At 37.3% G+C, this 115,343-nt stretch carries 113 protein-coding genes, 5 tRNA genes, 1 pseudogene, 1 riboswitch and 1 other annotated feature (1 of these 121 running past the window's edge); of the genes and pseudogenes, 97 read left to right on the forward strand and 22 right to left on the reverse strand.

The annotated features are described in order from the left end of the window. Positions 1-134 precede the first annotated feature (134 nt). A complete protein-coding gene (locus AC27FM_RS07980) occupies positions 135-1,451 on the forward strand; it encodes a hypothetical protein (protein WP_487087214.1) in 1,317 nt (438 codons plus the stop codon). A gap of 18 nt (positions 1,452-1,469) precedes the next feature. Here AC27FM_RS07980 and AC27FM_RS07985 read toward each other — a convergent pair whose 3' ends face one another. The 3 genes from AC27FM_RS07985 to AC27FM_RS07995 are packed head-to-tail and all read right to left on the reverse strand — an operon-like array spanning position 1,470 to position 3,748. Further along, positions 1,470-2,159, reverse strand: a complete 690-nt coding sequence (locus AC27FM_RS07985) for an ABC transporter ATP-binding protein (protein WP_487087215.1) — start codon at positions 2,157-2,159, stop codon at positions 1,470-1,472. A gap of 2 nt (positions 2,160-2,161) precedes the next feature. Beyond that, positions 2,162-3,223 carry an ABC transporter permease gene (locus AC27FM_RS07990; RefSeq protein ID WP_487087216.1) on the reverse strand — a complete coding sequence of 354 codons (1,062 nt, stop codon included), beginning with the start codon at positions 3,221-3,223 and terminating at the stop codon, positions 2,162-2,164. Continuing rightward, entirely contained in the window at positions 3,224-3,748 is a 525-nt protein-coding gene (locus AC27FM_RS07995; protein WP_487087217.1) for a TetR/AcrR family transcriptional regulator, read from the reverse strand. Between the two features lie 341 nt (positions 3,749-4,089). Between AC27FM_RS07995 and nrdD the strand changes: the two genes are divergently transcribed. The 3 genes from nrdD (at position 4,090) to AC27FM_RS08010 (ending at position 8,764) form a co-directional block, all read left to right on the forward strand. After that, entirely contained in the window at positions 4,090-6,309 is a 2,220-nt protein-coding gene (nrdD, locus tag AC27FM_RS08000; protein ID WP_487087218.1) for an anaerobic ribonucleoside-triphosphate reductase, read from the forward strand. Further along, entirely contained in the window at positions 6,245-6,826 is a 582-nt protein-coding gene (nrdG, locus tag AC27FM_RS08005; protein ID WP_487087219.1) for an anaerobic ribonucleoside-triphosphate reductase activating protein, read from the forward strand. The genes nrdD and nrdG overlap by 65 nt, the downstream gene beginning before the upstream one ends. Before the next feature lie 138 nt (positions 6,827-6,964). Continuing rightward, positions 6,965-8,764 (forward strand): heavy metal translocating P-type ATPase, encoded by a 1,800-nt coding sequence (locus AC27FM_RS08010; RefSeq protein WP_487087220.1) that lies wholly within the window; start codon positions 6,965-6,967, stop codon positions 8,762-8,764. On the opposite strand, the gene AC27FM_RS08015 is transcribed toward AC27FM_RS08010, so the two are convergent. Then, on the reverse strand, positions 8,759-9,382 hold the full coding sequence (locus AC27FM_RS08015; RefSeq protein WP_487087221.1) for a DNA-3-methyladenine glycosylase: 624 nt from the start codon (positions 9,380-9,382) through the stop codon (positions 8,759-8,761). The two genes, AC27FM_RS08010 and AC27FM_RS08015, sit on opposite strands and share 6 nt — an antisense overlap. A 127-nt stretch (positions 9,383-9,509) precedes the next feature. Here AC27FM_RS08015 and AC27FM_RS08020 point away from each other — a divergent pair. The 3 genes from AC27FM_RS08020 to AC27FM_RS08030 all read left to right on the forward strand — a co-directional run bounded on the left by AC27FM_RS08020 (position 9,510) and on the right by AC27FM_RS08030 (position 10,101). Next, positions 9,510-9,581 (forward strand) — tRNA-Glu (locus AC27FM_RS08020). 6 nt (positions 9,582-9,587) lie between these two features. After that, a tRNA-Val gene (locus AC27FM_RS08025) sits at positions 9,588-9,660 on the forward strand. A gap of 162 nt (positions 9,661-9,822) precedes the next feature. Continuing rightward, complete coding sequence (locus AC27FM_RS08030; protein ID WP_487087222.1) at positions 9,823-10,101, forward strand: hypothetical protein; 279 nt, start codon at positions 9,823-9,825, stop codon at positions 10,099-10,101. A 22-nt stretch (positions 10,102-10,123) separates the two neighbouring features. Here AC27FM_RS08030 and AC27FM_RS08035 read toward each other — a convergent pair whose 3' ends face one another. Both AC27FM_RS08035 and AC27FM_RS08040 read right to left on the reverse strand, forming a co-directional pair. Continuing rightward, entirely contained in the window at positions 10,124-10,924 is an 801-nt protein-coding gene (locus AC27FM_RS08035) for an N-formylglutamate amidohydrolase (protein WP_487087223.1), read from the reverse strand. Positions 10,925-10,937: 13 nt separating this feature from the next. After that, positions 10,938-11,621 (reverse strand): hypothetical protein, encoded by a 684-nt coding sequence (locus AC27FM_RS08040; protein ID WP_487087224.1) that lies wholly within the window; start codon positions 11,619-11,621, stop codon positions 10,938-10,940. A gap of 79 nt (positions 11,622-11,700) precedes the next feature. Further along, positions 11,701-11,787: riboswitch (SMK box riboswitch) on the forward strand. On the opposite strand from AC27FM_RS08040, the gene metK reads away from it, so the two are divergent. Then, positions 11,785-12,981: a methionine adenosyltransferase gene (gene metK, locus AC27FM_RS08045; RefSeq protein ID WP_487087225.1), complete on the forward strand. Its 1,197-nt coding sequence runs from the start codon at positions 11,785-11,787 to the stop codon at positions 12,979-12,981. Its footprint overlaps the riboswitch before it by 3 nt. A gap of 94 nt (positions 12,982-13,075) precedes the next feature. After that, positions 13,076-14,554: an MDR family MFS transporter gene (locus tag AC27FM_RS08050; protein ID WP_487087226.1), complete on the forward strand. Its 1,479-nt coding sequence runs from the start codon at positions 13,076-13,078 to the stop codon at positions 14,552-14,554. Here AC27FM_RS08050 and AC27FM_RS08055 read toward each other — a convergent pair. Next, positions 14,504-15,076, reverse strand: a complete 573-nt coding sequence (locus AC27FM_RS08055; protein WP_487087227.1) for a phosphatase PAP2 family protein — start codon at positions 15,074-15,076, stop codon at positions 14,504-14,506. The two genes, AC27FM_RS08050 and AC27FM_RS08055, sit on opposite strands and share 51 nt — an antisense overlap. Before the next feature lie 151 nt (positions 15,077-15,227). Between AC27FM_RS08055 and AC27FM_RS08060 the strand changes: the two genes are divergently transcribed. From AC27FM_RS08060 to AC27FM_RS08070, 3 genes are all read left to right on the forward strand, one after another. Continuing rightward, entirely contained in the window at positions 15,228-16,508 is a 1,281-nt protein-coding gene (locus AC27FM_RS08060) for a glucosaminidase domain-containing protein (RefSeq protein WP_487087228.1), read from the forward strand. Beyond that, positions 16,506-16,713 (forward strand) — a binding site (T-box leader). It overlaps the preceding gene by 3 nt. Positions 16,714-16,767: 54 nt before the next feature. After that, positions 16,768-19,185, forward strand: a complete 2,418-nt coding sequence (gene leuS / locus AC27FM_RS08065; RefSeq protein WP_487087229.1) for a leucine--tRNA ligase — start codon at positions 16,768-16,770, stop codon at positions 19,183-19,185. Positions 19,186-19,399: 214 nt separating this feature from the next. Further along, positions 19,400-20,995, forward strand: coding sequence for a putative polysaccharide biosynthesis protein (locus AC27FM_RS08070; RefSeq protein ID WP_487087603.1), 1,596 nt, complete (start codon positions 19,400-19,402; stop codon positions 20,993-20,995). Positions 20,996-21,035: 40 nt separating this feature from the next. Here the strand turns inward: AC27FM_RS08070 and AC27FM_RS08075 are convergent, their stop codons facing one another. Next, positions 21,036-21,869, reverse strand: a complete 834-nt coding sequence (locus AC27FM_RS08075) for an NAD(P)H-hydrate dehydratase (RefSeq protein WP_487087230.1) — start codon at positions 21,867-21,869, stop codon at positions 21,036-21,038. A gap of 67 nt (positions 21,870-21,936) precedes the next feature. On the opposite strand from AC27FM_RS08075, the gene AC27FM_RS08080 reads away from it, so the two are divergent. The 4 genes from AC27FM_RS08080 (at position 21,937) to AC27FM_RS08095 (ending at position 25,547) form a co-directional block, all read left to right on the forward strand. After that, a tRNA-Leu gene (locus AC27FM_RS08080) sits at positions 21,937-22,020 on the forward strand. A gap of 306 nt (positions 22,021-22,326) precedes the next feature. Beyond that, positions 22,327-22,893, forward strand: coding sequence for an O-acetyl-ADP-ribose deacetylase (locus tag AC27FM_RS08085; RefSeq protein ID WP_487087605.1), 567 nt, complete (start codon positions 22,327-22,329; stop codon positions 22,891-22,893). A 133-nt stretch (positions 22,894-23,026) separates the two neighbouring features. Continuing rightward, on the forward strand, positions 23,027-23,419 hold the full coding sequence (gene mscL, locus AC27FM_RS08090; protein ID WP_487087231.1) for a large-conductance mechanosensitive channel protein MscL: 393 nt from the start codon (positions 23,027-23,029) through the stop codon (positions 23,417-23,419). A gap of 121 nt (positions 23,420-23,540) precedes the next feature. Further along, the gene (locus AC27FM_RS08095) at positions 23,541-25,547 is read left to right on the forward strand and encodes a Na+/H+ antiporter (RefSeq protein WP_487087232.1); all 2,007 of its coding nucleotides are present in this window, start codon (positions 23,541-23,543) and stop codon (positions 25,545-25,547) included. A gap of 35 nt (positions 25,548-25,582) precedes the next feature. Here AC27FM_RS08095 and brnQ read toward each other — a convergent pair whose 3' ends face one another. Further along, a complete protein-coding gene (gene brnQ, locus AC27FM_RS08100; protein WP_487087233.1) occupies positions 25,583-26,977 on the reverse strand; it encodes a branched-chain amino acid transport system II carrier protein in 1,395 nt (464 codons plus the stop codon). A 700-nt stretch (positions 26,978-27,677) separates the two neighbouring features. On the opposite strand from brnQ, the gene ilvD reads away from it, so the two are divergent. The 5 genes from ilvD (at position 27,678) to argH (ending at position 33,584) form a co-directional block, all read left to right on the forward strand. Next, positions 27,678-29,420 carry a dihydroxy-acid dehydratase gene (ilvD, locus tag AC27FM_RS08105; RefSeq protein ID WP_487087234.1) on the forward strand — a complete coding sequence of 581 codons (1,743 nt, stop codon included), beginning with the start codon at positions 27,678-27,680 and terminating at the stop codon, positions 29,418-29,420. Between the two features lie 14 nt (positions 29,421-29,434). Further along, positions 29,435-29,773 (forward strand): metal-sulfur cluster assembly factor, encoded by a 339-nt coding sequence (locus tag AC27FM_RS08110; protein ID WP_487087235.1) that lies wholly within the window; start codon positions 29,435-29,437, stop codon positions 29,771-29,773. A gap of 12 nt (positions 29,774-29,785) precedes the next feature. After that, a complete protein-coding gene (locus AC27FM_RS08115) occupies positions 29,786-30,751 on the forward strand; it encodes a bile acid:sodium symporter family protein (RefSeq protein WP_487087236.1) in 966 nt (321 codons plus the stop codon). A gap of 223 nt (positions 30,752-30,974) precedes the next feature. Next, entirely contained in the window at positions 30,975-32,201 is a 1,227-nt protein-coding gene (locus AC27FM_RS08120) for an argininosuccinate synthase (RefSeq protein ID WP_487087237.1), read from the forward strand. Then, complete coding sequence (gene argH, locus AC27FM_RS08125) at positions 32,202-33,584, forward strand: argininosuccinate lyase (protein WP_487087238.1); 1,383 nt, start codon at positions 32,202-32,204, stop codon at positions 33,582-33,584. It begins immediately after the preceding gene. 36 nt (positions 33,585-33,620) lie between these two features. Here the strand turns inward: argH and AC27FM_RS08130 are convergent, their stop codons facing one another. The 5 genes from AC27FM_RS08130 to AC27FM_RS08150 form a co-directional block, all read right to left on the reverse strand. Next, positions 33,621-34,007 (reverse strand): hypothetical protein, encoded by a 387-nt coding sequence (locus AC27FM_RS08130; RefSeq protein ID WP_487087239.1) that lies wholly within the window; start codon positions 34,005-34,007, stop codon positions 33,621-33,623. Further along, positions 33,982-34,449, reverse strand: a complete 468-nt coding sequence (locus AC27FM_RS08135; RefSeq protein WP_487087240.1) for an ASCH domain-containing protein — start codon at positions 34,447-34,449, stop codon at positions 33,982-33,984. Before AC27FM_RS08135 ends, AC27FM_RS08130 begins: the two co-directional genes overlap by 26 nt. Before the next feature lie 58 nt (positions 34,450-34,507). Then, positions 34,508-37,402 (reverse strand): hypothetical protein, encoded by a 2,895-nt coding sequence (locus AC27FM_RS08140; protein ID WP_487087241.1) that lies wholly within the window; start codon positions 37,400-37,402, stop codon positions 34,508-34,510. Positions 37,403-37,583: 181 nt separating this feature from the next. After that, entirely contained in the window at positions 37,584-38,900 is a 1,317-nt protein-coding gene (locus tag AC27FM_RS08145; RefSeq protein ID WP_487087242.1) for a sensor histidine kinase, read from the reverse strand. Continuing rightward, on the reverse strand, positions 38,884-39,573 hold the full coding sequence (locus AC27FM_RS08150) for a response regulator transcription factor (protein WP_487087243.1): 690 nt from the start codon (positions 39,571-39,573) through the stop codon (positions 38,884-38,886). The genes AC27FM_RS08145 and AC27FM_RS08150 overlap by 17 nt, the downstream gene beginning before the upstream one ends. Positions 39,574-39,821: 248 nt before the next feature. On the opposite strand from AC27FM_RS08150, the gene AC27FM_RS08155 reads away from it, so the two are divergent. Next, on the forward strand, positions 39,822-42,194 hold the full coding sequence (locus AC27FM_RS08155) for a glycosyltransferase family 39 protein (protein WP_487087607.1): 2,373 nt from the start codon (positions 39,822-39,824) through the stop codon (positions 42,192-42,194). Positions 42,195-42,216: 22 nt separating this feature from the next. Beyond that, entirely contained in the window at positions 42,217-43,182 is a 966-nt protein-coding gene (locus AC27FM_RS08160; RefSeq protein ID WP_487087244.1) for a glycosyltransferase family 2 protein, read from the forward strand. 442 nt (positions 43,183-43,624) lie between these two features. On the opposite strand, the gene AC27FM_RS08165 is transcribed toward AC27FM_RS08160, so the two are convergent. Next, positions 43,625-44,602 (reverse strand): GMP reductase, encoded by a 978-nt coding sequence (locus AC27FM_RS08165; RefSeq protein ID WP_487087245.1) that lies wholly within the window; start codon positions 44,600-44,602, stop codon positions 43,625-43,627. A 297-nt stretch (positions 44,603-44,899) separates the two neighbouring features. On the opposite strand from AC27FM_RS08165, the gene glnA reads away from it, so the two are divergent. Both glnA and AC27FM_RS08175 read left to right on the forward strand, forming a co-directional pair. Continuing rightward, complete coding sequence (gene glnA / locus AC27FM_RS08170) at positions 44,900-46,228, forward strand: type I glutamate--ammonia ligase (protein ID WP_487087246.1); 1,329 nt, start codon at positions 44,900-44,902, stop codon at positions 46,226-46,228. Between the two features lie 222 nt (positions 46,229-46,450). After that, positions 46,451-49,444: an LTA synthase family protein gene (locus AC27FM_RS08175; protein WP_487087247.1), complete on the forward strand. Its 2,994-nt coding sequence runs from the start codon at positions 46,451-46,453 to the stop codon at positions 49,442-49,444. A 37-nt stretch (positions 49,445-49,481) separates the two neighbouring features. Here the strand turns inward: AC27FM_RS08175 and AC27FM_RS08180 are convergent, their stop codons facing one another. Next, positions 49,482-49,763, reverse strand: a complete 282-nt coding sequence (locus AC27FM_RS08180) for a hypothetical protein (RefSeq protein WP_487087248.1) — start codon at positions 49,761-49,763, stop codon at positions 49,482-49,484. Between the two features lie 86 nt (positions 49,764-49,849). Then, a complete protein-coding gene (locus AC27FM_RS08185; RefSeq protein ID WP_487087249.1) occupies positions 49,850-50,725 on the reverse strand; it encodes a LysR family transcriptional regulator in 876 nt (291 codons plus the stop codon). A gap of 122 nt (positions 50,726-50,847) precedes the next feature. On the opposite strand from AC27FM_RS08185, the gene AC27FM_RS08190 reads away from it, so the two are divergent. From AC27FM_RS08190 to AC27FM_RS08245, 12 genes are all read left to right on the forward strand, one after another. Then, positions 50,848-51,336: an LbetaH domain-containing protein gene (locus AC27FM_RS08190; RefSeq protein WP_487087250.1), complete on the forward strand. Its 489-nt coding sequence runs from the start codon at positions 50,848-50,850 to the stop codon at positions 51,334-51,336. A gap of 20 nt (positions 51,337-51,356) precedes the next feature. Continuing rightward, complete coding sequence (locus tag AC27FM_RS08195; RefSeq protein WP_487087251.1) at positions 51,357-52,091, forward strand: SDR family oxidoreductase; 735 nt, start codon at positions 51,357-51,359, stop codon at positions 52,089-52,091. Positions 52,092-52,122: 31 nt separating this feature from the next. Then, positions 52,123-53,130, forward strand: coding sequence for an alpha/beta hydrolase (locus AC27FM_RS08200; RefSeq protein WP_487087252.1), 1,008 nt, complete (start codon positions 52,123-52,125; stop codon positions 53,128-53,130). Between the two features lie 125 nt (positions 53,131-53,255). After that, a complete protein-coding gene (locus tag AC27FM_RS08205) occupies positions 53,256-53,633 on the forward strand; it encodes a hypothetical protein (protein WP_487087253.1) in 378 nt (125 codons plus the stop codon). After that, positions 53,630-54,922 carry a Y-family DNA polymerase gene (locus tag AC27FM_RS08210; RefSeq protein WP_487087254.1) on the forward strand — a complete coding sequence of 431 codons (1,293 nt, stop codon included), beginning with the start codon at positions 53,630-53,632 and terminating at the stop codon, positions 54,920-54,922. Before AC27FM_RS08205 ends, AC27FM_RS08210 begins: the two co-directional genes overlap by 4 nt. A 12-nt stretch (positions 54,923-54,934) precedes the next feature. Beyond that, on the forward strand, positions 54,935-55,270 hold the full coding sequence (locus tag AC27FM_RS08215) for a hypothetical protein (RefSeq protein ID WP_487087255.1): 336 nt from the start codon (positions 54,935-54,937) through the stop codon (positions 55,268-55,270). A gap of 204 nt (positions 55,271-55,474) precedes the next feature. Further along, positions 55,475-55,600 carry a hypothetical protein gene (locus AC27FM_RS08220; protein WP_487087256.1) on the forward strand — a complete coding sequence of 42 codons (126 nt, stop codon included), beginning with the start codon at positions 55,475-55,477 and terminating at the stop codon, positions 55,598-55,600. A gap of 215 nt (positions 55,601-55,815) precedes the next feature. Continuing rightward, complete coding sequence (locus AC27FM_RS08225; RefSeq protein ID WP_487087257.1) at positions 55,816-56,340, forward strand: GNAT family N-acetyltransferase; 525 nt, start codon at positions 55,816-55,818, stop codon at positions 56,338-56,340. A 179-nt stretch (positions 56,341-56,519) separates the two neighbouring features. Further along, entirely contained in the window at positions 56,520-58,025 is a 1,506-nt protein-coding gene (locus AC27FM_RS08230; RefSeq protein WP_487087258.1) for a MutS-related protein, read from the forward strand. A 2-nt stretch (positions 58,026-58,027) separates the two neighbouring features. Continuing rightward, the gene (locus tag AC27FM_RS08235; RefSeq protein ID WP_487087259.1) at positions 58,028-59,497 is read left to right on the forward strand and encodes a MutS-related protein; all 1,470 of its coding nucleotides are present in this window, start codon (positions 58,028-58,030) and stop codon (positions 59,495-59,497) included. Between the two features lie 99 nt (positions 59,498-59,596). Further along, positions 59,597-60,049: a MarR family winged helix-turn-helix transcriptional regulator gene (locus AC27FM_RS08240; protein ID WP_487087260.1), complete on the forward strand. Its 453-nt coding sequence runs from the start codon at positions 59,597-59,599 to the stop codon at positions 60,047-60,049. 18 nt (positions 60,050-60,067) lie between these two features. Next, positions 60,068-60,787 carry a B3/B4 domain-containing protein gene (locus tag AC27FM_RS08245; RefSeq protein ID WP_487087262.1) on the forward strand — a complete coding sequence of 240 codons (720 nt, stop codon included), beginning with the start codon at positions 60,068-60,070 and terminating at the stop codon, positions 60,785-60,787. A 478-nt stretch (positions 60,788-61,265) separates the two neighbouring features. On the opposite strand, the gene AC27FM_RS08250 is transcribed toward AC27FM_RS08245, so the two are convergent. The 3 genes from AC27FM_RS08250 to AC27FM_RS08260 all read right to left on the reverse strand — a co-directional run bounded on the left by AC27FM_RS08250 (position 61,266) and on the right by AC27FM_RS08260 (position 64,008). Beyond that, entirely contained in the window at positions 61,266-62,441 is a 1,176-nt protein-coding gene (locus tag AC27FM_RS08250) for a tyrosine-type recombinase/integrase (RefSeq protein WP_487087264.1), read from the reverse strand. Between the two features lie 119 nt (positions 62,442-62,560). Further along, positions 62,561-63,349: a hypothetical protein gene (locus AC27FM_RS08255; RefSeq protein ID WP_487087266.1), complete on the reverse strand. Its 789-nt coding sequence runs from the start codon at positions 63,347-63,349 to the stop codon at positions 62,561-62,563. 44 nt (positions 63,350-63,393) lie between these two features. After that, complete coding sequence (locus tag AC27FM_RS08260; protein ID WP_057892420.1) at positions 63,394-64,008, reverse strand: LexA family protein; 615 nt, start codon at positions 64,006-64,008, stop codon at positions 63,394-63,396. A gap of 190 nt (positions 64,009-64,198) precedes the next feature. On the opposite strand from AC27FM_RS08260, the gene AC27FM_RS08265 reads away from it, so the two are divergent. The 48 genes and pseudogenes from AC27FM_RS08265 to AC27FM_RS08500 all read left to right on the forward strand — a co-directional run bounded on the left by AC27FM_RS08265 (position 64,199) and on the right by AC27FM_RS08500 (position 99,841). Continuing rightward, on the forward strand, positions 64,199-64,435 hold the full coding sequence (locus AC27FM_RS08265) for a helix-turn-helix domain-containing protein (protein ID WP_125772373.1): 237 nt from the start codon (positions 64,199-64,201) through the stop codon (positions 64,433-64,435). 50 nt (positions 64,436-64,485) lie between these two features. Continuing rightward, entirely contained in the window at positions 64,486-65,253 is a 768-nt protein-coding gene (locus tag AC27FM_RS08270; RefSeq protein ID WP_487087269.1) for a phage antirepressor KilAC domain-containing protein, read from the forward strand. A gap of 2 nt (positions 65,254-65,255) precedes the next feature. Further along, positions 65,256-65,489 (forward strand): hypothetical protein, encoded by a 234-nt coding sequence (locus tag AC27FM_RS08275; protein WP_471702745.1) that lies wholly within the window; start codon positions 65,256-65,258, stop codon positions 65,487-65,489. 266 nt (positions 65,490-65,755) lie between these two features. Beyond that, complete coding sequence (locus AC27FM_RS08280) at positions 65,756-66,007, forward strand: hypothetical protein (protein ID WP_487087271.1); 252 nt, start codon at positions 65,756-65,758, stop codon at positions 66,005-66,007. Next, positions 65,994-66,251, forward strand: coding sequence for a hypothetical protein (locus AC27FM_RS08285; protein ID WP_487087273.1), 258 nt, complete (start codon positions 65,994-65,996; stop codon positions 66,249-66,251). Before AC27FM_RS08280 ends, AC27FM_RS08285 begins: the two co-directional genes overlap by 14 nt. 14 nt (positions 66,252-66,265) lie before the next feature. Further along, entirely contained in the window at positions 66,266-66,454 is a 189-nt protein-coding gene (locus AC27FM_RS08290) for a hypothetical protein (RefSeq protein ID WP_334333757.1), read from the forward strand. A gap of 35 nt (positions 66,455-66,489) precedes the next feature. Further along, positions 66,490-66,969 carry a siphovirus Gp157 family protein gene (locus AC27FM_RS08295; protein ID WP_487087275.1) on the forward strand — a complete coding sequence of 160 codons (480 nt, stop codon included), beginning with the start codon at positions 66,490-66,492 and terminating at the stop codon, positions 66,967-66,969. 15 nt (positions 66,970-66,984) lie between these two features. Further along, complete coding sequence (locus tag AC27FM_RS08300) at positions 66,985-67,662, forward strand: AAA family ATPase (protein ID WP_487087609.1); 678 nt, start codon at positions 66,985-66,987, stop codon at positions 67,660-67,662. Then, on the forward strand, positions 67,659-69,188 hold the full coding sequence (locus AC27FM_RS08305) for a DEAD/DEAH box helicase (protein ID WP_487087277.1): 1,530 nt from the start codon (positions 67,659-67,661) through the stop codon (positions 69,186-69,188). Before AC27FM_RS08300 ends, AC27FM_RS08305 begins: the two co-directional genes overlap by 4 nt. Positions 69,189-69,197: 9 nt before the next feature. Next, positions 69,198-69,713, forward strand: a complete 516-nt coding sequence (locus AC27FM_RS08310; RefSeq protein WP_487087279.1) for a DUF669 domain-containing protein — start codon at positions 69,198-69,200, stop codon at positions 69,711-69,713. 30 nt (positions 69,714-69,743) lie between these two features. Then, positions 69,744-69,818: pseudogene (locus tag AC27FM_RS08315) on the forward strand (NUMOD4 domain-containing protein); the annotation flags it as partial. Further along, entirely contained in the window at positions 69,818-72,148 is a 2,331-nt protein-coding gene (locus AC27FM_RS08320; RefSeq protein ID WP_487087280.1) for a phage/plasmid primase, P4 family, read from the forward strand. The pseudogene AC27FM_RS08315 and the gene AC27FM_RS08320, both read left to right, overlap by 1 nt. A 251-nt stretch (positions 72,149-72,399) precedes the next feature. Continuing rightward, positions 72,400-72,738 (forward strand): VRR-NUC domain-containing protein, encoded by a 339-nt coding sequence (locus AC27FM_RS08325; protein WP_487087611.1) that lies wholly within the window; start codon positions 72,400-72,402, stop codon positions 72,736-72,738. Between the two features lie 21 nt (positions 72,739-72,759). Further along, on the forward strand, positions 72,760-73,059 hold the full coding sequence (locus tag AC27FM_RS08330) for a hypothetical protein (RefSeq protein ID WP_487087281.1): 300 nt from the start codon (positions 72,760-72,762) through the stop codon (positions 73,057-73,059). A gap of 4 nt (positions 73,060-73,063) precedes the next feature. Next, on the forward strand, positions 73,064-73,558 hold the full coding sequence (locus AC27FM_RS08335; protein ID WP_487087282.1) for a helix-turn-helix transcriptional regulator: 495 nt from the start codon (positions 73,064-73,066) through the stop codon (positions 73,556-73,558). 129 nt (positions 73,559-73,687) lie between these two features. Beyond that, on the forward strand, positions 73,688-74,137 hold the full coding sequence (locus tag AC27FM_RS08340) for a hypothetical protein (protein WP_487087284.1): 450 nt from the start codon (positions 73,688-73,690) through the stop codon (positions 74,135-74,137). A gap of 22 nt (positions 74,138-74,159) precedes the next feature. Then, entirely contained in the window at positions 74,160-74,528 is a 369-nt protein-coding gene (locus tag AC27FM_RS08345) for a hypothetical protein (protein ID WP_487087286.1), read from the forward strand. A 202-nt stretch (positions 74,529-74,730) separates the two neighbouring features. Next, positions 74,731-75,030 (forward strand): hypothetical protein, encoded by a 300-nt coding sequence (locus tag AC27FM_RS08350; protein WP_487087288.1) that lies wholly within the window; start codon positions 74,731-74,733, stop codon positions 75,028-75,030. Positions 75,031-75,171: 141 nt separating this feature from the next. Continuing rightward, complete coding sequence (locus tag AC27FM_RS08355) at positions 75,172-75,441, forward strand: hypothetical protein (RefSeq protein ID WP_487087290.1); 270 nt, start codon at positions 75,172-75,174, stop codon at positions 75,439-75,441. Between the two features lie 6 nt (positions 75,442-75,447). Next, complete coding sequence (locus AC27FM_RS08360) at positions 75,448-75,879, forward strand: transcriptional regulator (RefSeq protein ID WP_487087292.1); 432 nt, start codon at positions 75,448-75,450, stop codon at positions 75,877-75,879. A gap of 88 nt (positions 75,880-75,967) precedes the next feature. Beyond that, positions 75,968-76,693: an endonuclease domain-containing protein gene (locus AC27FM_RS08365; protein ID WP_487087294.1), complete on the forward strand. Its 726-nt coding sequence runs from the start codon at positions 75,968-75,970 to the stop codon at positions 76,691-76,693. 254 nt (positions 76,694-76,947) lie between these two features. Next, a tRNA-OTHER gene (locus AC27FM_RS08370) sits at positions 76,948-77,018 on the forward strand. A gap of 466 nt (positions 77,019-77,484) precedes the next feature. Then, positions 77,485-77,685 (forward strand): hypothetical protein, encoded by a 201-nt coding sequence (locus AC27FM_RS08375; RefSeq protein WP_487087296.1) that lies wholly within the window; start codon positions 77,485-77,487, stop codon positions 77,683-77,685. Continuing rightward, entirely contained in the window at positions 77,678-78,520 is an 843-nt protein-coding gene (locus tag AC27FM_RS08380) for an HNH endonuclease (RefSeq protein ID WP_487087298.1), read from the forward strand. The genes AC27FM_RS08375 and AC27FM_RS08380 overlap by 8 nt, the downstream gene beginning before the upstream one ends. A 301-nt stretch (positions 78,521-78,821) precedes the next feature. Continuing rightward, positions 78,822-79,277 (forward strand): phage terminase small subunit P27 family, encoded by a 456-nt coding sequence (locus AC27FM_RS08385; RefSeq protein ID WP_487087300.1) that lies wholly within the window; start codon positions 78,822-78,824, stop codon positions 79,275-79,277. An 11-nt stretch (positions 79,278-79,288) separates the two neighbouring features. Continuing rightward, positions 79,289-80,983 carry a terminase large subunit gene (locus AC27FM_RS08390; RefSeq protein WP_487087613.1) on the forward strand — a complete coding sequence of 565 codons (1,695 nt, stop codon included), beginning with the start codon at positions 79,289-79,291 and terminating at the stop codon, positions 80,981-80,983. Between the two features lie 9 nt (positions 80,984-80,992). After that, a complete protein-coding gene (locus AC27FM_RS08395; RefSeq protein ID WP_334333728.1) occupies positions 80,993-81,160 on the forward strand; it encodes a hypothetical protein in 168 nt (55 codons plus the stop codon). A 15-nt stretch (positions 81,161-81,175) separates the two neighbouring features. Then, a complete protein-coding gene (locus AC27FM_RS08400; protein WP_487087302.1) occupies positions 81,176-82,447 on the forward strand; it encodes a phage portal protein in 1,272 nt (423 codons plus the stop codon). After that, positions 82,404-83,015, forward strand: coding sequence for an HK97 family phage prohead protease (locus AC27FM_RS08405; protein ID WP_487087304.1), 612 nt, complete (start codon positions 82,404-82,406; stop codon positions 83,013-83,015). Before AC27FM_RS08400 ends, AC27FM_RS08405 begins: the two co-directional genes overlap by 44 nt. A 55-nt stretch (positions 83,016-83,070) precedes the next feature. Further along, on the forward strand, positions 83,071-84,204 hold the full coding sequence (locus AC27FM_RS08410) for a phage major capsid protein (RefSeq protein ID WP_487087306.1): 1,134 nt from the start codon (positions 83,071-83,073) through the stop codon (positions 84,202-84,204). A 5-nt stretch (positions 84,205-84,209) separates the two neighbouring features. Beyond that, positions 84,210-84,458 carry an Ig-like domain-containing protein gene (locus AC27FM_RS08415; protein WP_119317843.1) on the forward strand — a complete coding sequence of 83 codons (249 nt, stop codon included), beginning with the start codon at positions 84,210-84,212 and terminating at the stop codon, positions 84,456-84,458. An 11-nt stretch (positions 84,459-84,469) separates the two neighbouring features. Further along, on the forward strand, positions 84,470-84,811 hold the full coding sequence (locus AC27FM_RS08420; protein WP_487087308.1) for a head-tail connector protein: 342 nt from the start codon (positions 84,470-84,472) through the stop codon (positions 84,809-84,811). Continuing rightward, positions 84,789-85,127, forward strand: a complete 339-nt coding sequence (locus tag AC27FM_RS08425; RefSeq protein ID WP_487087310.1) for a phage head closure protein — start codon at positions 84,789-84,791, stop codon at positions 85,125-85,127. Before AC27FM_RS08420 ends, AC27FM_RS08425 begins: the two co-directional genes overlap by 23 nt. After that, positions 85,124-85,501 (forward strand): HK97-gp10 family putative phage morphogenesis protein, encoded by a 378-nt coding sequence (locus AC27FM_RS08430; protein ID WP_487087312.1) that lies wholly within the window; start codon positions 85,124-85,126, stop codon positions 85,499-85,501. The genes AC27FM_RS08425 and AC27FM_RS08430 overlap by 4 nt, the downstream gene beginning before the upstream one ends. Position 85,502: 1 nt before the next feature. Continuing rightward, positions 85,503-85,916: a hypothetical protein gene (locus AC27FM_RS08435; protein ID WP_487087314.1), complete on the forward strand. Its 414-nt coding sequence runs from the start codon at positions 85,503-85,505 to the stop codon at positions 85,914-85,916. A 37-nt stretch (positions 85,917-85,953) separates the two neighbouring features. Then, positions 85,954-86,547 carry a major tail protein gene (locus AC27FM_RS08440; protein WP_487087316.1) on the forward strand — a complete coding sequence of 198 codons (594 nt, stop codon included), beginning with the start codon at positions 85,954-85,956 and terminating at the stop codon, positions 86,545-86,547. 68 nt (positions 86,548-86,615) lie between these two features. Next, positions 86,616-86,957: a phage tail assembly chaperone G gene (gene gpG / locus AC27FM_RS08445; RefSeq protein WP_119317849.1), complete on the forward strand. Its 342-nt coding sequence runs from the start codon at positions 86,616-86,618 to the stop codon at positions 86,955-86,957. Positions 86,958-87,163: 206 nt separating this feature from the next. Then, positions 87,164-88,297 carry a phage tail tape measure protein gene (locus AC27FM_RS08450; protein WP_487087318.1) on the forward strand — a complete coding sequence of 378 codons (1,134 nt, stop codon included), beginning with the start codon at positions 87,164-87,166 and terminating at the stop codon, positions 88,295-88,297. 69 nt (positions 88,298-88,366) lie between these two features. Then, a complete protein-coding gene (locus AC27FM_RS08455; RefSeq protein ID WP_487087320.1) occupies positions 88,367-89,323 on the forward strand; it encodes a DUF2726 domain-containing protein in 957 nt (318 codons plus the stop codon). Positions 89,324-89,510: 187 nt separating this feature from the next. Continuing rightward, positions 89,511-93,332, forward strand: coding sequence for a phage tail tape measure protein (locus AC27FM_RS08460; protein WP_487087615.1), 3,822 nt, complete (start codon positions 89,511-89,513; stop codon positions 93,330-93,332). Between the two features lie 100 nt (positions 93,333-93,432). Then, positions 93,433-94,068, forward strand: a complete 636-nt coding sequence (locus AC27FM_RS08465; protein WP_487087322.1) for a hypothetical protein — start codon at positions 93,433-93,435, stop codon at positions 94,066-94,068. Continuing rightward, complete coding sequence (locus AC27FM_RS08470) at positions 94,065-95,783, forward strand: phage tail spike protein (RefSeq protein WP_487087323.1); 1,719 nt, start codon at positions 94,065-94,067, stop codon at positions 95,781-95,783. The genes AC27FM_RS08465 and AC27FM_RS08470 overlap by 4 nt, the downstream gene beginning before the upstream one ends. Then, on the forward strand, positions 95,784-96,005 hold the full coding sequence (locus AC27FM_RS08475) for a hypothetical protein (protein ID WP_487087325.1): 222 nt from the start codon (positions 95,784-95,786) through the stop codon (positions 96,003-96,005). Further along, positions 95,986-96,201: a hypothetical protein gene (locus tag AC27FM_RS08480; protein ID WP_487087327.1), complete on the forward strand. Its 216-nt coding sequence runs from the start codon at positions 95,986-95,988 to the stop codon at positions 96,199-96,201. The genes AC27FM_RS08475 and AC27FM_RS08480 overlap by 20 nt, the downstream gene beginning before the upstream one ends. Next, on the forward strand, positions 96,202-97,935 hold the full coding sequence (locus AC27FM_RS08485; RefSeq protein ID WP_487087329.1) for a phage tail protein: 1,734 nt from the start codon (positions 96,202-96,204) through the stop codon (positions 97,933-97,935). It abuts the gene before it with no gap. Then, positions 97,935-98,327, forward strand: coding sequence for a hypothetical protein (locus AC27FM_RS08490; RefSeq protein ID WP_487087331.1), 393 nt, complete (start codon positions 97,935-97,937; stop codon positions 98,325-98,327). Before AC27FM_RS08485 ends, AC27FM_RS08490 begins: the two co-directional genes overlap by 1 nt. A 144-nt stretch (positions 98,328-98,471) precedes the next feature. Continuing rightward, entirely contained in the window at positions 98,472-98,894 is a 423-nt protein-coding gene (locus AC27FM_RS08495) for a phage holin family protein (RefSeq protein WP_487087333.1), read from the forward strand. After that, positions 98,891-99,841 carry a peptidoglycan recognition protein family protein gene (locus tag AC27FM_RS08500; RefSeq protein ID WP_487087335.1) on the forward strand — a complete coding sequence of 317 codons (951 nt, stop codon included), beginning with the start codon at positions 98,891-98,893 and terminating at the stop codon, positions 99,839-99,841. Before AC27FM_RS08495 ends, AC27FM_RS08500 begins: the two co-directional genes overlap by 4 nt. Positions 99,842-100,239: 398 nt before the next feature. On the opposite strand, the gene AC27FM_RS08505 is transcribed toward AC27FM_RS08500, so the two are convergent. Next, positions 100,240-100,310, reverse strand: a tRNA-Gly gene (locus tag AC27FM_RS08505). 164 nt (positions 100,311-100,474) lie between these two features. On the opposite strand from AC27FM_RS08505, the gene AC27FM_RS08510 reads away from it, so the two are divergent. From AC27FM_RS08510 to AC27FM_RS08550, 9 genes are all read left to right on the forward strand, one after another. Then, a complete protein-coding gene (locus AC27FM_RS08510; RefSeq protein ID WP_487087337.1) occupies positions 100,475-100,948 on the forward strand; it encodes a hypothetical protein in 474 nt (157 codons plus the stop codon). A 237-nt stretch (positions 100,949-101,185) separates the two neighbouring features. Continuing rightward, a complete protein-coding gene (locus AC27FM_RS08515) occupies positions 101,186-101,386 on the forward strand; it encodes a cold-shock protein (protein WP_487087339.1) in 201 nt (66 codons plus the stop codon). Positions 101,387-101,949: 563 nt separating this feature from the next. Next, positions 101,950-103,182, forward strand: coding sequence for an arginine deiminase (gene arcA / locus AC27FM_RS08520; RefSeq protein ID WP_487087341.1), 1,233 nt, complete (start codon positions 101,950-101,952; stop codon positions 103,180-103,182). 61 nt (positions 103,183-103,243) lie between these two features. After that, positions 103,244-104,281, forward strand: coding sequence for an ornithine carbamoyltransferase (gene argF / locus AC27FM_RS08525; RefSeq protein WP_487087343.1), 1,038 nt, complete (start codon positions 103,244-103,246; stop codon positions 104,279-104,281). A gap of 285 nt (positions 104,282-104,566) precedes the next feature. Then, complete coding sequence (arcD, locus tag AC27FM_RS08530; protein ID WP_487087345.1) at positions 104,567-105,979, forward strand: arginine-ornithine antiporter; 1,413 nt, start codon at positions 104,567-104,569, stop codon at positions 105,977-105,979. Between the two features lie 13 nt (positions 105,980-105,992). Beyond that, complete coding sequence (locus AC27FM_RS08535) at positions 105,993-107,099, forward strand: aminotransferase (protein WP_487087347.1); 1,107 nt, start codon at positions 105,993-105,995, stop codon at positions 107,097-107,099. A 53-nt stretch (positions 107,100-107,152) separates the two neighbouring features. Beyond that, positions 107,153-108,094: a carbamate kinase gene (gene arcC / locus AC27FM_RS08540; RefSeq protein ID WP_487087349.1), complete on the forward strand. Its 942-nt coding sequence runs from the start codon at positions 107,153-107,155 to the stop codon at positions 108,092-108,094. Between the two features lie 262 nt (positions 108,095-108,356). Next, a complete protein-coding gene (gene argS, locus AC27FM_RS08545) occupies positions 108,357-110,051 on the forward strand; it encodes an arginine--tRNA ligase (protein ID WP_487087351.1) in 1,695 nt (564 codons plus the stop codon). 11 nt (positions 110,052-110,062) lie between these two features. Beyond that, positions 110,063-110,983, forward strand: a complete 921-nt coding sequence (locus AC27FM_RS08550) for a prenyltransferase (protein ID WP_487087353.1) — start codon at positions 110,063-110,065, stop codon at positions 110,981-110,983. Between the two features lie 150 nt (positions 110,984-111,133). On the opposite strand, the gene AC27FM_RS08555 is transcribed toward AC27FM_RS08550, so the two are convergent. Beyond that, complete coding sequence (locus AC27FM_RS08555) at positions 111,134-112,021, reverse strand: RluA family pseudouridine synthase (protein WP_487087355.1); 888 nt, start codon at positions 112,019-112,021, stop codon at positions 111,134-111,136. An 88-nt stretch (positions 112,022-112,109) separates the two neighbouring features. Here AC27FM_RS08555 and AC27FM_RS08560 point away from each other — a divergent pair, with 88 nt between their 5' ends. The 3 genes from AC27FM_RS08560 to AC27FM_RS08570 form a co-directional block, all read left to right on the forward strand. Then, positions 112,110-114,188, forward strand: a complete 2,079-nt coding sequence (locus AC27FM_RS08560; RefSeq protein WP_487087357.1) for a PBP1A family penicillin-binding protein — start codon at positions 112,110-112,112, stop codon at positions 114,186-114,188. 9 nt (positions 114,189-114,197) lie between these two features. After that, the gene (locus AC27FM_RS08565; protein WP_487087359.1) at positions 114,198-114,539 is read left to right on the forward strand and encodes a YlbF family regulator; all 342 of its coding nucleotides are present in this window, start codon (positions 114,198-114,200) and stop codon (positions 114,537-114,539) included. Between the two features lie 95 nt (positions 114,540-114,634). Next, on the forward strand, positions 114,635-115,343 hold the 5' portion of the coding sequence (locus AC27FM_RS08570) for a metallophosphoesterase family protein (RefSeq protein WP_487087361.1). 470 nt of this gene lie beyond the right edge of the window; the window shows 709 of its 1,179 coding nt (coding positions 1-709); the start codon lies at positions 114,635-114,637; its stop codon lies beyond the right edge, outside the window.

The raw sequence follows: 115,343 nt of genomic DNA on the forward strand, positions 1-115,343 counted from the left end.
TATCTAAGCTAATTGTGGTCGTATCACTATTGAGTGGTATTCTCACAAACTTCCTACTTTAGTGGGGAGTGGTTGATGGCGAGTATGAGAGGATTGTTTACATTAAATATTCTCAGCAGAAAGAGGGGATAATTTTGCGAAAAATTTTTGAAACATTTTCTGAAGGCGTACTGAATCTATTTGCTAATGTAGGTGTGGTGATTCCATATTTCTTCTGTTTGTCGCTTTATAATCACAACAAGGATGTAACTGCCTATGTATTACCGTTTTTGATGCTATATACCTTCCGTTCGATCGGGATGTTGCTGACGGTCTATATTCCATTTTCAGCTAGTACGATGCTGGTCGTGTCGAACTTACTAGGGATCATTGGTTCATTGCTGATCGTTGCTGCCTTGAACCCGGTCTTTGGTATCGTAGGTGGTATTTTGCTGGGATTGGCTTCTAGTTGGATCTGGCCATATTTTTTGACCGTCAGGACCAAGGGCAAGCTGGTCAATGACTTTCATATTACTAAGCTTCACTGGCAAGGTTCTTTAATCGCAATGATCATTTTGGGACTGGTCGAGTGGCTATCGATCAAATTCAGTGTTTATAACGTTGCTTTTATTTTATTAGCTTTGTTCTTTGCCATATCATTGGTGGGAAGTTATTCGATGAGAAATAAAATAAGCTTCTATCATAACGGTGATTCGCCAGAGCATGATAGAAACTATTCTATTATTGGGATAATTTTTATTATTGTTCTAGTGATGTTGGTTTTTGCCATTCGTTATTCAAGACTGGAGTCGATTCCGCATGCCTGGGATTTGAGCATCGGAGTAGTATCGATGATTGGGTTATTAGTCTTACTGATGTATCAATTACAGATTCATCGCAATCTATTCCCGCTGAGTCTTGCTTCGATCAATCGCGGAGTAGTGATGAACTTCGTGCTACTATATACCATTTTTGATAGTAGTTTGAGATTTGGCTTCAGTACATTATTGACTATTTATTTGATATATTTAGCAGGTTTTGAATTCGGACCATTTTTGCTGAAGAAGTATCTATACTTGCGCTATCCATTATTGATTTTAGGACTATTAATGTCATTTTTTAATTGGACGTATTTTGTTGGTATTTTACTGTGTGCGATATTTGTCGGTTCTGACAATTCGATCCTCAATAATTCACTGTACAATGCTCCAAAAATCGAATCCGAACGAGCATTTTTAATAAAATATCAATTGTCCGCGATTGGAAATATTTCGCAACAGTTGTTTTATATGATGATTGTCTACGTGTTAGGGTATATTTACCGAGTTGATGTATTGAACTTCTTTAATGTCAATGGAACTGTCGATTCAAAGCTGTTATTGATCGTCAGAATTGCAGTCACAACTGGAGTATTGATCTCCGCCTGTGCCACATACTGGACTACTAAAACAAAAAAAGTTGAAAGCAAATAATTTTGCCTTCAACTTTTTTTAAGCAGATTTCATGTCATTATTCAAAGTCATCTCGCCATCCATTATTTGATAGACATTATCTGCGAAGTCTATCAATCTCAAATCATGTGTGACTACGATAACGGCAGTATCTTGTTCACGCGCTAGTGATTGCAGTATCTTACCGACTTCAACGACACGTTCACTATCTAAGGCGGCTGTCGGTTCATCAGCTAGAACGATGTCAGGCTTAGTATATAGTGCTCTGGCGATAGCCACGCGTTGATTCTGACCTCCTGATAATTCAGCAGGATATTTGTTTTGCAGTTCTTCTATATCCAACTTTTTCATCAGCGCCTTTAATGATAAGTTAGTAAGATTATGGTTCTTTTTGACTTTTCTGACTAACTGGAATTGTTCGTTGACGGTTAAGTATGGAATCAGATTATAGGCTTGGAGCACGAAACCAATTTTGTTCAAGCGCATAGCGTCACGCTGTTTGTTAGACATTGATTTGACGGCGGTACCTTCAAGCACAACATTGCCAGTTGACGGCGTTTGTAGACCGCCAGCGATGGTCAAGAAGGTACTTTTGCCAGATCCAGAAGGACCGATGACTAGATTTACTTCACCTTTTTTGGCTGTAAAATTGATATTTTTCAGAACATGAACACGGCTTGAGCCAGTTCCAAAGTATTTGTTGATGTTATTCAATTCTAATGTTGTCATTATTATCCTCCGATTACACTTACTGGGTCGACGTTTAAGATTATTTTGATAGGAATCAATGATCCTAGGAGGCCGGTCAAGACTAAGCCCATTCCGACACCTGACAAGATAGGTATATTAAAGCTCATTGGGACTGCGGCGGGCATTGCCAGTGCCGTTATAGAAGTCAATGCAGCACCGATGACTAATCCACTAATAACCAGGGTTACTGATTGAGTTATAGTTGCACCGACTAGTGTTTTAGCAGGAATACCTTGGGCTCTAAGTACTGCGTAGTTCTGGATTTTTTGAATCGTTAAGATATATAAGAACACCGCTATAACGATGAGTGAGATTACCATCAAAAAGGCGATCATAAAGGTAAAGGTTGAATTCTGTGCTGAATATCCCGGCAATTTGGAGACAAAAGTCGATTTGGAATAAGTCTTTAATTGCTTGTCAGTAGTTTTGAAATTGGTATTTTTGGAGACGATGGCGCTACCGACAAATTGCTGGTCGATATTCTTGAGTGTGTTCCAAACAGAAATGTCACCATATATTACAGGTGCGATATTAAGTTTGGCATTTTTAGTGAAACCAACGATAGTGTATTTTTTATCAGATGAGTTGAATTTGATTTTGTCACCCAACTTGTAGCCGTCCGTCTGAAATTTATCGTCAACGACGACTTGATTGCTATTATTGACTTTGTGACCTGATGAAAGGGTGATGTTTTTAGCGATGAATTGATTATCATGGAGTCCCAAAAATTGTGCGGATTCCTTAGTTTTACCAGCTTTTTTTGCTACAACCGAAGCCTGCCCGATATATGCTTCTTTAGAGCTAAGTTTAGTATTCTTCGTCTCATCTTTAGTGATCAATGATTGGGACATACTGATATTAGAGTCCTTATCCAAAATGACACTCTTGATATTCCATGAATCGATCGCATCAGTATTTTGTTGTGCTAATCCCATTGCTAGGCTAGTTAAGATGAAGATCAGATAACAGATCAAAACTATCATTCCGATGATCAAGCCGTATCTGACTTTTTCTTTTTTAATTTCTTTCAGTGATAAAAACATTTATTCGTCCTTCTTTGCTAATGTACGCAAGACATTAGAGAGTTTGTTTAAAATCATTTCTTTCGCACTGGGATCGATCATTATTTGTTTGATTGCATCGTGAATAATGACCTGCGTCGCCCATAAATATTCATTTCCATTTATCAAATGATTATCAAAAGTAGAAATAAAAAAACTTTCGTTGTAGAGCATGTGCATTTTGACAAGTCCAAAGTAGCGACTGTCCGTGCTCTCATCAACAAAATCTTTTGTTTGTTGGACATAAGTATCTGGATCGTATTTCTCAGTATCGCTAGTCTTGATATTTTGGTGTATTTCACGTAAGGCCTGATGGTATAAAAACTCGTATGAGTCTTTCAGATCATCAAAATACTTATAGAAAGCACCGCGTGCGATTCCTGATTCTGCGACGATTCGTGAGACTTGTGCATCTGCCAAAGTATGATTGGTGAATTCATTCAATAGTGCATCTAATATACGAGATTGTTTATCTTTATTTAAGTTTTTAAATCGTTTAGTAACCATATTCTCTCCTCGTGACACCGTGTCACTTTTTGTATATTGCAATTATGCGTGTGCGTCGAAACTTTGTCAATGGATTTCACTTAACTTCCGATAAGTGAAAAATTATTTCATATATTATTGGCATAAAAATTAAAATATCCAAAATAATTAACTAAATTAAATCCTTGATTTTTTAGGTGCTTTTTGGATATATTAAGAAGGTTGATTAGATAAAAAATAATTTATCGCTCATAAGTTCGTACTACATATAGTGTTGTAGTACTTCACATACATACAAGATGTTGATTTTAGTTTCTGAGACCCATATAATAGAATCATTATTCAAAAAGGTTGTGTGTGATATGTACGAAGTAAAAAGCCAAAATACACTGGATACTTTGAAGAGTATTCCAGTTCTAAAGAGATGTGGGGATAAGACAGAGTTTTATCCATACAAAGTAGATTTTGTTCTAAATAAATTGATTGATGATCAAAATACAATCAAAAAAATTGAAGATGACTTGGTATATAAATATCAAGATTCATTTGTCATCGAAACTTCTCAATTGCATGATGAAATTGTCAGCTTATTAAAGAAGTATCACTTGGTCAGTCAGGCTGATGAATACCAAGAATATTACGATGCTGAACAACAAAATTTTCAAAATGCTACCAACGTTGAAGCCAATATCAATAAATTATTTGGTAACAATGAGAGAATCGTCCATGAGAATGCTAACAAAGATAGCAATATTTTTAACACACAACGTGACTTAGAGGCAGGGGTTGCCAGCCGTGCCTTAGGTCTAAAAATGTTACCTGAGCTAGTAGCGAAGGCACATTTACGTGGTGACTTGCATTGGCATGATTTGGATTACTCACCAGTGACTCCAGAAACCAACTGTTGTTTGATCGACTTCGATGAAATGTTCGCTAATGGTTTCAAGATCGGTAACGCTTGGGTTTCATCCCCAAAATCTATTCAAACTGCTACTGCTCAGATGTCACAGATCATCGCTAATGTTGCTTCATTGCAATACGGTGGCTGTTCAGCTAATAGAATCGATCAATTACTAGCTCCATATGCAAAACTCAATTATGAGAAGCACATGAAAGATGCTCAAATTTGGGTTGCCGAAGAAAAACGTGAAGCTTTTGCAAAAGCTAAGACTAAAAAAGACATTTATGATGCAATGCAGGCCTTGGAATACGAAATAAATACACTTTATTCCTCACAAGGTCAGACACCATTTACAACTATCAACTTCGGTCTTGGTACTAACTGGATCGAACGTGAGATTCAAAAGTCTATCCTAGAAATCAGAATCAAAGGTCTAGGTAAGGAACACCGGACGGCAATTTTCCCTAAATTAACTTTTACTGTTAAGCGTGGACTTAACTTGAATCCAGAAGATCCTAACTACGATATCAAAGAATTAGCTTTGGAATGCTCAACAAAACGGATGTATCCTGACTTGTTGATGTATGACAAGATCAAAGAAATAACCGGTAGTTTCAAGACACCGATGGGTTGTCGCTCATTCTTACAAGGTTGGAAGGATGAAAATGGCAAGGAAGTTAATTCCGGTCGGATGAACCTAGGTGTTGTAACAGTCAACTTACCTAGAATCGCCTTGGAATCACACGGTGATGAGAATTTATTCTGGGAAATATTCGAAGAAAAAATGAAGCTTTGCAAGTTAGCACTAGAGTATCGTGTTGAACGTACTAAAGAAGCTAAACCAGAGAATGCACCATTGTTATACATGTATGGTGCCTTCGGCAAACGTCTAAAAGCAGGTGAAAGCGTTGATGAATTGTTCAAGAATCAACGTGCTACAGTCTCACTAGGTTACATTGGTCTGTATGAAGTATGTACCGAGTTCTTCGGTAATCAATGGGAAGATAACCAAGAAGCACATGACTTTGCAGAAAATATTGTTAAAGCATTGCGCGACAAATGTGCTGACTGGGCTAAGGCAAGTGGCTATCATTATAGCTTGTATTCCACTCCAGCTGAATCACTAACTGATACATTCTGTCGTGATGATATCGAAAAATTCGGTAGAATCACTGATATTACTGACAAAGAATACTATACGAACAGTTTTCACTATGATGTAAGAAAGCATCCATCTCCATTCGATAAACTCACATTCGAAGAGATCTTTCCACACTATGCTTCTGGTGGTTTCATCCACTATTGCGAATACCCTAATTTGAAACAAAATCCTAAGGCACTAGAAGCCGTTTGGGATTGGGCATACGATCATGTCGGCTATCTGGGAACTAATACTTCGATCGACCAATGTTTCAAGTGTGGTTTCAAAGGTGAGTTCAATTCAACTGCACGTGGTTTTGTTTGTCCACAATGTGGTAATAGTGACCCACAATATTGTGATGTTGTTAAGCGTACTTGTGGTTACTTAGGTAATCCACAACAACGTCCGATGATTCATGGTCGTCACGTTGAAATCGCATCACGTAAGAAAAATATGACACCGGAGATGATACAAAATGCCGCAAGGTACGAAAGGGCCAAACAATCCGACTCCCAAAGAATGGCTGGCCAAGGATCTTAGTCAGCAGTACATTGCTGATTACAAACCATTTAATTTCGTTGATGGTGAGGGCGTTCGTTGTAGCCTATATGTCAGTGGTTGTCCATTTCACTGTCCGGGATGTTATAACGTTGCCGCCCAGAATTTTCGCTACGGTAAGCCGTATACGCAGGAGTTAGAAGATCAGATCATAACGGACATGAGTAAGGATTACGTCCAAGGTCTGACGCTCTTGGGAGGAGAACCATTTATCAACACCCAAGTATGTCTGAAACTATGCAAACGAGTTCGAGCTGAGTTTGGGGACACAAAAGATATTTGGTCCTGGTCAGGATACACGTGGGATGAACTACTGAAGGATTCGGATGACAAGCTAGAATTATTGTCTTTGCTCGATATTTTAGTCGATGGTCGTTTTTTGCAGGACAAGATGGATTTGACTTTACAATTCCGTGGAAGTTCTAACCAACGAATTATTGATGTCAAAAAATCATTAGAAACTGACCGAGTTGTTATCTGGGATAAATTAGTTAAATAAAATCGCTCTACCTTAGTCAGGTAGGGCTTTTTCTATACCAAAAGTATATTGCTAGTATGTGAAGTTGGCATAACAATGCAAGAATGTATTAACTATCTGACTTAAATGTTATCTTAAAGTTAAAGGAGGAGTACAAAAATGAATTCAGATAAATTAAAACTGTATAGTACTTTATTCATTGGTTTAGTGGCTTTAATCTTAGAATTTTTATTCGGTAAGCCCCTTTATGCTCAAGTCATCATCAGTGTCTTAGGACTAATATTGGCTTTTATCATGTTCGTTGATATGGTCAAAGTCCTCAAGACGGGAAACTTTGGGGTCGATTTATTAGCTATCACCGCAATTGTTGCGACGATCGTCCTCGGGCAGTATTGGGCTGGCTGGATAGTATTATTGATGCTGACAGGTGGAGATACACTTGAAGAGTACGCATCTAATAAGGCTAAGAGTGAACTTAAAACACTGTTAGATAACACACCGTCACAGGCACACTTGTTAGTAGATGGTGATGTGAAGGACGTGGATATCGACGATGTCAAAATTGATGATGTTTTATTGATTCGTCCAAAAGAACAAGTGCCAGTTGATGGTATCGTCATCGAAGGAACCTCAGAAGTCGATGAATCATCACTGACAGGTGAGTCGGTACCTGTAAGTGTAGCAGCTGATTCACACGTCATGTCAGGTTCGATCAATGGTGAGACATCTTTCAAGATGAAGGCCGATAAGATCGCTGCAGATAGTGAGTATCAAGCAATCGTCAAACTAGTTAAAGAGTCAGCTTCTAATCCAGCTCACTTTGTTCGTTTAGCCGACCGCTACGCCGTACCATTCACGATCATTGCATATGTTATCGCGGGTGTAGCTTGGTATTTGTCAAAAGATCCAGTAAGAATTGCTCAAGTACTGGTAGTGGCTTCACCATGTCCCTTGATATTAGCAGCCCCTATCGCCTTTGTATCAGGGATGAGTCGTACTAGTAGAAATGGTATTATCGTTAAATCAGGAACAGCATTAGAAAAAATTTCGTCCGCCAAGTCGATCGCCTTCGACAAAACGGGAACGATCACGCGTGGAAAACTCGTCGTGGATGAATTTAAACTACAAAGTAGTTTCGACCAAGATACTGTGTTGAGATATGCGGCTTCGATCGAACAAAACTCTAGCCATGTTATGGCGCAGGCCATTATTGACTATGCTACTGATCGTGGATTGAAATTGATAAACGTTAATGATGCAAAGGAGATCACTGCTCAAGGAATCTTAGGTACGATCGACGGTCATATAGTCAAAGTCGGTCAAGCAGAGTTTGTGGCTGATGACATTCATGATGAAGTCAGAGGTTCAGGAGTATATGTCTCGATTGACGATGAATATGCAGGTGTATACAGCCTGATGGATCAAATCAGACCAGAGTCTAAGTCAACGATTCAACGTCTGAAAGAGTTTGGCATCCATAACGTCTTGATGATCACTGGAGACAAAAAAGAAGCAGCCGATTTGGTTGCTTCAGAAGTTGGGATAACTCAGACATTTCCCAATAGTCTGCCCGAAGATAAGGTCAAAATCGTCAAGGGATTAGATAAGAGCTATCATCCTACGATCATGGTCGGAGACGGAGTTAATGATGCGCCCGCCTTGGCTCTGGCCGATGCCGGTATTGCTATGGGTTATAAGGGAGCTAATGCTGCCAGTGAATCTGCCGATGCCGTAATTCTAAAGGATGATCTTGGCAAGGTCGGTGATGTCGTTAAGATTTCACGTGACACGCTCAAAGTTGCTCGTGAGGCGGTTTTGATCGGTATCTTTATTTGTATCATCTTGATGGTGATTGCCGGATTCGGTTTGATACCAACGATCATCGGCGCCATGTTGCAAGAAGTCGTCGATACTGTAACCATCCTCTACGCCTTACGTGCTAGAAGTGACAAACTATAACCAACCGTAGGTATCAAGATCCATATCACGTTTGTAGATTTTAGATACGTATGGATTTCCTTCAACAATAAAACGCATTTTTTTAGAAGTCCAAGGCTCCTTATTCGGCACTCCGATTCGTGGTGTTGCGAGAATATTTTTAGGAGTTTGGACTTTTTTGTCGGAAAAAATAAAATTATCTGAATTTAATAATGTACCTGATAATTGCTTATCTCTGATCCCAAAGGAACGAATCCACTTGGCAGGTCCATTAGAGACGTTGAAGCCGCTTTGGTGACGGTTTTCTTCCATCAACGGCATACCTTCGATTGGTTGTAGACCTCGAATTAAGATTCCGTTAGGAGTGCCAGCTTTTTGCACACTGATATCCATATCCAACCAACTGTGGATCGAATAGATATAAATTGTACCTCCAGCTTGATATAGTGGATCATTTGCCTGTGTATGGCGACCATTGTAGCTGTGAGCCGCCATATCGTCAGGTCCAAGATAAGCTTCAGTTTCGACGATGATGCCTGAAAAGAGCCCTTGTTCGGATTTATAGGTAAAAGTATGTCCCAACATATCTTGGGCAATGTCGATTGTTTCGTTATCTTCAAAGTAATTTTGTATGTTCAAAAGTGCGCCTCCAGCTATTTTTTTGCAAAAACTTAAAAAAAGACTTGTAACGTCCATATATCTAATATATAATAATTTTTGTGCTTGAGAAAGGGATACGTAAGCGTACGGTTTCTTGACGAGTCATGACCCGTTGGTCAAGTGGTTAAGACACCGCCCTTTCACGGCGGTAACATGGGTTCAAATCCCGTACGGGTCACTATTTGGAGGATTAGCTCAGCTGGGAGAGCATCTGCCTTACAAGCAGGAGGTCACAGGTTCGATCCCTGTATCCTCCATCGAATAGTAATTTTAAGAGTTAGGATGATTCCTAACTCTTTTTTTGTGCATTCAAGTAGATGCGTAAAGTAGAAACTTCAAACTGACACGTTAACAATGACAGGGCTTTCAAAAAGGGTTATGATTATATTAATTTTAAGTGTAATGGGAGCGTGATACAAATGTTGAAACATCATTGTTCGTCAAATTGTGCGCCAAAAGTCTCTGAAGAAGATAAAGAAAAATTTGTTGCATTGATAACTGATAAGCCATGGTTGATACCAGCAACTGTAATGTTAGAAATCATACCAGTTTCTATCGTTGCCTATGGATTTTGGAAAAACTGTAATCTAAAGAGAAAGTTACAGATCGAACATCAAAAAACTGTTCGTGCATATATCGAAAAAACTAGTTCTGATACAATAACTCCAGACGAGTTTTGTTATCTCAAACATATTTAAAAAAATGCGTTAGGACATTGTCCTAGCGCATTTTTGCTTCAAATAACTGAATTATTTTTTTAAGATTGTTCTTAGCGTTCATAAACAACTCTGAATCATACGAGGTAACTTCTTCTTCCACGTATTCGCGATCTTCCAAGTAAACGTTATAGCGTATCTCCAGTTGAATCGAATGGAGATTATCCATCGTGCCGTAATGCTTGGTGATATGACCACCAGTGAATGGGAAGTTATCTGAGACGGTATAATCCTTGCGTTTTAACTCATTAGTCAGCCACATCCTGATTCGTTCAGAAGAAGTGCTATCGTAGTTGTTTCCGATAACGAAGTCAGCGGGGGACATCATTTCAAATCCCGGATAGCGTGCAAAGCTGTGTAAGTCGATCAAATAGATATCGTCAAAATCATTGTGTTTATAATCAATTAATCGCTGTAATTCATGATGATACGGATCATAGAACTCTTGCATCCTCTGGTCGATCTGGTCTTTGTTAAGTTCTTCTTGATAAATCTGATTACCAAAGGTGTTTTGTTGATACACAGAATTATAACGATAATCGGCATTATCAACGATGGTATTCTTTCGATTGGGATCAGCAACATAGCGATTGATATTGTTCTGGATAGTGGTGAAGCCTAGGTCAGGGATGAAGTCATATAATTCCCTTAAAAACCAATCAGAATTGGCGAGGATGACATCATCCTTCATGGTTTGACGGACGCTCTGTGGGACATGAGTTCCACTGTGGGGTAGACTAAAAATCACAGGGTACTGATTGGATTCACCATTGAAGCAATCAACGTTGTTAGTTGTTATTTGCATTTAAGACCTCATTTCATATAAGTAGTAGGAAATTACCGATCACTCGATAAAACAGATTAGAAGTGGACCAATGCTTGTATTGTTTTAGTAGTGCTGAAACTATGACGAAGACAACGATAGTGATCGAAGTTAGGATATTTACATATCCTAATAAGAATAATATCAGAGTGAGGGCTGAGAGCGTTACTAATTGAATGTAGTCGCTTTTTGCTCCTTCGAAATAGTCGATCAAAATCGCTGCGATGTTGACTAATAATAGTGGTACGACAAAGGTAAACGAGATGAAGTGCATGTAAGTATACGCAATAGCAACTGACATAAAACTAGGTATGATAAAACTTTCGATCAAGGTTTTTATCAAGTGAGATTTTTCGTTGAAGTACTTGGTGATGAATAACAACACTAATTGTACAAAAATCAAAATGATGACATTGATATTTAAACTTCTAAATGACAGTACAATCAAAATTACGTAAATCAAACTGTAAAGTCCGTTAAAATACATATTTGGTTTCAAAGAGCGAATGTATTCTTTGTAGATTGCCACCATACCAACCATAATGGCTAAGTACCAATTTATCGTGTAGTTATTAAGGCTGTGACCTAAGATAAAAATAAATGGGAAAATATGATAGCTTAAAAATTCAATCACCGAAGAAAATAATTTTTTATATTTTTTATAAGTTGAGCTGTTCATGGTTTCTCCTTACATATATAAGGCAATATTAATGTAGAAAATTACCTTAGTCAATTTGTTTTAAATTAAAAATGTGTTAATCTATTAAGAGGTTCCTGATGGGATCCTTTTTTTATTGTGATAAATAAAAGGAGAAGCCCTGTAACCGAAAGGTGGAAAAAAAATGACAAAAAATTATTTATTTACTTCTGAATCAGTTTCAGAAGGACATCCAGATAAGATTGCTGACCAAATTAGTGACGCAATCCTAGATGCGATTCTTGCAAAGGACAAAAATGCCCGTGTTGCTTGTGAAACAACTGTTACTACTGGTCTAGTATTAGTTGTTGGTGAAATTTCAACAACCGCATACGTTGATATCCAAAACGTTGTTCGTAGCACTATCACTGAAATCGGATATGATGGTTCAAATCCCGGCTTCAATGGTAGAAGCTGTGCGGTACTAGTCGCACTTGACGAACAATCACCTGATATCGCCCAAGGTGTTAATGACGCTCTTGAGAAGCGTGGCAAAGATGCAGACTTTGATCCATTGGACCAAATCGGTGCTGGTGATCAAGGCTTTGTCTTTGGTTTTGCAACAAACGAAACTAAAGAATATATGCCACTTCCTATCTCACTTGCTCACAAGTTGATGCGCAAGACAGCTGAAGTTAGAAAGAACAAGACTATCGATTACTTGATGCCGGATGCTAAGTCACAAGTTACGATTGAATATGACGAAAACGACAAGCCAGTTCGTATTGATACGATCGTTATCAGTACACAACACAAGGCTGAAGCATCACTAGAACAAGTTCAAAAAGACATTAAAAAATATGTCATCGATGCAGTTGTTCCTAAGGATATGATCGATGATAAGACAAAGATTTTGATCAACCCAACTGGACGCTTTGTTATCGGTGGACCAGAAGGTGATTCTGGACTTACTGGTAGAAAAGTCATCGTTGATACATACGGTGGATTTGCTAGACACGGTGGTGGTGCCTTCTCAGGTAAGGATGCTACTAAGGTTGATCGTTCAGCTAGTTATGCTGCTAGATATATCTCAAAGAACCTTGTTGCTGCAGGTATCGCAGATAAAGTTGAAATTCAAATTGCCTATGCTATTGGTGTAGCAAAACCCGTTTCAATTCACGTTGATACATTTGGAACAAGTAATTATTCAGAAGAACAAATCGTAGATTGCATCAATGAATTCTTCGATTTAAGACCACTTGGTATTATTATCATGTTGGATCTTCAAAGACCAATTTATAAACAAACGGCTGCTTATGGCCATTTCGGACGTACAGATATTGAACTTCCATGGGAAAAACTTGATAAGGTCGATGAAATCAAGAGTTTCTTCAAGGATTAGTAGATGATTACAGAGGCGTTTCTTTAAAGCTAATGCTTTGAAGAGCCTCTGTTTTTTTATGTCATTATTCATTTTTAGGGAGAAGTATGGTTTTATGGGAAAGAAAAAAGAGTCAAATGTTGCAATCGTAACGACTGCAATTTTTATCGCAACATTTATGACAGCTGTCGAGGGAACAATCGTATCAACCGCCATGCCAACGATTATTGGTAGTTTACATGGTGTCAGTTTGATGAACTGGGTTTTTTCGATTTATTTATTAATGACAGCTGTTTCAACACCGATCTACGGTAAATTATCAGATATTATCGGGCGTAAACCAGTTCTGATATTCGGTTTGATCCTGTTTGTCATCGGTTCGACGCTCTGTGCAATGTCGAATTCAATGTTAACGCTGATTTTGGCACGTGTAGTCCAAGGACTGGGTTCAGGAGCTATACAGCCACTGACATTTACGATTATTGCTGATATTTATCCACTGGACAAGCGCGCTAAGATACTAGGATTCAATGGTTCAGCATGGGGAATTGCTGCGATTATTGCTCCGCTATTAGGTGGTTTCATCGTTGAAAAACTCAGCTGGCATTGGGTATTCTTGATCAATTTACCAGTTGGATTAATTACTATCGGCTTGATTTGGTTCTTCTTAAAAGAAGAAAAAAGAGAACACGACAAAGTCAAAATTGATTATTCTGGAACAATTTTGTTGATTTTGATTTTACTACCTTTGATGTTAGCCCTTCAAAACTTGAGTTCTAATTCAGTAATGATCCCAGTTGGATTGGCACTGGTTTCAGTGATCTCAGTATTTCTATTCATCAGAGTTGAAAGAAGGGTGTCAGATCCCATCTTGCCATTACAATTATTTAAGAATAAAACATTCGTGATCCAAAACATCATTGCCTTGTTAGTCAGTGGGTTCTTAATTGGATTCGAAGCTTATATTCCAACGTGGATGCAAGGGATTTTAGGATTGAGTCCTTCCATGGGTGGATTTGCCGTCACACCTAGTTCGATCGTCTGGATCTTCGGTTCATTCTGGGCTGGATCACTGATCAAGAAGATGGCACCTAATCGAATCATCTATATTAGTTTGTTCTTTATCGGTATTGCTAATATTGCTTTATTGACAGCTGATGTATCTTCACCATTTATTTATTTCTGTGGATTGGCTGCAGTAGCCGGGCTAGGGTTTGGATTGACTATCACGACGACGACTGTTACTACACAGACAGTTGTGGCGCCTGAAAATGTTGGAGTAGCAACGAGTTTTAATACATTACTGCGAACCATCGGTCAGTCGATGATGGTATCAGTTTACGGTATCATCCTTAATACGGCCTTAATCAAAGGTGCAGCTGAGAACAAAAAAATAACGGTCGACATGATGAATCAATTGATTGATCCACAGACCGCTAGTTTATTGCCAACAGAGCTTTTACCCAAAATGAGACAAATTCTTTTTTCTGGATTGCATAATATGTACGTCGCATCTCTAGTATTATTAATCATAGGCTTGATTTTAAACGCCTTTGAACTTAAGAATAGACAAATTCTTGGTTCGGATCAGTAGAGTAGAAAATGTCATGATAGTGGCTGCTAACAAGTAACCACCAATGACATCACTAGGATAATGTACACCAAGGAAAATACGACTATATCCAATCATTAAGACTAACCCGATCAATATCAGACTTGATATTATCTTGGTACTTAAATGTTTGAAAATAATTAATGTAACTATCAATATCGAGATATACAAGGCAAATGAACCGGCAGAATGCCCACTAGGGAAGCTGTAACCTCCGGCATGGACGTAGTGATGATGTGCTGGTCGTGGTCGCTGAACGTTTATCTTGATGAAGTGATTCAAGGCCGAAATGATTATTTCATTTATCGCTACGAATCCCGCCGCATAAAAGTATTTGGCCAGTAACAATATTATTACAGTTGTAATGGTTAAAAATGTAATTGTGTTAGTGTTTCCAAAAAATGTAAAAAATTTAAATATGCTTAGTGACGATTCGTTGTGATGATAGATCTTGTTTATTAGTATTTTGTCGAATGACTTAATAAATCGTGCATGATCGATCACGTTTATGCTCCAAATCAGGAAGCAGATTAACAGAAATACATTAAAGGAAAATAATTTTTTAGATATTTTCATTGTTTTTACTCTCTATTGTTTAAATTTTGCTTAAGAAATTATATAATATTGTATAAGATTTTATGTGGGGTAAAGTAATATGACTATTACACGTCGTGAGAGAATTCGGGAAGAAACCCGATTAACTAGATTAAATAATAAGAATATTAAAGCTTCAAATTTGCGTAAGAATATGACTTTCTTAGGCGGTAGTTTGGTTGTTGGTGGAGCATTTGCTCAATTAGCCAATGTATCTACCACCGTTCCAGTCTACGCTGTAGCTAATTCGACTAGCACTAATTCATCAGATTCAACCGATACTAGTGTAACAGGAATGGTTACCCCCCGTGGTGTGGGTGACCAAAACTTCATTAATTATATCGGTAATTCGGCACGTAAGCTAGCAGATAACAATGATATTTATGCATCCGTTATGATTGCACAAGCTATGGTCGAGAGTGGCTGGGGTACTAGTGGATTAGCTAGTGCACCTAACTACAATTTGTTTGGCGTTAAGGGATCATACAATGGCGAATCCGTTAATATGGGTACGCAAGAGGATGACGGAACTGGTAGCTTGTATTCGATCAGCTCTAATTTTAGAAAATATCCATCATACAAGGAGTCACTTGAGGATTATGTTTCTCTAATCAGAGGTGGAGTTTCAGGTAATCCTGAGATTTATGCTGGAGCATGGAAGAGCAACACCGAGTCATACAAGGATGCCACTGCTTATTTAACAGGACGCTATGCTACCGACACTACATACGCTGACAAGTTGAACTCTATTATTGAGAAGTATGATTTGACGCGATTTGATACAGATACAGATTCGCAAGATCAAACTTACGTCTATGCTTCTGGTGATACGCTTCAATCTGTTGCAGATAAGTTCAATATGACTGTCGAAACATTGATGGGGCTCAATAACTTGAAGACTAATAGTTACGTATATCCGGGCAAGGTGTTGACAGTTCTAAAAGTCATTGGTAATGATGACAGCAGCACGCAACAACCAGTTACGGTTGCTAACTTGACTAATACTACTGGTACGACTGACGGAACCACTACGCCATCGGATGTTTATGGAACTGAAGAAGCACCGATCATCGTTCAGGATGAAACTAACGGTGTTAAAAAGTACGATGCTTCTAATAGTTCATCCAACACATCTGTCTCAGTTCAAAACACCTTGACGACTGGTACAACTGGCGGATCGAATTCTTCAGATAGTAGTACAACCGCTGATACTGTTACAGTTCAAAACGGTGACACGATTGATTCGATCGCAGCTCAAGCTAACACAACAGCCGCTCAAATCAAACAAGATAATAATTTAAATTCAGATTTATTGGTTGTCGGACAGAAGTTAATGGTATAGTATATAAATCAACGGAAATAGTAAGCTGATGAAGATTTTCAGAAAGTACGTGGTCAATGTGAACGTATAACTCCATGAGCCGAACTCATCCATGAAGTTTAATCGCTGAACTAACAGTAAGTGATTACGAATATTCCGCGTTAAGGAATTTGAGAGCCGTCTCTTTGACGGAACTTAGGTGGTAACGCGATAATTCGTCCTATGATTAATTTCATAGGGCGTTTTTTGTTATCATGACAAATTATTTGGAGGATACGATATGTACAATCACAATACGGTTGAAAAAAAATGGCAAAAATATTGGAAAGACAATAAAACTTTCAAAACTACAACTGATAAAAATAAAAAGAACTATTATGCACTAGACATGTTCCCATATCCATCTGGACAAGGATTGCACGTTGGACATCCTGAAGGCTACACAGCAACGGATATTATTGCACGAATGAAACGTGCTCAAGGTTACAATGTTTTGCATCCAATGGGCTTCGATGCTTTTGGACTTCCAGCCGAACAATATGCTTTGGATACTGGTCATAACCCAGCTGATTTCACTGAACAAAACATTCAAAATTTCAAACGTCAAATCAACTCGCTTGGCTTTTCATATGATTGGGATCGTGAAGTACAAACAACAGACCCTTCATACTACAAGTGGACTCAATGGATTTTTGAAGAATTATACAAACGTGGACTAGCTTATGAGGCTAAAGTTCCTGTTAACTGGAGTCCTGACCTAGGGACAGTCGTTGCTAACGAGGAAGTTATTGATGGTAAGACTGAACGTGGTGGCTTCCCAGTAATTAGAAAACCAATGCGCCAATGGGTTTTGAAGATCACAGCTTATGCCGACAGATTGATCGATGACTTGGACGACATTGATTGGCCTGAAAGTATCAAAGAACAACAAAGAAACTGGATCGGTCGTTCGATCGGTGCTGAATTTGCCTTTGGCATTGATGGATTCGATGATAAGATCGAAGTCTTCTCAACACGTCCCGATACTATTTATGGTGCTACATATATGGTACTTGCTCCAGAACACGAATTAGTCGATAAGATCACTACTGATGAACATCGTGATGAGATCAAGGCCTACAAAGAAACTGCGGCGAGAAAGTCAGATCTTGATCGTACTGACTTGAATCATGACAAGACAGGTGCTTTCACTGGTGCATATGCTATTAACGAAGTAACTGGCAAGAAGATTCCGATCTGGATCTCTGATTATGTTTTGGCAACTTATGGTACTGGAGCAATCATGGCCGTTCCCGCACATGATGATCGTGATTATGAGTTCGCCAAGAAGTTTGATTTGCCTATCATCCCTGTTATCGAGGGTGGTAATGTTGAAGATGGTGCTGTAACTGCTGATGGCAAGCATATAAATTCCGGAATCCTAGATGGTTTGGATAACAAGCAAGCTACTGACAAGATCATCGCTTACTTCGAAGAACACGGTATTGGTAAAAAGAAGGTTAATTATCGTCTTCGTGATTGGCTCTTTTCACGTCAAAGATACTGGGGTGAACCAATCCCTGTTATTCATTGGGAAGATGGCGAGACAACACTAGTTCCTGAGGATGAATTACCACTTCGATTACCAGCTGAAGCTGATATCAAGCCATCAGGTACAGGGGAGAGTCCACTAGCTAACCTAACTGACTGGGTAAATATTGTGGACGAGAACGGTCGCAAGGGTCGCCGTGAAACTAATACTATGCCACAATGGGCTGGTAGTTCATGGTACTTCTTGAGATATATTGATCCACATAATCCCGATGCAATTGCTGACTATGAGAAGCTGAAAGAATGGATGCCAGTAGATCTATATATCGGTGGAGCTGAGCACGCAGTTCTTCACTTGTTGTATGCAAGATTCTGGCACAAGTTCTTGTATGATATCGGAGTAGTTCCAACTAAAGAACCATTCCAAAAGTTAGTTAACCAAGGTATGATCTTGGGTGACAATCATGAGAAGATGTCTAAGTCAAAGGGTAATGTTGTTAATCCGGATGATGTGGTTGAGTCATACGGTGCAGATACTTTAAGAGTTTATGAGATGTTCATGGGACCACTAGACGCATCGATTCCTTGGTCAGAAACCGGTCTGTCAGGTGCGCATAAGTTCCTTGATCGTGTCTGGAGATTGTTCGTCAACGATGATGATTACAGCACACTTCGTGATGGCTATGTGGTTGACACAAATGACGGTAAGTTGGATAAGATTTACAATGAAACTGTCAAAAAGGTAACTGAGGATTATGAAGCATTGCACTTCAATACCGCTATTTCACAAATGATGGTCTTCGTCAATGAAGCTCACAAGACCGATACAATGCCTAAGGAATACGCTGAAGGATTCGTGAAGTTGTTGGCACCGATCGCACCACATATGATGGAAGAACTTTGGAGCAAGTATGGACACGAGGGCTCGATCAGTTATGAACCATGGCCAGCCTATGATGAGAGCAAGATGATCGCAAAGACTGTTGAGTTGATTCTTCAAGTTAATGGTAAATTACGTGACAAGATCGAAGTTCCAGTCGACATGTCTAAAGATGAAGTCGAAAAACTAGCTCGTGAAGACGAAAAAGTTAAGAAATTTACTGATGGAAAAAATATTGTCAAAGTAATTGTTATTCCTAACAAAATCGTTAATATTGTTGTCAAATAGATATTTATTGAGAGATTGTGGTGACCAAATCGCAATCTCTTTTTTGATAATTAATTGCAATTAATTGAAATTAAGAGTATTTTAAGGTTTCTGAGTTAACAATTTTGCTATAATTGAGGAGATAGTTTTTAAGGTGGTGCAGGACTTGAACAATAACCATGACGATGGAGGAATAACTCCAGTATTGAATCCTGAAACCTCAACACAGGATACAATGTTGAAGGGTTCAGCGTGGATGACTGCTGGTAGTATTTTTTCACGTATTTTAGGTGCGATCTATATTATCCCCTGGATGGCTTGGATGGGTTCGTACTATCCCCAAGCTAATGCTCTTTTTGCTAAGGGATACAATATTTATAGTTTATTTATTATTATTTCGACTGCTGGTATACCGGGTGCGATTTCTAAGCAAATTTCACATTATAACGCCCTGGATGAGTATTCAACCGGTAACAGGCTGTTTAAGCACGGCATCAAGATCATGGCAATAATGGGTGTCGCTTTTGCAGCTTTGATGTATTTCGGTGCTCCGTTGATGGCCGCAATTTTTGCTGACGGTGATCCAAGAAGTATTCCCGTGATCAAGTCTTTGGCAGCTGCTGTCTTGATCATCCCCATTTTGAGTATTATGCGAGGCTACATGCAAGGTTATTCTGACATGGCTCCTTCAGCCATTTCACAATTCATTGAGCAAATCGCCCGTGTTATTTATATGTTGGCCGCAACTTATATTATTATGAAATTGAATAACGGTAGTTATATCAATGCTGTTGTACAATCAACTTTCGCGGCTTTCATCGGTGCGGCCTTCGCCATCGGGATTCTGGTACTTTCTTTCATGAAGAAACTGCCCAGGCTTCGTTCCTTGTCGCGTAATGGTAAAGCTCCAGAAGAGTTAAATAAAAACTTTACCAGAGAGATTTTTGAGCAAGCTATACCTTTTATTATTTTGGATGCAGGTATTACTTTCTTTAATTTATTTGACCAATCGACTTTTAATCAGTTTATGAGGATGTTCGTGAAGGTCACTAGTGATCAGTTGGATAATTATTATTCGCTATTTGGGTTTCAGGCGAACAAGTTGATCATGATCATCGTCTCTTTGTCGACGGCCATGGCTGTTACAGCAATTCCAATTTTGTCAGGATTGTATTCGAAAGGTGTCAAAAAAGACATCGAGAATCAAATATCCAATACTTTGGAACTGTTCTTTTTCATCATGATTCCGGCATCCTTAGGGATGTATGCTGTTTCTCAACCACTGTGGACGATCTTCTATCGATACGACCAATTGGGTATCTTGATGTTGCAGTTCAGTTCGGTTATTTCCATTTTTCTTGGATTATTTACCGTGCTATCTGCCATCCTTCAGGCGTTGTATCGAAATAAACTAGCGATTAAATATTTCATATATGGCTTCATCGTCAAGGTGTTAGTCCAAGTTCCGATGATTGGAATATTCCATGAATTTGGACCACTAGTTGCTACAAGTATTGGTATGGGTGCCGTCTGTTGGTTGATGACGAAGAAATTACATGATATTTATCCATTTGATACTGATCGACTTTCTCGTCGTATCAGCGGTATCATTATGTTTTCTATGATCATGTTTGCGGTGGTCATTTTCGTCAACTGGTTAGTATTCCGCTTTGTCGGTAACTCTGATCGTATCCTGAGTGTGATTATTTTGATAGTTGAAGCTGGGTTAGGTGGTTCCATTTATGGCTATTTAGTTTTGAAAACACAACTAGCTGATAAGATCTTAGGTCCCAAAGTAAACCGAATTAGAAGATTAATAAATATTAAATAAAAAAAAGGCCGACGCTTGTCGGTCTTTTTTGGCGCTAAATTTATTTGGAAAATTGTGACATATATTTAGGTATTTTTTTGATCAATTTGGAAGGTAGAACGACATAATTATCTTTATTGATTTTGTCAGCGATGTAGCTGTGCAAATACAATCCGGCAAAAATAGTTGGCATTGAGTATCCAAATTGACCGATGAAGCCGGCTAGAATCCCTGTCAAAGTATCACCCATGCCGCCAGTCGCCATACCCGGATTACCAGCATCAATTTGAAATACATCTTCAGAGTGATAAATTTCTGAATGATGTTTTTTTAGAATAAGGATAGCTTTAGGGGCAAGCTTTTTGAGAGCACTTTTGTTGTTGTCAGGTGTTTGTTCTGATATTTCTAGACCTGACAAGCGTGCCCACTCGCCTTGATGAGGCGTGATGATCAGTTTATGGATTTGTGATAAGTCGATTTTTTCTTCAGCTGCAACTGTCAGGGCAGAGGCATCCATGATCACGGTAGTATTACTGTCGATATTCTTGATGACAGAATTTATTATCTTACTGGTACTAGCGGAAGTTCCCAATCCAGGTCCAATGACGATGACATTATTTTTTTTGATCGCATCCTCTGTCTCAGCATCGTTTTGATAACTTAATGTCATGGCTTCAGGCACAGCTGTATTCATGGCTGTAAATTTCTCAGGTACAGTTAAGACAGTTACCAAGCCAGCTCCAGTGTGGACGGCGGCTGAGGTGGAGAGGATCGCTGCACCTCCAAATGGTAGAGAACCTGCTATTACCAATATTTTTCCATAGTTTCCTTTGTATGATTTTGGGTTTCGTGTTCTAATTACCTTAGATAATACAGATTTATTGATTTTTTCCATTACAAGAACCTCCATTTGTAGTATCATTTAATATTGTAAGCCATATCAGTGAGATATGGTATTCAATGCCACTGTGGCGGAATTGGCAGACGCGCAGTGTTCAGGTCGCTGTATGGTTATCCATGTACAAGTTCGAATCTTGCCAGTGGCAGAAGATAGAGGCGGGACAATATCCTAGCCTCTTTTTTAGTACTCCAAACAGGACGGTCATGTTGATATGGACAATTGTATTATTTGCAAGGTATCCTTGGTTAATAGTGGTGAAAGAGCTGATTACTGGACTGACGATCAGGATATTAATATTGGTGATTTAGTCATGGTTCCAGTTGAAGACGATGATCAACTGCACATAGCTGAGGTATTGAAGCTCAAAGTAACAACTAAACAAAAATTGTTTCTTATTAAAAAAGTTTCGTATAAGATTAAAGGAAATGAGATAAATTTAGGTGGGTATGACATGAAAAAAAATACGCATAAGACAAGTACGATCGATATTGAAGTTTGTGACATAACTAAGGTCAAGTGTGATGTAATAGTGAACGCCGCCAACCGGTCATTGCTAGGTGGCGGAGGGGTCGATGGGGCGATTCATCGTGCTGCCGGTCATAAGTTACTTGAAGAATGTAAGACTTTGAATGGTTGTGAGACTGGACAGGCCAAGATTACCAAGGGTTACGAGCTTCCAGCACGATACGTTATTCACACGGTAGGTCCAGTTTATTCAGGAAGTACTAATGATGAAGTCATGTTGACGGATTGTTACCAAAACTCGCTACAACTTGCTAAGGACAATAAATTGCATACGATTGCTTTTGCGGCTATCTCTACGGGTGTGTATGGTTATCCTCTGGAAGATGCATGTGAAGTTGCTCTACTAGCAGTCGGCGACTGGTTGGAACGTAACTCTGATTACCATATGGAAGTACTGATGACTTGTTTTGATGATGAAGTATATGACGAGTATGAAGACTTCATTGATGTTTATGATGGTGGGAATGACTATATTTATGATGCCGGTTACTAGGTAAACGTATTTTTTGTAATTCTTCAAAAAAGTTCTACAATTCGGTTTGAGGGGTAGTTAATTGTTGTCTAAGTCACTGGAAAAATAGCATAATTAATTATAAGAATATTTATAGAAGGGATAGTAATGAATTATGATTAAAGAGTTCAAAGATTTTATCAGTCGTGGTAATGTCATGGACTTGGCAGTCGGTGTCATCATGGGTGCCGCTTTTACTGCTATTGTTCAGTCATTAGTAAGTAACTTGGTCAATCCGCTGATCGGATTGTTCTTGGGGAAAATTGATTTAAGTAATTTAAAGTTTCAAGTTGGAGAAGCAACATTTAAGTATGGTGCCTTCATTGAATCTATTATTAATTTTTTGATAATCGCTTTGGTAGTCTTCTTCTTGGTCAAGGCAATGAACACCGTCATCAATGCAAGAAAATCAGCTGAGGAAGCCGAAGAAGAGGAATCTTCTAAAGAAGATGAAATGATCATGTATCTGAAGAAGATTTCGGAATCTGTTGATAAAGAGAATAAGTAAATCATTCAAATAAAATTAGGAGCTTGGCAAAGATTGTTTTGCTTCAGCTCTTTTTTAGTTTCAACTTTGTGGCTAATGCGTTAGAATTAAAAAGTTAAAAATTGTGGGGGAGGGCGTGTAATTGGAAACTGCTTTTTTAGTCTTACTTTTGGTTGCAGCGGTAGTTGGAGCGAATGCTGTCTATGCCCGTTTTAATATGGTACCAGTGGCCTTTTTGCAAATAGCAGCTGGTTTAGTCTTATCGTTTGTACCGCTATATAAAAATTTTGAATTAGAACCAGAATTATTTTTGTTTGTGATCATTTCGACCTTGATGTTCAATGATGGTCAAAACACTAATATTAGACGACTGATGCATCAAATGGGAACGACACTCTCATTGTCAGTCGTCTTAGCAATAATCACAGTCTTAGTTGTAGGATTTGTCACGCATGCACTGATTCCGGAATTTTCATTAGCACTGGCGTTGGCGTTGGGAGCCATCATCACGCCGACTGATGCCGTTGCGGTATCATCGATAACGAGCAAGGTCCTAGTACCTAAAGAAGCAATGAATACCTTGGAGAATGAGTCGCTATTCAATGATGCTTCAGGTATCGTAGCGTTTAACTTAGCAATTGCGGCGTTAGTGACCGGTAAATTCTCCGTCGCAGATGGGATTGAAAACTTCTTGTATGTCTTTGTTGGCGGGATCGTCGTTGGATTGATCCTAGGTTATTTGATCGTTTCTTTACGAATTTTGCTGATCAATAAACGTGTCGATACGCCTTCTGTCATCGTTCCATATACCTTACTAACACCGTTTGCAGTATATTTGGTAGCTGAAATTGTTGGAGTATCAGGTATATTAGCCGTTGTGGCAACTGGATTGATCCACGGCATGCAACAGAATCGACTGCGACTGACGACTTCAAGATTACAGATCGTTATGAGTACTACTTGGTCGATCATAGCCAGCATTATGAATGGTATGGTGTTTGTCTTATTAGGGCTATCGATACCAGAAGTTGTTCAAAAGTTGCACGAACGTGATACAGGTTCGATTATCATTCTAGTTGGATTGGGTGCGCTATTGTACGTGATAATGGCGGCATTAAGATTTTTCTGGACGCAATTCGATTTTGCTAAGATACGGTCTTGGAATTTTCATGATAAGGTCATGAATAGTCTAGTTATGGCGTTGAGTGGCGTACATGGAACTATTACGTTAGCGATGGCATTCTCTCTACCACTAACTTTGCGTGGAGCACCTTTTGCATATCGAAATGATATTATCTTTGTGGCGGCGGTTGTTATTTTGATCAGTTTGATAGTTCCTACTATTATATTGCCATTTATGCTTCCTAAGAAAGAATCGGCATTTGATGAGAGTGAACTGATCAAGGCTAAGTCAGAGATGGTAAGTAATGCTGTACACATGGTTCAAGCAGAATATAATGAATTACCAGAAAGTGGTGAGCTCATTAGAATCATTGAAGGGCAACGTGTAGTTGAAGGTCGTCCAAACAGAAAAACTTTGTCGGAATTATTTGACCAAGCCTTTAATATTGAAGCGACGACAGTCGAAGGGATGCTACAAAATTCAGAAATAAATAATCAAGAATACAATCTGTATTCAAAATTCATGCGTCAGACAGTTATTCAAAACTCTCGAGGTTTTAGGAAACAATTTATCCTGATGCTTCGCTTCAATATCATTGCTCGGATTTCCTTTAGTAAGAAGGCGCGCCTGCGTCGTAAGATCATTAGAAAGAATGCTCGAAGATACCGTGACTTGGACCGTGAAGAGGCCCTTGCTAGAAATCGAGAAATGTGGCATAGAATCGGTGAGATTGAAGCTAAGCCATATCAAAAGGTCATAGAGTTCTTGTCATCACAGATGAATGATCAGAATGAAGTAGAAACTAGTATCGTTAGAAAAGCTTTTGACCAACGAAATCGCCGTCTATCGGGTAATCGTGATTCGCAAGATAAACAAAACGAATTATTAGTCAAAGTATTCCAGCATGAACACAATTTTGTTCAGTCTCAAGTATCTACTAATAAGTACAGCCGAGAATTAGGTAATGAATTGTATCAGCAAATATCGACTGATCAATTAGTTAGTTTTCAGACGTTTGAACAGTAAAAAAAATAAGCCTGAGTGGGCTTATTTTTTTTGCGTTAATACTTAGAATTTTGAGTAACTGCGGAGTTGTTGGTAACGAAGACTCCCATTTTACCAAGGACTAGTCCTAAAGCAAATCCTAAGAGTGTTGGCGTTACCCAGCCTAGTCCGAGACTAGCGAATGGTAAGTATTGATGATAAGCATTGACTGCTAATTTTACAAAGCCTGTTTGTAATGCGGCAGGTGCAGATGCAAACATATCTAAGACAGCGGGTAATGCTGTAAAGGCGATAGTCATCTTGTATACTACACCGGCGTATGGTTTTGAGTGGACGGTCAATGATACTAAGATCAATGCTAGTGACAATGGATATAGAAGCATTAAGACTGGCAATGACCAACTGATGATGGTATCAAGACCAGCATTTGCGACTGCGAATGATACGAAGCAAGTAATACGTAACCATGTGAGGTAGCTTACTTTAGGGAATAACTTATGGAAGTCTTGAGCAAAGGAAGCAACCAATCCCATGGCAGTTGTGAAGACACCTAATGTAACTAATAGACCTAAGAGAGCGGCACCGAAGTTACCGAAGTAATATCCAACGATTGATGATAGTGCATCACCACCGTTAGCGGATAATTTCATTTTGTTCAAACTGAAAGCACCTAATAAAACCAATCCGACATAGATCATAACTTCTAGGACGATGCTTAAAGTACCAGCTCTAGCTGTTAATGATGATAGTTCGCGATCTTTGTATCCAAGTCCACGGACAGCATGTACGAAGGTAACACTTAATGCTAATAATGCAACGGCATCAACCGTGTTGTAACCTTCCAACATACCACTGACAGTTGCAGTAGTTTGATATGCAGTGGTAGGCATGTGATTCAATCCCCCCATAGGGTTAAGAAATGCTACTAAGAAGACTACGGCCAATAATGCCAAGAAGATGGTGTTTAAATACTTACCAACGTATTTTAATAGTTGGTTTTGGTGAACTGTGAGTAGGTAAGCAACTCCGAAGAACAAAGCTGTGAATAGTAACATACTTACACGATCGAATTGAGCAGGTAGAAAAGGTTTGACTGCCATTTCATAAGCGGTTGCGGCAGTACGTGGTGTACCGAAGAAAGGTCCGATGGTCAAGTGAACCAAGATGAGGAATAGTGCGGCATAATGTTTTCCGACTGGACGTGCTAGGTCGTATAGCCCATCACTTTTAGTGATAACTACGGCTAAGATAGCTAATAATGGAAATAGGGAACCAGAAACTGCGAATCCAACGGCGGCTGCGAGCCAGTTGTTACCAGCCATTTGTCCTAAATGAACTGGGAAGATCAAGTTACCTGATCCAAAAAACATCCCGAAGATGAGTGAACTGACTACTAGCAGTTGTAAGAAATTATTCTTTTTTGACTTTGGTTCTAATAAATCGTTTTGCATGGAAAATCCCCCTAAAATATGGTGTTGTATTTTTTATATTGCTAATCTGCGTAATGCCACTAATATCAGAATCCATTTTCCTCACCTCTTTAAATTATTGAAAAAAAAAAGAGCCCTCTTCCCGATAGGGAAAAAGGGCTCTAATAGTAGAACGGTACCACCTTTTTGAATAGTTTAACCAAATAAACTATTCACTCAAATCGCAGACCTGTTGATCTGCTAGCCTGATATTGGTGGCAACCACGATGATCTACATATCGACATCGAACTCAGAAATGATTTTCAAAATTCTCGTAACGGTCACTTCTCATTGAACGTGACTCACTGTGCGTAATTGAGATTTCTACTTTTTTCTTCAACGTTTGTTTTATTGATGCCTATTATAAGCATGAAAAAATTAAAAATCAAGGGTGAATATTAATTTTAAATTAATAAACTTTTTTTGATTGCCATAAATTGGCTGAATAATATAAGAAATGAGTCAAAAATATAATCATGAGGGTATTCCCTTAGATTAAAAGAATATTATAAAAGCTGTTTACATTCTTAAAATCTGATGATAAGATTCAAATCACTTGATTCAAAGCCGTGTTATAAGCGGGTTGTTCAAGAATGATGTCCAAAAGTTAAAATTAGAAGAAAATTAGAAAATCTAATTTTAGAGTTCATCATAAATATTTTTGGAAAGAGGATGATTTAGATGAGTAATACGCTAAATTTTAATGTTAGCGGCAAAGACATGCAAAAACGCAGTGATGAGATTACGGTCGGCGTCGATCGTGCACCGGGTAGAAGCCTGCTGTACGCAACTGGTCAAGTCAAGAGCCCAGAAGACATGAAGAAGCCTTTCATTGCCATTTGTAATTCATATATCGAGATCGTCCCCGGGCATGTTCATTTGCGAGAACTTGCTGATATTGCGAAGGATGAGATTAGAAAAGCCGGAGGAATCCCATTTGAATTCAACACGATCGGTGTTGACGATGGTATCTCCATGGGACACGTTGGAATGCGCTACTCGCTACCAAGTAGAGAAATAATTGCTGATTCGGCCGAAACAGTGATTAACGCCCATTGGTTTGATGGCGTCTTATACATGCCTAATTGTGACAAGATCACTCCGGGAATGCTGATGGCTTCAGTTAGAACTAACGTCCCTTGTGCCTTTGTATCTGGTGGTCCTATGAAAGCCGGCGTAGATCCTAACGGGAAGGCAGCGACTTTATCGACCGTGTTCGAAGCGGTTGGAGCATTCAAAGATGGCAAGATGAGCAAAGATGATTTTTTGGAGTTAGAGCAAAATGCCTGTCCTAGTTGTGGTTCCTGTGCTGGCATGTACACAGCTAACTCGATGAATTCACTGATGGAAGCATTCGGATTGGCTCTGCCATACAACGGGACAGCACTAGCAGTTTCGGATGAACGTAAAGAACTAGTGCGTGCTGCCGCCAGAAGAGTCATGGAGAATGTCAAGAATGATCTAAAGCCAAGAGACATCATGACCAAAGAAGCATTTGACGATGCTTTTGCACTAGACATGGCGATGGGAGGTTCCACGAATACCGTTCTTCATGGATTAGCAGTTGCTCATGAAGCAGGAGTGGATTATAGCGAAGAAGAGATCAATAAAATTGCTAAAAGAACACCACATTTAGCCAAAATCGCTCCATCTTCAGCATGGACGATGGAAGATGTACATAAGGCTGGAGGGATTCCTGCACTGATGAATGAATTGATTGAAAAAGGTGTCCTGCATCCCGATCGACCAACTGTTACTGGTAAGACGGTTCGTGAGAATGTCAAAGGTGCTCATACATTGAATCCAGAGGTTATTCGTCCGTTAGATAATGCTTATTCTGAGCAAGGTGGACTATCGATTCTATTCGGTAATATCGCTAAGAAAGGCTCAGTTATCAAAGTCGCCGGTGTTGATCCAGATATTCATGAATTTACCGGAACTGCCGTCTGCTTTGACTCACACGATGATGCCGTAGCTGGGATCGATGACGGAACAGTCAAAGCTGGTGATGTTGTCGTTATTAGATACGAAGGACCAAAAGGTGGACCAGGAATGCCCGAAATGTTGAACCCGACTTCTGATATTATCGGACGTGGATTAGGTCGTACAGTCGCCCTAATCACCGATGGGCGCTTCTCAGGTGCAACTCATGGAATCTGTGTCGGACATGTTTCTCCTGAAGCGGCATCAGGTGGAGAAATTGGACTGATTCATGATGGTGATAAGATCACGATCGATCTCACAAATAGAACTTTAGATGTGGATTTGACAGAAGCAGAGTTGGACAGTCGTCGTAGCGAGTTGAAACCATTCCAACCCAAAGTTCGCCAAGGATATCTTGCAAGGTACCAATATTTAGTAACATCTGCCAATACCGGCGGTGTAATGTTAGGTGCCGACGAATTATTTGGGGATAAAAAATAGAAAGTAGTGATTTTATGGCAGAAGAAGTCAGCACTCAAACTGATGTACTAAGCAATCTTCAAGATCGAATGCTGGAACAACTGACGAGCGTAATTGATCCAGAATTAGGAGTTGATCTAGTAAATCTAGGTCTGATTTATGGATTAAGTCTAACCGATGGGATCTGTGTTGTAACAATGACACTCACAACAATGGGATGTCCCATCTCACAAGTGTTAGAAAATATGATTCAGTCAGCGTTAGAAAAACTGCCAGAAATCGATGAAGTACAAATAAATATTGTCTGGGAACCTGCCTGGACATCAGATAAGATGAGTCTCAACGCACGAATGGCTTTGGGATATTACAATTAGAGGAGTGATTATATGCAAAAGGTAGAAGATTTAGGTCGATGGATTGGAAGATGGTTTACGGTATTGGTAGTAATTTGGGCGGTATTTAATTATCTATTGCCGCAAGCAAGTGCATGGGTCATTCCCAACACGTCATATTTATTAGGAATTATTCTCTTTGGGATGGGACTTACTCTTCGTGGTGAAGATTTCGCCCGTATCGTTAAGCGTCCTTTGCCAGTTATTTTAGGAACTATCGCTCATTACGTCATCATGCCTTTGGTAGCTTGGGTTTTGTGTCAAGTATTCCACTTGACAGGAGCTACTGCCGTTGGTGTCATCTTGGTTGGTTCATGTCCTAGTGGTACATCCTCCAGTGTTATGGCCTACTTAGCTGGTGGAGATGTTGCCTTAGATGTTTCAATCGAAACCCTTTCGACATTATTAGCACCGCTAGCTTTACCAGGTCTATTGATGCTCTATGCTGGCAAGTACGTTGAGATTCCAACTCAATCATTGTTCTTGAGTACTGTGAGAATCGTTCTTGTTCCCATTATCCTAGGTGTCGTTATTCATACAATTTTTGGTAAGAAAATTGATTATGTTACAAAGGCATTACCATTAATATCACAAACTGCCATCTTAATGATTATCGGAGCTGTTATCTCGGCTAATCACGCTGAATTGTTCACGGCTACAACAGCTCTTGTTATCCCCGTAGTTGTTTTACATAACTTATCTGGATATGGTTTAGGATACTTGTTCTCAAGAGCTATCAGATTGAAGGATCCACAAAGAAAAGCTATTACATTTGAAGTTGGTATGCAGGATTCAAGTTTAGGCGCCACTTTAGCTATGATGTACTTCTCACCAGCCGCTGCGATCCCATCAACTATTTTCAGTGTTTGGCACAATATTTCCGGTTCAGTTCTTTCATCGTATTGGAGAGGCAGAACTGATCGTAGGACGACTATCACTCCAGAAGTCGTAAGTAATTAATTAAGTGTCTATATAATAGAAACAATTGTCTATCCGATTATTAGAAAAGAAAACCTAATTTTAATTTAAGGGATTTGGTCATAATGTTTAAAAAATATGCAAGTAATGCCTCTTGGAAGGGTATACATAAACATTTTTAGAAATTTCCCCTTGTTTCAAAATTGTAAAGGTGTTAATCTTTTGTACATCAAATTAATTTTTTTCTAATCGGAGGAGACGCATTATGACAGATACAAAGAAAGTAGTACTAGCTTATTCCGGAGGTTTGGATACATCAGTAGCCATTCCGTGGCTTAAGGATAAAGGATATGACGTGATTGCATGTTGTATCAACGTTGGTGAAGGTAAGGATCTTGACTTCATCAAAGAAAAGGCAGTCAATGCAGGAGCCGTTAAAGCAATCGCAATTGACGCGTTAGAAGAATTCGCAAATGGATATGCACTTGTTGCGTTGCAAGGGCATACCCTTTACGAAGGTATTTACCCGCTACTCTCCGCTCTCTCCCGACCATTGATTAGTAAAAAATTAGTAGAAGTAGCCAAAAATGAAGGTGCAGTCGCAGTTGCTCATGGTTGTACCGGAAAGGGTAATGATCAAGTACGTTTTGAAGTTGCGATTCATGCTCTAGCTCCCGACCTAGAAGTATTGAGTCCCGTTCGTGATTGGCATTGGTCTCGTGAGGAAGAGATCGACTATGCTAAGGAACACAATATTCCAATTCCTATTGATCTTGACTCACCATACTCTATCGATGCCAATATCTGGGGTCGTGCTAATGAATGTGGTGTACTAGAAGATCCATGGGCTGAAGCTCCAGAAGATGCATTTGCAATTACAACTCCCGTTGAAGATACACCTGACACACCAACAAGTATTGAAATCACTTTTGAACATGGTATTCCAGTTGCTCTTGATGGAATCGAAATGAAATTAGTTGATATTATTCAAGAAATCAATACAGTTGCTGGTGAGAATGGTATCGGACGTATTGATCATATCGAAAATCGTCTAGTTGGTATCAAATCACGTGAAGTATACGAAGCACCTGCTGCCGTTGTATTGATCCAAGCACATAAGGAACTAGAAGATTTGGTTCAAGAACGTGGTTTGGCACATTTCAAACCAGTTATTGAAAAAGAACTAACAGAGTTGATTTACAATGGACTGTGGTATTCACCACTAATGAAGTCATTGCTAGCCTTTCTTGATGAAAGCCAAAAGTCAGTCAATGGTGTTATCAAGATGAAGCTATTCAAAGGTAGCACTTGGATTCAAGGACGTAAGTCAGAGAACTCATTGTATGACCTCAATCTTGCAACATACACATCATCAGATTCATTTGATCAGATTGCTGCCAAAGGATTCATCAAACTTTGGGGACTTTCAACTCAAGTCGCTGCTCAAGTTGAACAAAAAAATGAAGATCAACACGTACACGAGGTCCAATAATTGAGTACAAAAAAACTTTGGGGTGGCCGTTTTCAAGCTCAAGCTGAAACTTGGGTCGATGAATTCGGTGCTTCGATTAGTTTCGATCAACTAATGGCTGATGAAGATATTGAGGGTTCATTAGCGCATGTAAAAATGTTGAAAAAGACTAAGATATTGAATGAGGCTGATAGCGACAAAATTGCCGCTGGGTTAGAAGAAATACAACAGGAATTGCACGATAATAAATTGGAATTTACAGTTGAAAATGAAGATATTCATATGAATATTGAAAGTATTTTGACTCAAAAAATCGGTCCTGTTGCGGGTAAGTTACACACTGGCCGTTCAAGAAATGACCAAGTGGCAACTGATTTCCATTTGTACGTCAAGAATCGCCTGCCAAAGATAATAGCTGAAATAAAAACTATTCAAAAGACTTTGGTAACCTTGGCGGAAGATAATGTTGAAACCATCATGCCCGGCTATACCCATCTACAACATGCTCAACCTATTTCATACGGACACTATTTGATGGCGTATTATTCGATGCTCAAACGTGATGTTGAGAGATTTGAGTTTAATCTCAAGCACACTGATATTATGCCACTAGGTGCCGCAGCTTTAGCCGGAACGACTTTTCCAATCGACCGTGAATTTACCGCCCAAGAGTTGGGATTTGGTAATATTTACAACAATTCTTTAGATGCTGTATCAGATCGTGACTTTGCCTTAGAGTTTTTGAGTAACGCATCTATTTTGATGATGCATCTCTCCAGATTCTGTGAGGAAATAAGCATGTGGGTCAGTTACGAGTTCGATTATTTAGAATTGAGCGATAAGTATACGACTGGAAGCTCCATCATGCCGCAGAAAAAAAATCCTGATATGGCAGAATTGATCAGAGGTAAGTCAGGTCGGGTCTATGGACATTTGTTAGGTTTACTTTCGACTATGAAGTCACTGCCATTGGCTTACAATAAAGATCTTCAGGAAGACAAAGAGGGTACTTTTGATACCGTAAAAACGCTTTTACCTGCTCTAAAAGTCTTCAATGGAATGATCTCGACTGTTCAGGTCAATAAAGATAATATGTATTCAGCAACTATTAATGACTTTTCTAATGCTACTGAATTAGCAGATTATTTAGCAACCAAAGGAATTCCTTTCCGTGAAGCTCACGGTATAGTTGGACAATTGGTATTGAAGGGTATCGAGACACATCAGAATCTTCAAGATATTACTATGGAGGAATTCAAACAAATATCTCCATTGATCGAAGACGATGTTTATGATGAATTAAAGCCCGAAGTTGCCGTTGAAAGACGTAATTCATTTGGTGGAACTGGTTTTAAACAAGTTAAAATGCAAATTGAACAGGCTAAGAAAGATTTAGCCGAATAAAAAACGAGCCTAGGATTTTTTCCTAGTGCTCGTTTTTTATTTACTAATATTTTGCTGTAAAAAATAATTGAGTAATAATTGTTTTTCTGGTTTATCTAGATAAATATACGATCGTGGCGGTTTAAAGCCGGGGAACATTTCCTGAACAGTTTCTAATGAGATTTTATTGGTAAGTTCGGTATGGGAGATAATAGACATTTCATATCCATTTTCTACTGTTGTTGGAGTTCCCAGCTCTAAGAATGTCCCGATAGTCTTATCTTCACCAGAAGAATAGATCAGTGCTTGGCATTTTTGATGTAAAAATCTTTTTCGATGTTCAACGGTTTGTTCACCACTGACGATCCTCCGTACATATTTGGTCTTTAGAGATAAGAGGATGATCGGTAGTGCGGGATTATAGATCTCCGTTAGTTTCGTCATAGACTTTTACGAATACCTCACACAGACAAGGTATATCCTCAGTGAATTCTTTGCCAGCTTCAGCATATTTTTTTGTGAAGAGGTCATGATGAACCTCACGCCAGTATTCTAAGCTACGATTTCCTTCACCTTCGTGATAGGCATGTTCGGAACTGACTAGGTTATAGGGGATGACTTCAGCTACAACTGTTTTGGTGATACAAAGTGGTTGTTCAGATCCATCGAGGATTATATTGTAGTCACCAACCGTGGGTAGATAATCTGTTTCGGAATATAAGTCATAAGCTGATGTCGCTGCGGTTTTTGTGTTGTTATTTACTAATTCTGCTACGGCCTGGGCATCACCACCAAAAAGTTTTATGTCGCCGATAGGATAGTCTTCTCTGGGACTTTTATTTTCTAAGAACTTATCCCAGTAGGCTTTGATTGTTTGTTTATTCACTGAATTGACCTCCGTATTAATTATTATGTATAAATAATATCATTAATACGGAGCTTTTTTAGATAGAATCCGTCGCATTCCAAGTCCATTCGCTAATAAAATTACCATATTTAGCTTTGCCATCGTATTTGAAGACGAGGCAGATGTCATCTTTAATTTTTTTTGTGAAATCAGTCGTCGTCAACCATTTACCATCCTGTGGATCTTTGGTTTTACCGATATAAATATCTTCAGTCGCAAGTTGTTCGTTACAGTAGGCGCTATGATCCATGATCGCATTACTGTAGTTTTCATTGGTAAATTCCGAAATCGACAAAGTGACGTTTAGAGGCTTACCTGTGTATGCTCGGTAATCCAAAATCTCTAATGGTTCATCAAAGTTTGGGTGGAGATGGGGAGTATCTTCACCGAGCATCATCTGTGAACCAAAGTCGATCGTCTGTGGTGCTGATATTTGTACGATACCTTCTTTACGTTTGAAGTACAGAGTGTCAGTACCTTCGTGATTATCTTTATCCCTTATTTGTAACTTGATAGTGTGGACGTTCAAGTCCTGAATATTTGAAATATCGATATTTCGAATGGTCCATGGAACCCGATGTCCGAGGGTTGGATTCTTTGTACTATTATTCGTAACAATAAAATCACTATTATCAATAGAATATTTTATGGATTCGATTTCATCACTGTCCTTATCTAACCATACGCCGCTCATATTTAACTTCTCCTGTATGACTGTATGGGGATGATCAACTTGAGATTTGGGATTCATAATGATTATTTGTGGTTCAATCGTTGCTTCTCTAATGATATTTATGACGGTTTTTTTGACTAATGAAATATTACCCTCAGCATCTTTCATCCAAATTCTAATTATATGATTACCGGATTTAATACCTTTAAGGTCAGCATCAACATTCCAATCGTGAATAGTTCCCTTGATTTTTTCAGAGTTACTTTGTTGGAACTGATTTATTTCTTTTCCTTCTTCGATATTTTCACTATCGATAGTTCTGATTAAGGTTGTTTTTAGACTATCAAAATCATGCCAGGTGCCACTTAATTCGTATTTTAGATTATTGTATTCGATAACATCTGGATTCTCATCAGTACCAGTTTGATCAAGTGAAACAACCGGGGCGGACATTTCTCGCTTGATATCAACGGATCTGGAATATCTGATCTGTACACTGTCTCCAACTTCTAAAGTCGTTGGATTAGTTCTCATCGTCAGACCAGAATCCCACAATCCCTCATTTTCGGGGATAAAAGTAGCTTTAGCCGGATTCTTATTGAAATATTTACCCAATCTTTTACCAATTCCCGGTTCGTTACCTTTATCACCCAGGTCTTGCTCGTTCATGAAGGCGTTGAAAAGTCTCTTGGGTACATGTCCAGACCTATACGTGTTATCGCGATTCTTGTCATTCATATTGTGCTTCCATGGATTACCAGTAAATCTCGCACCTAATAGTGAACCAGTCAAGAAGGAGAGGACGCCACCAGCATTCGTATAACCTTTGAAGGATTTGTATGATTTAGTGTATGTTCTAGCTGCCCAAGCCTCAGGACCATTTTCCAAGTCCATACGTAGGTTGATTCGTGATTCAACATTCTCAGATTGCAAGTAGAGACCGCGACCATTTCCTAGTGACCTCATCGGTACGTAATCGCCGACACCTTTACCTTTAGAATTTTTAATTTGAGAAAAGTCTTTGGTCAAGGTGAAGTCATGGAAGACAAAGCCCATGAATTTTTCAAATTCTTTATCGCCGATATTTTTGTAGTCGACTTCAGTGACCACTTCACCAGCTTCATTGAATTTTTGAATTATCGAAGTTTCGATTTTGTATTTGATTTTTCCTTTGACATATTGTTGTTGGAAGACTAGCTTTTGCTGTTCAAAGCCAGTTTCCGGATCAATACGGTAGTATAGCTTAGGAATCGTCAACATAGCGACGGTGGTTCCTAAATTATCTGGTCCCATCATTGATGGCATGTGGAAATTATCAGTTTTTGTTTCGATATTATGAATGTCAGTAGTTACAAAAGTACCCTTTGCTCCTGTTTTGCCATCAAACATCTGTGCATCAGCAAAGTTATGACCGTAAACATGTCTACCGTTACCAACAAAATACCCGTCAGCAGTTATTTTTTCTCCTTTTGGTGCAGTCACAAGAACAAAGTTGGGAGCAGTCAGACTGTCCTTTCGACCCTTAGCATTCTTGGCTGTGTCTTTTTGGTACGCATCACGGAGCATCATACCCATTTTTACAAAATTAAAATCACCGAAGTAGAGTATTGGTACCGCGATATTCTTGCCGTTATTATCGAGAGTCGGTCCAACACTGAATCTAAGCGTATGTGTTTGCGTCCAAGAGTCACTGCTTGAAATATTTTCAGACCGTTCTAGTTCTTCATCGACAAAATTAGGATCTTCATCAATATCCTCGACTTGGTTTTGAGGATTCAGTGTTTCCTCAATATTTTTTAATTTTTCGATCTCATCAATATTTTCCTCGTCTGATACCTCTGCTTTGATTTCCTTAGTGATTAGAGTGTCGCCGTTGGATTCGCTGATGGCAATGATATTGAATTCTTTTTTCAATATTCTAAAATTAAAATCACCTTGCCGATTATCGTCCAAATCGTGTTCTAAATTCACTTCGATGGTATTAGTAGCAATTTTGATATTTTCTTCGCCTAATTCTTGCTCTAATTTTTTTATGATAATGTCATTAATATTAGTAACATGGATCGATAAGTTGTCTTCACCGTCTTTAAGCTGATATTTGACAGTGAATTCTTGATAATCATCTGTAGTAAGATGCTCTTTTAGTTCTACTTTGGTATGCTCCAAATTTGTGGTAGCGCTTACCGTATGGTGAAATAAAAATATCATTCCCATGAATAAAATAAATGAAATTGGTGGTAAAAATAGTTTCCCTCTCATAGACTGAAACCTCCTAAAAAATAAGTCCTAGGATAGATTATCATTTGATGTGCGCTTACACAACTTAAAAAGTTAAAAATATAATTCGATTTTTTGATTGCATTTCATTAAAAATATTATATATTTTATTATTTATAAAAAAAGCAGCCTGAATTTTAATTCAAGCTGCTTTATCTATTTATCAATGTTGAATTGGTATTTCAATTACGAACTCAGTACCAGTTGGTAAATTATCACGTACAAATATTTTTCCGTGGTGATTATTGATTATTTGCTGAGCTATCGCCAATCCCAAACCGTGACCACCACTATTTTTATTTCGCGACTTATCCACACGATAAAAGCGACCGAAGATTTTTTTCTTGTCACTGTCACTAATACCGATACCAGTATCAGAGACGATGATTTGGTATTTAGATCCTTCAGTGTGATCGTATATTCTAATAGTGCCATTTTCCGGTGTGTACTTGGTGGCATTGTCCAACAATATGATCAATACTTGTTTGATTTTATTGCGATCGACGTTCAAATTAATATCATTTTTGTGATTAATATTTATTTGAAATACTTTTGACTGAGAATTAATTATTTCTTTAAAGGGCATTATGGGGTCTTTTAAGAAAAAATCCGGAGTAGTCATTTCAAAGTCCATCTTGGTAGTTGCTTGATCTGAACGTGCAAGAATTAGCAAGTTATTCGTTAATGAATTTAAGCGGCTAACTTCATCCAGAGATACTGAGATCGATTCTGCCTCGTCAATGATCGTGTGTCTAGGCTTCGTTAGCATGTATTCTAGTTTACCTTGGATTATCGTCAGTGGAGTTCTCAATTCGTGAGCAGCATCATTAACGAACTCGCTTTGTTGCTTCCAAGATTTGATGATCGGGAACATACTGATTCGAGTTAGGACATAAGCCAATATCAATGCAATTATCCAGAATATAAAAAATGTAATGATTAAGATTTTTTCAAAGTTTTCGGTAATTTGAATTTGTGTATCGATATTTTGCATTATTAAGACATAATGACCAGCATACATTGGGTTGTTATTCTTTTTAGATACTTTTATTAGTAACGATCTAAAGTTCATTTTTTTGATCGTGATATTTTGTTTAGTATTGAGATTTTTTTTATTGAGATTAATGTTTTTCAAAACCGAATATCGATTTCCCAAGCTGGATTTATTGAGCAAGTTACCCTTGTTATCAAAGACTAGCACCGATGCCTGAAAAGGTGCACGTGGTTCAGGTTGCCTATTTCTGAGATCATCACCGGGGCCTTGTGGACCGGATTGAACAGCCATAGTGGGCTGTTTTTTTATTGATGTAACTTGTTGTTTGATGTCTTTATCAATGCTCTTATAGGTTGAGGATTGAAATAAATTAAAAATGATTATACCTAGCGTGATGAACAAGATTGCGAATGTTGCCATGATCGACAAGAATAGCTTGAACTGTTGACGGCGGGTGATTTTGTTTTGTCTAGTTTTGGCTTTCATCTTGGAAAATATACCCAACATTTCTAATAGTTTTAATCAAATAATCATTTTTAGATGGGCGGAGTTTTTTGCGTAGGTTACTCATATAAACTTCCACAACAGTAATAGAAGTATCTGAATCAAACCCCCAAATCCGCTCAAAAATCTGATCCTTAGTCAGGATAGTATTTTTATTTTGTAATAAATATACTAATAGATCATATTCTTTACCGTTCAATGCGATTGATTGGTCATTGATCGACACTTCATGATTATTCAGATTTATTTCTATATTGTTCATTCTTAAAATCGAATCATCAGCTAGTACTCCACTGCGTTTTAGGAGTGCTTTCACACGAGCTTGTAATTCTTCACGGTGAAATGGCTTAGTCAGATAGTCATCTGCACCTAAGTCGAAGCCGTGGACTTTATCATCCAAATCGGCCTTTGCGGTCAGAATCAACACGGGGGTCATGATTTTGTCATTGCGAATGCTCTTAAGAATATCGTAGCCATTCATCCCTGGTAGCATCAGGTCTAAAATGATTAGATCATGGACATCCTCGATGGCTGAGAATTTACCACTTAATCCGTCGTTTTCAATGTCAACTTCTGCGAAGTCAGATAAAAAAGAAGCAATATTAACGGCTAAGTTTTCATCGTCCTCAACAACTAATATTTTTATATTCTGCATAAATTTCTCCTCATTAATACTTAATCAATACTTATCTTTAATCGATAAGTTTATTATAAGTCATTTTTTTGAGTTTAAGCTTAATTTAAGTTAGCTTGGCTAATCTGTTCACATCGTAAAGAAAGGATATTTAACAGATGAGAGAAAAAATTATAAAAATTAGACCTATTTTATTCTCAGTTATCGTTTACTCGATCATTTGTTTTCTAATTAATATTACCTTGTAAGGGATTGGAGTTTGATAAATGATGGAAAACGAACCAACACGTACCACAAAAAATAAAAAGGTCAGCCTATGGGTGAGATTAAAATTAATCAAATACGACTATTGGTTAATCGCAATTTTAATTTTAGCAGCCTTTTTATATGCGTGGAATATATGGGAAGCCGGTGAAGCTAACAGCTTTTATACCGCTTCTATTGTAAGTATGACCAAGAGTTTTAAAAACTTTTGGTACGCCAGTTTTGATCCTGCGGGATTCATTACCGTTGATAAACCTCCGGTAGCACTGTGGTTCATGGCAATCAGTGCCAAGATATTTGGCGTTCACGGTTGGAGTGTCGTGCTACCATCGATTCTCTTTGGGATTGCGTCAGTATATTTGATTTATAACTTAGTTCATAAGAGATTTGGTCGGATCCCCGCTCGAATCGCTGCACTTATTATGACCTTGACGCCAATCGCAGTCGCTGACTCAAGAACTAATAATATGGACGCAACTTTGATTTTCTTCTTGCTACTGTCGATATATTTCGTCCAAAAGGCAGTCTTTAAGAATCAACAAAGATATTTATGGATAGGTTTTTCTCTAATGGGAATCGCCTTTAATGTCAAGATGCTACAAGCATTCATGATTTTGCCAGCACTATACCTTTATTACTGGATCGCTACTAATATCGGTTGGAAAAAGAAATTGGCACATCTTGGAATTGCCACAGTATTTCTAGCAGTATTTACACTGATCTGGCCATTATCAGTCGATTTGACCAATCCATCGAATCGACCGTATGAAGGTGGGTCGGAGACTAATTCGGCCTTGGAATTAGCATTTGGTTATAACGGAACACAACGATTACTTGGACAAACTACTGGGACCGGTGGTGCATTCCCAGGAATGGGCTCGAGTTCTAAAAAGAGTTCCTCTAAGAGTATGACACCTCCGGGTTCATCATCGACAGCGAAGAAGTCAGGTACTTCATCAAGTAATCCACCAGCTAAACCGAGTGGATCATCTAGCTCTAATAAGTCATCAAGCAATGCCCCAACTCCACCGAGTGGATCTGAAGGAATGACCGGCGGTCAAGGTGGACCGGGAGGTACCAATAAAGGTGGAACTGGCGGTGCTGGTGGCGGAGCATTCAGTACTGGTACAGTAGGCCCATTCAGACTATTCGGTCTAGATTTGGGACCTCAAATCAGTTGGTTATTGATCATCGCCATTTTGGGATTGATTTCCAGTTACTTCTATTATCGTGGATCACGGATGAAGAAGTGGTGGTCGTTGACACCGCAACGTAAAGAATTATGGCTCTGGGCAGGTTGGTTAGTCCCAGTCTATGGATTCTTCTCAGTTGCTAGTTTCTTCCATCCTTATTACACCATCATGTTGGCACCAGCTATTGCAGTCCTTGGTGGTGTTGGTATCTATACGATGGTCAAGCAATGGAAAGAGAAGTCCAAGTGGTCAGTCTTATTGCCGCTAGCAATATTATCAACCGCGGCTCTGCAAGCTTGGTATGTAGCACAATACTATTCAATCTTGGCATGGGTCCTCTTAGGACTAGGAGTGCTGATTTCGATACCATTGTTCGCACTACCATGGATCGCAACTAATTTGAAATCTAAGTACCCCTGGGCAGTATCAGGGATCATCCTTGTAATGATTGCACCAGCATTCTGGTCACTGACACCTACATTGGCTGGTGAATCAGCACAGATTCCTACTGCAGGTCCTTCGCTATTACAGCAAGGTGGCGGAGGAATGGGTACAACTGCTGGTGGTATGGGCAGTTCAACTGATTCTACTCTATTGAAATACCTCAAAAAACATCGAGGCAATGCGGAATACTTGTTTGCCACGGATGATTCAAGTACGGCAGCGCCATATATTATTTCTACTGGTAAGGCAGTCATGTCTATTGGTGGATTCAATGGTACTGACAAAGCTATTACATTAAAACAATTCAAGAAGTTAGTTAAAGAAGGTAAGGTCAAGTATTACTACTCCGGCGGTAAGACTGGTGGAAGCAATACTAAGATCGTTAACTGGATCAAGAAAAATGCAAAGAAAGTTAAGTTGAGTAATTCAACTTCAGCAACGTCATCTATTACCACAAGTACTAAGAGCAGTTCTAGTGAAGCAGCCGCTCCAAGTGGTACGGGTGCACAAGGTGGAGCTCCAAGCAATGCAGGAGGCACACCACCATCCGCTCCAAGTGGAACCGGATCACAAGGTGGAATGGGACAAGCACCGGGTTCCGGAACTAGTTCTCCAACCAAGAAGATGAAGAAACCATCTAAGAAACCTTCTGGCACGATAGAAGGTATGACAGGTGGAGCAATGGGTGGTCCCGGTGGTTCATCTGGAACACTTTATGATTTATCAAGTATTTATGATTAATTTTTGAAAGGAATGAGTGCTCATGTCTCAATTAATATCAATTGTCTTACCGGTATTCAATGAAGAACCGGGAATTCAAGCAACAATCGATACCTTATTAAATTTTACAGAGCAACAAAAAGAAGATTATGAATTGGTCTTTGTCGATGATGGTTCCAAAGATAAATCGGCACAGATCATTAAAAAATCAGTGGAGATCAACTCTAGTATCAGGCTCGTTGAGTTCTCGCGTAACTTCGGACATCAATTAGCAATTACTGCCGGATTGCAATACACCAGTGGGGATGCAGTCGTAGTTATGGATGCTGACTTACAAGATCCACCAGAAGTGATCCCGCAGATGATAGAAAAATGGCATGAAGGTTATGACATCGTCTACGGTAAACGAATGCAACGTGATGGTGAAACTGCCTTTAAGAAGTTCACTGCCGCAATGTTTTATCGAACATTCAAGCGTTTGGCTACTATTGATATGCCACTGGATACTGGTGATTTTCGATTGATGAATCGTAAAGCCGTCAAACAACTTCAAAAATTACATGAACAAGATCCATTCGTCCGCGGGCAGGTAACATGGATCGGTTTTAAACAGACGAGTGTCAAGTATCATCGTCAGGAACGAATCGCTGGAGAAACCAAGTATCCATTGTCTAAGATGGTCAAACTAGCTCTCGATGGCATTACATCTTTTTCGATGAAGCCACTGCAATTCGCAAATATCTTTTCAGTGGTACCAATAGCCAGTGGAGTGTTCTACTTAGGATATTTATTTGCGACTGGCAATTATACGGCTTCTTCAGTAGGAGTTACGATCTTACTATTCTCACTCGGATTGTTATTACTCTCCATAGGTATTTTAGGAAGTTATCTAGGTCGAGTCTTAGATCAGGTGAACAATCGACCTAGATTCATCGTCAGTGAAACTGACGGTTTCCAAGAGCGAAATAAGAGTATTCATCACTTAGATGCTCGTCAAATGCGCAATTAGTTGAAAGATGACAGATAATGCATTTAATAATGCTAGTAACAAGTTTAGTAGTTATGATTGGTATTTTATTTTTACCAACAGATGTAAATAACGACCAAACTGATATTAATAATAGAAGAAAAAAATCTAAGAAAGGAAGTGAAGACTAGTTCTCCCAGTTTTAAAACTATAATTTACTTAGGAATCAACTTGTTAAAACAAATTTGAATTATTTGAGTTTAGATGCTTTTTAAACTCATCTCAATGTGTTAAAGTAATGTTAAATTTGGTAGGTAACGCAATTGTCGCAGGACAACTGAATACCAAATTGAACATGAACTATCCCATTCATTGAAGAAGCTGATGATAACCCAGTCATCAGCTTTTTTTGTGCACAAAAAAATGACAACTTTCTCAATCTGTTCTGATTGGAGATCGTTGTCATTTGAATTTTATACTAGTTTTAGTACGTATCACCGTTGTAAATGGAGTTTTTAACGACTACGTAATCGACTTTTCTTAGTGAATCGAGAGTTCTTCCACCAGCATATGAGATGGCTGATTGGAGATCTTCTTGCATTTCAGTTAGAGTGCCGCTGATAGGTCCTTTATATGGGACTAACATTTTTTTACCTTCAACGTTTTTATAAACACCTTTTTGGAATTGTGATGCGGAACCAAAGTATTCTTTGAATTTTTTCCCGTCTTTTTCGACTATCTCACCGGGAGATTCAGTATGACCAGCGAATAGTGAGCCGATCATGACCATACTTGCTCCGAAGCGGATAGATTTAGCGATATCACCGTCATTTCTGACACCACCGTCAGCGATGATAGGCTTACTTGCGGCCTTTGAACACAATTTGATAGCGGCTAGTTGCCAACCACCAGTACCGAAACCAGTTTTTAACTTAGTAATACATGCTTTACCGGGTCCAATACCTACTTTCGTAGCGTCAGCTCCAGCGTTCTCTAATTCACGGACAGCTTCAGGTGTACCGACATTTCCGGCAATCAGAAAAGTGTCTGGTAAATAGGCCTTAACACACTTGATCATTTGGATAACACGGTCACTGTGACCATGAGCCACGTCGATCGTCACATAGTCAGGTACCAAATCTTCATGTTTTAAAGTATTAATAAAATCAAACTCTTCATCTTTAATACCAACACTAATAGAAGTAAAAAGTCCTTTTTTTCTCATGTCTTTGATGAAGTCGATACGCTTCTCAGGTTGGAAACGGTGCATGATATAGAAATAGCCATTTTCAGCCAGTTTTTCAGCGAGGTTTTCATCAATGATAGTCTGCATGTTAGCAGGGACTACTGGTATTTTAAAAGTATGTGGGCCGAATTTAATAGACGTGTCACACTCTGAACGACTGTCTACGATACACTTATTCGGAATTAATTGGATATCTTCATAGTCAAAAACTTGCATATATTTATTCACCCCAAAATACGAACAATAATTATTTTGATATCTTATTTTGTTCGCATATATAATTTAACTGGTATCGTACTAAATGTCAATTAAAAAAAACGTTATACCCCTTTATTTCAGGGGGTGGTTTCTAGTACAATTTAATGAGTAATAAAATTCGTGATACTATTTCATAATTCATTTGACAGTTACAAACAGAATTGGTATTATCGTTCTATTATTAAAAAACACCATGATGATGGCGCTAGTTAAGAACTCGCTAAAAATTGGTATATAAAAATAGGAGTGGTTATTGTGCATAAGTATTCTGCTGAAGATATTAAAAAGATGGTGACTGATGAAAACGTCGAATTTATTTGTTTGATGTTTACAGACATCAATGGAATCATTAAGAACGTTGAAGTGCCAGTATCTCAAATCGATAAGGTGCTCGCTAATAAAATTACATTTGACGGTTCCTCAATCGATGGCTTTACTCGAATCGAAGAGAGTGACATGTTATTACACCCAGATCTTGCAACTTGGTTGATTTTCCCTTGGGGTTCAGAACATGGTAAAGTTGCACGCTTGATCTGTGATATTTATACAACAGATGGTCAACCATTCGCTGGTGATCCTCGTGTCAACTTACAACGTATCATCACTAAGATGCGCGATATGGGATACACAAACTTTAACATTGGACCAGAACCAGAATTCTTCTTATTTAATACAGATGATAAAGGTCAACCAACTCTTAAACTAAATGATGACGGTAGCTACTTTGACTTTTCACCAGTTGATTTAGGTGAAAACGTTCGTAAAGATATCGTTTTGAAGCTTGAGAAGATGGGCTTTGAAGTAGAAGCCAGCCACCACGAAGTTGCCCCCGGACAACAAGAAATTGATTTCAAGTATGAAGATGCGCTTTCAGCAGCCGACAGTATCCAAACTTTTAAATTAGTAGTTAAGACTATCGCTAAGGAAAATGGTATGTACGCTACATTCATGCCAAAGCCTTTGCAAGGTATCAATGGTTCAGGTATGCATATCAACATGTCATTGTTTGATGGTGATAATAATATCTTCGATGACGACCAAGACATGTTGTCAGATGTAGCTAAGCAATTTATGAGCGGTATCTTAATGCATGCACGTGCTTTAACAGCAATCAATAACCCAACAGTTAACTCATATAAACGACTAGTACCAGGATATGAAGCACCAACATATATCGCTTGGTCAAGCAAAAATAGATCACCACTTATCCGTGTACCAGCAGCTAAAGGTAAGTCAAAGCGTGTCGAGATGCGTAGTGTTGATCCAACAACTAATCCATACTTGGCAATTGCATGTATCCTGGATGCAGGACTTGATGGAATTAAGAGTAACTATGAGTTAATGCCAGAAGTTCAAGAAAATATTTACGAAATGTCAGAAGAAAAACGTCGTGAGGTTGGTATTATCGACTTGCCTTCAACATTACATAACTCACTCAAGGCATTGCGTAAAGATGAATTCGTTCAGTCATCACTTGGAGTAGGTTTAACAAACAGTTTCTTCGCTGAAAAGAACGAAGAATGGGCACGTTATCAACAAACAGTTTCACAATGGGAACGTGATACATATATGCCATTGTACTAATTATGACGAGTTGTCCATAAGAGAGCTTGTTTCTGGACTTAGCAGTTATTTTGATGGTAATATTTGGCCGTAATCAAATTTCTGATTACTGCTTTCCCCCAGAGAGCATAAGAGAGATGCAAGATTAATTGTATCTCTCTTTTATTTTGCTATTTGTTATGTGATATAATTTCATTTGAATTTTTATTTTAAGAATTAATATTTTATTGAGAAGGCTTAATAGTGGTTGAGAAAAATAAATCTAGAAAGTTTAATCTTTTAATTGTCTTAGTATCAGTAGTTTTGATGATACTGAATAGGGTGATGTCGTCGAGTACGATGCCAGAATACAGTGGCAGTGGATTGCGTTATTTGGCGTATCAATTATTAGTAGCGGTTTCTATTTTGGGATTCAATCTTATTCCATTGTATTTGGGTTACTATGGATCTTCGTTCAAAAAAGGCAGATTCACTAGTGGTATAGGTAGATACATCCTATATTACGTTATTGCTATCTTAGCATTTGACACCTTTTTAGTCACTCGTTCAGTAGTTCTGATCTGGCGCAATTTTTGGGGAATATTATTTCCGATCAGTTCTAATATTTTTGCCTATGGTGCGTCGATCATTCTAATAATGCTATTGGCACCGTACTTATTCGAATATCTTAATAAGCAAAAAAACAATATTATAAGAAGATCCTTGATAATATCTTCCATCTTATTTGTAGTCATGCCTACGATTTTTAGTAAGGATCTTTGGTTTTTCGATTCCGGTAAAAATCCCGTTTGGCTATTGTATTTGATGTTCTTAGGCTATGTTATCAAGCGCTTTGACTGGTTGAGTAAGATTCGTTTTAAATTCGTCCATCTACTATTAAGCGCAACGTTATATCTAGGTATGACTTGGTTGATGGAACAAATCTCGTACATGATTCGCGAAAATGTAGAAACGATGACGAGATTCAATGTTCCAAATTCTATTTTTGCAATGTATCTAACGCTGAGTATCTTTTTATTCGGCTTAGCCATTTCTAAGAGATTCAAGGCTTCAGCGAACGTTATAGCGGCGTTATTGATTGCTACGCAGGTGACAATTAATTGGGAACCAAATGTTACTTTGATAGAAAAATACTTAACTGGTTTCACTGTCACTTCTACTAAGCAATGGTTGGTGGAATTAGGTAAATATTCTGCAGTAATTCTCGCAGGGGTTATTTTGATGGCAGTGGTACTGATAATCATGTCACTCATTCCTTGGTTCAAGAAGTTAGCTGCAGCGTTGTCGTTCAACAGCTTTGAACAATTTATAGCGAAGTTACGTGGTGTCTGGAGATGGATAGTCGCACGTAGAAAGATCTTCTATGCGACGATTTTCTTTTATGCAGTTACATTGATTCAGATGTTTTCTGTCTCACCGACAAAGATTAAAGTAGGAGTCTCAACATGGCAGCCGTCCATCTTGTTCATTCCATTCAATCGACAGGCAGCAATTATTTTGAACACCGTTATAGTAATGGCGTTCTTATTACTGATTTATGTTATCACTAAGCGCTTCTGGTATTCATTTGCTATAACGCTGATTATTGAATTGGCATTGGGAATTGCCAATTACTTGAAGATGCCATTACGGAACGAACCAGTCTTACCATCTGACTTACAATTGTTAGGTGGAATCAAGGATATTTTGGGAATGGTTGATCCGATCATATTAATAATCGGCTTTGCCTTGATATTTGTTTTGATAGTTCTAGCGGTATTTTTACAACACCGTTACAAGCAGCAATCGACACTCACAATGGGTTGGGTAGGTCGAATAGTTTCGACAATATTATTGGCTGTTTTCCTATCAGGTGCTTTCTTTGTTAATCATGAAGGCTCATTACCATTTGCCGTCTTTAATATGTCTAGTATCAATCGTTACTTCTATAATCAAGAATTAGGAGCCCAGATCAATGGGCCGATCGTGCAATTCATTAATAATGTAGATACGAAGGTCATGGATAAACCCACTGACTACAGCAAAGCTGAAGTTCAACGTGTGATGAAGAAGTATGATAATGAAGCTGATAACATCAATAAGACACGTAGTTCATGGGCTAAGGATCAAACGTTTATTTTTACTTTGAGTGAGAGTTTCAGTGATCCCGCCCGTGTTCCTAATCAGACCATCTCATCTGACCCGATGCCGAACATTCATAATATTCAAGATAATACGACCTCAGGGTTGATGATGTCGACGGGCTACGGTGGTGGTACTGCTAATATCGAATGGGAGTCACTGACAGGTCTAGATTTGAGTAGCTTATCGCCAACGTTACCAACACCGTATACACAGTTGGTGGATAATCAAAACATTGCTCCTAATATTACTAATTTGTTTGATGAAAAAATTGCCATTCATCCTTATGTAGCATCGTTATACAATCGTAAGAACGTCTTCAAGAAGTTTGGATTTCAGAAATTTTACTACATTGGTAGCAAGTACAAGTTGAAGCATACTGATAAAATCGATAACAGTCCTTACATTGATGACGAGTCGGCCTATCAAGATACTTTAGATACCGTTTCTAAGTCAACTAACAAGACGCAATTCATCCAATTGTCGACGATGCAAAATCACATGCCGTTCAATAATTATTATGATAAGCATGATTATACAATCGGTGGCACTGCCGCTCCGGAGGTTTATAATGAGCGTGTAGCGTACTACTCACAGGGCTTGAACTATACTGACAAATCAACCAAGTCTTTCCTTAAAAAGCTTGATAAAATCGACAAGCCCATCACTTTAGTTTGGTATGGTGATCATTTGGCATCTCTATATGACAATGATTCGATGGATGAATATGGTATTCAGCTACATCAGACTGATTACTTTATTTATAACAATAAGTATATCCGTGATCGTACTAAGCAGAGCGGCGTCGAGGTTATTTCTCCATACGAGTTCTCAGCGTTAGCAATGAAACAAGCTGGTATCAAAGTCAGTCCTTACTATGCAATGTTGACTAGAGTTAGTGAGGAATTACCAGCCGCTACGACCAATACGGCTGACAACGGTTCGAATGCTTTTAATGGCTCGCAAGTATTTGTTGATGATTCAAGCAAGAAAATCAAAGAAACTGATTTAACCGCAAAGCAAAAAGAAATCTTGCATGACTATAAGATTATTCAATATGACATTACAGCTGGTGGTCAATACTCAGCGAAATGGGCACAGCAAAAAACTAAATAACACACAAAAATGGATATCCAAGCGGATATCCATTTTTTTAAACTCTATTAATACATAGTACAGCGGTTGTTTTATAGATTGTTTTGCTGCCTTTTCCGACGGAGAACCAGTCAGTTGCTCCAATCAATCCTTCAATTTTGATTATCTCATCTTCACTAGTAACTTTACCATCTTCAAAGTTACCTTCATAAATACTTTCAAGATAATATTTATCACCATCATCACTGAAACGTGAAGAAGAAGATTTCCATGCAGTAATGTATGAATTATCGGTAATAGGAATAGAAGTGCCGTTAATAAAATCAATACTTAGTTTCATAATATTCACTCCCCTAGTTTTAAGTCCAGTATAACAAACATTTGTGGTTATTAGACCTCATCTCTAATAAAGGTAAAACTGGAAGATTAATTCAAAGTTATTTGAAGTCGTTCGATAAACAATTTAGCAACCTTTGATTGGACGGTATTTTTTTCCCAAACTACGGTAATCGGCTCAGTTAGTTGTGGTGTAAGTGGGCGAAAGGTTAGTTCACTTTGTTCAGAAGTGTCTATCAGGTGATCGAATGATATTATGTATGGTCCGTTATTTTCTACCAATAAGTTCGCATTAAATACTAAGGTAAAAGTACCTATGATTTGAATTTGAGATTCGAAATTACCCCACCAACTTTGAAAACGTTGAGCCTTCATTGCTTGTTCTGATAGCAATAGTGGACGATTGATTAAATCTTGTGGTTTTATTTCACGATGCTTAGCGAGGGTGTCAGTATTTTTCATAATAGCTCCCCAGTGGTCATGTTCTGGCAGTTGTAGGTGATGATATTGTTCAAGTGGACGTTCTCCCATGATCACGGCAAAATCAAGAACTCCTCTTGCTAGTTGTGCCTCAGTTTCCTGTGCATTACCACTGCTCAGATGGATTTTCACATCAGGGTAGTCTTGGATAATATTACTGATGACATTCATAATTCGTTGCATCCCGATACTTTCACCGGCACCGATTGCTAGTTCACCACTGATCACCTGGTCTGCTTTTATATTTGCCGTTGTTTTGTCAGCCAGACTAATCATCTCAAGTGCTCGTGCTTGTAGATATTCTCCTGCTGAAGTCAAAGTGATTTGACGATGACCACGGATAAATAGGGTGGTTCCAAGTTCGTTTTCTAATTCTGATAGTTGCTTTGATAAGGCTGGTTGCGAAATCAACAATTGCTCTGCCGCACGTGTGATGTTCTTCGCCTGTGCGACTGCTAAAAAATATCTTAGAACACGTAATTCCATTATCTCATCTCCAATCATAATTAAAAGTTATGAATGGGTATATTTTATAAGTATTTCACATTGGATACAAGCGATATTATACTAGGTCTTGTTCAGTTGAGTAGGAGATGAGGATAGACGAAATGAAAGAAAAATTGAGCACGATGGACGAGCGTCTGATTGAGCAAAACCAACGTTTGCTACAACATTTGAATACTGAACGTTTATGTCGTGGAGAAGATAGACAACTGCTTAGTGAGATTTTTGGTCGTACGTTAGACGAAACCAATCAGATCAAGATTCCATTTTATACTGAATATGGTCGAAATATCAAAATGGGACGTAATATTCAGATCGGTCGCAGTGTGACTTTGTCGGATTTTGAAACCATTCAAATCGGCAGTGACGTAGAAATTGGTTCGGGTTCAATGATACTGACGTCAAGTTTTCGCATGAATTCTCAAGGACGACCTACTCGCTGGTCAGCACCAATTTTAATTAAAAAAAACGTTAAGATCGGCGAACAAGTTATTGTTCAACCAGGGGTCTCTATTGGTGAAAATACTGTCATTTTAGCAGGTACGATAGTAAGTCAAAATATTCCAGCAAATTCATTTATAAAAAATAACTAACTAGTGAAGGGATGGAGAAAATGGATATTGAAAATAAGGTCATTATAATTACCGGTGCATCCAGTGGTATCGGTGCTGAGTCAGCACGCCAATTAGCTAAGCAACATGCCAAGCTGATCATTGGAGCACGTCGACTTGATAGATTAAATGAAATAAAAGCAGAATTTCCAGATGAACAAATTTATACGAAGCAAGTTGATGTGACTAATTTTGATGAGGTTAAAGGATTGGTTGACTTAGCAATCCAACAATTTGGTCGAGTGGATGTTTTGTACAACAACGCTGGTATCATGCCGATCAATGCTTTGATCAATGGTGCTAGGGATGAATGGCAAGATATCTTAGATGTCAATGTAATGGGTGTGTTAAATGGTATTGCCGCTGTGTTACCTACGATGGTAAAACAACAATCAGGACATATTTTGGCTACGGATTCTGTAGCAGGACATGTCGTTGTTCCAAATTTTGCAGTCTACAATGGTTCTAAATTTGCTGTACGTGCCATCATGGAAGGATTGCGTCAAGAGCAACATCAAAATCACATTCGCACGACGGTTATTTCACCGGGTGCAGTTAAAACTGAACTTTATAAATCAGTCAATAATCCTGAGAGTAGACAAGCTGAAATTAATACCGAAAATAATCTAGGAATAGATCCAGTTCATATCGCTCAAGCGGTCGTGTTTGCAATATCTCAGCCAGATGATATTGATGTTAACGAAATGGTAATTCGCCCAGTCGAACAAGATATTTAATAATTAATATAAAAATATAAGGAGTTTTAATATGAGTAAATTAGCAAATGACACACGAGTTTTTAAAATTAATCCTGGGATCGATGTACAAAATGTTCGATTTTCTAATCGCTATGGTTTTAATTTAGCAGGTCACTTATATTTGCCACTGAGTTTTGATGATCAACAAAAATATTCTGCAATCGTGATTTCTGGTCCCTTTGGAGCAGTTAAAGAACAATCGAGTGGGTTATACGCTCAAACACTAGCCGAAAATGGATTTGTCACTTTAGCCTTTGATCAATCTACTACTGGAGAGAGCTCTGGGTCAGTTCGTAACGTTGCATCGCCAGATATTTTTGTTGAAGATTTCTCAGCTGCAGTTGATTTCATTGGCTTGCAAGAATTTGTTGATCGTGAACGTATTGGTGCTATTGGTATTTGTGGTTTAGGTAGTCACGTATTGACGGCGGCCTCGATTGACGTTCGTATCAAAGCAGTTGCTACTTCAGTTATGTATGATATGTCAGATTCAATGTGGAAAGGTCTGAATAATTCTAAGACCGTCGAACAACAAAAAATCGAAAAGAACTTTTTAGCCGCACAACGTTGGCGTGATGCAGAAAAGGGACGACCAGCAACTGGTCTTCACGAATTGCCATTTGATAGTAATAACAATCCCATCGAATCGGAAAAACTATTTTCTGAAGAATTACCAGCTGATGCAGATCCTGTAACGACAGAATTTTTTAATTATTACCGTGGAAGAGCATTTCATCCTCGTTCTATAAATTCTGCAGCAGCATGGACGGCAACGACACCACTTAGTTATTTTAATTTTCCACTGCAAGCTCATATTGATCAAATCTCACCTCGTCCAGTATTGATCGTGACTGGTGAAAAGGCTCATTCACGCTATATGGCAGAAGAATCATATGAACGTCTAAATGATCCTAAGGAATTAGTTATTGTTCCAGGTGCTACTCACACTGATTTGTATGATCAAATGAACTTGATCCCATTTGCTAAATTTACAGATTTTTTCAAGGATAATTTATAATCGGATTCAGAAATATATCGTAAGAGACTTTTAAAGAAGTCTCTTTTTATTTTGTGATTTTTTAAAGAACACTTGTAAATGAGAACGTATGTTCGTATAATGAAAAATAAAGGATGGTGATCGAGATGGAAAGGATCGTTCCACGCGATAAGTGGTTATACAACGACCGTGGTATGGCCAAGTGGATGGGCTGGTTATTAGCTGACCACAGCGCCTTTTTAGAAGAGCATCGATCGACACTATCACATCAAATTGGAGTGGAGATGGATACGCCAACTATTACTGATTCTTTGTGGCAATCATTCAATAATTCTCAGTACGTGACAATTCAACTAAATATTTTGAATAATAACAATTACGTTCCAGAACTCAGAGGGATTGTTGCTGGATTTGATGGCAGTCAAGTCTTTTTATATTTAGAAGATGATAAAATCAAGTCTTTTTTTATAGAAGAGGTACGCCATGTGGAATTATTAGAGGCTGAGAAGTGGTGGGATCAATGACAACTCCATTTGACGATCCTAGTCGTCTACCAGTTCGAGATATTTTGTGCATTGATTGCAAGTCTTTTTTTGCTAGTACTGAGGCGATTCGCAGGGCAGAATATCCACTAGCCTCTAAGATTGCTGTTATTTCACGTGAAGAATCTAATGGCGGACTAGTATTAGCAGCGTCTCCGGATACAAAGAGAGACTACGGTGTTAAGCTGGGAAGTAGGAAGTACGATATTCGTCCAGATATGGATATTGAGCTAGTTTCTCCACATATGAGCGACTATGTTGCGTTAAATTACCGAATCAATCAGATATTTCACCAATTCACTGACGAGGCACATTGCCTTATCTATAGCATTGATGAGGCTTTCTGTGATGTGACTAAGAGCCACAGCTTGTTTGGAAGCACTGAAGAAATCGCCGCTAAGATACAACGCAAGGTCTTCAACGAAACAGGGATCGTAACAACTATCGGCATGGGTCCTAACCCACTCATGGCAAAGTTGTCATTGGATAATGGCGCCAAGGAAAAAGCACCTTGGAGAGCCTATTGGGGATATGAAGATGTCCCTGAAAAAGTTTGGAAAATTAAAACATTGACTGATTTTTGGTCGATCGGTAGTAAAACGGCTGAAAAATTGGAACATTTAGGAATTCATTCGATCTATGACTTAGCTCATTCTGACAGGAAGGTTCTCAAAAAGAAATTTGGTGTGTTAGGGGATGCGCTATATTTTCACAGTTGGGGTATCGATTATTCTGATATAGCTAGACGATATGTCCCTAGAGCCGATAACAAAGGCTACGGTAATGGTCAAGTGTTGATGCGTGACTATGCAAAAAAAGATGACATTGAGGTTGTTTTGTGTGAAATTGCAGATCAAGTGGGAACGAGATTGAGAAAGCATAATGTTTTAGGCGAGGTGGTCGGAATACAAGTTGGATTCTCAAAAACCAACGCAGCTGGTCAAAAGGGTTGGGGCGCACAGACAACGATCGATCCGACTAATTCGACTGATGACTTGATTAGAACGGTCAAGTATTTGTTTGAAAAGAAATGGCAGGGTGAGGCGTTGCGTAATCTCAGTGTTCGTATTAATAAGATCAGCAAGATGAATAAACTTCAAATGTCGTTGTTTGAGGATGAAGCGAGAACTGAAGCTAACTTACGTTTGGAACATACTATTGACCAAATCAGAAGCCGATACGGATACAAAGCAATTGTCCGTGGATATAGTAAAAAAGAAGCTGGGACTGCGATTCGAAGATCATCCTTGGTCGGAGGACATCAGGCATAGGACAGTGATAATTTGTTAAAAGAATCGAGAGAGCTAATAAATAGATTTGATAAATTTTTTTTGAGAAAATATCATTGGCGTTATCATCTGATGATCGTCGATAACCATTTATTTGATTGTTATGGTTTCTTTTTGCAAGCGAAAAAGACCAACGAACAGTTAGTCCACAGTTATGATTTATTACAAATACCGCATGATAAAGAATTGTATCAACAGGTTTTAACTGACTTAAAAAATCACACTGAATTAAGAATAGTTTTTAGAGATACACATCATTTAGTACACCCCGGAGCAGATGTCACTGAGGATTTAACACATGGACACGGAAAAAGTACAAAATACAAGTAAACTGAAAATAAATAGACATATTATCATGTTAAATAGTTAACTTGCATCCGCTTCCATAATCACGAAGGTTATATTTAACTAGTTATTGCGCTTGTTAAGTTTATATAATTGTAACCGTTTTACCGAAAATTCGTTAAAATATTTGACAAATTTATGAAAACGGTTAATATTAAGAACTATTAACTATTAGAGGAGGTAAACAAGATGAAATATCAAGTAACTTTGAACACAGATACACAACTGTTTACCGTTTACGAGAAAAACAATACAAATGTTTTTGCTAGCGGTAAAACAATTGAAGAAGCTGTTGGCAAACTTCAAAAAGCTTAATTTTTAGTCTGCTAAAAGCATGTATATCAAGAAGTTGGAGGTTCTTACCTTCAATTTCTTTTTTTGTATTTATTAATGTGTGGCAAAGTTGTATCGGTTATCTTTATGATATTAGCTGAGTTTGTAGTTTTAATAACGAGTTTAGTTTTGTCATATAGACGCTATCATAGCTTTTCTGCTAAAATTTAATTATTGAATTAATGGCAGGTAATATCATGGAGAATATTGAGATTCGAAAATGCACGATCAATGATTTGGAAGAACTACAAAGTATAAGTCGGCAGACATTTACAGAGACTTTTGGTCCATACAACACATCTGAACATATCAGTGAATATCTGGAGAGAGCTTATAATTCAGAGGTTTTAATGGCTGAACTTCAAGATTCAACTTCAAAATTTTACTTTTTGATTTTTAATGATGAACCAGCAGCATACGTTAAATTAAATTTTGGTAATAATACATTAGGCTACGAAGCCGAGGCAGGTAGCATGGAATTGCAACGGATCTACGTCTTAAAAAAATATTATCGACATGGATTCGGCAAAATACTGTTTAACAAAGCTATTCAAGATGCTAGAGATAGGCATTCTACCAATGTCTGCCTAGGCGTGTGGGAACATAATGATCGCGCACTGGGATTTTATAAAAGCATGGGATTCCAAAAAGTCAGTTCACATACTTTTCATATGGGAAATGCTGACCAAACAGATTATGTGCTAAATATGAAATTAGATTGATTGTACTTATTGTGAATATCAATTCGTAATTTTTGACAAAAAAAAATAATGATAGTACCTTAATGACAGATAAATAAGTGATGACGTTCACTTATAATACGAAGGTATTGATGACGTCTGGAGTTCCTTAATGGGATTTCAGACGTCTTTTTTTGTACAAAACGGGAGGAGTGTTCACGATGTTCAACAGTATTCTGTTCACTAATATAGATAAACAACCTAAAGAATTATCAAAATCACAGGCACAATTTCAAGATTTGAATTTGGAAGATTTAATTAAATCAATTCAAGATAGCACACATTTTAAGATTCGACCTTTCTGCTACCAGCCGCTAACTAATCTAGGAGATTTGGAATATCGACAGGCTGTCTTTACGGATTTAAATAATCCAGAGATTTTAAAATCAATAGATAAATTCACCACAGTGATGATTTCACTAGAAAAAATCAGAGCCAAGATTGAACGCTTGGATCCTAAAGTCTACAAACAAGAACAATTATTTTCGCTGATATATCATCAGCAACAAGCAATAGACAAATTAGTGTCAGAATTAACACAGCAAAAACTGGATTCGCAAGCACTGCAAAAATTATTGAAGTATTTGAGCGATTATCAAGACCAACTCGATACTAAAAAATTACGTCAAAATTTAAAAATTATCGCTGATGATTTAAAAAAAGTTAATTATCGCTTAGAAATACAAGGACATCATGTTTTAGTACAGAGCAATCCTGAGATTAGGGAAACGATGACAAAACATTTTAATGACATCTTCAATGTTATTTTTGAAAATAAAGACCAAATCACAACACCAGTGGAATTAGAATCGATACAAGGTGAGTTTGGTATCAGCAATCTCCAATCGTCGATAATTCAGTCACTACCAAAAGTTTATCCAGAACAATTCACTAATCTAGCAAACTTTTATCATGATTATTCTAATTATCGAGTTGCACTGGTCGATCAAATCGTACAGGAATTAGAATTTTATTTAGCTTTCGTTAAGATAGAACAAAGTTTAAAACCGTTAAAATTTGTTTTGCCATATTTTATTAGTCACGGTGATGAAAAAATTACTAATAGTTTTGACTTTAATTTGGCATTAAAAGCCAAACAGATCGTAACTAATGATTACTGCTTACCAGCTGGCAGCAGGTTTCTAGTCATTTCCGGACCTAATCAAGGTGGAAAGACTACCTATGCTCGTATGATAGGGCTGGACTATTACTTAGCTTCGTTAGGAGTTCCGATTCCTGGTAGTAAAGCTCAAATTTTTCTAAAGAACAAATTACTGACACACTTTGAACGTCAAGAATCAGCTGAGAAATTAACTGGTCTATTAGAGGCAGATGTAGAACGAATCCATCAAATCGTAGAAGAGGCAGATACAAGAAGCTTTGTAATAATGAACGAGTTATTTTCATCTACAGCTGAAAAAGATGCAATCAAATTAGGTAATGAAGTGCTGAGTCGACTGATGGATAAGTCTTGCACTGGTATTTATATTACTTTTGTAGAGGAGTTGGGTAAGCATCCACAAGTCGTTCCCATGATGAGTCAAGTCGATTCTGATACTAAGCGAACTTACAAAATAATTCCGCAAGCTTTAAATAACAACGCCTATGCGGATACGCTATTACAAAAATATCATTTGAGTTGTCAGAAAATTGAAGGGAGGATATAACCATGAGAGTACAATTGATTTCGTCTAATAATTTAAAAATCCAAGAACTGACAAAGATTCAAAAAATGGTCTATGAGGATTTAGAGTTGGCCCCGATTATCAAAATAATGTCAAAAGATGATGAATACATTCGTCAAACGGTTTTAAGTGTTCTCTTTGATCCTATTCAAGATGAAACTGAATTGTTATTCCGCCAGACGGCAGTTAGGGATGCGATAAATCACCCAGGACTGATCAAGGAACTGTATCAATTGGCTAATGAGGTATATCGAGAGGCTAAGGAAGAGAGCTGGGGTTTTGTTACGGGTTCACCTTCATACCAAGTTTATAGCAAGGCTCGTCTCATCAAACTTTACCTGCAGAAGATAGATGAGTTAAAGAAATTAGCAAAACCTGATTTATCAGATAATTTCACACAATTCTTTCAGCGCCTACAAGCTATTTTCACTCCCGAAAGAGAACGTTCGATGGCAGAAATTTTATCAACGCTTTTGAGTCATGACAAATATTCATATCCGGCATCACTGAGCTATGACATGCTGGGTGAGATACACGAATTGGATTATCATAAACCTGAGAGTAAATTCCACGAGGCCTTCACTAATGTAGTCGCGCATTATCAGAAGGACATCGCTGATTTTACGATCGGAGATAGAGATGATAATAGCAGTCAAGCATTGGAGCGTAACGAGAATCATGCTGAATCGTCATTGGCCGTTTCATTGATCAATTCAGAATCAGAAATGTCCAACTTTTTTGAAGAACTACGGAGAGAAACATCGTTTTTGTTGGGAGTTATTAATCTTTATCAGGTCCTGCCAGATAGTATTTCTTTGAGTTATTTACGATTTACAGTATCCACAAATATCAGCGACTTGCGTAATTTGGTATTGGTAGTGAATCAAAACGATGTAGTGCCGAATGATTTCACAGATTCTAAATTACGATTGTTGATCATTTCTGGAGCTAATCAAGGAGGTAAGACGACTAGTTTACGTAGTCTAGGACAGGCTCAATTATTCGGCCAGGCGGGAGTATTTGTCACAGCCCGTACGTTTGAAACACCAGCCTATACTGCGATAATGACGCATTTCAAGCGAGAGGAAGACACTAGAGTTACTCATGGGAAGCTTGATGAAGAGTTGTCGCGAATGGATTTATTGATTCAAAATATCAAGCCTCAAGCGTTGATGTTGATGAATGAATCTTTTTCTTCTACTAATGAGCATGAAGGATCCATAATTAATGGACAGATCATGTCGGGTCTAGTTAATAGTGGCAATACCGTTATTGCTGTAACGCATCAGTATGAATTTTCTGAATATCTAAGACTGAATTCGGGGATAGTTCCTATTTATATGCGGGCACAGAGATCGGACGATGGGTCACGTAATTATAAGATTCTACTGGGCAAGCCTAGACAGACTAGTTACGGTCTGGATATTTTCAATCGTGTCTTCTATCAGGAATAATAGTTTTTATTAGATTATTTCCGATGAATTGTTGCAATTGCAACAGAACTACATTAGAATATATCTATTAATTTTCAAAGGTAGATAGAAGGTGGATTGTTGAGTGATATCTTGAGACCGATCGGAGTAATTGCGAGAGCGTTAGATTCAATAAGTAATATTGAATTCAAAGAGATTGATCTGACTCGAGGTCAGTATTTATACTTAGTCAGAATATATGAAAATCCTGGAATAATCTTGGAGCGGTTGGCAAATCTAATCAAAGTGGATAAAACAACAGCTGCTCGGGCAGTACAAAAATTGGAAAAGAATGGTATGATCGAGCGACGAAGTGATGAGACCAACAAAAAAATAAGGTTGATCTTTCCAACTGAAAGAGGTAAGAAAATTTATCCATTTATTATTAGGGAGAATGATTACTCTAATTCAGTTGCCCTTGAAGGATTGACTCTCGATGAACAGGATCAATTGAGAAAATTACTATTAAAGGTTGAATCGAATGTCGCATCAGACTGGAATTATGTGAAGACTGGTCATAAAAGGAATTATTAAATAATTGGAGGGTTTGTTTTGGAGAAACAAGTAATTGTAGATAAAGAATTTTGGGATTTATTTCCTGAAGGACAGATTAGTATTTTAACATTGAATCAGATCGATAATACGGTTGACGAGAGTGATGATCCATATTTTGCTGGATTATTGAAAGAAGCTTCAAAAGAATCACGCAAGTTTTTGCAGGAAGAGACCTTTAGATTGAACCCAGTCATTGATGAATGGCGTGAAGCATTGCGTAAGTTCAAGACTAAAAAAGGTGCTCGTTCGTCAATTGAGGCTTTGTTGAAACGTGTTGATAAGGGGAATGAATTTTCACCTATCAATCCGTTAGTTGACATCTATAATAGTGTTTCTTTGGAATTTGCTTCACCTTGTGGTGGTGAAGATTTAGAGAAGATGGATGGCGACTTGCATTTAGGAATGGCTAAAGGTGGAGAGTCATTTAAGCCGTTGGGAGCGGAAGAAGATTCACCTGCTCTTGAAGGCGAAATTATTTATTACGATAACACCGGTGCAATTTGTCGTTGCTTAAATTGGCGTGAAGCTCAAAGAACAATGTTGACAGAAGATACTAAGAACGCCGTCATGGTTATCGAGTCTATCAATGCTGTTCAAGCTAAGCGTGCTGATGAGGGCATTGAGAAGCTCAAGGAATTGGCTGATAATTATTTTAAGATTGATGGTAAGATTCAAAAATTAACAGCAGATAACCCTAATGCAACCGTAGAATACTAAGCTGATGATGGCATTATAAAAACTATAAATAGTTAAATATCCGTTTATGTCAAATTGCTAGTGGTTACGGTTTCAACTTTCCCGTATAGTTATTGCTTGTAAGGAATTCTTGATTATATAAATACCCCTAGGATCGTTTGTTTTCAGACGATTCTAGGGGTGTTTTTTTGTATTGAGGTGAATTACTGGATAAAAAAAGAACATCGATCCAATCGATGTTCGAATGCCATGCAATCTTAAATGTATTTTTTTCGTGGCTCACGTTGGCTCAACTTTTTTGTAAATTCGTGATAATCAATGATAAAACTAAAATCAATAATACTGATTTATCAACGATTTTGGCGCCTCGTGATACCTAGTGAAACTCTAAAAAGCGAACTACGAGGAAGATACCCTCAATGGTCAAAATGCCTTAATAGCAATAGGTACAAGGGCTACAGCCTGTTAAAATATATCCGTGACACACCCGTGACACACTTTAAAAATTCACAAACTTTGCGAGGTTGTTAACAGTATTCATTTGTGTTTTATTAGATATGTGCCAATAAACTTTCATGATTTGGGATGTATCGGAGTGTCCAAGTTGAAGTTGAACAGCTTTGATACTTGAACCAGATTCAAGCATGAGGGAACATGCTGTATGTCTGATTCCGTGAATGTTAATACGTTTTAACTTTTCGTCATGATTTTTATTGTATGTATTTATTATGACCTGTAACCATTTATTGATTTTAGTTAAGCTCAATAGTTCGTTGTGTGTGTTAGGGAACAATAATTGATCGTTTGAGCTATCAATATTATAACCAAGGACAAACATTTCTTTTCTCAATTCTTTAAGCCACTTTTTTAAAACTGAACAAGTTTGACTATCAAGACCGATAGTTCTAACAGACGTTTTAGTTTTAGGTGTAGAAATAATAGGTTTATTATCTATTCCACGACTTACAGTTTTATTGATGGTTAAAGTTTTATTATCAAAATCAATATCGTTGATCTGCAATGCTAAGAGTTCACCTTTTCTCATTCCGGAAAAAAATAAAAGTCTGAACATTGCTATGGCTTTTTGATTATGGTCGGAATAAGTTTTATATAGTTGGTCAAAGAACATAGCTGTTTCTTCCTTAGTCCAAAAATTAGCTGGTTTATTAACCACTTGTTGTTTTTTCTTTGGCATTACAATTAAGCTCATAGGGTTATCATAGATAATCTTTAATCTAATGGCTTCTTTAAATACAAGATTCGCATAGTATTTAACCATTTTGAATGATGATAGTTCATTAGACCACTTATTAACCGCTTCCTGACACATGGGAGTGGTTATTTTTTTTATCTTGAAACTTCCTAGTGAAGGCAAGATGTGGTGCTTAAAAAGCCCCTCAACACGGTTTAACGTACTTTCCTTGACAGTATTCTTATAGGACTCAAGAAAATACTGATAAACATCTTTATACCTTAGATTTTCATTACTAGAATATCCGTGATTATCAATTTCTGATAATTTGGCGTTAAGAAATTTTTGACATTCGGCTTTAGTTTTAAAGCCACGTTTAGTTGTTCTCTTAACCCTTTTAGTTAGTGGATCAATGCTGCTAGGATAAATACATCTCCACATTGACTTGCCATTTTTTAATGTATATTTTGTTATTGTTGCCATATTATTACTCCTCATTACAAGCGTGGGAGTGCAAATTATGAGAGTAAATCAGGCATCACCTCCTTAATTTTGGTAAAAATAAATAAGCCTACTTGAGACTTAATTTATTTTTGTGTTAATTACTGAATTTGACCCTTCCAAGTCAAGTCATTAAATTTAACTGTTACTTCATTGCCTGAATGTTTTAGTCCAACACCAATTCTTAAATCAGCGTTTTGTCCCTCTGAAAGGGTATCAGGTACACCATTATCTCTGTTAGATGATTGAGTGCCAATTGTTCCGTTGGAATCTGCAACAGATAATTCTGATCCATCAAAATCATCCAGTGGAATGTCTCCCTTAACAGAACTAACAGTATAATTAACAATTACATATTGTTGCATACCTTCGTAATTACTTGAAACGTCAACGACCATACTATCGCTTGGATCAACCTTTTGAACAGAATTAACAGTCACATCAGCGACCATATCACCATTTCCAACCATATCGCCTTTACCAAAATCCATTGGTTTAGAGCTTGAGGATTCAGATTTAGTAGATACTTTTTTATCCGCATAAGGATGAATAGTAAACTTTTTAGAAATCTTCTGATTATTAAAATATGAGATTATTTTAAATTTACCTGAATTATAAAGAGTCATATCTACGGAACCAGTTTCAGCTACTTTAGGTCCATAAACGGCACCATCAGAAATTCTAATGATTTTATATTTATTACCCTCATTGGTACTAAATTTAAACTTTGCCTTTCCGTCGGCTTGTTGGGTGATATTTTTAGTATCAATACTTAAAGTCGCCTGTTCCTTAGGTATCATTAGGTAGGCAATTGCAATAATAAACACGCCAAGTACAACCCAGAACCACCATTTTTTATATAGTGGCTTTTTTACCTTTTCTTTATCCATAATATAATTTCCTCCATAAATATATATTTAATGAGTTCAGTATATCAGAGGTTAGTAGTATAGCGAATGGCCTTACCTAAAATTCTTACGGGATTATCTGAAGTGATAATAATTGGACTGTAATCTTTATTATCAGGCATTAGCATAATCATATTGCCTTGGTGTTTTACTCTTTTCAAAGTTGCCTCAGTGTCACTATTAACTAGGACTGCAGCTATTTCATCGTCCTCAACTTCTGGTTGCTCTCTAATTAAGACATTGGAGCCATTAGGGATGGTAGGTTCCATTGAATGACCTTTAGCAACTAGATAGAATACGGTACCACTTGGGAGTGAGTCCTCAGGCTCCTCCAAATATCCTTCTATATTTTCTTCTGCAGTTATTGGATCTCCACATGCAATTTCGCCTAGTATAGGAATCATTACAGTTTTATGCTTAGGAGATTGAGAGTTATCGATATTCAATAAATAATCAGGTTCTATATGAAATGCTTTGGCAAAATCATTTACGCGATTTAAAGGGAATTCTCTTGTTCTATTAAAATATCTGGAAACAGCTGATTTAGCCATACCGGTTCTGCGTGCTATTTCACTTATAGATAAATTTTGTTTTGATTTTAAATCATCTAATATATTCATAATTTCATCGTTAGTTCTCATAATTTTCTCCTAAAACTATTTAAATACTATGTTTCCTTAACAGGTTTCTATTATATCATCGTTCCCAAAAGAATACAATATATAGGAATAAAACATCTTTATGTATTTAATTTAGTAAAAAAAGTTGACAAATGAGAACATACCCTTTATAGTAAGTATCGTACTCGAAAGAGAACGGAGGTGATTGACAATGACAATCAATTTGAGAAGATTAAAAGCAGAACGAATTGCAAAAGGAATCACACAAGATCAAATGGCGAGTCGCATGGGCTGGAGCACAAGAACACCCTATGCAAAACGTGAAAATGGTTTCGTATCGATTGGTGCTGATGAATTAGCTAAAATGGCCACTATCCTTGGATTCTCAAGGGATGAGCTCGGGATTTTTTTTACAAAGGACGTTCCCAATAAAGAACGGATTCATTGATTGAAAAATATAATTGCGAATCAAAAGTTTTAGGAAGGGAAAAATAAAAAATGAACAACTTACAAGAATTTACAAATGGTGATATCAAATTGCCAGTTCGTACTAATCAAAATGGTGACATTAAATTTGATGCTGAAAAAGCAGCCATTGGATTAGGAATCTTTGAAAATAAAAATAATAAAAAATATGTAATTTGGAAGCGTATCAGTAAATATCTTTCGACACAAGTGTCGAAGGGAGATTTTATCACTGAACCCCAATTTTATAAGTTGGCAATTAAAGCCAACAACCCAACAGCTGAGAAGTTTCAAGATTGGGTAACATCAGAAGTTCTACCAACAATTAGAAAACATGGTGCTTACTTAACTGATTCCGCAATTGAGCAAACGTTAACTGATCCTGATTACTTAATCAAATTAGCCACACAGCTCAAGACAGAGCGTGAAGGTAGATTGATTGCTGAACAACAAGTAGCAGAGGACAGACCAAAAGTTACTTATTATGACAAAGTTCTCGCTAATCCATCATTAGTAACTATAACTATCATTGCTAAAGATTACGGAATGAGTGGACAAACGTTAAACAAGAAACTTCATGAACTTGGAATTCAATATAAACAAGGTAAAACATGGTTGCTTTATTCTAAATATCAACATAATGGTTGGACTCATTCAGATACAACGATGGTTAAACGAAAAGATGGAACTGAAAAGGCTGTTTTAAACACTAAGTGGACTCAAAAAGGTCGTTTAGGACTATATGAAGTTCTTAAGCAGCACAATATTTATCCTATGATTGAACAACTTATGGAGGTCTAGCCATGCAAACAAAACCAATTGAAATGGTTCTAAGCGACCGACAGTTTCAAATTCTGCAAACATCGGTAACTCAAGCCGTAACGCGTAAATGGCTACGAACTAAAGACTTACCGAACTATTTAAGCATGGCTGACAGTACGATTCGTGAGAATTTACCAGGTCTTCCATTCCACATAGTAGGTGGCACCAAGCTTTATGATCCGAATGAAATAGACGATTACATTAAAGATTTATAAAAAAACAAGCGTGGGAGCAAAGTTTTATGAGAAGCATATCAATACCAGCAATTATATGGGTGCCAGCATTAGTGTGGGCAATTACATACTTACTAACTAAATATCACGGAGTCAGAAATTTCATAAAAGAGTGCTTTGACTTCGACTTGTAGGAGAAATTTAAATGGACAATTTAGAAATTAAAACGGATGCCGATTATGATCCAAATGGCGATTGTGAACCTTACGATGTCATGATTGATGACAAATTGACGGGAGATGAACCACGTGAATTCTAAAGAGTTTAGTGAATTACTATCCGAACACAAAAAGATAAATAGAACTATTGAATACACTGAAACCTTAATCGATGAACAAAGACAACTCCAGGCAAATGCTGAGAGTCGAGACGATGAGGAGGCATACAGCAATTGTATTTTAAGACTGCAAGTCACGAACAGCCGTTATAAATCTGAGAATGATGATATTGAAAGCAAGTTAATTAAAGCATTCCAGGAGGCAGCTAATGGCAATAAATAAAGACGTGACAGCGATTGAGAATGCCTTAGATGAGTTCGTTCGAATTGGCGAAGAGATTGGACGAACAGCTGAACAAATTGAATCATATGAAGCTGATCACTACGTGGAAAGTGTACAAGGAATTAATAACGAGTCGCTTCACTACCATATCGAGCGTTTAAAACATCATAGGGATGACTTGATGATTGATAAGGCTAGAGCTGAAACAGTAGTTAGAGAAGCTTTTGAACACTACTACGCTTGAGAGAAGGTGAAAGAGTGACTGAAATAGAGAAACTTGTAGATATAGCTGTTCAATTCGGACAGATGAGGGTTCTAGTTAATCGTGAACCGACTCACTGGCACGTACATGAATTTCTTAGATTAGCTGGCGAAATGAACGAACAAAAAAAGTCGCTCACCACAGCTATGGCAAACGACAAACTAGCTAATAACTATATTAATTAATAAGGTAATTATACCACGAGAGGGGAATGAGTTTAATGGCAACTTTATATGATCTAACAGGCAAGTATCTACAGTTAGCTGAGCTTGCAGAAGAAACAGACCCACAACTATTTAGCGACACGATGGACAGTATTACAGATGCAATCAAAGACAAGGCGGTTGGATATGCAAAAGTCGATAAAGAGTTAGCGAAGGACGAGAAAGCTCTTAAAGAAGAGGCTAAACGATTTTCGGCACGTGCTAAGACTATCGCTAACAATCGTAAGAACTTAAAGCAAAGCTTGCAAAACACAATGGAATTGACTGGAACAGAAAAGATTAAAACTCCTGAATTTACTATTTATATTCAAAATAATCCGCCAGCTCTTAAGATTCCTGATGAGAGTCAGATTCCAGCATATCTAACTAAAACTAATGTCGTTCCAGATACGGCTAGAATCAAAGAATTATTGAAGAAAGGAACCGAAGTCCCGGGAGCTGAGCTAGTAACTGGGTCATCGGTAAGGTTTAGATAAGTGACATTACATTCAATGAAAGATGTTTCTAAAACGGATAAATTTCGAGTCGCAATTTATGGAAAACCCGGAACAGGTAAGACATCAGCAGCTAAATATTTAACAGGCAAATCAATCATTGTCCCGTTTGATAATTCTGAAAAAGTCCTGGGTGGTTTAGATAATATCGAAGCAGAAACATTTGATAAATCGATTCCAACTAAAGAACTAGCAAGATTAGTAACAGAACTACCTAAGGAATTAACGGGATTCAACAACTTGATTTTGGATAACGTATCATCTTTGGAAAAAGCTTGGTTCATCGAACAAGGTCGAAACTCAAAAAGCGGCATTAGAAACGAATTACAAGATTACTCAGGATGGACAAATTTCTTCATTCGTGTAATCGATTCATTTTACAAGTTACCTATTAATATTCTGGTTACCGCTTGGGAAACTCAAAATGATTTCACTTCCATGACTGGGCAAACATTCGACCAATATAGTCCACAGCTGAGAGATTCAGTTAGAGATACATTCATGGGATTAACCGATGTAGTTGGTCGTGTGATGGTCAATCCTGATACTGGCAAGCGTGGAGTAATCCTAGAAGGTAACGATGGGATTTATGCCAAAAATCGATTAGATGATAGAAAAGCTTGTGCTATTGAAGACTTGTTTAAGTGGGGAACTAAGCCCACAGATGCCGAATGACATTCATTCTTAGAAACTATCAAAACAAGCTGATCAACGATTTAAAGAATTCCTTAGTTCAAGGCAATCACAATGTAGTAGTTCAATCCCCAGCTGGTTCAGGTAAGACGGTAACAATGGCGGCTATTGCCAAAGGTGCAACTGACAAGCAAAACAACGTTCTATTCATCGTTCACAGGCGTGAAATTGTTGAACAAGTTAAAAGTACGTTCAAAGCGTATGGAGTGAATATGAAACTCTGCTATGTGGGTATGGTCCAAACGGTAACGAGAAGACTGGAAAAATTAGACAAACCGCAGTTGATTCTTGTTGACGAATGCCACCATGCACTAGCTAAATCATATACTCGAATATTTGATTATTTTAAGCAAGCTAACGTTGTGGGATTCACAGCTACACCTATTAGATTATCCGGACAAGGACTATCAAAAGTATTTGATGATCTAATACTAGGTCCACAGATTGACTGGTTAATTGATAATAATTTCTTGGCGCCTTATGAATACTATTCAGTCAAGCTAATTGATGATAAGAAATTGAAGAAAAATTCAACTGGAGATTTTAGTTCTAAATCTATGGATAGTGCATCTAAAAATATTATCTATGGGGATGTTATTAAAACGTACAAACGAGTCGCTAGCAATACTAAAACTATCATCTATACACACAACGTTGAATCAAGTAAAAAGGTTTCTGATGAGTTCAATAAAGCTGGGTATAGTTCCTTACAAGTTGACGGAAAAACTCCTAAGAAACTTCGAGAACAGGCTATGAATGACTTCAAGACGGGTAAGGTAAAAATACTAGTCAATGCTGAGCTGTACGGTGAAGGTGTGGACGTTCCAGATTGTCAAACAGTAATAATGCTACGTCCCACCGAATCGCTATCACTATTCATCCAACAATCAATGCGTTGCATGAGATACAAGTCAAATAAGAAAGCTACGATTATTGATCACGTTGCTAATTATACAAGATTTGGATTGCCAGACCAGCCTAGAGAATGGTCACTTGATGATTGGAAAAATCAGAGTGAAGTAAAAATAAGTGTTTGCGAGTTTTGTTTTGCAACGTTTGAAACAAAGGAATGGATAAAAGTAGTAGATGAAAATGGCTCAGCTAGAAGAAAGTGTCCATTCTGTGGAAAATTAGCATTGCTAAATGTAAGAGGTGCCCCTAAAGAAAAGGAAATTGATACTTCAGCAGAACTTGTAGATATTAATAAGAAACAGGTCGAGCAAATGAAATTTGCTAGTCGGAATCCGTACAAATCGAAATCCATATCTAATATTTATAAAATACTTAAATCACAAAAAGATTTAGGAACTAGAAAAATTAAATATCCATTGCAAAGAACACTCCATATTCGTATGGACCAGTTGCATGGAAAGATACCAATGAAGGAATTAGAAAAATTATCTGATGTTTCAAAAGTACCTATGAATAGCATTCAAATATCGTACAGAACAGCATTTAGAAAACATAATTTTAAAAACGAAGGGGACGGAATAACAATCCGTTTTTAGGTAAAAGTAATGGCAGAAATTAAACTAGATTTTTCAGATGTAAGCGAAGGAAACCGAAAAATTGAGGATGGTACGTACGAAGCATTAATTTCAAGCGTGGGAGAAGATGCCACTAATAGTGGAGCACAATTCATGAACTTTAATATGGTTATCCGCAATGATATTGAACAGAAATTTCAAAATTTTCATGTATGGCAACGAGTATTTAAGAGTAAGAAAACAGACACATATCCAATGAGATGGATCAACCAAATCGCCAAAGCTTCAAATATGGAAAACGGTAAGAAATATCAAAGTTTTAAGGAATTGATGGATGATTTTTGGAAGCGACCAGTAAAGATCACTGTTAAAAATGAGAAATCCGAATATCAAGGAAAAACATACGAAAACTTAAATGTAAAAGCATGGATGCCAACTGATTTTCCTAATGTTCAACATAAATTTAAATCAGAAAATAAGGACAAAGACCCGTTTGCTGACAACGGTAAACCAATGGATATTAGTGATTCAGATTTGCCTTTCTAATTAAGGAGGAGACTAACGGAAGTATTCAAGCCAATACCAGAATACGAAGTAATTTATGAAGTGAGTAATAAAGGAACTATAAGAACGGATAAGGAGAAAAAATAATGAATTATGCAAATATTCCAAAAGAGCTTCGGCTCTTAAAACAATGGGGACTATTCAAACTTGTTTGGAAAGAAGAAAGAAATAAATATACCAAGATTCCATTTTCTATTGATGGAACTTCAGGACGTAGCAATGATCCAAATACTTGGTCAAATTTTGAAGATGCACTTGAAGCAAAAGAAAGGCTTGGGTTCGACGGATTAGCTTTCTATTTTGCAAATGGATATGTAGGTGTTGATGTAGATCATGTTAAAGGCGACATACAAAGATATTTAGACGGTGATGTAACAGATAACATTGTTTATGACTTTATCTCACACACACAGAGCTATACAGAAATATCGGTATCTGGAGAAGGACTACACATTATTGTCAAGGGTAGCATTCCTGGCGACAGAAGGCGTAAAGACAACGTTGAAATGTATGAATCTGGTAGATTCTTTGCATTAACAGGCAATTTCTTTGGAAACAATAAGCAGGTTGCAGATGCCGATTTAACACATCTTTACAAAACTTACATTGATAATCAAAAAATTGTTCAAATTCCTGTAAAAGAAAACAAAAGCTTCGGTATCAATGATCTATCCACGCAGGAAATTATCCGTGAAGCTATTAATTCTAAAGCTGGAGAACGTTTTAAAAAACTGTTGAATGGCAAGTGGGAAGGACTCTATACGTCGCAATCAGAGGCAGATATGGCCTTTGCTAATGATCTAGCATTCTGGACAGCCAAAGATTTTAACAAGATGGATGAAATATTTCGTTCATCTGGACTCATGCGAGATAAATATGACGAGAAACATGGGAAAGTAAATTATGGTGTCGGACTCCTCAATAAGGCCATAGCGGAAGTTTCAGAAACATTCGTACCTAAAGATGATAATGATTTTCAAATATATGTTGAAGATAATAATTCTGACGATAAGAAACAGAAGAAATTCTATTCTTATGATGATACTGGAAACTCAGAGCGTTTCATGGATAGCTATGGAAAGCTAGTCAAATATGATGATAAGAGAAAGAAGTTTCTATATTTTGACGGTCATGTTTGGACATATGACAAAACAATGATGGTCAGTAAACTTGTAAATCGTGTTGTAGATAATTTAAAGAACGAGCCTGTATTCGTTCCTGAAGATGGAGACGATGAGGAAGCAAAAAAGGCTCGTGGGAAGTTTATAAAAAGAAGCCGAAATCATGCTGGAAAAGATGGAATGATCAAAGAAATAAAGCCATTAATTTCAGACGATTTAACTAAGTATGACACAAAAACAAATGTGTTAAATACTCCATCTGGTTTCGTTGACCTGTCCACGGGAGAATTGAATGAAACTAAACCGGATTGCAAATTTACAAGAATTACTAATGCTGAATATTCAGATACTCACGACGCACCAAAGTGGAATGAATTTTTAAACCAAATTTTTGACGGCAATAAAGAATTAATTAGATATATTCAAAAGTGTGTTGGCTATACATTAACTGGGACTACCGATGAACAATGTATGTTTTTTCTTCATGGTGACAAATTAAAAAATGGTTCAAATGGTAAATCGGTATTTGTAGAAACATTATCACAAGTTTTAGGAACATATTCAGAAACAATTTCCCCTGAAGTTTTAATGGTAAGTAAGTTTTCCGGAAACTCAAATGGACCAACTCCTGAAATTGCAAAAATGAAGGGTGCACGAATGATCATAACTTCTGAGCCCGATGAAGGAACACGATTATCTGAAGGAATTGTTAAGCGATTAACAGGTAACGAGAAAATAACTGCACGTGAGATGTATGGCGAATCGTTTACATTTATGCCTACCGGCGTTATCTGGATGTCTACTAACCACAAGCCAATTGTTAGGGGGACTGACGATGGTATTTGGAGAAGACTTGTATTTATACCATTCTTAGTTCAAATCCCTGACAGCAAGAAAGATTTGAATTTAAAGGATAAATTACTTCGTGAAGCTCCTGGAATCTTAAATTGGGCTGTTGACGGAGCATTAATGTGGCAGCAGGAGGGATTAAAAAATGATATTCCACAAATAGTTAAAGCATCTAATAAGAGCTATCGAAAGGAAATGGATGTTATCGGAAATTTCTTAGAAGATTGCTGTGATCTTGGCGATAATCAAAAAGATACATTCAAAGATATTTCAGCAGCTTTTATAGCTTGGGAAGACATTTATGGTTATAACATGTCAAAAAGAAAGTTGAGCAGAGAATTATCACAACGTTTTGACAAAATGAAATCAAACGGAGAGATCGTTTATAAAGGGATTTCAATAAAATCTCAAAATAAAGCATTTTCGATTTCTGTAATGGAGCAATAATTTCTTACGTCACTTTTAAGTTACTGTCATAAGCGTTGATATAACAGCGTTTATAACTTAAAAAGTGACGTAGTGACATAAGACTCTTATTGTTTATAAATATAAAAAATATATATTTTATATATATATATATAAGAGTTAGTATATGGGTCACTTACGTCACTTTTTATTATTTAAAAGCTCTGTAAGTCAATGATACCAACGGTTAAGCCAATAGTGACGTAAGTGACGTAAAAAAAGAAGGTATTTTTATCAGAGAACAAGATATTCAAAGTTTAATTAGAATTGCAGTTTCTAAAGATCACTGCAGAATCTTTCGTGGAAATGTTGGGAAGGTTAAAACAATTAATGGCAGATGGTTTGATACTGGATTACCACCAGGGTACCCAGACCTACATGGATACAAAATCTCTAACGGGAAAATGTTTTATATCGAAGTTAAGACACCAACCGGAAGACCTAGACCAGACCAAATACAATTTCATAATCAACTGATGACTGATCATATCATCCACGGCATAGCACGAAGTCCAGAAGACGCATTAAAAATAATTGATGAGGAGTTGGTTGGATATGGTTTCAAATCATAATGATTGTGGAGGAAATAAAAAATGACTGATTCAATATTGAAGATGGTTCAAGCAATTGAAAATGATTATGGAACAGACTATACACTTTGGCCCGAAAATGACACTAGATTAAAAAAAATACATGAATGGTATATAAATCATCCCGATAAACAAAAGAGAAATTTGTCAGAAACTGATATTCTAAGAATCCAAAAATTGTTGGATAAACAAATGCAGAAGAAAAAAATTTGTGAGATGTTTGAAATTAGCCCAGGAAAGTTAATACGCGAGATTAAGATGGGGATTTTAGATGACACAAAGTGGAAATCGGTAGGGAGGTAAAAAAATGACTAATTCAGTGATTAAAATGGTTCAAGCAATCGAACGAGATTACGGCACTGTTGCATGTAAAGAAGCTGCTAATGATCCTCGTTTGAAAGCCTTACAAAAACGTTTCTCTGATCCAGTTGGGCATCCCAAGAAGGAGTATCTATATAGGGGACAACAACCACGCAGGGAGCAAAAGCTACGTAAAGCACAACAACTACTCGATAATACCAACTTACCTAAATACAAAATTGCGGATCAAGTTGGTTATAACAAAGATTATTTTAGTGCATTATGTACAGATGGATATTTAGATGATAGCAAGTGGTATATCAGCCGGAAACATCTTCACAATTACGAATATTATTGCGATAACAAGCTAATTGCCAAGGGAACAATCAACCAGATAGCTATGAAACTAGGCAAAAGCCCCAGTTCAATTCGCGGATGTATGCTAAGCAGCTATAAGAAATATGAGCATAAGCATACCTATAGATTAGTGAAAGTTAGATGAGATAATCATGACAAGTAAAGAGATTTATTCAAAAATCGGGCGAATAAAATTTTTAAATTAATTGAATAGCAACACAAAACTACACCGCATCACAAATATACGTCATGACATATAGAGGAGAAAATTAACATGAGTAAAAGACACTTAAGCCGTAGATATAAGGATTTAGTAGATTGGGTAAAAGAAATGAAAGGTCAAGACGAAGCTACACGTTCATTAGCGTTCATACTTTTTGACATTTATGATTTGAGATATGAGGGCTCTATTGGTGATATTTTAAAAGACTTAAACGAAGATTTAAAACTTAACTCATCTAACCACTTAATTCCCATCATCGTAGACATCTATAACGATAACTATGAGATTGAAGAGCCTGAATACTATTGGAAATTTAATGAATTAAAAGGATTTAACAAACGTGATTTGTATTTTGGAATTACACTCGATATCGAATTGCTGCTTATTGATGTAGCAACTCATGGAACTGCTAAAAAATGTACTAAATCAGAGTTAAACGATTATTTGCTTGATACTAATTTAACGACTGATAATTTCACACCGACGGAGGTGCTTAATTGATGACTAATGTGGAGGGCTAATCATGGATAAATCAAGAATTATTGAACTAACTCAAGAATTAGCAAGCGTACCAGACACTGATACAGGCTATGCTAAACACTACATATTAGAGGAAATTGAATATGAGTTAAACGAAAAAATAACCATGCCAAAAGTGTTCGATGATTGGTACAAAGACATAACAGCGGAATCATCAGACATTCAAGGAATTGTTACTTCTTTTAATTCGACGATTGATGGAAAATACAATAATTTTGGACCAGAAAAAACATTATTTGATTGGGTGCATAGTGGCAAATACAACAGAGTTCTTGGCATGAATTTAGTTGATGAGAACAGATATAGAAAATGTTTAGAAGCTATTTTGTACGGTTATGAGGTGGAAGAATGAAGCAGGTCAAAACGTTTATTACTTATGTAGAAGAAAATAATGATAAACAAATTAATGAATTCATGAAGAATCATAAAGTCCTAAATGTTAGAAACCAAATCATGCAAGGCTTTACGTATAATAGTGAAACTAATTATGTAACTAACATTTACAAAACATTTAAACCATCAATTATTACAACGGTTATTTATGAGGTAGAGAAATGAAAAAATATAAATTAAAGCTAGATTACACAGCAGACGAATTAAAGGAACTTAAGGAACTCAGAAGACATTACGATAGTCCAATGGATGCAATACGTCAAATAGTCCTAGTAACAATTGGTGACGACCTATGCAGAAACTTGCGGGAAAAATATTTTGCAACGAGACCAGCAGACGAATTTGATTTTATGACAGATATTAATAATGTGGTAATGGGAACTGCTATTTTTCCGGAGGAAAAGTATGTTGTCCATGATAAAGCAACAGACCAGTATATTTACTACAATGTGACAGAGTAGAGATTGGGTTGGGGGCAACTTGAAAAAGAGATACCAGATATAAAGACTAAAGATGAATGGTTAGAAATTAACCCAGCATATGAATCAATGCTAGAAAGGGTAGAAGACTAATTAAATCATTATTAAGTGAGGGGATATAAAATGCAGTTTAGCGAACATACAGAAGATTTTCCAAAATCATCATTTGAAGATAAGCCAAGCATTAATGATGAAGCAAAAAGAGTAGTATTTCAAGTTGAATTTAAAGATTTAACGTTGGTATTTCGCAAACCTGATGATCCTCGTATAACTTTTTATAGAAGCGCTGGAATGATTGAGGTTGAAGCAAATAAAAGAAATTTCATTTTTAGTTTAAACAATATTTTATTCATGAAGTATGATCCAGAAAAATGTGTTATTTACTATGGATAGGGGAGAGTGAACACTATTAGATCAGACATCCGCATTAGAATAGAGGCAATCCTAAAAGATTATCCAGACCTCGAAAAATATATCAAAGACCGTAAACAGGAATTAATGATTCCACACCGTGAAGTTGATGAGAATGTGGGCGGTGGTAAGTCAAGTATTGTATCACGGCCACAAGAAACATTAATGGTTACCATTGACGCTGATAGACGTTTGAACATGCTTGAGCGTGAGAAGAGTGCCGTTGAAAAGTGTTTCTTTGAATCTGATACTGATACACAAATAATTATTAAAGAGCTATATTTTAGAAGATATCCAAAATATACTACTGAAGGATTATCATTAAATCATGTGGTAAATTGTTCAATTCGCACTATTAAAAGAATGAAAGGAGCTTTTTTAAGAAGACTAGCTAGTGAGTTAGATATTTATGAACCATAATTGGCACGATATTGGCACTTTTTACCATCAAAAAAAAAATAGAATAGTATTATAGCAAAGCTATGAAATCCAAAGGTGGATATAAATCATGAGCACGAATTATTGTTGGTATTGTAAAAAAGAAGTCAAAAACGCTTTATCCGAAGGCACTGACTATCACGGATTTTTGGTGCATCGAAAATGTTTAGAGCCATGTAAGAAATATGAGAATGATCTTTACGATGAATACAATCGAAATCGGATGGAAACTTTTTGGAACAAGGCACTCAGAAGCATTAAAAAGAAATATAACATTAATATGTATTTCGAAGAAGCACAAATTGTTTACGACAAGGCAATGAGTGATTATAAAAAATTTCAATCATCGCAAGAAATGATGGCGGCAATGGAGCTTATAAGAAAAAGAATACACACAAAGGTTCAATATCCAATATTAAATTATAAAGTTGATTTTTTATTGCCAGAATTAAAAGTAGCATTGGAAATTGACGGTGGACTGCATAAGTTCCAGATTGTTAAAGATTCAGCAAGAGAAATAGCGATTATGAATGAATTAAACAAAGAAGATACTGGCTGGGAGGTTATTAGGATTCCTACCAATATGATGGAAAAAGACATACAGAAGTTGGTTCCTGCAATAAAAATGCTTTATAAGAAAAGGCAAGAAACCCGAAGAAAAAATGGTGGGTTCTTACCAACCAATTGGAGTAGGACCAATAGAGATATGCAATTAGAAATTCTAAAAGAAGTTGATAAAACCACCGATTCCTATAAAGGTTTATTAACTGACGAAAAGAACCAACAGCTACATTAAAAAATATTACAGAGTGGTGTGGAAACCCTCTGCATTTTGTAAGAATGCTATGGTAGCAAGTTAATGAAGACCAAACAATATTATTAATACCAAAATAATTCCTTCCAAAATTATATGGATACAACGCTTAGATTAACTTCTGGTTCGATTCCAGATTCTTGCATTGTGGAGTTACAACACTCCACACATAGATTTTTCATACAAATCCTCATAAGATTTAATTAATGACTGATCATGATAACGTCAGTCATTACGTTTCGATAGCTCAACGGGTAGAGCAGTGGTATTCGGCCGCAGGTAATAGGTTCAACTCCTATTCGAAGCATTGATTGCTGGAAAGCAATCAAAAAATAAATAATTTAAAAGAAAGAGCTTTTAATTCTTTTAATTTGCCAATACAACAACGGTGGCTAGTGGTGCAAAGGGTAACACTAAATACAGATGATGGTGCATGGTTCGATTCCATGCCTAGCTATATGTGGAAGTATTTCCACAGTGTATGAAATAAAAGTTTAATACTAATCGAAGTGAGGTTGTCTCCCTCACTCTGGTAGCGTGAATGGCTGGGAAGCTAAGAGATCATATCTCTTGCGTTCAGGTTCGAACCCTGGACACGCTATAATCGTGGGCGGTGTGGAAAGTTATAGAAAGGTGCGAGGTAACGGCTCGTGGGACTTTCCAAATTAGTGTGAATGCAAATGGCGTGCACGTCGATAGGTTGGATTCCTATCCACACTTTATTATTAGCTTATAGATAATATCTATCTGCTTTTTATTTTGGAGGATAAGTAATGAATAACAACGATAGCAATACAACTAAAACAGGCTTAGGGTTTCTATCCATTCTCACTCTCATCTTTGTCGTGGCCAAGATTCTTGGTTTCCTATCCTGGTCATGGTGGTTAGTGTTCTTGCCTATCTGGAGTCCAATTCTTGCGCTCATCTTATTTATATTTATAGCTTGGATTGTGACGCTGATTACTAATGGCTAAGCCAAAGAAGCTAATGGTTATCAATGGAAGAAGGCAGTTAGTTCCTATTGATTACCAGACCAGAACTGAAACAGACAAGGCATACAATCAAAAGAGGAACCGTGAGAACAAAGAGTATGTATCCTTTTACAAGACCACAGCATGGAGACATACACGTGAACAAGTCCTGCTACGTGACTACTCTACATGCGTTAGATGTGGGCTAGAAGGAAACATAGTTGATCACATTATTCCAAGTGAAGATGATTGGGAAGACAGACTTAACATAGATAACTTAGAGACATTGTGCCAAAGATGTCACAACTTAAAGACTAAACGTGAATGGATAAAGAAACACAAAGGACGTGAACGAGCTATGCAAATACATGTAGTGATAGGCTATCCAGCTAGTGGCAAGTCAACCTATGTAGCTAGACATATGACATCACATGATTTGGTTTATGATTATGATTTAATTAGTTCATCTTTAGATGGTTCAATGCTAAACGTATTAAGAACGAATGACATTGAAGCTAATGACAAAGCTATTCATAAACACAACATTGATGTTAATGACTATGTTCAAATGATTTATGAAATGATTCTTCGAAAGATTAAATCGGAAAAGACATTTGAGAATGTTTGGCTGATCATGACTAAACCAGACGATAGGTTGACAACTCTCTTAGCATCTTATGATGTTGATTGGTTGATGTTAGATACAAGTAAAGAAGAATGTATCAACAGACTTCACAAGCAACACAGAGATACTACTAACTCATACAACTTGATGAACGAAGTTGATAGATTGATTGATGATTTAGATTTGAAAGTTAAATTAATAAAACAAAATTAAATAAAATTATTTTCTTTTCATTAATTAATAATGAATTGAATTTAGTTTTATTTTTTTGATTTAAATATATTTTGCAAAAACAATTGAACGACGTGTGATTTATATCCAATGTGGGTATCTTAAATTTCTGGACATACCCCCCTCAAAGTCAACGGGGGCGTACATTCCCCCTGCTTCTTGAACGCACGTCATCTTTTTTGCGTCCCAAATTCTATTAATTAAAAGGCCCAAAGTGGAGAATAGTACCCAATATTATAAGAAATAACATACAAAAGTGGCGATTGAGATTGGAGGTGGTGTAATGGCGGGCAAAGGTCGTAAATATAAGGTTTTGGAACAGTCTGAAGCTAACTTAACTAAGCAGCAGCAAGAAGCTAAATTCAATGCTGAAATATTAGCGAGTGATGGTTACAAGTTACTCCAAAATTCACCTCCTAATCGGCTCTCTGGAGTTGCAAAAGCGGAGTGGAAACGAATTATACCAGACCTTAAAAACTTGCCTGTAAGAGCAGTCGATAGGGCAATGGTTGAACAATATTGTTTTTGGTATTCTCAATTTGTAGATCTAAGTAAACGTCTTGAAGCTGTGAATGATATTGACGACCGAATGAAAATTTTGGGGACTCTAGATAAAGTTTCAAAAAACGTTCGTTCAGCTGCTAGTGAAATTGGTCTCACTGTAGATTCACGTATGCGTATGAATGTTCCAAAAAAGGAAGACAAGCCTAAATCGCTTGCCGACAAATTAGGATTTTAGGAGGTGATAGCATACAAAACTATATTAATAAAGTTTTAAGCGGTGAATATGTCACTTGCAAGGCCACGCTAAACGCCGTAAAACGTCACGAAAATGACTTGAAACGTACTAAAGACCCTGACTTTCCATATGAGTTTGACCAAGAACTTGGTAATAAAGCGGTTAAGTTTATCGAGATGTTGCCAGACCCTAAAGGTGGCACTCATAAATTAGCCGGTTTCCAGAAATTTATTATTGAAAACATATATGGCTGGGTTAGAAAAGATAATCATGGATTACGTCGCTATCACAAGGTGTTTGTTTCAATGGCAAGAAAACAGGGTAAAACCCTATTAATTGCTGGGATTATCCTGTATGAATTTCTATTTGGTAAGAATCCAGAACGTTCCAGACAGATATTTTGTACCGCTAATGACAAGGAACAAGCTAAGATTGCGTTTGAAATGGCAAGAAAACAATTAGATCAGTTGCGTGCTAGATATCCGGATGTTAAGAAGTCCACTAAGAGAATTCGCGAGTTACTTATTAACTTGGATGACGATTCATACGTTCGTCCTCTCTCTCGTGATACTGGAGCAATTGATGGATTTGAACCACAACTTGGAGTCCTGGATGAATACGGAGCAAGCAAGACAAATGAAATGATGGAACTACTCGAATCTGGTCAAGGTCAACTTGATAATCCTTTAATCGTTATTATTTCAACAGCCAATTTTAATATGAATGCACCCATGTTCACTGTTGAATATCCACGAGCTAAAGAGATTCTTGAAAATAAAATTGTTGATGATCAGTATTTTGCCTTTATTGCTGAACAAGAATCGATTGAAGAAATTGAGAATCCAGACATGTGGATTAAATCTAATCCATTACTTGAGGTTAAAGGATTGCGAAAGAAATTAAATAAGTATCTGGCTAAGCGTTGGGAAGTTGCTAAACAAACAGGCGAGAAGAACGCCGTATTAGTTAAGAATTTTAATATGTGGCGTCAAGCGGAAGAAAATTCATTTATCGATATTGAAGCGTGGAAGAATGCTGAGGTAGATATGCCAGACATAACAGGTAAAAGTGCCTGGATTGGCATTGACGTTGGTAAGAGTTCTGATTTATTTGCAGTTGATTGGCTGGTTCCAATTGATGGCGTTTGGTACTTGGATAATTACGATTTTGTTGGAACTAAATATGGATTAGATGCCAAAATCAAACGAGATAGAATGGACTATCGAAAGTTTGAAGAACTTGGATATTGTGAGATTACTAAGCTTGAGTCAGGAGTAATTGACCAGGATAGAGTTTACGAATGGCTAGAGAATTTCATAGCTAGAAATGATTTAGATGTCCAGGGTATTTACTTCGACCCTTACCAATATGGACCGTTGATGGCAAAAATTGAAAAAAATCATCCAGAATGGGAACAAGTTTCAATTAGACAAGGGACTATGACATTATCAGCACCAACTAAACAATTTAGAGATGATATTATTTCTGGCAAGATTAAGCATTCTAAGAATGCAATTCTTACTACTGCTGCTACTAATGCTGTGGTAATGACTGATAACAACGGTGTTCGTATTGACAAGAATAAATATTCAAATAAGATTGATCCGATTGATGCGGCTCTCAATCCTTATGCAATCTGCTTCACTGAAAATATAGATAATTACTTAACTGATGATTATGTTATGAGCAATGATTTTGGATTTTAGGAGATGAAAATGAAAAATATATTTAAATGGATAGCTTTGAACTTGCCACAAATTTTATTAATTTGCGGTTTTTTTGTATTTTCAACCGGTTGGTATTTTATTAATTTACCAATTGGATTGATTGTGACAGGCGTTTCATTGATTGTCCTAGCACTTCTAATAATGAAGTCTGACTAGAAGGGAGGTGAATAGATGAGCTTTTTTAGAAGTTTAAATGATTCTAGCAATGATTGGGCTATGGACTATTTGAATAACGGTATTTTGCCAAGCAATCGAAATTTTATGGGAATCGGTGCTTTGAATAATTCAGATGTATTGACCGCTGTCTCAATTGTAGCTGGCGATGTTGCAAGATTTCCTATCCTACAAATTAGAGATAGTGATGATTCAATTGTGGACGAGAATACCGTTACCTACCTATTAAATAAGAAATCTAATGATGATAGTTCCGCATACTTCTGGAAATTTGCCATGATGGTTAATGCGATTTTAACCGGTAATTCGTACACACGAATTATTCGCAACCCTACGACATACGGCAAGAATACTGGCAAAGCAATAGAATTAGAATTTTTCCCACCTTCACAAGTGGCGATTAACTATCGAGATAGACCAGGTGTAAAGCGCGAATATTACTATACGTTTTACCCGGAAGATGACAGAAAGCCGTTTGATTTAGAACCAGAAGATGTTATCCATTTTAAATTCTTTAGTTCCGACGGGATTGTTGGTAGGTCGCCGCTTTTATCGCTTGGAGACGAAATCAATTTACAAAAGTCTGGTGTTGATACGCTAGGACGATTCTTTAAGTCAGGTCTTAAAGGCTCAATTTTAAAGGTTAATGGAGCTAAGCTCAGCAAAGAAGCACGTAGAAAGATTAGAGCTGATTTTGAATATGCTCAAGAAGGCGATTCAAACGGTCCTATCGTTACTGATTCGACAATGGACTATCAACCATTAGAAGTAGATACAAGCGTTCTGAATTTAATTAATTCCAACAATTGGTCCACATCACAGATTGCTAAAGCAATGAGAATACCAGCCTATAAATTGGCAATTAATTCTCCTAACCAATCGGTGAATCAGTTAGCGGCTGGATATATCAGTAATGACTTGCCGTTTTACTTTGAGCCAATCGTTAGTGAATTTGAAATGAAATTACTGACTGATAAAGAACGTCACAAGTACCATTTCGAATTTGATACTCGTAAACAAACAGCAAGACCAGTCACTGAACTGATGGCGATGGTCGAACATAATGTCTTAACGCCTAATGAAGTTAGAGCCGAATTAGGTAAAAAAGCTGATGATAAAACTTCTGAAATGAATGAATATCAATCAACATTAAACACAGTTTCTTTGGGCTTGAAAGATGAATATCAAAAGAATAATAAGGCTCAACCGAAAGGAGGTGATGTTAATGGAACTAAGAACAACACAAACCAAAGTGGAGGTCAGAAGTGACGAAGAAAATTCACGAACAGTTGAAGGTTATGCACTTAAATTTGATACGCATTCACAACCTTTAGCTGACAACTATTTTATCGAAACATTAGATAAACGATGCCTTGATAATACCGATATGAGAAATGTAGTAGCCACTTTTAACCACGATCAATCCAGATTATTAGGCCGTTCAGGTGTCAATTTGACTTTGACTAAGGACGATACCGGATTGAGATTCAAAATTGATTTACCAAATACTACAACCGCAAACGACGTGTTAGAAGAAGTCAGAATGGGAATCTTATCTCAATGTTCTTTCGCATTCTCGTTGCCAGACGATGGTAGTGGTAGCGAATGGCATGAGTCAGATATTGATGGTGTGGAGTATGAAAGAACAATTCTCTCAATCGATAAATTGTACGATGTTTCAATTGTTACCACACCTGCTTATGCAGACACAAATGTGTCCGTAGATAAACGGTCAATGGAAGTAGTCAATAAGCTAAAAAAAGAACCGTTAATCAAAGCCAGAGAGCTTAAACGACAAGAAGCTTTAAGACAAATGAATATGAATTATTTGAAATAGGCCACCGATTAAGTTCAGTGACCTTTTTTAATACAAAAATTAAGGAGATTAGTTAATGCTAACAGAAATTATTAAAGAATTACGCAATAAAATTGCGGATCAAGAAGAAACAAGAGGCAAGAAAGCAGAAGAAACTCGCTCAATTCTTGAAAATAAGGAATCTACAGACGAAGAAATTGCTTCCGCTAATAAGGCTGCAAGCGAAATTCGTAAAATGGACGACCAAATCAAAGCTGACAAAGAAAAGCTTAGAAACTACGAAGCCACTGCCAAGACTCCCGACAACCACAAAGAACCAGAAGGTAGAAAACTTAGTGCAGAAGATGAAGAAAAGCGTTCATTGAATAACTTCTTGCATTCTAAGGGCGAAACCCGTGATGGTATCACAAGTCCTAATGTTGGTGTAACAATTCCAGAATCAATTGTTTATAGTCCTGAAAATGAAGTTAAAACAGCAACCGACTTATCTCAATTGGTTCAACACTTTGCAGCTACAACAGCAAGTGGTGAATATCCAATTTTGAAACGTGCAACAGCAACACTAAATACTGTTGAAGAATTGGCAAAGAATCCTGAACTAGCAAAGCCTGACTTTGAAAAGATTTCATGGAAGATTAATACGTATCGTGGTGCTATTCCAATTTCAAATGAAGCTATTCAAGATTCAGCTATTGATTTAACTGGATTGGTATCTAGAAACGCTCTAGAACAAAAGATCAATACAACTAATGTTGCTATTTCAACAATTCTTAAATCATTCACAGCAAAAACAGTGACCGGCGAGTCTGTAGACGATATTAAACATATTCTCAACGTTGACCTTGATCCTGCTTATAATAAGTCAATTGTTGCATCACAAAGCTTCTATAACTATCTAGACACTCTAAAGGACAAGAATGGCCAATATTTACTACATCAACCAATCGCTGACGGTTCACCAGTCACATTGCTAGGTGTTCCTGTGATTGTAGTTGAAGATACTGCCTTGGGTCTAGCTGGAGAAGCTCACGCTTGGATTGGTGATTTGCAACGTGCCGTTGTTATGGCTGACAGATTGGATATTCAAGTACGTTGGGTAGACAACGATATTTACGGTCAATATCTACAAGCAGTTACACGTTTCTGTGCTGTAAAAGCTGATGAAAACGCTGGTTACTTCTTAACACAAGGTGAAGCCCCAAAAGCGTAACGGGCGTGACATTGGATAATTCAAAACTAGTTTTAAAAGTAGGTGATATAGCCACTTTAAAGCCAAGCATTGAGCCATCTGATGCGGATAATTTGAATTATTCATTTAGTACGTCCGATTCTAAGGTTGCTACAGTGACACCAAAAGCTGGTAAGGTAACTGCTGTTTCTGCTGGTACAACAACTATAACAGTAACAACAGAAGACGGTAGTAAGACGGCAACTTGTGAAGTTACAGTAACAGCCACCGAATAGGAGGTTAGTTAATGGAAGAAAATACCAAACTTTTAACCGACCAGCAATTTAAAACACTAAAACTTTACTGCAAGATTGACCAGGACTTTGATGATGATGTTTTAAATGAACTTATCGAGTCCGCTGCTAGTGAAATTGCTCATGCTATTTCAAGCACAAAACAACCTAGTGATTTTATTTCTGATCATAGATTCTTTGTCGCTCTCATGAAATATGTTGAAGAGGATTACTACTATCGTGGTACTGGCTCAGAAGTCATGAGATTCCCATTACAAAACACAACAATCAACAATGTTATCAGTCAATTGCGTGCTGAGGAGGTCGATAGTAATGAGACTGACTCACATGACTGAGCGGATTGAATTTTTTGGAAGTAAAGAAGTTCAAAATAAATACGGCGTGATGGTTCCTCAAAAGGACGTACCACTATTTAGCTGTTGGGCAGAAGTTCTTAACACACCTATACGTGAGTTTAAAGACGCCATGACTAAAGTCGGTAATCGTAAGGAATCACCAAACTTTGCTATTAAGTTTGAGCCTCAAAGATTGATTGATTCATCTTGGAAAGTAAAGTGGCGTGGAAACATTTATCAAATAACCGGAATTGATGAGGATTTTGATAAACGGGATTTAACTAAATTGGAATGCAAGGCGGTGGACGGAAAATGACAGTAACTGGAGCTGAAGAACTTTTAAGTAACATTAAAATGCTTGAAGCAGGTTATGACCGCAAGGCTAGAAAAGCGGTACGGGATGGTGGTAAGTATTTTGGTGAAACATTGGCACAGAATACGCCTGTTAGCACCGAAGACCACTCTGGAAAAGGTCCATTACGTGATCATATGAAAGTTGGAAGTGTTTCAGTAAAAACTGGTGAATATGAAGTACCGGTTGGATATGACCGGACTAAAGGACCGATTGCTCACTTTCCAAATTCTGGAACGTCAAAGCAGGACCCACAGCATTTTATTGAAAAAACTCAAGACGGTACAAGAGACGCCGTGCTTCAAATATTTGTTGACAACTTAAAGGTTGGTGACTGATATGAACGAGTATGACGTTTTTGGGTTCTTAAATTCTGATGAGATCAATAATTATATGAATGAAATTCGTGGGAATGAAATCGATGTGCCTCAAATATATACAGGCACACCAGACCAGGGCTTTATCCAAAATAAAAACGCCCCTTGGATTCGAATTACTGCAATTCCAGGTGACGAGGTAACTTATGCCGATGATAAACGTTTGATTGAATATCCACGAGTTCAAATAGATTTTTGGATATTGAATTATAAGGTTGAAGAATTATTAAAGTTAGAACAAATGATTTACGATAAAATGTTTGCTCACGGATTCGAACGATATTACAAAAATCACAATCGTGATGTTGACATGACGGACCTAAAAATGGTCCAAGGAAACTTTGAATATCAAGGCTTTAGTCCAAACGAGGACTAAGGCTTTTTTAATACAAAAAAGCAAGGAGATTTATTAAATGGGAAAAGCAAAATTTGGTGCATCTAATTTTTATTATGGAATCGTAAAGGATGATTTAGTAGCCGATGGTCCTAAGAAAATGCCAGGACTAACTGAAGCAAAAATGGATTTAAAAAATGAAATGAAGGCTATTGCGGCAGATGATGGTCCATATGTAACTCTTTCTGGTGGTATTTCAGAAGCCACTTTGGACATCAAGCTATTAGATATCAATTCTGAAGCAAGAAAAGATTTCTTTGGAATCGAAGTTAAGAATGGCGTTGAACTTTATAACAAGAACCTAAAGCCTAACGATATTGCAATCATGTTTGACACAAAAATGGATGACGGTACAAAGATTCACGTAGCAATGCTTAAAGGCAAATTCTCACTACCTGGTGTTGATACTAAGACCGTAGACGGTACTCCTGATCCAAATGCTGATGAAACTACAGGTACATTTTCTCCTCGTGGAGATTCAGAAGATGGGATCATGGTTGCAATTGGTCGTGAAGACAATGCTGACTTTGACTTAGAAAAGTTTAAGAGCTTCGTATTTCCTAAGACGGCAGACGACTACACAGCTTTAGATACACCTGCACCTGAGGCGTAATTGATTAAGAGCATACTCCCTCTCTGGTAGCGGTGGCGGACGGAATTGAATTTAAAGGAGAAATATATATGGCTTATGAAGTTAACTTAATTATCAATGGAAAGAAAGAACAATTTAAACGTACTGAACCACCTTTTTTGAAGGAAATTACTAGAGCATTGGTATTACAACAGCATCAAGTTAGAATGTATGGCAAGAATGATGGTCCAACTGACAAAGACTTTGATAACAATTCAAAGGAAATCGCTAAATTTGCATCACAATTCTTTAAGGACCAATTCACACAAGAAGACTTCTTAAACGGGGCAGACGGTGAAAATGTAACTGTTATCTCAAATATTATTGATCAATGTTTAGGAGTTAAGAACCCGGATGATATCGATACTGATAAGAGCAAAGCAAAAAAATAACTGAGCAGACTTTAAAGGAATCGCTTAACAAACTCGATGAGTTTTATAAATCATTAATGGGTCAGGGTTATAAATTAGCTGATTTGGATTCTATGACCATGGATGACGTTAAACGGATTAATCATATATATGAAGAAAAGGAAACGACTATTGATAAAGCGTTTCCTTTTTTGTTTGCCTAAATTTCATAAGAAAGGGGATAAGATATGGCTGGATCATTAGGACATTTAGCAGCCACTGTTAGCTTAAATATTGACCCTTTTAAGCAATCATCAGCAGCTTTAATGTCCACGATTAAGAACACAAACACAGCGTTAAAACTGCAAGATAACTACGTAAAAGCCTATGGTAATGCACTTAATTCAATGAGAACTCATTATTCTACTCTCTCTCAACAAATGAGCAACTATAATGCAAGACTTAAAGAACAAGAAGCAACTTATCAAAAACTTAATTCTCAGACTGCTAAGACAGCCGGTGAACAAGAGAAGTTAACTCGTAGACAGCAAAACGCTGCTAGTCAAATCAATAGAACTAAAAGTGCTATGAACCAACTCGATTCCGAGATGGGACGTTTAGGACGTCAAATAGCACAACAAGAAACAAGTTGGTATAAAGCTGCTAACAATCTCAAGAAATTTAGTTCTGCGGCAACATCAGCTGGACAAAAAATGAGTTCAATGGGTTCAACTATGACCACGCGCGTTACAGCACCTATTGTGGCTGGTTTTGGTTATGCCGCTAAGTCTGCTATTGATTTTAATTCTCAAATTAAAAACATCGGTCCGCTATTACAAGCTAATGGCGAGAGTGCCGGACAAGTCAGACGTGAAATGACTCAAATGGCTGATGCTTCTAAGAAGTGGTCAGCGCAATACGGTATTTCTACTAAGTCAATTAATTCCGGACTTGAAGAGTTGGTCAAGCGTGGATATTCCGCTAAACAGGCACTTGGAGCTATGCCAAGTATTTTGAATGCGGCTAAAGCTTCTGGTGATGATTTCAATTCTGTTATGACCGTTTCAACATCAACACTTGAACAATTCGGATTGAAGTCTAAAACTACAGCTGGAATGCTCAAGAATACTCAACGTGTAACCGATAGTTTAACTTATACGGCTAATGCAACTGCTGCTGGTTTCCAAGATATGGGCGATGCTATGACTTATGTTGGTCCTACTGCTCACGCTGCTGGAATTAGTTTGGAAGAAACCGCTGCAGCAATTGGTTTAATGAGTAATCAAGGTATTGAAGGGTTAACGAGAATAATAAAAATCCTGCTCTCACTGGCCCGCTTAGAGAGTAATCTCTTTGAAAAAGAACTAATTCAATTCGGTTAACACTAAAATTATATATAAGAAACTAAGGTTAATATAGTACCAATATGTTATAATAATATTGGTGATAAAATGAAAAAGTTAACTTTAGATCAAGTTCAAAAACGAATAGATGATACAACAAATAATGCTTTCACAATTTTAGGAGATTTCAAAAGAGTTAAATCGCCTGCACACGTTAGGTGCAATCATTGTGGTAATGATTATTATGCATCGCCTTTTACTTTATATAATGGAACAAAATGTCCATATTGTGAGCGGAGAAGAACATTAACAATTGATGAATATAGAGTACGTTTGAGAAAAGAAGTTGGTAATGAGTATTCATTGATTGGCAAGTATTCAAAAAGCCACGATAAAGCACTTTTTAAACATAATAAATGCGGGACGATTTTTGAGATGTCTCCACACGCTTTCGATCAAGGTCAAAGATGTCCAAATGAAAAATATAAAAGGTCTGCAAAGGCAAATGGTTTTTCTATAGATAAAGTAAAAGAAAAAATTAAAGTTCAGACTAACGGAGAGTATGAAATAGTTTCTGGGTTTACATTTTCAAGCAAAAAATGTCAAATCCGACATATGAAATGTAATCGTATTTTTAGAGCAAGTCCAAGTTCTATTTATTCAAAAGCAAGTGGATGTCCATATTGCTATTCTTCGAAAGGTGAAGATGCAGTTCGGAGCTACTTGTTAAAGCGTGGTTTGAACTTTAAAGAACAATATAAAATACCAGAATGCAAAAACATTCGGCCATTACCTTTTGATTTTGCTGTTTTAAATTCAGATAATGAAGTTATTTATTTAGTTGAATATCAAGGAGAACAGCATTATAAACCTAAGTTTGGAAAAGACAACCTTATTAAGACACAGCAAAGGGACAAAATTAAATTTGACTTTTGTAAAAAGAATGATATTTCACTAATCAGAATTCCCTATAAAAGATTGCATTCCTATTCAAAACTAGAAATTTATGTTTTTGAATTTTTAGATAAATATATAATCATGTCAAGACCGAGCCAAGCCGTGTAGGAAACTCGCGGAAGGTGTAACGACTAGATAAATTATCCTAAGCAAGCACTACTATATAAATAGTAGTGTTTTTTGTATGGAAAAATATCCACGAAGAGTTAGCGCCAATTTTATATTGGACGAAAATATAGTCTGAACATTATGGAAACATAATGAAGTACGAGATAAAGAACTCGTACGATAACACATTGCAGTTGCAGGTACAGCTTTACGTTCAGCATTAACAAGGTTGATGAAACCATCGAAACAAAATGCAGCTGGTTTCAAGGAATTAGGCATTAACGTTGCTGACTTTAAGAAAGGTACGTTAACGTTACCAGAGATTCTTAACAAAATTAAGACGAATACGGCAGGATGGACTAAAGAGCAACGTGCAGCCGCTATTGCTACTGCATTTGGTACTGAGGCGCAAGCTGGTATGAATGCTTTAGTATCAGAAGGTGGAGATGCCTTGACTGAATTAACTAACAAAACCGAAAAGGCAACTGGTTCAACAAAGAAAATTGCTGATACTATGAATAGCACCAAAGCTGCTCAACTTGCTAAATTTAAAGAGTCACTGCACGTTTTAGCTATTACCATTGGTGATCAACTAACACCAACATTGATGCCACTTGTAAAAGATGCAACTCAAGTAGTTAAGGCGTTTGGTAATTTAAATAAGTCCACGCAACAGACTATTGTTAAAACAGCTGCATTTGCCGCTGCTATTGGACCATTATTATCAATTCTTGGTGGTGCAACTCGTGGACTAGGTGCATTATCTGGTGCATTCGTAGCTCCATTACTTGGAATGTCAAGAATGGTTGGTGCAAGTAAGCAAGGTGCAACTGGCTTAGGAATTTTAAAAGCTGGATTTAGTAAAACTGCTTATGAAAGTGGAAACTTTGCTACGAAAGTTGGAACTACTGCTACTAGCGTTGCTACAACCAGTGAAAAAGTAGCTGGTTCAGCTAATACGTTCACTACTTTTGGAAGTAAAGTTAAAACTGCTGGAACTGCTATATCGGCATTTGCTACTGCTAATCCTGTTGCAGCAGGAGCTATTCTATTAACCACTGCTGCATTAGTAGCTGGTGGAGTTTGGTGGGAGAACTATGGTAAGAAAGCCTATGAATCACAACAACGAATCAATCGCTGGGGTAGTGATGTTGGTGCTAGTGCCGATAAATCACTATCAAAGATGCAAGGATTTAACCAAAAGTCTAGTGCCGCATTAGATGATTTTGGCTCTAATGCAACTAAGAGTGCTGATTCTATTGGCAAGTCATTTAAAGGTATGAGTAAGACTATTGGAGATTCAGCCGATAAGGCCAATAAGAAGTTAAAAGATGGCCTTAAGAATATGCCTGATGATGTTGCCAATATTGTTAAATCTGCTGCCGCTAAACAGGAATCTGCTAATAATAAAATCAAAAGTAACGCTAAACAAACAGCGGATAACGTAAACGATATTGTTAAAAACGCTGCAAACAAGCACCGCAGTTTAACAGATGATGAGAACCAATATATTCTTAACTCCAGAAAGAAAATGAATAATGATGAAGTACAGCTAATTGGACTTTCTGGAAAGAAGAAGATACAAGTTGAAAAAGCCTTAAATTCAACTATGCGTTCTATGAGTGCAAACGAGGCTGCTAAAAATTATGATCTACTTAGTGAATCAATTAAAAAACAAAATGGTGTTTACAAGAAGAGTCAATCACAGCTAAAGGCTTTACGTAAAGGTGGTCTGATAACTGAAAAAACATATAATGCCGCAATGTCAAAACTAAGCAAAGAGCATACCAACGATATCATGGACGAAGGTAAAAAAATGATTGAGTACGGTAAAAAAGCTCATCTTGCTCAAGGCGGTGTTTCGGATGATTTGAAAAAGATTGGATTATCATACGATGAAGTGGCAAAGCATACTGACAAATCAGCTCAAAGTATGTCTACGGCGAATTCTCGTATTGCTGACACAGCTTCGAAAATGGGAACTGTTGCTCGTAAGGCTGGTGAGGATTGGAATTCTATGGTCCTTAATCCAAAAACTGGAAAGATTAAGACTAATGCACAAGAAACAATCAACGATACAGCTAAGACTGAACAAGGTTGGGCACGACTTAAATTTGATTTAAAGAATGCAAAAATTAACAGTAATGCTAAGTCAATGATTGGTGAAGCTGCTATTCAATCTGGAAGATGGGATAAGCTATCCTGGCGTGAAAAGAAAGCTATGATTCGTGTCCAAGGTGATAAGGAATTAACTGGAATCGTTAAGAAGGTTAAAGACTGGGATAAGTTAACACCTGAACAAAAGACGGCTATCGTTCGAGCCAAGGGTCAAAAAGAACTTGCTTTAGCCATGGCTGATGCTGGCGAATGGAACAAGCTTTCTCTTAAAGATAAAGAAGCTTTAGTTAAGACATCAGGCGAGAAAGACATGATTGACTTGCTCACTAAGACCGGTACTTGGAACAAACTAACAGTTAGCGCCAAGAAAGCTGTTATTGAAGGCAAGGGTAGTGCTGAATTAGTTGACCAACTCAATAATTTAGGTCAATGGAATAAATTAACCATGCAACAGAAATCACTAGTCATTAACAATAAGGCGACTGCTCCTATCGTGGATGCGATGATTAAGTCTGGTGATTGGAATACTTTAACGTTGAAGCAACAGGATGCAATTATTCATGATAAAGCAACCGCTAAACTGGTTCAGGCCATGCAGCAATCTGGTGTATGGAATCAATTAACTTTAAGAGAACAGGATGCTGTAGTTAATGACAAAGCTACAGGAAACATGGTTAACGCATTAGCGAGTGCAGGGAAGTGGCAAGGCTTAGATGTTCCGGCTAAAGATGCAATTGTTAATGACAAAGTTAGTGCTCCAATCATTGCTGCGTTAGTTCAAACTGGTCAATGGAATGTATTACCACTATCTGAAAAGAATGCAATTATTCATACTGGTAACAGTACTATGGATTTGGCTAACTTAGTAGTTGCTTATGGCAATTTCAATGCTTTATCTGATGTGCAAAAGACTTTAATTATTAATAATCAATCAGCTATGACTGCACTACAACAAGCAGGATACGGAATACAGAGCTACAATTTAACACCTACACAGCTTAAACAGTTGAAAGGTGATAATGCGGACATCCTAAATAAAACAAGCAACGGAAAAATTGCTGTTGTAAGTTTCAATGGACAATCGGTAGCTGTTAAGAAATTAAAGGGTGACAACGTTGATGTGCTTGGCAAAATTTCAACAAGTAAAGCCTCTATTGATAGTCATAATAGTAAGCCAGTTGACACCAAACACTTCAAAGGTGATTCAAGTGATGTAGTCAACAAATCTAATACTAGTAAGAATTCTGTTGGAACTTTTAATAGCAAGAGCGTAAGTACTAAGCATTTCAAAGGACAAGATCAAGCATCTGGCCCAGCCCACAATGCTACTAATGCTATTGGTGGATTCCAAGGCAAGCCTAACATCATTACTAAGACGCTTAGAACGGTTGTCGAAACTGTTAAGAAAACATTGCACTTAGAAAATGGTACTAGCGATTTTAATTCTAGTGAAATTGCAATGGTCAACGATCAAAAAGGTTCAACCTTCCGTGAGTTGATTCATCTACCAACCGGCGAAAGTTTCGTACCAACTGGTAGAAATATATTAATGGCACTTCCACGACATTCACAAGTTGTGCCAGCTAATCAAACTAACCGTTTGTTAGGTGGAATTAAGCAATATGCTAACGGTACTCCTGGATATTCAAGCGTTGTTAAAGACTTTACTGAATTAAGTCCAAGTCTTACTAATCAGACAACTCAATACTTTAATTCAAGTAACCCAGTCAATAACAGTCCTGTAAACAACCACAATGAATACACAATCAACATTCAAGCAGCTGTCTCAAGTGACATGGATATTAGAAAGTTAGCGGATAAGGTAATGAGAGAAATTAAGCGAAAAGATGATAGAAATATACTAGCTCAGGGAGGAGGAGTTAACTATTAAAGATGGAGAATTTGTAATCGATAATATTTCAAGCGTGGATGTATTAAATTCACGTATTACATCATTTGTTAAAATTCCACTTCCAAAACGAAAAGGGAGTTTGACAAGTATTGATGGTTCTAGCAAATCTTTAATTTCTGATGAAAATTCATACGAGAATCGTGAATTCGAATTAGAATTTGCAACCATGGCTAAGACCGAACAGGAACGATATAACTTAGAGGGTCAGCTATTTACATTGTTTGACGGATTTGATTATAAGCCATTTAGAATATATACAGACCCTAATTTTACATACTTTGTTAAGAACATCGATAATGTGGAAGTTGATAGAATTACACGTTTATCTAATGCTAGAATCTATAAATATAAATTGTCAGCAGCAGCGTTTAAATATTTTGAAATCGATAAAGAATTAGCTTTCTCAGAACCTTTTGAGCTAGTTAGTTCTTTTTTATTTGATGCGAAACCATATTTCAAAATTACTGGGAATGGTGCTGTTAAATTTCAAATTAATGATCGTACTTTTGATTTAAACATTGACGGTTTTATTGAGTTGGATTCAGCTGAAGAAAATCAAGATGCTTTTAAGACCAAAGACGATGGGAGCATCACATTCGTTAATGAGAATACGACTATTGATGAGTTTCCCTCTCTCTCTCGTGGGGTTAACAAAATATCCTGGGACGGGGATGTATCACAAGTAATCGTTAGACCAAGGTGGCGAACAATATGACACCAATTTTATACAAAGCAGATGAAACTGATTTCACTAGTAATGGATTAGGTAAGATAACTGGGATTATTCAAAAGAGTGCTATTGTTCAAAATACACTGAATGGTGCTTATACATTTGATTTTGAATTAGCTAAGAGTAGTCGATTTTACAACGTAGTCAAAGAAGAGATGATAGTTAAAGTTAAACCTGATTCAGTTCGAGATTATGACCTGTTTATGATTACTGACATTGATAAAGATTCTACATCAGGATATGTCAAAGTTTCGTGTAGTCATATTAGTGTGATTCTTAATAATTACATGGCTCAAAGTCAAATTCCAATTGATGGATTTACAGCATCATATATTTTGGATTACATCAAGAATGCCACTAATACTCCTGGTCAATTTAGTTTGACAACCGACATTGATGAACAGTTTGCAGGTACAAACGTTATTTTTGAACCTAATACTAACATCAATGAAATGGTTCTAGGATCAGCCAATTCAATTGCTAAAGTAACTGGTACATACGTGTTAAAAGATAAATTCAATATGAATTTAACTAAGGCCGATGATTTTAAGACAATTGTTTTGAGAAAAGGAAAGAATATCTCAAACATATCTGTTAAACGTTCACTCAATGGATTGGTAACAGCAATCATCCCTTACTACAAGCCTAAAGAGGGAGAAAACAAAGAACCTATATACGGAAGCAAAATAAAAAGTCCACTCTATTCAAAATACCAGCACGAGTACTTGAAAGCAGTGGACTTTTCTAGTGCAGTCGAAGGCGGAAAGGATTTCTCCGCGGAAGCAAACAATTATTTCAATAACAATCCAGGAATTGATGAGCCAGCTTATGATGTTGAAATCAATACATTTGAATATCGAAGTCTTAGAAAACAGAAGTTTGAACTTGCTGACTTTGCTAAGATTTATGATCCCGATTTTGATATCAATGTTCAACTAAGAATTTATGAAATGCAATTCGACCCTATTAATGAAAGTGCAACAGTCATTAAAGCAGGTACTCAAGCTACATCAGTATTTCATAACTTAGAAAAGAAAATTGATAACGTTTCCGGAGATGTATCTGATGTAAAAGAGGATGTTAAAGATACAAATGATGCAATCGACAACGTACAAGAAGACTTAGAAAGTACCGCAGCAGAAGCACAACGTCGAATTGATGCAGTTAAGCAGACAGTTGCTAACACTCAATCAGACATGACCAAAGTCATGAATAACGGCGGGAACAACAAAATCGAGTGGTCACCAAATTTAATGAATGCCACTCAAATGAAAATTCATACTTCCTACGGATACTGGCTTTTGGATGATGCCGGCGCTGGCTTTCACTCAAATAACGGCACGGTTATGAACGGTTTAAGTGCTGATGGTCGAATTTATGCTGACTCAATTACTGGTAATACTTTGACAGGTACTACCATCAATGGTGGAAACATTAATGGTGGAATTATTAATGGTGCTCAATTCGTAGCTGGGTCAATCAAAACCAAGTCACATGCTCAATTTCTTAACTCAGCAGGACATGTTTCTACTTCAATTGCCAGTTATGGTATCTCAACGCCAGCGCTAACTGTTGACGGCGATATCGATAGGGCCATTCATGCTAACATTCAATATTTGCATGTTAGTGGGAATATTTCAGGAAATGGTTCCGGTTTATACCTACAAGGACCCGTATATGTAGATGGGAGAAAAATTTAATTGAAAAAACTAGATGTAAAAAAAATAACTGCAATCAGTAGTGACGTAGTCATAGCTAAATATCAAGCAGAATACGCAAAGATTTTTCAACAGAATATTTTGCTATCTGCACAAATCGAGAATCAGCAGAGAATTATTGAATATCTTTTTAACAAGGCACCTGAGGCTTTTCCTGACAATTATATTTTGAAGGAGGAAAATAATGGCACTAAAAACAAGTAGAACCGTGTATCTTAACGGTACTTCAACAAATGAAAATAATGACGTGCTGGCAAACTTCAATGCAAACTTGAATGGCGCTGGCACTTTTAACATATCCGAAACGATTATTGACAGATCAGACATGGACACTATCGAAAAAGATTTCGAAGAATTTAGAACGCAAGCAAAAACACTAATGGAAAAGGAGGAAAACTAGATGTCACTACCATCCATTATTCTAGATACAGACAAGACAACTCCAATTTACGAGTTGCCCTTGAAGATTAGACAAGGCGATACAGGCGACGAGCTACAAGTTACACTTGGGAAGTCATTCGAAAAGTACACTGATTTATCTACGGTTGACGTTGAACTCATCGCCAAAACACCCGACCAACGACTGATTAAGCAGGCTGTGAGTGATAAGTCAGGAAATACGTTCAAGATTAAGTTTCCAGATGAAATGTACACAAATGTCGGCGTATTCAGAAACATGTATTTCAAAATCGGAGATGATTCCACATCAGATATTAAGTTAGTCGTGCTGCAAGGGATCGGATCAATAAAAGAAGCAGGCAGTTATATCGATGACTTTGAAACCTTAATCGAGGAAGCCGAATCTTATGTTTTAGCCTTAAAAGACTTTGCCGATAATGGAAATGCGAAGATTGATAGCAAAGTTGCAGAATTAACCGGTAAGATGACTGACTTCGTGGATAAGTCAAAGGAAGATTTAGATGCTGCTAAAAAAGCGTGGAGTAGTTTTCAAAGTAATTCAAAGACGGCATTCACAACCGCTCAAGACAAACGAGCAAGTGACTTTAATAGTCAAAAAAGCGGCTTTGAAACTGATTTTAATAGCCAAAAAGCAGACTTCGAAAATAGATTTAAAGCACTGTTGGCAACGTTGCAAGGCGACTATGACGACTTCAAGAATTTAATCAATAAAGACGTTGCAGATTTCAATACATCTTTAGATAGCTTAGATGCCCAAGCAAAAGACGTTAAAAATAAATTTGATGCTTTGAAAGCTCAATTAGATTTGGCTACTCAAAATATTAGTGGCGTCAGGACTAACTTGCTACTCAACACTAGCGATAATAATGATGTAGACCATCCGGTTAAACTGCCTAATACGGACATATCCGTGTATGGCTCCTTGTCCAGAATGGAAGATTATAGTCAGGTAACTGCTCCACCATCTGGTAGCGAAATGTACTACCGTTTCTGTAGACCTGACTCTAGTATGCACGGTTTAACACCCGGTCAAACGTATACTATTCAGGGTGATGTATCAATATCCAAAGGCGATGTGAAGTTTAAGTCACAGCATCAGTCATCTAATCATGGATGGGCAGATTATGATGGTTGCACATCTAAAAATCTAGTATCTGACAGTGATGGTTTTGTTCATGTCAGTTATACTTTTACGATTCCTAATAATGCCACAGCCATTTATATTGGTTGGCAAGTTTACGAATTTGATTCGACCACAATTTTGAGATTCAGAAGAATGAAACTTGAAAAAGGACCCACAGCAACTGATTACTCACTCAATCCATTAGATATTGCGACTGATGGAAGTGTTCAAACAGCTATCACAAATGCCTTAGACAAAGCCGACTATCCCACCTCTTCCGAGGTTGACAGCAAAATTTCTACTGGTGTTGGACAAGCAAAAACATACGCTGAACAAAGTATCAAGGATATTATCGGTGCTGCTCCCGATACGTTGGACACGATTGCAGAACTAGCTGATGCTGTGACTAAAAATAAAGACGGTGTTCAAGCTATCAATGACGGAATAACCAAAAAAGCCGATAAGACTGAGCTGGCTAACTATGAATCAAAAGCAGAAGTGATTAGTAAAACTGACTATGAAGCCAAGAAAACAGCCGGAACCTTGGAAAATAAGTTTTATATAGTAACCGATGATACGGAGGCAAGCTAATGGCGGAATTAAAAATTGGAGGTAGTGACGTGAAGAGTTTGATGTATAAAGATAAAGATGTATCTGGTAGTCAAATGTTGGAGAGCGGAACCATTTTGTATCTTGCTCCAGCGCGAGGGACGAAAGGAAATGTGAAGGCAAAGCTTCCTAGTGTTAAGAATGATTGGTCTAACATTAAATCAATTTTAATAAAAGTTCTTGAGAGCTATAATTATCTGGATGGTTTTAAGTACTATATTCAAAAGACAATAGATATCTCGACACTGAAAGAATTACAGACGATAACATACTCAAACATTACTGTTACAGTAATTCGAACGGATTCTGATGAAGGCGCGTATATTTTGCTTTCAAGTACACAATTTTATTTTATTGAAATCTCAGTAGCATAAAATTGGTATAGGAGATATAAAATCATGAAATTGATGATTAATAATCAATAAATCACGGTGGGTCAGGTAACTGACATAGAAATAACTAAAATCACAGCCTTATAGGCTTATTTTTTTACACAAAATTAAGGAGATGAAATATATATGTATGCACCATTACCAAACGTCGGTCCAATGAATTGGATCGATGCAATGGAACACTTAGACAAAAATCCGTTGCTATTCACACTGGCAGTTTTAATTTTTGCCGATGTGATTACAGGGATTTCAAAATCATTAGTAACATCTACTACCGACAGTTCAATCGGTAAGAAAGGATTTGCTATTCATATCACGATCATACTGCTAGTATGGCTATTATATCCGTGGTCAGTCGCCATTGGATATGAGTGGGTAGGAGACGCAGTTTTATGGCTGTGGATATTTATGTATGCTACGTCAATCACAGAGAACGTAGGACAGATGGGATTACCATTACCACACTTTATCAAGGATAGGCTTAATAAATTAAATGATTACGCTGAAAATGGCGAACCTAAGAAAGAAAATAAGGAGACAAAAAAATGAATTTCAATGTCGATAATACTTTTGCGTTAGGAGCTAATGAAGGCTCATCGGTACAAACAGCGAACAAATTTATTGTTTTGCATGAGACAACTAATATTGGTGCAGAAGCCAATGCAAGCTATTTTAAGCACAATTGGGCTACTACACAAACTTATGTCCAATACGTCATTGGTGACGGTGGAAAAATCTACCAAGTCGGTGCTGACGGATATCAAGCGTGGGGAGCTGGTAGCTATGCTAATGCCAATTCACCAGTACAAATCGAGCTTGCTCGTACGACCGATAAAGCAACGTTTAAGAAAGATTATGAAACGTTCGTTAACTTTGCCATCTATAAAGCTAAACAATATGGTATTCCGCAAGTTTTAGATGGTTCAGGTAATGGAATTAAGACTCATTATTGGGTATCACAAAATATCTGGGGTTCACATACTGATCCAGTTCAGAGCTATTTAGAACCGTTTTGGGGTATCACACAAGAACAATTGGCACATGATATTGCAGTTGGTATTGAAGATGTAGTAGAGCCTAAGAAGACATTTACAAATATCAATAATGTTGTAACCACTCTCAAGGGTAATGTGAAGGCTTATGCTACTTACAAGCTCGATGGTTCAGCTAACTCTACTACCGATATCGCACCAGGAACTGGTTGGATTTCAGCTGGTATTGAGATGATTAATAAAGAGCCTCATTACTTGATTGGTGGAAATATTTACATTCCACAGTCAATCACAACCTTTAAAGACAAAGTGCTAATTAATTCAGACATCCCTGTACATGTTGTTAACCTAAAAGGTGAAGTAGTAGGTGCTAGCTTAGATGGTGGTTCGGCTTGGAAGTATGCAGCAGTCGTAAATGTACCTAAAGTGGGATATTGCTACAAGATCGCCACGGATATGTATCTACCACTCAAATATGCTCAAGGTTCAGGATTTAAAGGATAGTTTCGACACTTTTAAAAGAGTGTATAAAACTTAACTTATACAGAATTAATGTATACACTAATGCACAAAGTAAAGTAAAGCAAAGTAAATAATAATCAAGATTCAGAACAATTAGTCCCCACTCAATATTGAGTGAGGACTTTTTTTATTTGTCTAAAAATAATCAAAAAAATCATTGCATGGTAGATTGCAAATTTAATTCAATTATTTTTATACAAAAAAATCGCTAGTCAATTAAGACTAACGATTATAATTTGCATTCCCACTTTATTTTTTTTCATGACACACTCGTGACACACTTTTTTCATAATTATCTGTAATACATCGAAACTTTTAAAAAATAAAACGTTGATTTATCAGCATTTCATAACATATCGAAACGCATCGAAACCTATATAAGCGAACTACGAGAATCGAACTCGCGACACTAGCTTGGGAAGCTGGTATTTTACCATTAAACTAAGTTCGCATTAATTAACAACTACTAATTATACAACAAATAAATTTGAAAAGATAAACTTTCTATAAATTTATTAGACAAACTTCCAATATAAATTGATTTTTTGCCGGGATTACCATAGAATCAATGATGTTAGTACATATTAAGAAAAGTTTTTCCAAGGAGATTGAAATATGAAAAAAGCACTAGTTACATTATTAGCGACAGTTTCATTAATGGGTGTCGCTACCGTAGCCACTGGTTGTTCAAATTCCAGCACCAGCCAAACTCAACAATATTCTGCTGATAAGATCACTAAGGCAGAAATCAAAGGTCATGACTATGTTGGTGTGAGTGATAACAATAAGAATGAATACGTTACATTCTTTACAGGCAAGGACAACAAGAAAGTTCAATACGTCCGTGTGAATAAAGACGGTTCAAAGAAGACAATTACTAACTTCCAAAAAGCCAAACTTGTTATGAATAAGAAGAATCCTAAGAAGTTCAAGATTGATGGTTTCAGAATTATCGCTGAACCTGATTTTGAATGGAACTTCGTTAAAGTTGGCAAGACAACAATCAAATCTCCTGATGGTAAAAAGTGGAAATTATATCAAGGCAGCCATAAAAAGGCTATAAAAGAAGTTCAAAAGAACGCAAAATAAGATAATTATATTAAAATGATCAAAAATATCGAAATTAATCGAATTTTTACGATCATTTTTTTATTTATCTATTTTTTTGAGAGATAATGATTGCTATTATTAGTTTTATGACGTATAGTTAATGCATTGTGTTAGTAGTTAAGTGTAGGTTTCATTTCACATTCATGGATGAATTTCTGAGCTTTACTTTAAATGCAAAAAAAATATAATGCGCATAGCGCGGAGGTTTCATTCATAATGGAAAACGGAACAGTTAAATGGTTTAACGCAGACAAAGGCTTTGGTTTTATTACTCGTGAAGATGGCAGTGATGTATTCGTACATTTCTCAGCTATCCAAGGTGACGGCTTCAAGACATTGGACGAAGGCCAACACGTAACATTCGACGTTGAAGACAGCGATCGTGGACCACAAGCTACAAACGTTGTTAAAGACTAATTATTAGTTTTTTAAGAGCAGTCCCTCAGGATTGCTCTTTTTTTGTGCTTAAAATTTGCCTTTGAGATCGATTCTCGCTAAGATGTAAGGGACATATAGAGTTTCATAAAATATATTTTGAGAGGGCGATTAGTCATGTTTAAGTTTCAAACTAAACTAGGATCATTGATTGGTTCAATTGGCGGCGACATCTTAGGCGAATTGTTCGTTCTACGTGATAAATTAATTAATAGTAAAAAATAAAGAAATCTTTCGATGGATATATCGAGAGGTTTCTTTTTTTGATTTATGACTGGAAATAGCAACTTTTTACAAAAAAACATCATTTCTGAAAACGCTTATAAAATTTTGCCATATTTTTTTGTAAGTAGGGAAAATTAAATATGGGTTAAGTACCTTCTAATTTTATGTACCTATTGTCACTGTTGGCGCCAATTATGGGGAGGTTAAAATATTAGAAAATAAAAAAATACATGAAAAAGTTGTGAAATCGCTTGCAAAGTACATCTTAGTATTATATTGTGGTTATTGGTAACGGAATACAAATAAGGAGTGATTATTTTATGACTAAACCAATTCATGTTACATCAGAGATTGGCAAACTAGATGTAGTAATGTTAAAACGTCCCGCTGAGGAAGTTGAAAATATTACACCCGACACAATGCCCCGACTATTGTTCGATGACATCCCATATTTGCCAATTGCTCAAAAAGAGCATGACAATTTCGCCCAAATTTTACGTGATAACGGAACAGAAGTTCTTTATCTAGAAAACTTGGCAGCTGAAGCTATCGATGCAGGAGATGTTAAAAACGCATTTCTTGACAAGATGCTAGCAGAATCAGGCTACGCAGTAGGATCAGATCATGACGCATTGAAGGAATACTTGATGAGTCTTGATACACAAGCAATGGTTAACAAGATCATGGCAGGTGTTCGTAAGAACGAACTTGACTTTACCCCGACAGACTTAGTAAGTGCTGCTGAAGATCCAGACTATCCATTCTTCATGGATCCTATGCCTAACCTATACTTTACACGTGACCCTGCAGCATCAATCGGTGACGGATTAAGTATTAACCGTATGACATTCGCTGCAAGACAACGTGAATCAATGTTTATGGAAACAATCATTGATCATCATCCACGTTTTGCAAACAAGGGTCTACATGTATGGCGTAACAGAGATCATACAAACCGTATCGAAGGTGGAGACGAACTTGTATTAAGCAACCACGTATTAGCAATTGGTGTTTCACAAAGAACATCAGCAACTGCTATTCAAGACATTGCTAGAAACTTGTTCAAGGAAGATAGTGGTTTCGATACAGTTATCGCTATTTCTATTCCACATAACCACGCTATGATGCATTTGGATACTGTATTCACAATGATCAATACTGATCAATTTACAGTTCACCCAGGAATTCTTGGCGAAGGTGGAAAGATCGATACATGGACAATTCACCCAGGTAAAGATGGCGAATTGACAATGGAACATAATCAAGACCTTAAGGCAGTTCTTAAGAGTGCCCTTGACCTTGATGACTTAGACTTGATCCCAACAGGTAACGGTGATCCAATCGTTGCTCCTAGAGAACAATGGAATGATGGTTCTAACACATTAGCAATCGCACCTGGTGTTGTTGTTACATATGATAGAAACTACGTATCAAATGAAATGTTAAGACAACACGGCTTGAAGGTATTGGAGACAATATCAAGTGAATTATCACGTGGTCGTGGGGGTCCTCGTTGCATGAGTATGCCATTAGTTCGTGAAGACTTAAAGTAATTAATTAAATTAAAATTATATATTCAACTGCAAACCTCATGCAGTTTAGGAGGACATTAATTTGGACTATCAAGGAAAAGAAACATCAGTATTTCAAGGCAGAAGCCTTTTAGCAGAAAAATACTTCACACCAGCTGAACTAGAATACTTAATCGACTTCAGTATTCACTTGAAAGCTCTTAAGAAGAAGGGTATTTCACATAAATACCTAGACGGCAAGAACATTGCACTTCTATTTGAAAAGAACTCAACACGTACACGTTCAGCATTTACAACAGCTGCAATCGACTTAGGTGCACACCCAGAATTCTTAGGTGCTAACGACATTCAACTTGGTAAAAAAGAAAGTGTTGAAGATACAGCTATTGTTCTTGGTAGCATGTTTGACGGAATCGAATTTAGAGGATTCAGTCAACAAGTTGTTGAAGATCTTGCTAAATATTCAGGCGTTCCAGTTTGGAATGGTTTAACTGATGAATGGCATCCAACACAAATGATTGCTGATTTCATGACAATGAAGGAAACATTCGGAACACTTAAAGGCAAGACATTGACATTCGTTGGTGATGGACGTAACAACATGGCCAACAGTTTCTTAGTAACAGGTTCAATGCTTGGTGTTAATATCCACATTGTTGCTCCTAAAGAACTCTTCCCAGAAGATGATGTTGTTAAGGCAGCTCAAGAATATGCTGACAAGTCTGGAAGCAAATTCTTGATCACTGACGACATCGACGAAGGTGTTAAAGGCTCAAATGTTATCTATACTGACGTATGGGTATCAATGGGTGAAGAAAGTCAATGGGACGAAAGAATCAAACTTCTAAAACCATATCAAGTAAACATGGATATGATGAAGAAGACTGGATTACCAGATGATCAAGTAATCTTTATGCACTGCTTACCAGCTTTCCACGATATCAAGACTGAATACGGCCAAGATATCAATAAGAAGTATGGTTTAACAGAAATGGAAGTAACTGATGAAGTATTCAGAAGCAAGTATGCTCGTCAATTTGAAGAAGCAGAAAACAGAATGCACTCCATCAAGGCCATTATGGCAGCCACTCTAGGTAACTTGTTCATTCCTAAGGTTTAATCAGTTATTGAAGAAGAGCTAATCTAATGGGTTGGCTCTTTTTTGCTTTAAGATACTAATGAAGAGAAACAGGGGGAACTGTTTCTCTTTAGTTAATTGTAGAGTGGAGAGAAAACCAATTTTCAAGACTCATTTAATAGAGTGAAACAAAGTGATTAGTCACGGATCATTACTCCGGTCAATCGTTGTTTCACATAGTGAAGCGATGATTATCGCAGTAAACGCAGTTGGCATGGCTTTGTGAACTCCTATTCCGATTCTAAAAATTAGAGAGAATGTATGATTATGGAAGAAAAAAAGGGATTATCACTAGGCGCTCTTACAGCTGCCGTAGTTACTAGTTCTATAGGTTCTGGTGTATTTACACTAACTAGCTCTTTGGCTGGAGGGGCCGCACCCGGTCCAGTTCTACTAGCATGGGTCGTAGTTGGTTTTGGTATTTTAATGCTAGCAATGGCATTAAATAATTTATTGTTAAAGAATCCTGAGGCCGAAGGTATTCACGCATATGCCCAAGCCGGATTCGGTAATTTTGCCGGATTTGTAAGTGGTTGGGGATACTGGTTAAGTGCCTGGCTAGGAAACGTTGCTTTCGCTACAGTTCTGATGAGTTCATTAGGTTACTTCTTCAAAGTATTTGCCGGTGGACAGAATTTACCATCAATTATAGTTGCAAGTATTGTTTCATGGATTTTGACATATATCGTTAACCGTGGTGTTGAATCAGCTGCGGCTATGAATACGATCATTACTATTTGTAAGTTGATTCCGTTGTTTGCTTTTATCGTTGTTGCTATTTTCGTCTTCAAGGGCGGAATGTTCACAGCTCACTTCTGGAGTAACGTTGCTTCTGGTGTTGCTGGTGGCGATAACTCATGGACACAATTCAAGTCATGTTTAATGATCATGATGTGGGTGTTCGTTGGTGTCGAAGGAGCAAGCATGCTTTCATCACGTGCCGAAAGTAAGAACGACGCTGGTAAGGCCACTATTATTGGTATTGTCAGTCTGTTAGTTATTTATGTTTTGGCTTCAGTATTGCCATATGGCTACATGTCACAAAATGCCTTAGCTAAGATCGATCAACCAGCTATGCTTTATATTTTCCAAGATATGGTTGGTAAATGGGGCGGTATCTTTATCGCCATTGGTTTGATCATTGCTATTTTAGGTTCATGGTTATCATGGACAATGTTACCAGCTGATACAACAATGTTGATGGCTGAAGAAAAGCTTCTACCTTCTTCGTTTGGTAAGAAAAACAAGAATGGTGCACCTACATTTTCACTTATTTTAACAGCATCACTTATCCAAATTTTCTTATTCGTTCTATTGTTCTCAGAGGAGGCTTATAACTTTGCCTTGTCACTATGTACAGCTGCTATCGTTGTTTGTTATATCTTCGTTGGTTTGTATCAAATCAAGTTTTCATATCAAAATAAAGATACAAAACAAATGTGGATCGGTATTTTTGCTGCAGGTTTCCAAATTTTTGCCATTATTTTGGCCGGTGTTCATTATTTAATGCTTGTATGTATCGGATATATTCCTGGAATTTACTTCTACTACAAGGCTAAGAAAGAATTTAATATTGACGGTGGAAAGTTGACAAGATCTGAAATCATTTATTCAATTCTTCTCGTTGTTTTTGCCGTTGCAAGTATTGTAATGGTCGCAACTGGAGCAATTTCAATTTAGGAGAGTGTGAAGAATGAAAATACCTGAATTTGGTGTTGAAGGCTGGCTAAATGTCTATGAACGTGAGGCTAAGTATGATTTAGCACAAAGTACAATTACTTCATTCACAATGAATGAATTAGTTAACTTAGCAGACTCAGACGTTTATGGCGAGCTGGATCAACAAAAAATGAACTACGGTTGGATCGAAGGTTCACCAACCTTTAAAAATGAAATAAGTAAGTTATACAAAAACGTTGACCCCGACAACGTTTTACAAACAAATGGTGCTACTGGAGCCAATATGTTGGCAATCTATTCGTTGATAGAACCAGGAGACCATGTGATCAGCGTATATCCAAGCTATCAACAACTCTATGACATCCCTAAGTCATTAGGTGCTGATGTTAGTTTTTGGAAGTTACGTGAAGAAGATAATTGGTACCCGGATATTGAGGAATTAAAACAAATGATCCGTCCAAATACTAAGATGATTTGTATTAATAACGCCAATAATCCAACAGGTACGATCTTGGATCGTAAATTTATGGAACAAGTAGTCGAAGTTGCTAAAACTGTCGGCGCATATGTTTTAGTGGATGAAGTTTATCTTCCATTCGATGATTCCGTAGATTTTGCGCCAATCATTGACTTGTACGATAAAGGTATCTCAACTAATTCATTATCAAAGACATACTCTATGCCTGGAATCCGTGTTGGTTGGACTGCAACTAATAGCGAACTTGCTGATATATTCAGAAAATATCGTGACTACACGATGATTTGTTCTGGAGTTTTCAGTGACCAAGCAGCATGTCTTGTTTTGCAAAACCGTGATAAGGTTCTTGCCCGCAACAAGAAGATCGTTCTTGATAATTTGAATATTTTCAAGGAATGGGTTGAACGCACTCCTAAGGTCAGCTGCGTGTTCCCTAACGGAGTTTCAACATCATTCATCAAAATGGATACAAAGAAGTCCAGTATAGACTTCTGTCGTGATTTATTGAAGGACACAGGTGTGCTATTAGTACCCGGTGAAGCCTTTGATGTGCCTGGTCATGCAAGATTAGGTTACTGTGCACCAACAGAAACACTTAAAAAAGGTTTGGAAGTTTTAGGAGACTACCTAGAAAAAAATTAAGTTTGAAAACTATATCATAAAAAATTAATTAATTTCTGAGGAGAGATTTTATAATGACAAAAGAACGTATAGTAGTAGCATTAGGTGGAAACGCAATTTTGAGTTCAGACGCTAGTGCTGAAGCACAACAAGCAGCTGTTAAGAAGACTTGTGAATCATTAGTAGAATTCGTTAAAAATGGTAAAGAATTGATCATCACTCACGGAAATGGTCCCCAAGTAGGTAATTTATTATTACAACAAGCAGCAGCAGATAGTGAAAAAAACCCAGCACTTCCACTAGATACATGTGGTGCCATGACAGAAGGTAGCATTGGTTATTGGTTCCAAAATGCTATGAAAGAAGTTATGTTGAAAAACGGAATTGACAAGCAAGTTGTAACATTAGTTACACAAACGATCGTCGACAAGGACGACCCTGCCTTTGGAGATCCAACAAAGCCAATCGGTCCTTTCTACAAAGAAGAAGAAGTTGAACAACTTCAAAAAGATCATCCAGACTGGACTATCATCGAAGATGCTGGTCGTGGATACAGACGTGTCGTTCCATCACCAAAACCTGTTGAAATCAACGAATATCCAGCTATCAAAGCAATCACTGAAGCCGGTGTAATTCCTATTGTTGCCGGTGGTGGTGGTATCCCTGTTGTTAAAGACGGAGATAGACTAGTTGGTAAAGAAGCTGTTATCGATAAAGACTTCGGTGCATCAAAGATCGCTCAACTTGTTAATGCTGATAAGTTAATCATTCTTACATCCGTTGGTGGTGTATTTTATAACTTTGGTAAACCAAATCAAGAAGAAATTTTTGATGTTACAGCTAGTGAAGTACAAGAACATATCGATCGTGATGAGTTTGCTAAAGGTAGCATGATGCCTAAGGTTAAGGCAGCTGTTAGCTTCGTAAATGCAACAGGCAAACCAGCTGTTATCGGTGCTTTAGATGATGTTAAAGAAATCATCGCTGGAGATAAAGGAACTGTTATTCACAAATAAGTATTGTTATTGTGAAAATTATGTGCTACCATATTTGTGCAAAAGAAGGAATAATTAGTCGGTAGATTCTAAGCGAGATCAGGCCTTGGTGAGAGCTGATCGATTCGATGATTAAGTCGCACTTTCTTTACAATTGAATAAATTTAATAATGAGTGGATATTAATCAATTAGAGTGGTACCGCGGGAAATCTCGTCTCTTTCAATAAGTGATCTTAGTGATCTTATTGAATGAGGCGTTTTTTTTATCCAGAGGAGGAAAATATGGATTCAAAGAAATTAGTTGTAGAGACATTACTCAAAGTTTTACCTGATGAAATTACGGAAGAGCAAGTACAAAAGTTAGTCGAGAAACCTAAGACATCAGATTTAGGTGATTATGCATTCCCAACATTTATTTTGGCAAAATCATTACACAAGGCACCAAATATGATTGCTGAAGACTTGGTTGGCGAGATCAATCAAGATGGATTTGAAAAAGTAGTCAATACTGGAGCATATATTAATTTCTTCTTGGATAAGAACGAGTTCTCAAACGACGTATTACACGCCGTAATCAACGGTAAATCAGATTATGGTGACCAAGACGAGGGTAAGGGTAGAAACGTCCCTATCGACATGTCATCGCCTAATATCGCTAAACCAATGTCAATGGGTCACCTACGTTCAACAGTTATTGGTAATTCAGTTGCTAAAATCGAAAAGAAATTGGGCTATCAACCAATTAAAATCAATCACTTGGGTGACTGGGGAACACAATTTGGTAAGTTGATCGTTGGATACAGGATGTGGGGCTCAGAAAAAGACGTTGAGGCAGATCCTATCAACAACTTGTTGAAGTATTACGTACGTTTCCATGAGGAAGCAGAAGACAATCCAGAACTTGATGACGAGGCACGTGCTTGGTTCAAGAAGATGGAAGATGGTGACGAAGAAGCTCTTAAATTATGGGCATGGTTCAAGGAATTGTCACTTAAAGAATTCGATCGTATCTACGACCGTCTAGGTGTTAAGTTTGATCACTATACTGGTGAATCATTCTACAATGACAAGATGGACGCTATCGTTGATACATTGAGAGAAAAAGGCTTGTTGATTGAGAGTCGTGGTGCTGAAATCGTTGACTTGTCAGAATATGACTTATCACCAGCTTTGATTCGAAAGACTGATGGCGCAACATTGTACATCACACGTGATTTGGCAGCCGCTAAGTATCGTAAAGATACATTTGACTTCGTTAAATCATTGTACGTTGTTGGTAGTGAACAAAGTGAACATTTCAAGAAGCTCAAGCTTGTATTAAAGAAAATGGGCTATGATTGGTCAGATGATATTACACATATCGAATTTGGACTTATCACAACAGGTGGTAAGAAGTTATCTACACGTAAAGGTAGAGTTATCTTACTAGAAGACGTATTGCAAGATGCTGTTGATCTAGCTAAGAAACAAATCAATGAAAAGAACCCAGATCTTAAGAATAAAGATGCAGTTGCTGAAGCAGTTGGTGTTGGTGCGGTAGTATTCCATGATCTTAAGAACGAAAGACGTGATAGCTTCGACTTTAATCTTGAAGAAGTTGTTCGTTTTGAAGGTGAAACTGGTCCTTACGTTCAATACACAAATGCTCGTGCATTGAGCATCCTAAGAAAAGCTGCCGACGTTGATTACTCAGGCGCAGACAACATGTCACTAGATGATCCTGAAGCATGGGATACAATTAAGTTACTTCAAGAATTCCCTGAAGTTATCAAACGTGCCGGTCGTGTCTACGAACCTTCAGTAATCGCTAAGTATTCATTGAAACTTGCTAAGAGCTTCAACCAATATTACGCACACAGCAAGATTCTTAACGATGACGAAGGACTAAAGGCAAGATTAGCTCTTGTTAAGTCAGTAACAACAGTATTACAAGAATCACTAGACTTGTTAGGTGTTAAGGCACCAGAAGAAATGTAGGTCGTCGTGACTTGAGTCGAAAACTATTCGTTGAATTATCAGAAGTAAAGACCACAGTTCTCGATGCAGCATGGTTCATCCTTGCTGTAAGTTATGCCTACATAAAATTCAATACCTATGATTTTATCAATGGGATACTTGGATTGGTTGCAGTATTGTTTTTTCACGTGATTATTAACTTTCACAATAATTATATGGATTACAAAAACTCAAAAGATCTGGAGTATCGAAAAAAGATAAGCACCATCGGTATTAATCGTGAATCACTGGCAACAGTCAAAAAATGGATGTACGGTTTGACCATTTTTCCATTAATAATTGGCGCTTTCCTAGTATACAGAACTGGATGGCCGACCTTGGTGATCGGGGTCATCTGCGTCGGTATCGGATTGTTATACTCAGGAGGTCCAAAGCCACTCAATTCAACAATGTTTGGAGAAATAGTGGTGGCTGTTGCCATATCCATTCTGATTCCGGTAACTTATTCATACATTGGATTAGTTGGAACTGGAAATTTTGATTCAAGTTCGGCAATCGATATTATCGTTATCTGTTTACCGAATACATTCGCAATTTTTGCCGCACAGTTGTGTAACGACACTTGCGATCTTGAGTCAGATATAAAAAATGGCCGTCATACGTTGGTTTACCACATTGGAAAGACCAATGCATTGAGTTTGTTTAAGGCAAGTTGGGCATTAACATTCCTGTTGATCCCTATCTTAGCCATTCTAAGGGTGGTACCTTACACAACCTTGATCGTGATACTACTCTATCCCACAATTTGGGATTTGTTCCATCCATATCTGAAAGGACAAGTCAAAACGCAGACATATCCTTCAGTTATCAAAGCTGTAACTCTATTAGTTGTCACATACATATTTTTAATTGCTGTCGGGGCGATTATTAATAAAATAATGTTATTACTGTAGTTGCAACTCCTCAGAAAGAGTCCTAAAAAATCACTCCTAAAACTTCTTTCTGAAATAAACAAAATAAAGAAGCCAACTGATCTGTCGGGGATCGGTTGGCTTCTTTTTTTTGGAAAGAGTTAAAAAATCACTCCTAAAACTTCTTATCGCTCAGAACATATTGGTAATGAAGTCGGTCATAAAGTCGGGTAGATCGGCTTCAACCGTTTGAATGTCGTCTGAAAAGGGCTTAATAAAATTTAACTCATGAGCGAACAACATTAGATTACCATTCTTTGGCTCATTATTGTAGAGTAAATCGTTAATTATTGGCCACTTTTTACTACTTAAGTGTACTCTTAGTTGATGTGTTCTTCCAGTCAGTAAGTTTAGTCTTAATAATGCATATTTTTTGTTTTGTTTTATGACTTCATACTCAGTGATAGCATCTTGACCATCCTGTCTGACCATCCGTTTTCGTTTGTCATTTGGATCCAATCCGATCGGCGATTTGATAATACCGCGCTTCTGATTTATTGGACTATTCAGATCAACTATTGCTAAATATTCACGATGCAATGACTTAGAACTCAATTGTTGATTAAAAATCGGAACTAAATATGGTGTTTTGCAGATCAATACTAAACCACTAGTCTCCATATCGATTCGATGGACCATATATGGATGTTGCGGTGTTAGATATGTTTCGACATCATTCATTAGTGAATCATTTTCAGTTTTCAAATTAGGATGAGATTTTATCCCAGCTCGCTTATTTACAACGATAATGTCGTCATTTTCATAACAAACTTCAACCTTGTGATGTCCTGGTAAGTATGTTTGGTCTTGCGAACGTGGTGGAAAGTTAAAATTCAGCGTGACTAAGTCGTTGTTTTTTACGATTGTATTGAAGGGATGATATTCTCCGTTGATCAATACGTCATGCTGAATTCTAAAAAAGTGTTGCCATTTTTTAGGAATCAACCATTTTTTTAATAATTCTCGAATGGTAATATCATGGTCATTTGAACTAGAATACTTGATTTGACGGTGATACATTAATTAATCTCTCCTTAAGAATTTTTTTGTAATTCAAAAACATAGCAATAATGTGATAAAATTTACCTTTATAGCAGAGGTATTAACAATGAATAATAATAATGGTTTTTGGGATTGGTTAAAACCAAAATTACAAATTGCTTGGGCCTTTATTAGGAAATACTGGCGAAGGTTCCAACTAACACGTTGGTTGATCTTGCTTTTCCTAATACTGGTTTTGGTTTTAAGTTCATTTTGGACTTATCAAGCCAAGACAGCAAATGTTGAAGATCTTAAATCATCGTTGCAGACTAAGACAACGGTACTAGATAAGGATAATGACGATGCTGGTGAGTTGTATGCCAGCAAAGGGACATATGTAAGTTTAGACAAGATTTCAAAAAATATCCAGAATGCAGTTATTTCTACCGAGGATAGGAGTTTTTGGACTAATCCCGGTTTCAGTATTAAAGGATACGCAAGATCAGCTCTTGGATACTTGATCTACCATCGGATCACTGGTGGTGGTAGTACGATCACGCAGCAATTGGCTAAGAACTCACTGTTGACGCAAAAGCAAACTTTATGGCGTAAGGGTGAAGAATTATTTTTATCAATTGAAATAAATCGAGTATATTCCAAGAAAAATATTTTGACGATGTATTTGAACAATGCATACTTTGGTAATGGTGTATGGGGAGTACAAGATGCTTCCGAAAAGTATTTTGGTAAGAATGCTAGTGAATTAGAAGCTGGGGATGCAGCAGTTCTGGCAGCTACTCTGAAGGGTTCTACGATGTATAACCCGATAGATAATATGAGTAATTCGAAGTCCCGTCGTAATCTGGTTTTAGACTTGATGGTGCAGAATAACAAATTAACTTCATCTCAAGCTAGTTATTATAAGGATCAACCAATTACGTTAGTTGATAATTACGATGGTGGTAATTCTTATAAATATCCATATTTCTTTGACGCCGTCATCGCTGAAGCTGTCAATAAGTACGGCATCAGTGAAGATGATATTTTGAACAAAGGCTATAAGATCTATACGACCTTGGATCAAAGTATCCAAAAATCAATGGAAAATACTTTTGATAATAGTTATTTGTTCCCAGCGAATGCGGCTGATGGGACAAATGTTCAAGGTGCATCAGTGGCAGTTAGTCCAACTAACGGTGGGGTACTTGCAATCGTTGGTGGACGTGGAGAGCATACATTTAGAGGCTTCAATCGTGGAACTCAGATGAAGCGGCAACCCGGGTCCACGATTAAGCCGTTAGCTGTTTATACGCCAGCTATTGAAAATGGATATAGCTACGATTCTGAACTGCCCGATCAGATAACCAGTTTTGGTAAGAACAAGTACACTCCTACTAACGCTGACGGGTTGTATCAAGATGAGATCCCGATGTATAAGGCATTGGCACAGAGTGAGAATGTTCCTGCCGTCGCCTTATTAGATAAGATCGGTGTTAAAAAAGGTGTCTCATCGGTTGAAAACTTCGGAATAAAAGTTCATAAGAATGACCGTAATTTGGCATTAGCACTCGGTGGGTTGGAAACAGGGGTGTCACCATTGCAGATGGCACGGGCTTACACTGCGTTTGCGAACGATGGAAAATTATCAGAAACACACTTTATCCGAAAAATCGTTGATTCAACTGGGACGGTGATCGTTGATAATACCAGTAATTCGACTAAACAGATCATCAGTAAGGATACGGCTAAGGAAATGACTAGTATGATGCTTGGAGTCTATAACGAGGGTACTGGTAAAACGGCTAAGCCTAGTGGTTATAAGATTGCTGGTAAGACTGGTAGTACTGAGGTACCGAGTTCATATGGTTATGCTGGGACCAAGGATCAATGGATGATAGGTTATACTCCTGATATCGTTGTAGCCAGCTGGATTGGTTTCGATCAAACTGACAAGGATCATTTCTTGTATGGTGTCAGTGAAACGGGAGTAGCGTCATTATTCAAATCTGAAATGACCAATATTTTACCTTATACTGATAACACGAGCTTTGGCGTCAAGGATGCAGCCACGATCGCAAATGAGGATCAAAACGATGATAGTGGCAGCGGAAATGATTTCGCTAAATCTTTTGAAGATGGTGTAAATAACATTAAAGACAAGGCTTCGGAATGGTATAATGATGTTAAGAATTTTTTTGGTCAGTAGGAGGACTGTATGAATATTTATGATAGCGCCAACCAACTAGAACAAGACTTGAGGAAGACAACAGAAGTAGCTGATCTCAAGCTTGCTTTTGAAGCTGTTAAAGCTAATGACTTGGCATTCAAGCTTTTTGATAAAGTACAAAACAAACAATTTGAACTTCAACAAAAACAAATGCAAGGTCAAGAAATCACTGATGACGATATCGAATCAATGCGTCAATTGACAGATCAACTTCAAAACTATGATGAAATCAAAAACTTGATGGATAAAGAACAAAAAATGAATTCTATGATGGAAGAATTGAACAAGATCATTTCTAAACCAATCGCAGAAATCTATCAAGACAATTAAACAATTACTTTTAAGAAGGAGCTGAGACAGTTAATGTCCCGGCTCTTTTTTATAATTTTTTAAGGATATTAATAGATACCTAAAGAGGGGATTCAATGAAATTTATACATGCCGCCGACCTACATTTGGATACGCCGTTTGCCAGTATCAGCAATTTTTCTAAGACACTTCAAGATCAGTTGAAGAAGTCCACTTATGCCGCTGCCGACAAAGTATTTGATGCCGCCATCTCTGAAAGTGTTGATTTTGTAATTCTTGCTGGTGATATTTTTGACAATACTGAACGTACTCTCCACGCACAAACATATTTGAAGAATCAATTTTTGAGATTAGCCGAGCAAAATATCCAAGTCTATCTAGTTTATGGTAATCATGATTATTATCGTAATGATTTTTCAGTTATTAATTTTCCTGATAATGTAACAGTCTTTGGACCAGATGTTTCGACTGTCGAATTAGTGTCTAGAGACGGTCAAAGAGTGGGCATCAGTGGATTCAGTTACCATCAAAACCATATTACTAATGATATGGTTAGTTCATATCCGTCTCGTGGTAACTTTGACTATCAGATTGGGATTTTGCATGCAGGAGTTGGTGATGGTAATTACGCTCCATTCACTGTGAAAGAATTATTGACGAAGGAATATGACTATTGGGCTTTGGGACATATCCATAAGCGTGAGATCCTACACAATAATCCACTGATCGTTTATTCCGGTGATACGCAAGGTCGTAATCAAAACGAAACGGAATCTAAGGGCTTTTATTTAGTCACGGTCAATAACAGATTGTCGCAGGCTGAGT

The sequence above is a fragment of the Companilactobacillus sp. y65-5 genome (assembly GCF_057541095.1).

Excerpts from the sequence above, each read along its gene's own strand:
- AC27FM_RS07985 (WP_487087215.1), bottom strand. The coding sequence starts at position 2,159 with ATGACAACATTAGAATTGAATAACATCAACAAATACTTTGGAACTGGC.
- AC27FM_RS07990 (WP_487087216.1), bottom strand. The coding sequence starts at position 3,223 with ATGTTTTTATCACTGAAAGAAATTAAAAAAGAAAAAGTCAGATACGGC.
- AC27FM_RS07995 (WP_487087217.1), bottom strand. The coding sequence starts at position 3,748 with ATGGTTACTAAACGATTTAAAAACTTAAATAAAGATAAACAATCTCGT.
- nrdD (WP_487087218.1), top strand. The coding sequence starts at position 4,090 with ATGTACGAAGTAAAAAGCCAAAATACACTGGATACTTTGAAGAGTATT.
- nrdG (WP_487087219.1), top strand. The coding sequence starts at position 6,245 with ATGCCGCAAGGTACGAAAGGGCCAAACAATCCGACTCCCAAAGAATGG.
- AC27FM_RS08010 (WP_487087220.1), top strand. The coding sequence starts at position 6,965 with ATGAATTCAGATAAATTAAAACTGTATAGTACTTTATTCATTGGTTTA.
- AC27FM_RS08030 (WP_487087222.1), top strand. The coding sequence starts at position 9,823 with ATGTTGAAACATCATTGTTCGTCAAATTGTGCGCCAAAAGTCTCTGAA.
- AC27FM_RS08035 (WP_487087223.1), bottom strand. The coding sequence starts at position 10,924 with ATGCAAATAACAACTAACAACGTTGATTGCTTCAATGGTGAATCCAAT.
- AC27FM_RS08040 (WP_487087224.1), bottom strand. The coding sequence starts at position 11,621 with ATGAACAGCTCAACTTATAAAAAATATAAAAAATTATTTTCTTCGGTG.
- metK (WP_487087225.1), top strand. The coding sequence starts at position 11,785 with ATGACAAAAAATTATTTATTTACTTCTGAATCAGTTTCAGAAGGACAT.
- AC27FM_RS08050 (WP_487087226.1), top strand. The coding sequence starts at position 13,076 with ATGGGAAAGAAAAAAGAGTCAAATGTTGCAATCGTAACGACTGCAATT.
- AC27FM_RS08060 (WP_487087228.1), top strand. The coding sequence starts at position 15,228 with ATGACTATTACACGTCGTGAGAGAATTCGGGAAGAAACCCGATTAACT.
- leuS (WP_487087229.1), top strand. The coding sequence starts at position 16,768 with ATGTACAATCACAATACGGTTGAAAAAAAATGGCAAAAATATTGGAAA.
- AC27FM_RS08070 (WP_487087603.1), top strand. The coding sequence starts at position 19,400 with ATGTTGAAGGGTTCAGCGTGGATGACTGCTGGTAGTATTTTTTCACGT.
- AC27FM_RS08075 (WP_487087230.1), bottom strand. The coding sequence starts at position 21,869 with ATGGAAAAAATCAATAAATCTGTATTATCTAAGGTAATTAGAACACGA.
- AC27FM_RS08085 (WP_487087605.1), top strand. The coding sequence starts at position 22,327 with ATGAAAAAAAATACGCATAAGACAAGTACGATCGATATTGAAGTTTGT.
- mscL (WP_487087231.1), top strand. The coding sequence starts at position 23,027 with ATGATTAAAGAGTTCAAAGATTTTATCAGTCGTGGTAATGTCATGGAC.
- brnQ (WP_487087233.1), bottom strand. The coding sequence starts at position 26,977 with ATGCAAAACGATTTATTAGAACCAAAGTCAAAAAAGAATAATTTCTTA.
- ilvD (WP_487087234.1), top strand. The coding sequence starts at position 27,678 with ATGAGTAATACGCTAAATTTTAATGTTAGCGGCAAAGACATGCAAAAA.
- AC27FM_RS08110 (WP_487087235.1), top strand. The coding sequence starts at position 29,435 with ATGGCAGAAGAAGTCAGCACTCAAACTGATGTACTAAGCAATCTTCAA.
- AC27FM_RS08115 (WP_487087236.1), top strand. The coding sequence starts at position 29,786 with ATGCAAAAGGTAGAAGATTTAGGTCGATGGATTGGAAGATGGTTTACG.
- AC27FM_RS08120 (WP_487087237.1), top strand. The coding sequence starts at position 30,975 with ATGACAGATACAAAGAAAGTAGTACTAGCTTATTCCGGAGGTTTGGAT.
- AC27FM_RS08130 (WP_487087239.1), bottom strand. The coding sequence starts at position 34,007 with ATGACGAAACTAACGGAGATCTATAATCCCGCACTACCGATCATCCTC.
- AC27FM_RS08140 (WP_487087241.1), bottom strand. The coding sequence starts at position 37,402 with ATGAGAGGGAAACTATTTTTACCACCAATTTCATTTATTTTATTCATG.
- AC27FM_RS08145 (WP_487087242.1), bottom strand. The coding sequence starts at position 38,900 with ATGAAAGCCAAAACTAGACAAAACAAAATCACCCGCCGTCAACAGTTC.
- AC27FM_RS08150 (WP_487087243.1), bottom strand. The coding sequence starts at position 39,573 with ATGCAGAATATAAAAATATTAGTTGTTGAGGACGATGAAAACTTAGCC.
- AC27FM_RS08155 (WP_487087607.1), top strand. The coding sequence starts at position 39,822 with ATGGAAAACGAACCAACACGTACCACAAAAAATAAAAAGGTCAGCCTA.
- AC27FM_RS08160 (WP_487087244.1), top strand. The coding sequence starts at position 42,217 with ATGTCTCAATTAATATCAATTGTCTTACCGGTATTCAATGAAGAACCG.
- AC27FM_RS08165 (WP_487087245.1), bottom strand. The coding sequence starts at position 44,602 with ATGCAAGTTTTTGACTATGAAGATATCCAATTAATTCCGAATAAGTGT.
- AC27FM_RS08180 (WP_487087248.1), bottom strand. The coding sequence starts at position 49,763 with ATGAAACTAAGTATTGATTTTATTAACGGCACTTCTATTCCTATTACC.
- AC27FM_RS08185 (WP_487087249.1), bottom strand. The coding sequence starts at position 50,725 with ATGGAATTACGTGTTCTAAGATATTTTTTAGCAGTCGCACAGGCGAAG.
- AC27FM_RS08190 (WP_487087250.1), top strand. The coding sequence starts at position 50,848 with ATGAAAGAAAAATTGAGCACGATGGACGAGCGTCTGATTGAGCAAAAC.
- AC27FM_RS08195 (WP_487087251.1), top strand. The coding sequence starts at position 51,357 with ATGGATATTGAAAATAAGGTCATTATAATTACCGGTGCATCCAGTGGT.
- AC27FM_RS08200 (WP_487087252.1), top strand. The coding sequence starts at position 52,123 with ATGAGTAAATTAGCAAATGACACACGAGTTTTTAAAATTAATCCTGGG.
- AC27FM_RS08205 (WP_487087253.1), top strand. The coding sequence starts at position 53,256 with ATGGAAAGGATCGTTCCACGCGATAAGTGGTTATACAACGACCGTGGT.
- AC27FM_RS08210 (WP_487087254.1), top strand. The coding sequence starts at position 53,630 with ATGACAACTCCATTTGACGATCCTAGTCGTCTACCAGTTCGAGATATT.
- AC27FM_RS08220 (WP_487087256.1), top strand. The coding sequence starts at position 55,475 with ATGAAATATCAAGTAACTTTGAACACAGATACACAACTGTTTACCGTT.
- AC27FM_RS08225 (WP_487087257.1), top strand. The coding sequence starts at position 55,816 with ATGGAGAATATTGAGATTCGAAAATGCACGATCAATGATTTGGAAGAA.
- AC27FM_RS08230 (WP_487087258.1), top strand. The coding sequence starts at position 56,520 with ATGTTCAACAGTATTCTGTTCACTAATATAGATAAACAACCTAAAGAA.
- AC27FM_RS08235 (WP_487087259.1), top strand. The coding sequence starts at position 58,028 with ATGAGAGTACAATTGATTTCGTCTAATAATTTAAAAATCCAAGAACTG.
- AC27FM_RS08250 (WP_487087264.1), bottom strand. The coding sequence starts at position 62,441 with ATGGCAACAATAACAAAATATACATTAAAAAATGGCAAGTCAATGTGG.
- AC27FM_RS08255 (WP_487087266.1), bottom strand. The coding sequence starts at position 63,349 with ATGGATAAAGAAAAGGTAAAAAAGCCACTATATAAAAAATGGTGGTTC.
- AC27FM_RS08260 (WP_057892420.1), bottom strand. The coding sequence starts at position 64,008 with ATGAGAACTAACGATGAAATTATGAATATATTAGATGATTTAAAATCA.
- AC27FM_RS08265 (WP_125772373.1), top strand. The coding sequence starts at position 64,199 with ATGACAATCAATTTGAGAAGATTAAAAGCAGAACGAATTGCAAAAGGA.
- AC27FM_RS08270 (WP_487087269.1), top strand. The coding sequence starts at position 64,486 with ATGAACAACTTACAAGAATTTACAAATGGTGATATCAAATTGCCAGTT.
- AC27FM_RS08275 (WP_471702745.1), top strand. The coding sequence starts at position 65,256 with ATGCAAACAAAACCAATTGAAATGGTTCTAAGCGACCGACAGTTTCAA.
- AC27FM_RS08285 (WP_487087273.1), top strand. The coding sequence starts at position 65,994 with ATGGCAATAAATAAAGACGTGACAGCGATTGAGAATGCCTTAGATGAG.
- AC27FM_RS08295 (WP_487087275.1), top strand. The coding sequence starts at position 66,490 with ATGGCAACTTTATATGATCTAACAGGCAAGTATCTACAGTTAGCTGAG.
- AC27FM_RS08300 (WP_487087609.1), top strand. The coding sequence starts at position 66,985 with ATGAAAGATGTTTCTAAAACGGATAAATTTCGAGTCGCAATTTATGGA.
- AC27FM_RS08305 (WP_487087277.1), top strand. The coding sequence starts at position 67,659 with ATGACATTCATTCTTAGAAACTATCAAAACAAGCTGATCAACGATTTA.
- AC27FM_RS08310 (WP_487087279.1), top strand. The coding sequence starts at position 69,198 with ATGGCAGAAATTAAACTAGATTTTTCAGATGTAAGCGAAGGAAACCGA.
- AC27FM_RS08320 (WP_487087280.1), top strand. The coding sequence starts at position 69,818 with ATGAATTATGCAAATATTCCAAAAGAGCTTCGGCTCTTAAAACAATGG.
- AC27FM_RS08330 (WP_487087281.1), top strand. The coding sequence starts at position 72,760 with ATGACTGATTCAATATTGAAGATGGTTCAAGCAATTGAAAATGATTAT.
- AC27FM_RS08335 (WP_487087282.1), top strand. The coding sequence starts at position 73,064 with ATGACTAATTCAGTGATTAAAATGGTTCAAGCAATCGAACGAGATTAC.
- AC27FM_RS08340 (WP_487087284.1), top strand. The coding sequence starts at position 73,688 with ATGAGTAAAAGACACTTAAGCCGTAGATATAAGGATTTAGTAGATTGG.
- AC27FM_RS08345 (WP_487087286.1), top strand. The coding sequence starts at position 74,160 with ATGGATAAATCAAGAATTATTGAACTAACTCAAGAATTAGCAAGCGTA.
- AC27FM_RS08350 (WP_487087288.1), top strand. The coding sequence starts at position 74,731 with ATGAAAAAATATAAATTAAAGCTAGATTACACAGCAGACGAATTAAAG.
- AC27FM_RS08355 (WP_487087290.1), top strand. The coding sequence starts at position 75,172 with ATGCAGTTTAGCGAACATACAGAAGATTTTCCAAAATCATCATTTGAA.
- AC27FM_RS08365 (WP_487087294.1), top strand. The coding sequence starts at position 75,968 with ATGAGCACGAATTATTGTTGGTATTGTAAAAAAGAAGTCAAAAACGCT.
- AC27FM_RS08375 (WP_487087296.1), top strand. The coding sequence starts at position 77,485 with ATGAATAACAACGATAGCAATACAACTAAAACAGGCTTAGGGTTTCTA.
- AC27FM_RS08380 (WP_487087298.1), top strand. The coding sequence starts at position 77,678 with ATGGCTAAGCCAAAGAAGCTAATGGTTATCAATGGAAGAAGGCAGTTA.
- AC27FM_RS08385 (WP_487087300.1), top strand. The coding sequence starts at position 78,822 with ATGGCGGGCAAAGGTCGTAAATATAAGGTTTTGGAACAGTCTGAAGCT.
- AC27FM_RS08395 (WP_334333728.1), top strand. The coding sequence starts at position 80,993 with ATGAAAAATATATTTAAATGGATAGCTTTGAACTTGCCACAAATTTTA.
- AC27FM_RS08400 (WP_487087302.1), top strand. The coding sequence starts at position 81,176 with ATGAGCTTTTTTAGAAGTTTAAATGATTCTAGCAATGATTGGGCTATG.
- AC27FM_RS08405 (WP_487087304.1), top strand. The coding sequence starts at position 82,404 with ATGGAACTAAGAACAACACAAACCAAAGTGGAGGTCAGAAGTGACGAA.
- AC27FM_RS08410 (WP_487087306.1), top strand. The coding sequence starts at position 83,071 with ATGCTAACAGAAATTATTAAAGAATTACGCAATAAAATTGCGGATCAA.
- AC27FM_RS08420 (WP_487087308.1), top strand. The coding sequence starts at position 84,470 with ATGGAAGAAAATACCAAACTTTTAACCGACCAGCAATTTAAAACACTA.
- AC27FM_RS08425 (WP_487087310.1), top strand. The coding sequence starts at position 84,789 with ATGAGACTGACTCACATGACTGAGCGGATTGAATTTTTTGGAAGTAAA.
- AC27FM_RS08430 (WP_487087312.1), top strand. The coding sequence starts at position 85,124 with ATGACAGTAACTGGAGCTGAAGAACTTTTAAGTAACATTAAAATGCTT.
- AC27FM_RS08435 (WP_487087314.1), top strand. The coding sequence starts at position 85,503 with ATGAACGAGTATGACGTTTTTGGGTTCTTAAATTCTGATGAGATCAAT.
- AC27FM_RS08440 (WP_487087316.1), top strand. The coding sequence starts at position 85,954 with ATGGGAAAAGCAAAATTTGGTGCATCTAATTTTTATTATGGAATCGTA.
- gpG (WP_119317849.1), top strand. The coding sequence starts at position 86,616 with ATGGCTTATGAAGTTAACTTAATTATCAATGGAAAGAAAGAACAATTT.
- AC27FM_RS08450 (WP_487087318.1), top strand. The coding sequence starts at position 87,164 with ATGGCTGGATCATTAGGACATTTAGCAGCCACTGTTAGCTTAAATATT.
- AC27FM_RS08455 (WP_487087320.1), top strand. The coding sequence starts at position 88,367 with ATGAAAAAGTTAACTTTAGATCAAGTTCAAAAACGAATAGATGATACA.
- AC27FM_RS08470 (WP_487087323.1), top strand. The coding sequence starts at position 94,065 with ATGACACCAATTTTATACAAAGCAGATGAAACTGATTTCACTAGTAAT.
- AC27FM_RS08480 (WP_487087327.1), top strand. The coding sequence starts at position 95,986 with ATGGCACTAAAAACAAGTAGAACCGTGTATCTTAACGGTACTTCAACA.
- AC27FM_RS08485 (WP_487087329.1), top strand. The coding sequence starts at position 96,202 with ATGTCACTACCATCCATTATTCTAGATACAGACAAGACAACTCCAATT.
- AC27FM_RS08490 (WP_487087331.1), top strand. The coding sequence starts at position 97,935 with ATGGCGGAATTAAAAATTGGAGGTAGTGACGTGAAGAGTTTGATGTAT.
- AC27FM_RS08495 (WP_487087333.1), top strand. The coding sequence starts at position 98,472 with ATGTATGCACCATTACCAAACGTCGGTCCAATGAATTGGATCGATGCA.
- AC27FM_RS08500 (WP_487087335.1), top strand. The coding sequence starts at position 98,891 with ATGAATTTCAATGTCGATAATACTTTTGCGTTAGGAGCTAATGAAGGC.
- AC27FM_RS08510 (WP_487087337.1), top strand. The coding sequence starts at position 100,475 with ATGAAAAAAGCACTAGTTACATTATTAGCGACAGTTTCATTAATGGGT.
- AC27FM_RS08515 (WP_487087339.1), top strand. The coding sequence starts at position 101,186 with ATGGAAAACGGAACAGTTAAATGGTTTAACGCAGACAAAGGCTTTGGT.
- arcA (WP_487087341.1), top strand. The coding sequence starts at position 101,950 with ATGACTAAACCAATTCATGTTACATCAGAGATTGGCAAACTAGATGTA.
- arcD (WP_487087345.1), top strand. The coding sequence starts at position 104,567 with ATGGAAGAAAAAAAGGGATTATCACTAGGCGCTCTTACAGCTGCCGTA.
- AC27FM_RS08535 (WP_487087347.1), top strand. The coding sequence starts at position 105,993 with ATGAAAATACCTGAATTTGGTGTTGAAGGCTGGCTAAATGTCTATGAA.
- arcC (WP_487087349.1), top strand. The coding sequence starts at position 107,153 with ATGACAAAAGAACGTATAGTAGTAGCATTAGGTGGAAACGCAATTTTG.
- argS (WP_487087351.1), top strand. The coding sequence starts at position 108,357 with ATGGATTCAAAGAAATTAGTTGTAGAGACATTACTCAAAGTTTTACCT.
- AC27FM_RS08555 (WP_487087355.1), bottom strand. The coding sequence starts at position 112,021 with ATGTATCACCGTCAAATCAAGTATTCTAGTTCAAATGACCATGATATT.
- AC27FM_RS08560 (WP_487087357.1), top strand. The coding sequence starts at position 112,110 with ATGAATAATAATAATGGTTTTTGGGATTGGTTAAAACCAAAATTACAA.
- AC27FM_RS08565 (WP_487087359.1), top strand. The coding sequence starts at position 114,198 with ATGAATATTTATGATAGCGCCAACCAACTAGAACAAGACTTGAGGAAG.